General features: G+C 57.6%; 121 protein-coding genes, 2 tRNA genes, 1 pseudogene and 2 riboswitches (2 of these 126 running past the window's edge). Of the genes and pseudogenes, 69 read left to right on the forward strand and 55 right to left on the reverse strand.

What is annotated here, in order from left to right:
• Both NCN06_RS00665 and NCN06_RS00670 read left to right on the forward strand, forming a co-directional pair.
• Nucleotides 1-92 carry the 3' portion of a DUF1651 domain-containing protein gene (locus tag NCN06_RS00665; protein ID WP_370629811.1) on the forward strand. 10 nt of this gene lie to the left of the window's left edge, so only the last 92 of its 102 coding nucleotides appear in the window; its start codon lies off the left edge, out of view; the stop codon is at nt 90-92.
• Nucleotides 93-189: 97 nt separating this feature from the next.
• Complete coding sequence (locus tag NCN06_RS00670) at nt 190-561, forward strand: hypothetical protein (protein ID WP_226398111.1); 372 nt, start codon at nt 190-192, stop codon at nt 559-561.
• A 698-nt stretch (nt 562-1259) separates the two neighbouring features.
• Here the strand turns inward: NCN06_RS00670 and NCN06_RS00675 are convergent.
• Nucleotides 1260-1463: a DUF1651 domain-containing protein gene (locus NCN06_RS00675; RefSeq protein ID WP_350223172.1), complete on the reverse strand. Its 204-nt coding sequence runs from the start codon at nt 1461-1463 to the stop codon at nt 1260-1262.
• 598 nt (nt 1464-2061) lie between these two features.
• Between NCN06_RS00675 and NCN06_RS00680 the strand changes: the two genes are divergently transcribed.
• Nucleotides 2062-2793, forward strand: coding sequence for a GAF domain-containing protein (locus tag NCN06_RS00680; protein WP_226398110.1), 732 nt, complete (start codon nt 2062-2064; stop codon nt 2791-2793).
• Nucleotides 2794-3858: 1065 nt separating this feature from the next.
• Nucleotides 3859-5229 (forward strand): hypothetical protein, encoded by a 1371-nt coding sequence (locus NCN06_RS00685; RefSeq protein WP_250398530.1) that lies wholly within the window; start codon nt 3859-3861, stop codon nt 5227-5229.
• A gap of 292 nt (nt 5230-5521) precedes the next feature.
• Here the strand turns inward: NCN06_RS00685 and NCN06_RS00690 are convergent.
• The 4 genes from NCN06_RS00690 to NCN06_RS00705 form a co-directional block, all read right to left on the reverse strand.
• Nucleotides 5522-5595 (reverse strand) — tRNA-Pro (locus NCN06_RS00690).
• Nucleotides 5596-5608: 13 nt separating this feature from the next.
• Nucleotides 5609-6775, reverse strand: a complete 1167-nt coding sequence (locus NCN06_RS00695) for an NAD(P)-binding protein (RefSeq protein WP_226398109.1) — start codon at nt 6773-6775, stop codon at nt 5609-5611.
• A 9-nt stretch (nt 6776-6784) separates the two neighbouring features.
• The gene (locus NCN06_RS00700; protein WP_170951080.1) at nt 6785-6958 is read right to left on the reverse strand and encodes a hypothetical protein; all 174 of its coding nucleotides are present in this window, start codon (nt 6956-6958) and stop codon (nt 6785-6787) included.
• A gap of 13 nt (nt 6959-6971) precedes the next feature.
• Nucleotides 6972-7043: transfer RNA gene (locus NCN06_RS00705), tRNA-Lys, on the reverse strand.
• 86 nt (nt 7044-7129) lie between these two features.
• Between NCN06_RS00705 and NCN06_RS00710 the strand changes: the two genes are divergently transcribed.
• The 7 genes from NCN06_RS00710 to NCN06_RS00740 all read left to right on the forward strand — a co-directional run bounded on the left by NCN06_RS00710 (nt 7130) and on the right by NCN06_RS00740 (nt 12785).
• On the forward strand, nt 7130-7636 hold the full coding sequence (locus NCN06_RS00710; protein ID WP_370629809.1) for a gamma carbonic anhydrase family protein: 507 nt from the start codon (nt 7130-7132) through the stop codon (nt 7634-7636).
• A gap of 193 nt (nt 7637-7829) precedes the next feature.
• The gene (locus tag NCN06_RS00715; protein ID WP_025362202.1) at nt 7830-7952 is read left to right on the forward strand and encodes a photosystem II protein Y; all 123 of its coding nucleotides are present in this window, start codon (nt 7830-7832) and stop codon (nt 7950-7952) included.
• A gap of 49 nt (nt 7953-8001) precedes the next feature.
• Nucleotides 8002-9372 carry an FADH(2)-oxidizing methylenetetrahydrofolate--tRNA-(uracil(54)-C(5))-methyltransferase TrmFO gene (gene trmFO, locus NCN06_RS00720; RefSeq protein WP_250398531.1) on the forward strand — a complete coding sequence of 457 codons (1371 nt, stop codon included), beginning with the start codon at nt 8002-8004 and terminating at the stop codon, nt 9370-9372.
• Nucleotides 9369-10334, forward strand: a complete 966-nt coding sequence (locus NCN06_RS00725) for a cation transporter (protein ID WP_250398532.1) — start codon at nt 9369-9371, stop codon at nt 10332-10334. The genes trmFO and NCN06_RS00725 overlap by 4 nt, the downstream gene beginning before the upstream one ends.
• A gap of 23 nt (nt 10335-10357) precedes the next feature.
• Nucleotides 10358-11914 carry a carotenoid isomerase gene (crtH, locus tag NCN06_RS00730; protein ID WP_226398105.1) on the forward strand — a complete coding sequence of 519 codons (1557 nt, stop codon included), beginning with the start codon at nt 10358-10360 and terminating at the stop codon, nt 11912-11914.
• A 35-nt stretch (nt 11915-11949) separates the two neighbouring features.
• On the forward strand, nt 11950-12234 hold the full coding sequence (locus NCN06_RS00735) for a hypothetical protein (RefSeq protein WP_226398104.1): 285 nt from the start codon (nt 11950-11952) through the stop codon (nt 12232-12234).
• Nucleotides 12231-12785 carry a hypothetical protein gene (locus tag NCN06_RS00740; RefSeq protein ID WP_226398103.1) on the forward strand — a complete coding sequence of 185 codons (555 nt, stop codon included), beginning with the start codon at nt 12231-12233 and terminating at the stop codon, nt 12783-12785. Before NCN06_RS00735 ends, NCN06_RS00740 begins: the two co-directional genes overlap by 4 nt.
• A gap of 183 nt (nt 12786-12968) precedes the next feature.
• Here NCN06_RS00740 and NCN06_RS00745 read toward each other — a convergent pair whose 3' ends face one another.
• Nucleotides 12969-13355 (reverse strand): hypothetical protein, encoded by a 387-nt coding sequence (locus NCN06_RS00745; RefSeq protein ID WP_226398102.1) that lies wholly within the window; start codon nt 13353-13355, stop codon nt 12969-12971.
• Nucleotides 13356-13570: 215 nt separating this feature from the next.
• Here NCN06_RS00745 and NCN06_RS00750 point away from each other — a divergent pair, with 215 nt between their 5' ends.
• Nucleotides 13571-13750, forward strand: a complete 180-nt coding sequence (locus tag NCN06_RS00750) for a hypothetical protein (protein ID WP_250398533.1) — start codon at nt 13571-13573, stop codon at nt 13748-13750.
• A gap of 2 nt (nt 13751-13752) precedes the next feature.
• On the opposite strand, the gene NCN06_RS00755 is transcribed toward NCN06_RS00750, so the two are convergent.
• Nucleotides 13753-13890: a hypothetical protein gene (locus tag NCN06_RS00755; RefSeq protein ID WP_170952217.1), complete on the reverse strand. Its 138-nt coding sequence runs from the start codon at nt 13888-13890 to the stop codon at nt 13753-13755.
• A gap of 599 nt (nt 13891-14489) precedes the next feature.
• Nucleotides 14490-15257 carry a response regulator transcription factor gene (locus NCN06_RS00760; protein ID WP_226398101.1) on the reverse strand — a complete coding sequence of 256 codons (768 nt, stop codon included), beginning with the start codon at nt 15255-15257 and terminating at the stop codon, nt 14490-14492.
• 74 nt (nt 15258-15331) lie between these two features.
• Here NCN06_RS00760 and NCN06_RS00765 point away from each other — a divergent pair, with 74 nt between their 5' ends.
• Nucleotides 15332-15604, forward strand: a complete 273-nt coding sequence (locus tag NCN06_RS00765) for a DUF6761 family protein (protein ID WP_115025131.1) — start codon at nt 15332-15334, stop codon at nt 15602-15604.
• 1 nt (nt 15605) lies between these two features.
• Here the strand turns inward: NCN06_RS00765 and grxD are convergent, their stop codons facing one another.
• The 4 genes from grxD to NCN06_RS00785 are packed head-to-tail and all read right to left on the reverse strand — an operon-like array spanning nt 15606 to nt 17504.
• The gene (gene grxD / locus NCN06_RS00770) at nt 15606-15929 is read right to left on the reverse strand and encodes a Grx4 family monothiol glutaredoxin (RefSeq protein WP_115093059.1); all 324 of its coding nucleotides are present in this window, start codon (nt 15927-15929) and stop codon (nt 15606-15608) included.
• Between the two features lie 20 nt (nt 15930-15949).
• Complete coding sequence (locus NCN06_RS00775; RefSeq protein WP_114987834.1) at nt 15950-16198, reverse strand: BolA family protein; 249 nt, start codon at nt 16196-16198, stop codon at nt 15950-15952.
• Nucleotides 16199-16246: 48 nt separating this feature from the next.
• Nucleotides 16247-16774 (reverse strand): hypothetical protein, encoded by a 528-nt coding sequence (locus tag NCN06_RS00780; protein WP_115025128.1) that lies wholly within the window; start codon nt 16772-16774, stop codon nt 16247-16249.
• Between the two features lie 28 nt (nt 16775-16802).
• Nucleotides 16803-17504: a lysophospholipid acyltransferase family protein gene (locus tag NCN06_RS00785; RefSeq protein ID WP_226398100.1), complete on the reverse strand. Its 702-nt coding sequence runs from the start codon at nt 17502-17504 to the stop codon at nt 16803-16805.
• Nucleotides 17505-17584: 80 nt separating this feature from the next.
• Here NCN06_RS00785 and NCN06_RS00790 point away from each other — a divergent pair, with 80 nt between their 5' ends.
• The 5 genes from NCN06_RS00790 (at nt 17585) to NCN06_RS00810 (ending at nt 22967) form a co-directional block, all read left to right on the forward strand.
• A complete protein-coding gene (locus NCN06_RS00790) occupies nt 17585-18334 on the forward strand; it encodes a pyridoxine 5'-phosphate synthase (protein ID WP_226398099.1) in 750 nt (249 codons plus the stop codon).
• A complete protein-coding gene (locus NCN06_RS00795) occupies nt 18331-18651 on the forward strand; it encodes an MgPME-cyclase complex family protein (RefSeq protein ID WP_115025126.1) in 321 nt (106 codons plus the stop codon). Before NCN06_RS00790 ends, NCN06_RS00795 begins: the two co-directional genes overlap by 4 nt.
• Complete coding sequence (locus tag NCN06_RS00800; RefSeq protein ID WP_226398098.1) at nt 18651-18986, forward strand: hypothetical protein; 336 nt, start codon at nt 18651-18653, stop codon at nt 18984-18986. Before NCN06_RS00795 ends, NCN06_RS00800 begins: the two co-directional genes overlap by 1 nt.
• Before the next feature lie 67 nt (nt 18987-19053).
• Nucleotides 19054-19734 carry a metallophosphoesterase gene (locus NCN06_RS00805; RefSeq protein WP_226398097.1) on the forward strand — a complete coding sequence of 227 codons (681 nt, stop codon included), beginning with the start codon at nt 19054-19056 and terminating at the stop codon, nt 19732-19734.
• Nucleotides 19728-22967, forward strand: a complete 3240-nt coding sequence (locus tag NCN06_RS00810) for an exodeoxyribonuclease V subunit gamma (protein WP_226398096.1) — start codon at nt 19728-19730, stop codon at nt 22965-22967. Before NCN06_RS00805 ends, NCN06_RS00810 begins: the two co-directional genes overlap by 7 nt.
• Here NCN06_RS00810 and NCN06_RS00815 read toward each other — a convergent pair.
• Nucleotides 22964-23134, reverse strand: a complete 171-nt coding sequence (locus tag NCN06_RS00815; protein ID WP_250398534.1) for a hypothetical protein — start codon at nt 23132-23134, stop codon at nt 22964-22966. The two genes, NCN06_RS00810 and NCN06_RS00815, sit on opposite strands and share 4 nt — an antisense overlap.
• Nucleotides 23135-23379: 245 nt before the next feature.
• On the opposite strand from NCN06_RS00815, the gene NCN06_RS00820 reads away from it, so the two are divergent.
• The 5 genes from NCN06_RS00820 to NCN06_RS00840 all read left to right on the forward strand — a co-directional run bounded on the left by NCN06_RS00820 (nt 23380) and on the right by NCN06_RS00840 (nt 31055).
• Entirely contained in the window at nt 23380-26988 is a 3609-nt protein-coding gene (locus NCN06_RS00820; protein ID WP_226398094.1) for a UvrD-helicase domain-containing protein, read from the forward strand.
• A complete protein-coding gene (locus NCN06_RS00825) occupies nt 26985-28565 on the forward strand; it encodes an ATP-dependent DNA helicase (RefSeq protein WP_226398093.1) in 1581 nt (526 codons plus the stop codon). Before NCN06_RS00820 ends, NCN06_RS00825 begins: the two co-directional genes overlap by 4 nt.
• A gap of 13 nt (nt 28566-28578) precedes the next feature.
• The gene (locus NCN06_RS00830) at nt 28579-28920 is read left to right on the forward strand and encodes a phosphomannose isomerase type II C-terminal cupin domain (RefSeq protein WP_226398092.1); all 342 of its coding nucleotides are present in this window, start codon (nt 28579-28581) and stop codon (nt 28918-28920) included.
• Nucleotides 28921-29025: 105 nt separating this feature from the next.
• Entirely contained in the window at nt 29026-30807 is a 1782-nt protein-coding gene (locus NCN06_RS00835) for a DEAD/DEAH box helicase (protein WP_115093025.1), read from the forward strand.
• Nucleotides 30807-31055, forward strand: a complete 249-nt coding sequence (locus NCN06_RS00840) for a hypothetical protein (RefSeq protein ID WP_226398090.1) — start codon at nt 30807-30809, stop codon at nt 31053-31055. The genes NCN06_RS00835 and NCN06_RS00840 overlap by 1 nt, the downstream gene beginning before the upstream one ends.
• A 20-nt stretch (nt 31056-31075) precedes the next feature.
• Here the strand turns inward: NCN06_RS00840 and NCN06_RS00845 are convergent, their stop codons facing one another.
• A complete protein-coding gene (locus tag NCN06_RS00845; RefSeq protein WP_226398089.1) occupies nt 31076-31270 on the reverse strand; it encodes a DUF8633 family putative protein in 195 nt (64 codons plus the stop codon).
• 197 nt (nt 31271-31467) lie between these two features.
• Between NCN06_RS00845 and rbp the strand changes: the two genes are divergently transcribed.
• The 5 genes from rbp to NCN06_RS00865 all read left to right on the forward strand — a co-directional run bounded on the left by rbp (nt 31468) and on the right by NCN06_RS00865 (nt 37003).
• Nucleotides 31468-31767, forward strand: coding sequence for an RNA-binding regulator (gene rbp / locus NCN06_RS00850; protein WP_226398088.1), 300 nt, complete (start codon nt 31468-31470; stop codon nt 31765-31767).
• 54 nt (nt 31768-31821) lie between these two features.
• Entirely contained in the window at nt 31822-31956 is a 135-nt protein-coding gene (locus NCN06_RS12750; protein WP_284499918.1) for a hypothetical protein, read from the forward strand.
• 111 nt (nt 31957-32067) lie between these two features.
• Nucleotides 32068-33825 carry an ABC transporter ATP-binding protein gene (locus NCN06_RS00855; protein ID WP_250398535.1) on the forward strand — a complete coding sequence of 586 codons (1758 nt, stop codon included), beginning with the start codon at nt 32068-32070 and terminating at the stop codon, nt 33823-33825.
• A gap of 62 nt (nt 33826-33887) precedes the next feature.
• Nucleotides 33888-35987: a cation:proton antiporter domain-containing protein gene (locus NCN06_RS00860; RefSeq protein WP_226398155.1), complete on the forward strand. Its 2100-nt coding sequence runs from the start codon at nt 33888-33890 to the stop codon at nt 35985-35987.
• Nucleotides 35988-36055: 68 nt separating this feature from the next.
• On the forward strand, nt 36056-37003 hold the full coding sequence (locus tag NCN06_RS00865) for an LCP family protein (RefSeq protein WP_226398086.1): 948 nt from the start codon (nt 36056-36058) through the stop codon (nt 37001-37003).
• 98 nt (nt 37004-37101) lie between these two features.
• Here the strand turns inward: NCN06_RS00865 and NCN06_RS00870 are convergent, their stop codons facing one another.
• From NCN06_RS00870 to psbP, 3 genes and pseudogenes are all read right to left on the reverse strand, one after another.
• The gene (locus NCN06_RS00870) at nt 37102-41034 is read right to left on the reverse strand and encodes a calcium-binding protein (protein ID WP_250398536.1); all 3933 of its coding nucleotides are present in this window, start codon (nt 41032-41034) and stop codon (nt 37102-37104) included.
• 78 nt (nt 41035-41112) lie between these two features.
• Nucleotides 41113-41469, reverse strand: a pseudogene (locus tag NCN06_RS00875) (calcium-binding protein); the annotation flags it as partial.
• A gap of 193 nt (nt 41470-41662) precedes the next feature.
• Nucleotides 41663-42217 (reverse strand): photosystem II reaction center PsbP, encoded by a 555-nt coding sequence (gene psbP / locus NCN06_RS00880; protein WP_250398538.1) that lies wholly within the window; start codon nt 42215-42217, stop codon nt 41663-41665.
• A gap of 134 nt (nt 42218-42351) precedes the next feature.
• Here psbP and recR point away from each other — a divergent pair, with 134 nt between their 5' ends.
• On the forward strand, nt 42352-42930 hold the full coding sequence (gene recR, locus NCN06_RS00885; protein ID WP_226398153.1) for a recombination mediator RecR: 579 nt from the start codon (nt 42352-42354) through the stop codon (nt 42928-42930).
• A gap of 61 nt (nt 42931-42991) precedes the next feature.
• On the forward strand, nt 42992-43891 hold the full coding sequence (gene lipA / locus NCN06_RS00890) for a lipoyl synthase (protein ID WP_226398083.1): 900 nt from the start codon (nt 42992-42994) through the stop codon (nt 43889-43891).
• Here lipA and NCN06_RS00895 read toward each other — a convergent pair.
• Genes NCN06_RS00895 through trhO form a run of 3 tightly spaced genes read right to left on the reverse strand, consistent with a single transcriptional unit; the run spans nt 43876 to nt 46381 of the window.
• Nucleotides 43876-44373, reverse strand: coding sequence for a hypothetical protein (locus tag NCN06_RS00895; protein WP_226398152.1), 498 nt, complete (start codon nt 44371-44373; stop codon nt 43876-43878). The two genes, lipA and NCN06_RS00895, sit on opposite strands and share 16 nt — an antisense overlap.
• Before the next feature lie 34 nt (nt 44374-44407).
• Complete coding sequence (locus NCN06_RS00900; protein WP_226398082.1) at nt 44408-45379, reverse strand: DUF952 domain-containing protein; 972 nt, start codon at nt 45377-45379, stop codon at nt 44408-44410.
• 48 nt (nt 45380-45427) lie between these two features.
• Nucleotides 45428-46381, reverse strand: coding sequence for an oxygen-dependent tRNA uridine(34) hydroxylase TrhO (gene trhO, locus NCN06_RS00905; protein ID WP_226398081.1), 954 nt, complete (start codon nt 46379-46381; stop codon nt 45428-45430).
• A gap of 1111 nt (nt 46382-47492) precedes the next feature.
• Here trhO and NCN06_RS00910 point away from each other — a divergent pair.
• On the forward strand, nt 47493-47645 hold the full coding sequence (locus tag NCN06_RS00910; protein WP_250398539.1) for a hypothetical protein: 153 nt from the start codon (nt 47493-47495) through the stop codon (nt 47643-47645).
• A 14-nt stretch (nt 47646-47659) separates the two neighbouring features.
• On the opposite strand, the gene NCN06_RS00915 is transcribed toward NCN06_RS00910, so the two are convergent.
• From NCN06_RS00915 to lysA, 5 genes are all read right to left on the reverse strand, one after another.
• Nucleotides 47660-48085: a cupin domain-containing protein gene (locus NCN06_RS00915; RefSeq protein WP_226422452.1), complete on the reverse strand. Its 426-nt coding sequence runs from the start codon at nt 48083-48085 to the stop codon at nt 47660-47662.
• Nucleotides 48086-48993: 908 nt separating this feature from the next.
• Nucleotides 48994-49989 (reverse strand): biotin synthase BioB, encoded by a 996-nt coding sequence (gene bioB, locus NCN06_RS00920; RefSeq protein ID WP_226398079.1) that lies wholly within the window; start codon nt 49987-49989, stop codon nt 48994-48996.
• Nucleotides 49986-50768, reverse strand: coding sequence for an undecaprenyl pyrophosphate synthase (uppS, locus tag NCN06_RS00925; protein WP_226398078.1), 783 nt, complete (start codon nt 50766-50768; stop codon nt 49986-49988). The genes bioB and uppS overlap by 4 nt, the downstream gene beginning before the upstream one ends.
• The gene (cdaA, locus tag NCN06_RS00930) at nt 50765-51595 is read right to left on the reverse strand and encodes a diadenylate cyclase CdaA (RefSeq protein WP_226398077.1); all 831 of its coding nucleotides are present in this window, start codon (nt 51593-51595) and stop codon (nt 50765-50767) included. The genes uppS and cdaA overlap by 4 nt, the downstream gene beginning before the upstream one ends.
• 22 nt (nt 51596-51617) lie before the next feature.
• Nucleotides 51618-52997 (reverse strand): diaminopimelate decarboxylase, encoded by a 1380-nt coding sequence (gene lysA, locus NCN06_RS00935; protein WP_226398076.1) that lies wholly within the window; start codon nt 52995-52997, stop codon nt 51618-51620.
• 3 nt (nt 52998-53000) lie between these two features.
• Between lysA and NCN06_RS00940 the strand changes: the two genes are divergently transcribed.
• The 5 genes from NCN06_RS00940 (at nt 53001) to NCN06_RS00960 (ending at nt 58816) form a co-directional block, all read left to right on the forward strand.
• On the forward strand, nt 53001-53525 hold the full coding sequence (locus tag NCN06_RS00940; RefSeq protein WP_226398075.1) for a GNAT family N-acetyltransferase: 525 nt from the start codon (nt 53001-53003) through the stop codon (nt 53523-53525).
• 177 nt (nt 53526-53702) lie between these two features.
• On the forward strand, nt 53703-56240 hold the full coding sequence (locus NCN06_RS00945; RefSeq protein ID WP_226398074.1) for an ATP-dependent Clp protease ATP-binding subunit: 2538 nt from the start codon (nt 53703-53705) through the stop codon (nt 56238-56240).
• Nucleotides 56240-57340, forward strand: a complete 1101-nt coding sequence (locus tag NCN06_RS00950; RefSeq protein ID WP_226398073.1) for an iron-containing alcohol dehydrogenase family protein — start codon at nt 56240-56242, stop codon at nt 57338-57340. The genes NCN06_RS00945 and NCN06_RS00950 overlap by 1 nt, the downstream gene beginning before the upstream one ends.
• Nucleotides 57337-58203: an alpha/beta fold hydrolase gene (locus tag NCN06_RS00955; protein ID WP_115025100.1), complete on the forward strand. Its 867-nt coding sequence runs from the start codon at nt 57337-57339 to the stop codon at nt 58201-58203. The genes NCN06_RS00950 and NCN06_RS00955 overlap by 4 nt, the downstream gene beginning before the upstream one ends.
• Complete coding sequence (locus NCN06_RS00960; RefSeq protein ID WP_226398071.1) at nt 58196-58816, forward strand: LmeA family phospholipid-binding protein; 621 nt, start codon at nt 58196-58198, stop codon at nt 58814-58816. The genes NCN06_RS00955 and NCN06_RS00960 overlap by 8 nt, the downstream gene beginning before the upstream one ends.
• 24 nt (nt 58817-58840) lie before the next feature.
• Here the strand turns inward: NCN06_RS00960 and NCN06_RS00965 are convergent, their stop codons facing one another.
• From NCN06_RS00965 to NCN06_RS00975, 3 genes are all read right to left on the reverse strand, one after another.
• Nucleotides 58841-59707 carry a phosphatidate cytidylyltransferase gene (locus NCN06_RS00965; RefSeq protein ID WP_226398070.1) on the reverse strand — a complete coding sequence of 289 codons (867 nt, stop codon included), beginning with the start codon at nt 59705-59707 and terminating at the stop codon, nt 58841-58843.
• Nucleotides 59708-59781: 74 nt separating this feature from the next.
• Nucleotides 59782-60294, reverse strand: coding sequence for a septal ring lytic transglycosylase RlpA family protein (locus tag NCN06_RS00970; protein ID WP_226398069.1), 513 nt, complete (start codon nt 60292-60294; stop codon nt 59782-59784).
• A gap of 46 nt (nt 60295-60340) precedes the next feature.
• Nucleotides 60341-61744: an aminotransferase class I/II-fold pyridoxal phosphate-dependent enzyme gene (locus tag NCN06_RS00975; RefSeq protein ID WP_226398068.1), complete on the reverse strand. Its 1404-nt coding sequence runs from the start codon at nt 61742-61744 to the stop codon at nt 60341-60343.
• A 50-nt stretch (nt 61745-61794) separates the two neighbouring features.
• On the opposite strand from NCN06_RS00975, the gene NCN06_RS00980 reads away from it, so the two are divergent.
• A complete protein-coding gene (locus tag NCN06_RS00980) occupies nt 61795-63444 on the forward strand; it encodes an ABC1 kinase family protein (protein WP_226398067.1) in 1650 nt (549 codons plus the stop codon).
• Here NCN06_RS00980 and NCN06_RS00985 read toward each other — a convergent pair.
• On the reverse strand, nt 63422-64651 hold the full coding sequence (locus NCN06_RS00985) for a ligand-gated ion channel (RefSeq protein WP_226398066.1): 1230 nt from the start codon (nt 64649-64651) through the stop codon (nt 63422-63424). The genes NCN06_RS00980 and NCN06_RS00985 overlap by 23 nt on opposite strands.
• On the opposite strand from NCN06_RS00985, the gene NCN06_RS00990 reads away from it, so the two are divergent.
• The 6 genes from NCN06_RS00990 (at nt 64628) to NCN06_RS01015 (ending at nt 69885) form a co-directional block, all read left to right on the forward strand.
• Nucleotides 64628-65821: an ABC transporter substrate-binding protein gene (locus NCN06_RS00990; protein ID WP_226398065.1), complete on the forward strand. Its 1194-nt coding sequence runs from the start codon at nt 64628-64630 to the stop codon at nt 65819-65821. The genes NCN06_RS00985 and NCN06_RS00990 overlap by 24 nt on opposite strands.
• Before the next feature lie 41 nt (nt 65822-65862).
• Nucleotides 65863-66282: a hypothetical protein gene (locus NCN06_RS00995; RefSeq protein WP_115025092.1), complete on the forward strand. Its 420-nt coding sequence runs from the start codon at nt 65863-65865 to the stop codon at nt 66280-66282.
• An 85-nt stretch (nt 66283-66367) separates the two neighbouring features.
• Nucleotides 66368-67090: a response regulator transcription factor gene (locus NCN06_RS01000; RefSeq protein WP_226398064.1), complete on the forward strand. Its 723-nt coding sequence runs from the start codon at nt 66368-66370 to the stop codon at nt 67088-67090.
• A 7-nt stretch (nt 67091-67097) separates the two neighbouring features.
• Nucleotides 67098-68228: a sensor histidine kinase gene (locus NCN06_RS01005; protein ID WP_226398063.1), complete on the forward strand. Its 1131-nt coding sequence runs from the start codon at nt 67098-67100 to the stop codon at nt 68226-68228.
• Entirely contained in the window at nt 68225-68974 is a 750-nt protein-coding gene (locus NCN06_RS01010) for a pseudouridine synthase (RefSeq protein ID WP_226398062.1), read from the forward strand. The genes NCN06_RS01005 and NCN06_RS01010 overlap by 4 nt, the downstream gene beginning before the upstream one ends.
• Nucleotides 68965-69885, forward strand: a complete 921-nt coding sequence (locus tag NCN06_RS01015) for a helix-turn-helix domain-containing protein (RefSeq protein WP_226398061.1) — start codon at nt 68965-68967, stop codon at nt 69883-69885. Before NCN06_RS01010 ends, NCN06_RS01015 begins: the two co-directional genes overlap by 10 nt.
• Here NCN06_RS01015 and malQ read toward each other — a convergent pair.
• Nucleotides 69819-71387 (reverse strand): 4-alpha-glucanotransferase, encoded by a 1569-nt coding sequence (malQ, locus tag NCN06_RS01020; RefSeq protein WP_250398540.1) that lies wholly within the window; start codon nt 71385-71387, stop codon nt 69819-69821. The two genes, NCN06_RS01015 and malQ, sit on opposite strands and share 67 nt — an antisense overlap.
• A 32-nt stretch (nt 71388-71419) precedes the next feature.
• The gene (locus NCN06_RS01025; RefSeq protein WP_226422459.1) at nt 71420-72448 is read right to left on the reverse strand and encodes an NAD(P)-dependent oxidoreductase; all 1029 of its coding nucleotides are present in this window, start codon (nt 72446-72448) and stop codon (nt 71420-71422) included.
• Between the two features lie 79 nt (nt 72449-72527).
• Here NCN06_RS01025 and NCN06_RS01030 point away from each other — a divergent pair, with 79 nt between their 5' ends.
• Nucleotides 72528-73460, forward strand: a complete 933-nt coding sequence (locus NCN06_RS01030) for an LCP family protein (protein WP_250398541.1) — start codon at nt 72528-72530, stop codon at nt 73458-73460.
• On the opposite strand, the gene NCN06_RS01035 is transcribed toward NCN06_RS01030, so the two are convergent.
• Nucleotides 73457-73972 (reverse strand): hypothetical protein, encoded by a 516-nt coding sequence (locus NCN06_RS01035; RefSeq protein WP_370631226.1) that lies wholly within the window; start codon nt 73970-73972, stop codon nt 73457-73459. The two genes, NCN06_RS01030 and NCN06_RS01035, sit on opposite strands and share 4 nt — an antisense overlap.
• Before the next feature lie 41 nt (nt 73973-74013).
• Between NCN06_RS01035 and NCN06_RS01040 the strand changes: the two genes are divergently transcribed.
• From NCN06_RS01040 to NCN06_RS01060, 5 genes are all read left to right on the forward strand, one after another.
• Nucleotides 74014-75009 carry a ribose-phosphate pyrophosphokinase gene (locus NCN06_RS01040; RefSeq protein WP_115092993.1) on the forward strand — a complete coding sequence of 332 codons (996 nt, stop codon included), beginning with the start codon at nt 74014-74016 and terminating at the stop codon, nt 75007-75009.
• A 152-nt stretch (nt 75010-75161) separates the two neighbouring features.
• The gene (locus NCN06_RS01045) at nt 75162-76265 is read left to right on the forward strand and encodes a glycoside hydrolase family 10-like protein (RefSeq protein ID WP_502988822.1); all 1104 of its coding nucleotides are present in this window, start codon (nt 75162-75164) and stop codon (nt 76263-76265) included.
• A gap of 117 nt (nt 76266-76382) precedes the next feature.
• Complete coding sequence (locus NCN06_RS01050; RefSeq protein WP_250398542.1) at nt 76383-76571, forward strand: DUF7441 family protein; 189 nt, start codon at nt 76383-76385, stop codon at nt 76569-76571.
• A gap of 225 nt (nt 76572-76796) precedes the next feature.
• The gene (locus tag NCN06_RS01055; protein WP_250398543.1) at nt 76797-77030 is read left to right on the forward strand and encodes a hypothetical protein; all 234 of its coding nucleotides are present in this window, start codon (nt 76797-76799) and stop codon (nt 77028-77030) included.
• A gap of 16 nt (nt 77031-77046) precedes the next feature.
• Complete coding sequence (locus NCN06_RS01060) at nt 77047-77211, forward strand: hypothetical protein (protein WP_226398053.1); 165 nt, start codon at nt 77047-77049, stop codon at nt 77209-77211.
• Here NCN06_RS01060 and NCN06_RS01065 read toward each other — a convergent pair whose 3' ends face one another.
• Together NCN06_RS01065 and NCN06_RS01070 are read right to left on the reverse strand one after the other, a co-directional pair.
• Nucleotides 77212-77988, reverse strand: a complete 777-nt coding sequence (locus NCN06_RS01065) for a metal ABC transporter permease (RefSeq protein ID WP_226398052.1) — start codon at nt 77986-77988, stop codon at nt 77212-77214.
• Nucleotides 77981-78679 (reverse strand): metal ABC transporter ATP-binding protein, encoded by a 699-nt coding sequence (locus NCN06_RS01070; protein ID WP_250398544.1) that lies wholly within the window; start codon nt 78677-78679, stop codon nt 77981-77983. The genes NCN06_RS01065 and NCN06_RS01070 overlap by 8 nt, the downstream gene beginning before the upstream one ends.
• Nucleotides 78680-78770: 91 nt before the next feature.
• Here NCN06_RS01070 and NCN06_RS01075 point away from each other — a divergent pair, with 91 nt between their 5' ends.
• Both NCN06_RS01075 and NCN06_RS01080 read left to right on the forward strand, forming a co-directional pair.
• Nucleotides 78771-79691, forward strand: a complete 921-nt coding sequence (locus tag NCN06_RS01075) for a metal ABC transporter substrate-binding protein (protein WP_226398050.1) — start codon at nt 78771-78773, stop codon at nt 79689-79691.
• 48 nt (nt 79692-79739) lie between these two features.
• A riboswitch (cobalamin riboswitch) is annotated at nt 79740-79882 on the forward strand.
• 18 nt (nt 79883-79900) lie between these two features.
• Nucleotides 79901-80998, forward strand: coding sequence for a hypothetical protein (locus NCN06_RS01080; protein WP_250398545.1), 1098 nt, complete (start codon nt 79901-79903; stop codon nt 80996-80998).
• A 76-nt stretch (nt 80999-81074) separates the two neighbouring features.
• On the opposite strand, the gene NCN06_RS01085 is transcribed toward NCN06_RS01080, so the two are convergent.
• The 3 genes from NCN06_RS01085 to NCN06_RS01095 are packed head-to-tail and all read right to left on the reverse strand — an operon-like array spanning nt 81075 to nt 84032.
• The gene (locus tag NCN06_RS01085) at nt 81075-82397 is read right to left on the reverse strand and encodes a hypothetical protein (RefSeq protein ID WP_250398546.1); all 1323 of its coding nucleotides are present in this window, start codon (nt 82395-82397) and stop codon (nt 81075-81077) included.
• Nucleotides 82394-83029, reverse strand: a complete 636-nt coding sequence (locus tag NCN06_RS01090) for a TIGR03943 family putative permease subunit (RefSeq protein WP_502988823.1) — start codon at nt 83027-83029, stop codon at nt 82394-82396. Before NCN06_RS01090 ends, NCN06_RS01085 begins: the two co-directional genes overlap by 4 nt.
• A 31-nt stretch (nt 83030-83060) precedes the next feature.
• On the reverse strand, nt 83061-84032 hold the full coding sequence (locus tag NCN06_RS01095; RefSeq protein ID WP_502988818.1) for a permease: 972 nt from the start codon (nt 84030-84032) through the stop codon (nt 83061-83063).
• 105 nt (nt 84033-84137) lie between these two features.
• On the opposite strand from NCN06_RS01095, the gene NCN06_RS01100 reads away from it, so the two are divergent.
• Together NCN06_RS01100 and NCN06_RS01105 are read left to right on the forward strand one after the other, a co-directional pair.
• Nucleotides 84138-87782 carry a hydantoinase B/oxoprolinase family protein gene (locus NCN06_RS01100; RefSeq protein ID WP_250398547.1) on the forward strand — a complete coding sequence of 1215 codons (3645 nt, stop codon included), beginning with the start codon at nt 84138-84140 and terminating at the stop codon, nt 87780-87782.
• 30 nt (nt 87783-87812) lie between these two features.
• Entirely contained in the window at nt 87813-88097 is a 285-nt protein-coding gene (locus NCN06_RS01105; RefSeq protein ID WP_250398668.1) for a hypothetical protein, read from the forward strand.
• 219 nt (nt 88098-88316) lie between these two features.
• Here the strand turns inward: NCN06_RS01105 and NCN06_RS01110 are convergent, their stop codons facing one another.
• Nucleotides 88317-88820, reverse strand: coding sequence for an HdeD family acid-resistance protein (locus tag NCN06_RS01110; protein ID WP_250398548.1), 504 nt, complete (start codon nt 88818-88820; stop codon nt 88317-88319).
• Between the two features lie 109 nt (nt 88821-88929).
• Between NCN06_RS01110 and NCN06_RS01115 the strand changes: the two genes are divergently transcribed.
• From NCN06_RS01115 to NCN06_RS01130, 4 genes are all read left to right on the forward strand, one after another.
• Nucleotides 88930-89235, forward strand: coding sequence for a hypothetical protein (locus NCN06_RS01115; protein WP_250398549.1), 306 nt, complete (start codon nt 88930-88932; stop codon nt 89233-89235).
• A 316-nt stretch (nt 89236-89551) separates the two neighbouring features.
• Complete coding sequence (locus tag NCN06_RS01120; protein ID WP_250398550.1) at nt 89552-90256, forward strand: 16S rRNA (uracil(1498)-N(3))-methyltransferase; 705 nt, start codon at nt 89552-89554, stop codon at nt 90254-90256.
• Between the two features lie 34 nt (nt 90257-90290).
• Nucleotides 90291-90599, forward strand: coding sequence for a hypothetical protein (locus tag NCN06_RS01125; RefSeq protein WP_250398551.1), 309 nt, complete (start codon nt 90291-90293; stop codon nt 90597-90599).
• The gene (locus NCN06_RS01130) at nt 90596-90826 is read left to right on the forward strand and encodes a hypothetical protein (RefSeq protein WP_226407564.1); all 231 of its coding nucleotides are present in this window, start codon (nt 90596-90598) and stop codon (nt 90824-90826) included. The genes NCN06_RS01125 and NCN06_RS01130 overlap by 4 nt, the downstream gene beginning before the upstream one ends.
• A gap of 8 nt (nt 90827-90834) precedes the next feature.
• Here NCN06_RS01130 and NCN06_RS01135 read toward each other — a convergent pair whose 3' ends face one another.
• Nucleotides 90835-91308: a hypothetical protein gene (locus NCN06_RS01135; RefSeq protein WP_250398552.1), complete on the reverse strand. Its 474-nt coding sequence runs from the start codon at nt 91306-91308 to the stop codon at nt 90835-90837.
• Nucleotides 91309-91448: 140 nt separating this feature from the next.
• On the opposite strand from NCN06_RS01135, the gene NCN06_RS01140 reads away from it, so the two are divergent.
• The 6 genes from NCN06_RS01140 (at nt 91449) to fldA (ending at nt 96720) form a co-directional block, all read left to right on the forward strand.
• Nucleotides 91449-91790 carry a c-type cytochrome gene (locus NCN06_RS01140; protein ID WP_250398553.1) on the forward strand — a complete coding sequence of 114 codons (342 nt, stop codon included), beginning with the start codon at nt 91449-91451 and terminating at the stop codon, nt 91788-91790.
• A 104-nt stretch (nt 91791-91894) separates the two neighbouring features.
• Nucleotides 91895-92041, forward strand: a riboswitch (cobalamin riboswitch).
• 116 nt (nt 92042-92157) lie between these two features.
• On the forward strand, nt 92158-92682 hold the full coding sequence (locus tag NCN06_RS01145; protein ID WP_255613910.1) for a HupE/UreJ family protein: 525 nt from the start codon (nt 92158-92160) through the stop codon (nt 92680-92682).
• A 70-nt stretch (nt 92683-92752) separates the two neighbouring features.
• Entirely contained in the window at nt 92753-94339 is a 1587-nt protein-coding gene (locus NCN06_RS01150; protein ID WP_250398555.1) for an iron uptake porin, read from the forward strand.
• 346 nt (nt 94340-94685) lie between these two features.
• The gene (locus tag NCN06_RS01155) at nt 94686-95234 is read left to right on the forward strand and encodes a Crp/Fnr family transcriptional regulator (protein ID WP_166017346.1); all 549 of its coding nucleotides are present in this window, start codon (nt 94686-94688) and stop codon (nt 95232-95234) included.
• A gap of 693 nt (nt 95235-95927) precedes the next feature.
• Nucleotides 95928-96116, forward strand: a complete 189-nt coding sequence (locus tag NCN06_RS01160) for a hypothetical protein (RefSeq protein ID WP_226426148.1) — start codon at nt 95928-95930, stop codon at nt 96114-96116.
• Between the two features lie 94 nt (nt 96117-96210).
• Entirely contained in the window at nt 96211-96720 is a 510-nt protein-coding gene (gene fldA / locus NCN06_RS01165; protein ID WP_115025444.1) for a flavodoxin FldA, read from the forward strand.
• 48 nt (nt 96721-96768) lie between these two features.
• Here the strand turns inward: fldA and NCN06_RS01170 are convergent, their stop codons facing one another.
• The 6 genes from NCN06_RS01170 to NCN06_RS01195 form a co-directional block, all read right to left on the reverse strand.
• Complete coding sequence (locus tag NCN06_RS01170) at nt 96769-97728, reverse strand: NAD(P)/FAD-dependent oxidoreductase (protein ID WP_250398556.1); 960 nt, start codon at nt 97726-97728, stop codon at nt 96769-96771.
• Nucleotides 97725-98492, reverse strand: coding sequence for an alpha/beta fold hydrolase (locus NCN06_RS01175; protein ID WP_250398557.1), 768 nt, complete (start codon nt 98490-98492; stop codon nt 97725-97727). Before NCN06_RS01175 ends, NCN06_RS01170 begins: the two co-directional genes overlap by 4 nt.
• A 104-nt stretch (nt 98493-98596) precedes the next feature.
• Nucleotides 98597-98794, reverse strand: a complete 198-nt coding sequence (locus NCN06_RS01180) for a hypothetical protein (protein WP_250398558.1) — start codon at nt 98792-98794, stop codon at nt 98597-98599.
• A gap of 32 nt (nt 98795-98826) precedes the next feature.
• The gene (locus NCN06_RS01185; RefSeq protein WP_115092970.1) at nt 98827-99120 is read right to left on the reverse strand and encodes a 2Fe-2S iron-sulfur cluster-binding protein; all 294 of its coding nucleotides are present in this window, start codon (nt 99118-99120) and stop codon (nt 98827-98829) included.
• A gap of 465 nt (nt 99121-99585) precedes the next feature.
• Complete coding sequence (locus NCN06_RS01190; RefSeq protein ID WP_166017068.1) at nt 99586-100170, reverse strand: ferritin; 585 nt, start codon at nt 100168-100170, stop codon at nt 99586-99588.
• Between the two features lie 141 nt (nt 100171-100311).
• Entirely contained in the window at nt 100312-101316 is a 1005-nt protein-coding gene (locus tag NCN06_RS01195; protein ID WP_226398592.1) for an extracellular solute-binding protein, read from the reverse strand.
• 115 nt (nt 101317-101431) lie between these two features.
• Between NCN06_RS01195 and NCN06_RS01200 the strand changes: the two genes are divergently transcribed.
• On the forward strand, nt 101432-102100 hold the full coding sequence (locus tag NCN06_RS01200; RefSeq protein WP_115025450.1) for a Fe2+-dependent dioxygenase: 669 nt from the start codon (nt 101432-101434) through the stop codon (nt 102098-102100).
• 83 nt (nt 102101-102183) lie between these two features.
• Entirely contained in the window at nt 102184-102414 is a 231-nt protein-coding gene (locus NCN06_RS01205) for a hypothetical protein (protein ID WP_115092966.1), read from the forward strand.
• Nucleotides 102415-102511: 97 nt separating this feature from the next.
• Here NCN06_RS01205 and NCN06_RS01210 read toward each other — a convergent pair whose 3' ends face one another.
• Entirely contained in the window at nt 102512-104092 is a 1581-nt protein-coding gene (locus NCN06_RS01210) for an iron uptake porin (protein ID WP_226398591.1), read from the reverse strand.
• A 360-nt stretch (nt 104093-104452) separates the two neighbouring features.
• Complete coding sequence (locus NCN06_RS01215; protein ID WP_226398590.1) at nt 104453-105067, reverse strand: helix-turn-helix domain-containing protein; 615 nt, start codon at nt 105065-105067, stop codon at nt 104453-104455.
• A gap of 735 nt (nt 105068-105802) precedes the next feature.
• Here NCN06_RS01215 and NCN06_RS01220 point away from each other — a divergent pair.
• Nucleotides 105803-105976, forward strand: coding sequence for a metallothionein (locus tag NCN06_RS01220; protein WP_226398589.1), 174 nt, complete (start codon nt 105803-105805; stop codon nt 105974-105976).
• Nucleotides 105977-105992: 16 nt separating this feature from the next.
• On the opposite strand, the gene NCN06_RS01225 is transcribed toward NCN06_RS01220, so the two are convergent.
• The 6 genes from NCN06_RS01225 to NCN06_RS01250 all read right to left on the reverse strand — a co-directional run bounded on the left by NCN06_RS01225 (nt 105993) and on the right by NCN06_RS01250 (nt 109139).
• Nucleotides 105993-106277 carry a hypothetical protein gene (locus NCN06_RS01225; protein ID WP_226398588.1) on the reverse strand — a complete coding sequence of 95 codons (285 nt, stop codon included), beginning with the start codon at nt 106275-106277 and terminating at the stop codon, nt 105993-105995.
• Nucleotides 106274-106495: a DUF3721 domain-containing protein gene (locus NCN06_RS01230; protein WP_226398587.1), complete on the reverse strand. Its 222-nt coding sequence runs from the start codon at nt 106493-106495 to the stop codon at nt 106274-106276. Before NCN06_RS01230 ends, NCN06_RS01225 begins: the two co-directional genes overlap by 4 nt.
• 4 nt (nt 106496-106499) lie before the next feature.
• Entirely contained in the window at nt 106500-106757 is a 258-nt protein-coding gene (locus tag NCN06_RS01235; RefSeq protein ID WP_226398586.1) for a hypothetical protein, read from the reverse strand.
• Between the two features lie 68 nt (nt 106758-106825).
• Nucleotides 106826-107536 carry a phosphoesterase gene (locus tag NCN06_RS01240; protein WP_226398585.1) on the reverse strand — a complete coding sequence of 237 codons (711 nt, stop codon included), beginning with the start codon at nt 107534-107536 and terminating at the stop codon, nt 106826-106828.
• Entirely contained in the window at nt 107536-108351 is an 816-nt protein-coding gene (locus NCN06_RS01245; protein ID WP_226422482.1) for a metallophosphoesterase family protein, read from the reverse strand. Before NCN06_RS01245 ends, NCN06_RS01240 begins: the two co-directional genes overlap by 1 nt.
• A 5-nt stretch (nt 108352-108356) precedes the next feature.
• Nucleotides 108357-109139 carry a GTP-binding protein gene (locus tag NCN06_RS01250; RefSeq protein WP_226407521.1) on the reverse strand — a complete coding sequence of 261 codons (783 nt, stop codon included), beginning with the start codon at nt 109137-109139 and terminating at the stop codon, nt 108357-108359.
• A gap of 151 nt (nt 109140-109290) precedes the next feature.
• Between NCN06_RS01250 and NCN06_RS01255 the strand changes: the two genes are divergently transcribed.
• Both NCN06_RS01255 and NCN06_RS12755 read left to right on the forward strand, forming a co-directional pair.
• A complete protein-coding gene (locus tag NCN06_RS01255) occupies nt 109291-109560 on the forward strand; it encodes a hypothetical protein (RefSeq protein ID WP_115021808.1) in 270 nt (89 codons plus the stop codon).
• Between the two features lie 89 nt (nt 109561-109649).
• Nucleotides 109650-109772 carry a hypothetical protein gene (locus tag NCN06_RS12755; protein ID WP_255617429.1) on the forward strand — a complete coding sequence of 41 codons (123 nt, stop codon included), beginning with the start codon at nt 109650-109652 and terminating at the stop codon, nt 109770-109772.
• Between the two features lie 386 nt (nt 109773-110158).
• Here the strand turns inward: NCN06_RS12755 and NCN06_RS01260 are convergent, their stop codons facing one another.
• On the reverse strand, nt 110159-110350 hold the full coding sequence (locus NCN06_RS01260; RefSeq protein WP_250398559.1) for a hypothetical protein: 192 nt from the start codon (nt 110348-110350) through the stop codon (nt 110159-110161).
• 130 nt (nt 110351-110480) lie between these two features.
• Nucleotides 110481-110657 (reverse strand): hypothetical protein, encoded by a 177-nt coding sequence (locus NCN06_RS01265; protein WP_226398582.1) that lies wholly within the window; start codon nt 110655-110657, stop codon nt 110481-110483.
• A 173-nt stretch (nt 110658-110830) separates the two neighbouring features.
• On the opposite strand from NCN06_RS01265, the gene NCN06_RS01270 reads away from it, so the two are divergent.
• Nucleotides 110831-111220, forward strand: partial view of a hypothetical protein gene (locus NCN06_RS01270; RefSeq protein ID WP_115094143.1) — the 5' portion only. It continues 30 nt past the right edge of the window; only the first 390 of its 420 coding nucleotides appear in the window; it begins with the start codon at nt 110831-110833; its stop codon lies off the right edge, out of view.

Genomic DNA, 111220 nt, shown 5'->3' on the forward strand with positions numbered 1-111220 from the left:
TCCGCAGAAGAATGCTTCGGCACAACGCCATCGAGGTGTGGAAATCGATGCTGAAGACCGGTTGGGTGCGGTGCCGTCCGCCAGTGCGCTGAACAGAGCGGGGAACACTCAAGACAGTCACATCTGACCCATGACCAGCCGCTTGCATCGTGGCTACTACTTCAGAAGTTCAGCTGCTCAATGGCCCTAATGAAGCCAACCACCCTTCTTGGAACACTGATCCTGCTCAGCACCTGGAGCAGTGTTGGCGCCACTGAGGCTGGAACATATTCCATTCAAAAAGCTGACAACAGCATTGAGCAACGCATTGCAGCTGCACAAGGTGACGACAGCTGGTCGCACATGTTGAAGGCAAGGCTGCACCAACCGCTGGAGATCGCTGGGTGGGCTAACGGTGGCTATCGACGTGGCTGGGTTAACGGCGGTGGCGGTGGCTGGCGCAATGGTGGCGGTTTCGCTAATGCCGGGCGCGGTTTCGCTAATGCCGGTGGTGGTGGCTGGCGCAATGGTTCAGGTGCCTGGGGCAACGGTGGCGGGCGACGTGGCTTTGCGAATTGGTAGAACTGCGAGCTGACTTCACTCCGTCAGCAATGGCGGGGTTTATTTATGCCGGGGAGTCAGGGCTCCACCTCAGCACCCCAATCCGGGGCAGTGGCAGACCAGCCCAACCGCAGAAGCTCTTTCTAGCGGTGAGATCAAGTTCAAGTGGTGATGCCACTTAAGTAGCAGGTGATGCGTAAAGCTGTCGGAGGCCAGAGTTACGACATAGGTGCTCTGTTTGATTTGCACTTCACGGAGCGGCGAGGTCACCCTGTTCGAGGAGGTGTGGCTTCGCTTGGCACAAGAAGAAGGCCCCTGCAGCTCTATAGAGGGGCCGACCCTCACGAGCAAAACGCTCGCATCGCAAAGGTAATGATTCTCGCTTTTCCTTTCGGTGCGGAGGGTGACAGCGAAAAGAGCAATCCGTTCACAATTACTTAAGGATGAGAGTGCCTACTTGAGCTAGACGATATAGAGGATGAAGGCAGTGTCCCCCGGGGCTGCAGAGCTGCACCCAAAGGGTTGGCACTGGGCTTCACGAGTGCCCGGCGCTTTCCCAATCAAAAGCCCCCGCTTTTGGGCGAAGGCTCAGGCTGAAGTGAACTATCAAAGCGACAAAAATCGGAGAGCTGCTTGCTCTTGGGTTGCGTGATCGATCACGGCTCAACCTCAGCACCCCACGCAGGGTCAGTGGTTGACCAGCCCAACCGCAGAAGCTCTTACCAGCGTTGCCCTGAAGCATCCCGGCGCAGGTATTCCCGCCGCTTAAGAAGGGCGGGATGGCCGCTGGGCATCTCCCGCCCGTGATCGACGAACACCCGTGGATCACGGATCCAAGCCTTCTCATCACGATGAAATCGGCAGATCCAGAACCCCTCCCGGTCGATGAGCCAGCCATCCCGCATGGCAACCCATGTAAGCACCCATGTACTAGCTGGGCATCACTATGAACAGTCAAGCAATGCCCTCAACTGCGTGAGGGCAGCCAGGCACGCCACCCCAAAAATCGGTCGCTCAGACCATGAAGGCAATGCGCCTTAATGCCGATGACTTTGTGCCTTCAAGGCACAAAACTGAGTGCATCGAGATCGGAGGCGTTCATGAGAGACGACGGTCCAACCGAGCAGATCCAAAAAGCAGACTGACTTTCTGGCCCCTGCTCCAACAGTCTCAAAAATGACCTGGGTTGGTCCTTTGGTAGGCACGCACTTTGTACGCCACGCCATTCGACGCTCCACTTGCACCGTCTCAGGTGCCCTCGGAGAAAACGACCCAACACCTAGAGCAAATGGCCCCAGGGCGCCTCGAGCCAGAAGCTTCGACCCTTTCTCTCTTAAGCAGTGATGGGTTGAACCATGCACAAACGAGCGAGCTAGGCCGTCTCTCCACCGGGAGGGGCGGCCTTCCTTTTGTGAACCGTGAATCATTCAACATCATTCCTAAAGTGAATAATTTTTATATTGATAATTTGATTAAATAGCCTAGAGCATTAATCTTCAACCCTATTAGCACATCCTACTCGTGCCTTCCTCTCTGCTGCCTGAAAATGAAGCGGAAAGGATTAATGCGCTCAATGAATACAGGATTTTAGGTACAAGCCCTGAGCAGTCATATGACGATATAACGAAAATAGCTGCAACTGTATGCTCTGCACCCATTGCTCTTATGAGCCTTGTTGATGTAGATAGGCAGTGGTTCAAGTCAAAAGTAGGCGTTGATATTCAGGAGACACCAAGGGATTGGTCTTTTTGCGCTCACGCAATTCATTCCTCCGATCCTCTTATCGTTCCCGATGCAACGATGGACTCACGCTTTACTGACAATCCTCTTGTTTGCGGCGACCCTCAGATAAGACTTTATGCAGGTTTTCCGCTGGAAAACAGTGCTTCATTAAGAGTAGGAACTTTATGCGTGATAGATCGAAGACCTCGTTATTTGACCGATAGAGAATGCGATGTCATGAAAGCTCTTGCAAGGCAAGTCGTTGCTTTTCTCGAGTTGCGAAAAAAATCTATCAACCTAATTGAATCCTTTTGTACGCATAGCGGTGGAAATAGAATGATTTCTACGTGCTCTTATTGCAGGAAGGCTCAAGACCAGAATGGAGAATGGATGCATCTTGATAAATATCTTTCACAAAGATCAAGCCTGAAATTCACACATGGCATCTGCGATTCCTGTATTGAGAAGCATTTCCCAGAGGTCTTGGACGTTTGGCGATCAGAGGACGAGTTAAAAGCCTCCGAACCTTAGCGCTGCCTCAAGTGCCCCTAGGCCGAGAAGGAAGGTGCCACCCAGCAAAATCAACTCCTTGGGATTTTGAGCCATTGACATAAGGGCAGAGCCCACGAGTAGCGCTCCAAAAAACCTAAAGGGAATCTGCAGATCCAACATTTAGATGAATTACATCTTTTGATTGTCGCACTCCGTATTTACACAAATTCATGAAATAGGCTTAATAACTCAGCACCTTGGCCATTCTCTTTACAAAAGTCAATGCTTTGAGGCTGCAGGAGACCCTGATGGACTCGATCCAAACGGCGTGAAGATTGCTCTTGACGGAGGCTGGGGAGATACAGGCCAAGCTCGTTATGGCGATTGGGTTGATCTCTTCTCCACTGACTCCACAGTTTTGGCTTACACAATCATCAATTCGAAGAGCAATTCTCACCCCATCAGCAAGGGCGGGGATTTTTATTGGCACCTAACTGCCTTTCAGCAGTCTTGTTAATTGCGCCTGAAGCTTCAAAGCCCCAACAGCATTGCTGTGTTGCTTGCAGCGAATACTGGCTTCGATTATTTCATCCACTAGGGCTAGACGTGTTCCGACAAGTCGTGCGCAAAAGCCTTCCTGTTCGCTGGTTTTACGCACGTTTTGCGCACGCTTGCTTGAAAGCAATAAAAAACCGCCCCTTGCGGAGCGGTGGAGATGTCAGCTGGGGACTGACTTTGATGGGCATCGGGGAGACAGGATTCGAACCTGCGGCATCTTGCTCCCAAAGCCGTGACACTTCCCAGTCAGGCGCAGGGTTCTGGAGTGTCCCAGGGCCATTGGCTCGCCCTGTGGCTCGCAGCTCGCACCCGACAAGCATCTTCAGGTACTCTCGCTCGCGGGGATGTTGGGTGTAAAGGGAGTATTTAAGTTGAAGACGATTAGCTTTGGTTTCCAGAACTTCTTGTTTATTATTAATTACATGCAATTGTTTTGATATGTACTTTGATTCTGTTGGGCAATATCAATGCAAAATAGATGGTGTTATTAAAGGTGGTAGCAGTGACTACCTGGCTGACTATTATTCAATTCTGTCTGTCAGATCGGTGTCCAAAGCCTTGATTCCGTTTCATCTGTCTCTTAGGGCATTGCTGGCTATCCGGGCTAATGAACTTGATGATGCCGAGAAATGTATTAATTCTGTTCAAGGTTATAATTCGTCTCTGCACCAATTTACTATCTTCCTGCTAGGCCTCATTAAGCATGGTCAAGGTAATGATGCTGAAGCTGTAGGGCTTTTAGGTTCTTTATGTTATGGCGATAGGCTCAATAAGCAAGCTCTTTACTTTTTATCATCTATGTCGACTTTGGATGAGCATACAGCCATTTTTTTTAGGACAGTAAATGTTCCTCTCGCGTCTCTCCATCCTTCAAATTCTAGGATTTCCCTTGATTTGTTTACGGCCAGTTGTTTGGCTGAGGTTTCTTTTTCTGACGCTTTGATGGCGTTTTGTTCCAGTGAATTTCTTCGTGATATGGAGTATTCCGTAATCCATAGCTATGATCTACAAGTAAATCAATCTTTATCTAAACTCAAAGAGACTTTTAGGGTCGCTTGTGCCTCAGCGCTTTCTCGATTCTGTAATTTATTTGATGTTAGTGTTGATAAAGTTCCTCATGATGATCGAGCGGCTAATATTGTTAATTGCTCCTCAATACAGAACCCCAGGCGAAGAAGAGTTTCGGTAAGAATTAAAGGAAAGTCTGCAAATAGTTTGCCTCAGAAAGCGCTTCAAATGCTTTCAAAGCCTGATTGTTGGATGCTCAGTCAAGACCACATGGTTCCTCTTCTAAGTGCTGAAATTGCCAGAATAAGATCACTAAAAAGGCGGAATCTTGTAAATCTCCACGAGATTGGTCCTGGTTGCGGTTACCTTTTGCACATTATTTCAAGTGTTAACTTTGTTTCCTGTACGGCATCGGATTGTTATGATTCTGATTCATTTTCTTCGATCTTGCGGGTCGGCGAAAATCCCGGCTTGATTGATTTTGCATCCGGAAGTCATTCAAAGCTGTTGAGTTATGAAAAATTAGATTTATTATGTTATTGGCTTGCGAACACAGAGTGTTGTCAGGATCGCGTTGTTTCAAACTTTCCTGTTTCATCTAGTAGTTTTCCTGAGAGTTTATTGTCTTCGGAAATCGTATATTCTCATCTGCCTGCTCTTGATCTGTACGACGCCAATGGTCTTCGTTCTGAGGCCTGGGATGAGTATAAATGGTACGATTTTTTTGAAAATATTTTTACTCATCCAGATAGCAGGGTGCAAACTGTTTTGATGGCTAGAAATTGGCACTCTGTTGGCTTGGAGCGTATGGAGAATATGTTGTCTTTTAGGCCTCCTAAATGTTGGCGTGCTTCTTTTCTGAGGGGAAATTTTTGTGCTGGCTTGGTGGTTGTCGCAAGAAGATTGTAAGCCTATCTCTTTGTCTTCCCTTTTAGAGTTTGTCTTTTTCTTGGAGCCCATCAGCTGACAATTATTTCTTCGTGTTAATAATAAAATTACTTAAGCAGCTTTATGGACACTTTCTATATCGATTGTCTTTTGCTTTCCTCGTTTCAGCCAGGAAGCAAGCTATCGGTAACTGCCTGGCTCGCAAAGTGGCTCGCAAAATGGGCCCGATAAGTACCAAAAAACCCCGAAATGACCAATGGCCAGATCGGGGTTTAGAGGGTTAAAAGCCAGTTGGGGGCTGGCTGGTTGGGCATCGGGGAGACAGGATTCGAACCTGCGGCATCTTGCTCCCAAAGCAAGCGCGCTACCAAACTGCGCCACTCCCCGACGCCTTAAGAGGTTAGCGGTCAGCGTGCAGTTGTTCAGCGAGGTCGACGCCGCTGCGAATCGCTCCTTCCGCTGTTCCAAAGCCAGGGCCCTCGATCCAATCCCCGCAAAATCCCACTCTGCTTTTGGGGCACCACTGAAGCTCTGGGTGAAGAGGGTGGTTGAGGGGACGTGATGCTCCCCAGCGCATCACGCCGAGGGGTTTTGCCTGGTTCACCGCAGCTGATAGACCCGATGAAGACTTGAGCAGTTCGGGCAACAGGTTCACAAGACGATGTTGCTCTTGGGCGAGCAGGCGAGCCTGGCTTTGGGGCGTGATCGCTTCTCCCGAATCCAAACCATGCACCACCAGCCCCCAGCGTCCATCGCTTTGAGGCTGAAAAACGAGTCTTTCCACCTGCCAGCGCGCCTTCGCAGCTTCGTTCAACCAGATTTGAGCAGGGATGACGTCACCCTTGAGGTCGGGCACACCGAGGTCCACCATTAAGTTCCAGCGCACCTCGGCGCGCATGCGTTGGAGCTGACTCAGCACGGCATCGAGGTCGACGTCCACGCCCTTTGCAACGGCTGATCTCAAGGGGACGTCGTCCCACGCCAGCATCTTCAGGGAGCGGGGATGGGCCAGCAGGGTTCCACTAAGCACCAGTTTCTGGGCCTTAAGGCTCCAGCTCCGATCTTCGTTTTCGAGAATCCAATGATCGCTGCGTCGTTCCAGCCAGCGCACGCGGGTTTCGAAATGACGGCTCACTTGCGCTGAGCCAACACCATCAAGCAGCTCTTCGCAGATGCGGGCCATGCAGGGAACGCCATGCCACCACCCGCCCTCCGGGCAGGCCTCAGGGCTTGTGGCGGCAGACAAGGCTGCGTCTGCGTCCAGCGAAAGCACAGGACGCTTGTTGCGCTCCAGGACTCCTGCCGACTGCAACGGTGACAACAGTTCCTTCATCCCAAGGGATGGAGGGTTTTTGAGAGCAAAACCAGGGGCTCCATGGTCGAGCAACCAGCCGCTTTGGTCTCTCCTGCGACGGCTGGCAGCCCTGCCCCCCGGCCCCCGGCCGGCTTCAATCAGCGCAATGTTCAGATTGGATTGCAACTGGTGGAATCGACCGATCAGGCTGCATCCGGACAGCCCAGCTCCGATGACGGCGAGATCAACCTCAGCCACGTTCGCTGCAGCCACCGCTCTTGATCACATCCAATAACGTTCTGCAGCGACCCTGGAAAACAGTCCGCCCAGCAGAGCCAGAAGAATCGTGACGCCAAAGAACGCGAAATACGCCATCTGAACCGTAGGCCTGATCAAGGATTCACGGCTTTCTAACAGCCGCCGCAGTGATGGCCAGCCTGAGTCACGAGACGACATCAAAGCGTTGATATGGGTCGCCTGAGATTCGAACTCAGGACCAGCCGGTTAAAAGCCGGATGCTCTACCGCTGAGCTAGCGACCCGTGCCCGCTTGGGCATGCCGTTTTTGGCACCAGCTGAGGTTATCACTCAGGTCGCCGGAGAGACTGGTGGCTGCCGAACCATGGTCATGACTGGATCGAAGCCGTGGCCCGCTCCTCAGATCGACGCTGATGCTTGGGTCGCCGATTCCGCCGTCGTCATTGGCAATGTCCGGATGGCAGAGGGCAGCAGCCTCTGGCCTACGGCAGTGGCTCGCGGTGATTTGGAACAGATCAGCATCGGAGCGGGGAGCAATGTTCAGGATGGCGCCGTGCTCCATGGCGATCCGGGGCAGCCGGTACGTATCGGTATCAACGTCACCATTGGTCACCGGGCCGTGATCCATGGCGCCACCCTGGAGGATGGGTGCCTGGTGGGGATTGGGGCCATCGTTCTGAATGGCGTCACCATTGGTGCAGGTGCTCTGGTCGCCGCCGGATCAGTCGTCACCAGGGATGTGCCCCCTGGGACTCTGGTGATGGGCGCCCCGGCCGTCGTGAAGCGGGATCTTCCTCCGGAAGCGATCGAAGAGCAGCGCCGCCATGCCCAGCGCTATGCGCGACTGGCGGCATCCCACGCTCGAATCACTCCTTGAACTCAACCCCTTGATTGCTGCGAATTTGATCAGCTTTCAAGGAAGGTCGTGGGATCCACGTAGAAGTCCGTAAGATCGGCGACACTGATTTCCGTTTTCAAGAATGGTCCGAGTTGCCATCGGTCTGGTCCTCATCCTGGTGATCGTCGGTTACTCGGCCTTCAGCGTGATCACCACGGGCCAAGTACTGGGTATTGATGCCCGTCTGTTCCTTGTGGTCGCTCCGATCCTCGCCGCCGTCAGCTGGGCTGCCTTCAACATCGGCCGTGCTGCGGTGGGTCAGTTGCAGCTGATGCTCAAGCGCAGCCGCGCTTGATTCACAGGCGAGCAAGCTTCGTAGGCTGAAGGCTGCTTGATGCAGCTGGTTGTCTCAATCTCCCCATGTCACTGTGCTCGGTGCCGGTCTTGCCGGTACCGAAGCGGCTTGGCAGATCGCCCGTGCTGGGGTTGCAGTCACCCTGGTGGAGATGCGTCCGATTCGACGATCTCCCGCCCACCACAGCAGCGACTTCGCTGAGTTGGTCTGCAGCAACAGTTTCGGCGCCCTGAGCAGCGACCGTGCAGCGGGTTTGCTGCAGGAGGAGCTGCGTCGGCTGGGATCCCTCGTGATCGGCACGGCCGACACCCACGCTGTCCCGGCGGGTGGGGCGTTGGCCGTCGATCGCGGTCGCTACAGCGCTGCGCTGACTGAAATTCTGGATCAACACCCTCTGGTCACGATTGAACGCCGCGAGCAGCACACCCTGCCGCCCGCTGATGCGATCACGGTGCTGGCGACGGGGCCGCTAACCAGTGAACCCCTCGCGGAGGATCTGCGCTGTTTCACCGGCCGAGCTGATTGCCACTTCTTTGATGCGGCGAGTCCAATCGTCCATGGCGACAGCATTGATCTGTCGGTGGCTTTTCGCGCCAGCCGCTACGACAAGGGTGATGCGGACTACATCAACTGCCCCATGGACAAGGAGCAATACCTGGCCTTCCGCCAGGCCTTGCTCGACGCCGAACAGGCCGAACTCAAGGACTTTGATCAGAACGACGCCACCTTCTTTGAGGGCTGTTTGCCGATTGAGGAGCTGGCCCGTCGGGGTGAAGACACCATGCGCTATGGCCCGTTGAAGCCGATCGGGCTCTGGGACCCTCGTTGGGGTGATGTGAATGATCGCGACGTGCGCCGGGCCAAGCGCGCCTACGCCGTGGTTCAGCTGCGGCAGGAAGACAAGGATGGTCGTCTGTGGAATCTGGTGGGCTTCCAGACGAATCTCAAATGGGGAGAGCAGAAGCGTGTTCTTCAGATGATTCCTGGGTTGGGCCAGGCGGAATTCGTGCGCTTCGGTGTGATGCACCGCAACACCTTTCTTGAATCGCCGCAGCTGCTGCAGCCCACGCTGCAATTCCGCCAGCGTCCTACCCTCTTGGCTGCTGGTCAGATCACGGGCACCGAGGGCTATGCCGCCGCCGTTGCCGGTGGCTGGTTGGCCGGCACCAATGCGGCTCGGTTGGCCCGGGGGCTTGAGCCCATTGATCTGCCGTCGACCTGCATGAGTGGAGCCCTCACCCATTTCGTTAGCGAGGCGCCTACCGCGAAATTTCAGCCGATGCCCCCCAATTTTGGACTTTTGCCCGATCTACCGGAGCGGATCCGCGACAAGCGAGCCCGCTATGGCGCTTACCGCGATCGCGCCTTGCATGACCTGGAGCCGGTGCAGGCCCTTCAACCCGACACTCTGACGGTATGAACACCCCTGCTGAGGCTCGCCGGATCGAACAGCGCTCGCTGCGCTTTGGGGTCAGAGCCAATGCAGTGATGGCACTCGCCGGGTTTTCCGCCCATGTGCTGACCGGTTCGTCGGCCCTGCTGTTGGACGGCCTCTATTCCGGTGTGCTGGTGGGTTCATCGTTGATTGCCAGCCGCATCAGCATGAATGTTGTGCGTCCCCCGGATCGAGCCTGGCCCTATGGCTATGAGGGGCAGGAGGCCCTGTATGTGTTGTTCCGCTCCCTGGTGCTGCTGGGGGTGATCGGCTTTGGCGTCGGCAGCGCCTGCTCCACCCTGATCGACTGGTGGCGGGGCTCCAGCATTGCTCCGCTGCATCTGGAACCGGTGGCGCTCTACACCGTTCTGATGACAGCGCTTTGCGGGCTGCTGGCCTGGCGGCATCGGCGGGATTGGCGTCGTACCGGGGGGGTATCCCTACTGCTGTTGACGGAGGCCCGCAATGCTCGGATCGATGCGGTGATCACCCTGGCCACAGGCCTGGCCCTGCTGGCCTCTCCGTTGTTGCTGGCAACGCCGCTTTCCGCTCTGGCGCCGATTACCGATGCGCTGCTGGTGCTTGCGGTCAGCCTGGCCTTGTTGCGCGAACCCTTGGCGGCGCTGCGTGATGCCATGGCCCAGGCCGCCGGCTGCGCCGCCGACCCCGATGTGCTGCAGCGCACGCGGGTTGTGTTGATGCAGGAACTGGTGGGGCTTCAGTTGCAAATGATGGACTTCACCGTCCAGCAGCTGGGCCGTACAGCCTTTGTCGTGGTCTACATCAATCCGCTGCAGCCCCAGGAAAGTCGTGTGATTGATGCGCTTCGCCATCACATTGATGCCCGTTGCAGTGCCGAACTCGGCCGGCCGGTGCGGTCTGAAGTGATCCTGACGGTGATGCCACCGATTCATCGCCCGGATCCAAGGCCGCAGACGGCCCCTTAGCGTCACTTCAAAGAAGCGATGCCATGAGCGAGAAGCAGCAGTGGGATGCCGTTGTGATCGGTTCCGGCATCGGTGGCTTGGTCACCGCCAGCCAGTTGGCGGCGAAAGGAGCCAAGACCCTCGTTTTGGAGCGGTATCTGATCCCCGGAGGCAGTGGGGGAGCCTTCAAGCGAGAGGGCTACACCTTCGACGTCGGAGCTTCGATGATCTTTGGCTTCGGGACGAAGGGATACACCAACCTGCTCACTCGGGCCTTGGCGGACGTGGGCGAGCACTGCGACACCATTCCCGACTCCGCCCAGCTGGAATACCACATGCCCGGTGGCCTGCGCATCGCGGTGGATCGCGACTACGAGCAGTTCATCGCTGACCTCACGGCACGGTTTCCCCACGAGGCCGAGGGAATCCGCCGCTTTTACGACACCTGTTGGCAGGTGTTCAACTGCTTGGACGCCATGCCGCTGCTGTCCCTGGAGGATCCGGCCTATCTCACCAAGGTGTTCTTCAAAGCGCCACTGGCCTGCTTAGGCCTAGCTCGCTGGCTGCCGTTCAATGTCGGAGCGGTGGCTCGACAGCACATCAAGGACGAGCAGCTGTTGAAGTTCATCGATATCGAGTGCTTCTGCTGGTCGGTGATGCCGGCGGATCGCACGCCGATGATCAACGCAGGCATGGTGTTTTCCGATCGCCATGCAGGGGGGATCAACTACCCCAAGGGAGGGGTTGGCGTGATTGCCGAAAAGCTGGTGCAGGGATTGGAACGCCACGGTGGCGCCATTCGCTATCGGGCACGGGTCACGGAGGTATTGATCGAGAACGATCAGGCGGTGGGCGTGAAACTGGCCGATGGCGAGATCATCCATGCCAAGCGGGTGATCTCCAATGCCACCCGATGGGACACCTTCTCGGGTGAAGGTGATGAAAAGCGCCGCTCTGGCCAGGCCCTGGTGGATGCTGCCCACACGCCTGACAAGGAGCAGTTCTGGCGCAAGCGCTATGTGCCTTCGCCGTCCTTCCTCTCACTGCATCTGGGCGTTCGGTCCGATCTGATTCCGGCCGGCACTCATTGCCACCACCTGCTTCTCGAAGAATGGAGCCGGATGGAAGACGAGCAGGGGGTCATCTTTGTGTCGATGCCTTCGCTTTTGGATCCGGATCTGGCCCCGGCTGGCCATCACATCGTCCACACCTTCACGCCGTCATCGATGGAGGCCTGGCAAGGGCTATCGCCCAGTCAGTACCGGGAGAAAAAGGAAGCCGATGCCGCGCGATTGATCCAGCGACTCGAGGCGGTCCTGCCCGGCCTTGCGGAGGCCATCACCCACAAGGAGATCGGCACGCCCCGCAGCCACCGGCGTTTTCTCGGGCGCTTTCAGGGCAGCTACGGCCCGATCCCGGCGATGCAGCTCCCGGGTCTTCTACCGATGCCGTTCAACCGCACCGGACTGAAGAACCTCTATTGCGTGGGCGATTCCTGTTTCCCCGGCCAGGGTCTGAATGCTGTGGCCTTCAGTGGGTTTGCCTGTGCCCATCGGGTTGGGGCCGACCTGGGCCTGAACCCCTGGGCGCTGCCGGCCTGATCTTTTGCTTAGCGTAATTTCATCTAGGAGTTGGGATGCCGCCTGAGTTTCAGCCGTCGTCGGAAGATCTGGCCCGCTACCTCGAGCAGAGGGGTGAGCTCAGCAAGCCCTGGAATCTGCAGATGCTGCGGCTCAAAAAGCTCAAGGAAGCCAAGGCGTCGATGGACCCTCAGCTGTATCTCGAGAAGGTGCAGGAGGCCCACGCCGATCTGATGCGTCTGGGCCAGTTTTGGAAAGGCCGTGAACAGGAGGTGTTTGGTGGCACCTACCAACCCTCCGAACTGATCGAACCGCTGCCGGGGTCCCCGGACGACCGATGACCGGCATCGAACGCTTCGGCCTATCACCCCTGATCCGCTTCACCCTGCTCAGCCTCTATGGGGCTTTGGTGTTGCCCTTGCCCTTGCTCGCTCCTGCTGAGGTTCGATGGCTTGTGGTGGCAGGGCTGCTGCTGGGCTTGGTGTTGGTGATCGGTTTGTTGAGTGAACGGGTGGAGACTGATGCTGAGGGAATCCAGGTGCGTTACCCCACCTGGATTCGCTGGTTGCTGCGCCGCGGCTGGACCATGCGTTGGCAGGACATCCGTGGCCTGGTCCCTGTCGGTACCAGTCAGGGCGGAACGGTGTATTACGTGAAGGCAGCCGATCTTCGCCACCAGCTGTTGCCGCAACGCATCGAGCGCTTTGATCGATTCCTGGCTCTGCTGGCGGCCAACACCAATGTGTCGACGAAGGGCATCGGGCGTTTGACCCCACCCTGGACCTATCAGCTCTTGGCGGGCTTAGCCGTGATGATGATTGCCGGCGAACTGCTTGCTTCCCTGGCCCTGGCTCAAGGCTGGATCGGCTTGCCTGCAGGTTATCCAGGCTGACGAAAGAAAGCCCCGGATCGTGCTTCTCGGTGGCTTTGTGATTGATACAGGCTTCAACACCACGGAACCCAAGGACTATTCCTACCCATCCTCCGGTGCAGAAATCCGGCGAAGACGTCTGGTTCGTCAACGCCGAACTGCAACTGGTCTGTCAGCTCATGCAGATGCAGCGGCAGTTGATTCTCAGAGCGTGCCTTGGTGCAGGGGGCCAGCACATTTTTTCCAGCCCATCGACTTGAGCGTGTTCCATTTCTCCAAAGCCTCTTGGCGCGTCATCAGCTGACTGCCTTGGGGGATTGGGTCATCAGGTGGTCGCCAATGAAAATTGCGCAGGCAAATTAATTCATTTCGAGAGCCATCCCGATGGCTTGTGAACTGGCAGAACATCTGCTGTGGCTCATTGCTTAGCCAAGCGCCTTCAGTTTTGTAGGAAAGATCTTCAGTAATGGTTTCGCTCCATATGAGCTTGCCTTGATTCGGAAGCCAGCTGCTGCTTTTGGTTTTGGAGCTGGCGGAGTTTCTCAATGTGCTGCGCGTGTTCTCCGCTGCTCCAGTGTTGAGGGAATGCAACTCGGGCCTGAAGCTCTGAGATTTCGTTATTGAGTGTTCGCGCTGGGTCCTCGGACCGAAGTACCCCTTCACTGTGAACCATTACAGCCATCTATGCCGTAGAACCGCTTGGGGATACCCAGGCATAAGTCCGTCCATCGAGGATGTGGAGACAATGCTGAATCCAGCCAGGCCAGGCCAATGAGCAAAGTCAAAGGCCTCATCAATGCTCACCTTTGTCCTGTACTGATCAGCTTTGTGGTGATCGATGGAGCCATCCAGATCCCACCGATCGCCGGCACTTCAACCAGTGCGTTGAAACCATTGAGACAGTGACCGGGAAGCCTCTGAACGGCATTGGTGCTGTAGCCGTCTGTAACGGTCGCCCCGGGGCTGACGTTGTGATCGTCGACTGATTTCAGACAGGTATTTCTGCTTCAATCTCCCAGCCTTCATTGGCAAGCTCTTCCGAAGTCTTGGGGGCGTCTTCAGAAACGACATCGATGAGGAGAAACTTCTCTCCTTGGTTGCAATAAATTCTGGTTAATCCGATCACGGCGGGGGCTCCCGGGTGTCGACCCCGCCATGGTTACCCGTGTGAACGGATAAATCAACTGCGCCTGGGCTGGAAACAACTCTTGATTTCGTTCAGATGTTTGCGGTTGCCAAGTCGCTTCAAGACGCTCAAATCGAACCAGTTGGTCTTACGGGATGACAACCGAACTAACAAATCTCCCCTGTGGAACGGTTCAGGTGAAAGTCTGTTTGAACCACGTCTGTGAATTGGGTTGGGTGACCTCACACCATTTGGTCCCGCCTAAAGAGGCTCAACTGAAGCAATCAATTCGCATCCATTCAAAAGGCACTAGCGAATCTCTCTGAATGCTGCACTGGCGGTGATTCGTGATGGAGCAGTGGGATTTTGTTGTCTCCTCATGGCTGGTTTTGCGCGATGCCTTGCGCTGACCTTTGGCGTCTGGAAGCCAGAGCGAGCCAAGAAAGCTGCATGAATCATTGGACCCGTACATCAACGCCAGAGCCCTTAGACGGTCTCCAAGGGGTGTGAGCAAACATCTCAGGTTTGCGAGGACGTCGATTTCAACTCATCCCGCGACAGTAAGACTCCAGTCTCTGACTGGAATGACGACACCTGATCTAGCTCGCCGGCAGGTTGTCCAGGCTGAAGCGATAGCCCCGCTGGCGAACGGTGGTGATTCCACCGCCCTCGCCTAGACCTGCCTGCTCCAACTTGCGGCGCAGGGTCAGCACCTGGGTGTCCACGGAGCGGGGGCCGCCACTGAAGGGTGGCCAGGCCATCCGCAGCAGTTCCTGTCGGCTACGCACCAGCCCAGGGGGCATCAAAAGGGCACAAAGCAGGGCGAATTCGCGAGGGCTGAGCTCCACCGGCTGCTCCCTCAGCGTCACTTGGCGCAGCAGCAGATGCACTTCGAGCGGTCCGACAGTGACCCGTTCCTGCAGACCGCTGTGCCCCCGCTTGAGCAGGGTGCGACAACGGGCAGCCAATTCTTCAAGACCGAAAGGCTTGCGCAACACATCATCGGCGCCGTCATCCAGCAATCCCACCACCGGTTCTGCACCGGTGCGTGCCGTCAGCACAATCACAGGGCAACGCAGCTGTTCTGCCAGACGGAGTGCAGAGCTGCGCTCCAGCAGTTCCGCGCTGACCAACAGATCGGGAGACTGTTCCTGACAAACCTCCAAAGCTTCAACGGCATTGGCAACAGCTGCCGTGAGATGTCCGTCATGACGGAGCCGCTGGACCAGCACCGTGCGCAGGGTTGGATGCGGCTCGACAACCAAGACCCGAGAAGGCTCCTGACCGGTGTTTGAGGTTGGCATCACAACCGAATCGGAGCTGGCTGCAGACGTTTCAGCCGAAAGGTCGTGGGGAGTGGAGGTCACTGGATCGGCCCGGGCGCGCCTACGCTAAGCCGAATTTCCTGGCAGGCTGGTAACAGGGGCTGCTGTTGCATCTCATGACATCACTCGACGACCCTGAAGCTATCCGTCATTTCCAGTCGCTGTGCGATGCCTGCCAGGAGCTGACCACGCGCTATCACACCCCATCGGAGCTGCGGCTGTACTCCGATGGCTATCTGCATGCCTTGAGGAAATCAGGTTCTCTTGACCCTCGTTCTCAGCATCGCCTTGAGCAATTAATCGATCGCTGGATCATGGATCCCTCCAGCTTCATTGGCCCTGACGGGGATGTCAGCACTTTGTATATGCAGCATCCCCGGGGCTATTGAGTTAGCTCGCCAGAGCAATTTCCAATTTTTCCCTGAGTTCGCCGGAGTTGTACATCTCGATCAGGATGTCAGAGCCGCCCATGAATTCCCCTTTCACGTAAACCTGGGGAATGGTGGGCCAGCTGGAAAAGTCCTTGATTCCCTGGCGAATTTCCATATCGGAAAGAACATCGAATGTCTCGAATGCCACACCGAGGGAGTGCAGGATTTGGACCACGTTGTTTGAAAAACCGCACTGGGGCATCAACTTGGAGCCCTTCATGAACACGAAGATCGGGCTGGAGGCGACCAGAGTTTCGATTCGAGCTTTGGTGGAAGGGTCCATCGTTGATCGTGTGTTGAGCGTTAAGCGGACGCAGCGTCCGAAGGAGTTGAGGTGTTGAGCGCGAGGGCATGAATCGCCTCGCTTGCCAATTCTTGCTGCAGAGCGCCGTAGACCATCTGATGCTGACGGATGCGTGAGAGGCCCGCAAAAGCGGACGACACAACCGTCACTTGGAGGTGGTCACCGCCGCCGGTCAGATCCTCAACGGTGACGTTGGCGTCTGGAATGACCTGTTGGATCGCGGCTTCAACGGCATCCGGCTGCACCATGGCGGTGGTTGCACAAGTGGGAACTGGCTCAGATGCTGACAGACCGGCTCATTGGCCGGCTGCAGATGCACCTCGGAATTCCGTTTCGACAAAGCCCAGTTCCAGAAGGCTTTGGTAGGCCTGCTGACCCTGGGGCTTGGCGGGTGTCATCAGCTTGACCACCTCGACCAGTACTGGAACAGCCACTTCCGGCTGGTTCTGGCGACGGAACAGGGCTGCAAGCCTCAGGTTGGTTTCGGCAAGCAGCTCCAGGGCTTCACGGCCCTTGTTGTCCATCTCACGGGGAATGCGCGCGTCCAGCCCGCGGAAGGCACCACTTAGATCGCGGTAGAAGGCCAGCAGTTGCTTGGACGCTTGACGGGCCTTGTCGTAATCGGCCCGTGCCGCTGCAAGGTCTCCCCGGCTGGCGGCAGCGTCGCCGCTGGCGAGCATGGATCGAACAGCTGCAGGGTTGAATCCACCCTGGGTTTGAGCAAGAACGCGGTTTCCTGCTGACGTTTGTGCGATGCCAGGAGCCGCAGTGACACCCAGGGTCGCCACCAGTGCAGCAGCTGTCAGCAATGCGCGACAACCCATGAGAACAGCAAGAAAAGTTTGGCGGACTTTAGAAGCCTTTTAGTGGTCGGCCAACGGCAGTACGGGCCGCTTGTTCAGCCGTATGCATCGCATCAGCCAATTGGATGTTGAACTGGCGTGTTGCCTCACGCTCGCCTTTTGGTGGCACCGTCAGGGCGGAACCGAAACAAATGGCAGCCCGGCTGAAGGGCCGTGGTGGGGCCTGGCTGTACCCGAGCCCGACGGGAACGACAGGAACGGAAACGCCTCGGCTCTGGGCGAGCTGAGCCAGACGCACCAGACCCGGCCACAGCTGAATGGCCTGGTCGGTTCGATGGATCCTGCCTTCGGGGAACATCACCAGCTGCTGTCCGGCGGCCAAAAGATCGATGGCGAGGCGCAAGGTGGTCATCGAGGGTCGTCCCTGGTCCACCGGAAAGCAGCCCAGCCGTTGGAGAAACCATCCCTGCAGCCCACGCATTTCAGTGGTTGTCACCATGAAGCGACAGTCGCGGCCACTGACCCGTCGGCCTGCGGCCATCGGCAGCATGAGTGCATCCCAGCGGGCGCGGTGCGTTGGCGCCAAGATCACCGGTCCTTGATGGGGCAGATGCTCCGGATGCAGCACCAGCCGCTCACGAAACTGAAGACGCAGAGCGAGGTCCTGGGTGGTGAACATCGCCAGGGGGGCCCAGAAACGGTCGATTTCGACACTTAGGGCGCTTTCTCGGGTCGCCAGGGCCGCTTGCAACGGGCTCTACAAATTCGACGTTTGAGAACTTAAGGCCCCCAGGCAAAGCTGCATAGGATCCGGCCAACGACTGCCTCGTCATGGCCAGCCTCGGCGTCAATATCGACCACATCGCCAACATTCGAGAAGCGAGGCGAACCGTGGAGCCAGACCCAGTGTCGATGGCTCTTCTCGCCGAACTCGGCGGTGCTGATGGGATCACCGTGCACTTGAGGGAAGATCGCCGCCATATCCAGGATCGGGATGTGGAGTTGCTTAGACAAACCGTGCGCTCCAGGCTCAACCTGGAAATGGCAGCCACCGAGGAGATGGTGGCCATTGCGCTGAGGATCAAGCCCGACATGGTCACGCTGGTGCCGGAACGGCGTGAGGAGGTCACGACCGAGGGAGGCCTGGATGTGGCAGGACAAAAAGACACCCTGCGTGGTTTTGTGCAAACCCTTCAGGCCGCCAACATTCCGGTCAGCCTGTTTGTGGATCCGGAGTCCAACCAGCTTGATGCCTGCAAAAGCACGGGTGCTTGCTGGGTGGAATTGCACACGGGACGGTATGCCGATGCCGACTGGACCACCCAGCCGCAGGAGTTGGCGCGGTTGCAGGAAGGCACAGCCATCGCTCGGCAGTTCGGTCTACGGGTCAACGCCGGCCATGGCCTGACTTATCAGAACGTTGAGCCAATTGCAGCCATTCCCGGCATGGAGGAACTCAACATCGGTCACACCATCGTGGCGCGGTCAGTGGCCGTCGGACTGCAACAGGCTGTGCGGGATATGAAGGTTTTGGTTCAGAATCCCCGCCTTGATCCCCTTTTCGGACAGGCGCCCGGATGACCACCTATCACTTCATTGCAGCCAGCGAGCGCTTCCTCACGGTGGAGGAGCCGCTGGAGGAAGTGCTTCGGGAGCGTCAGCGCAACTACGCCGAGACGGGAAAGGAGATCGATTTCTGGTTGGTGAAGCAACCGGTGTTTCTTGAGGCGCCAGAGATGGCTGACGTCAAGGCGAAGGTCCCTCAACCAGCTGCTGCAGTGGTGTCCACCGACCCCACCTTCATCACCTTCCTCAAACTGCGTCTCGAATACGTCGTGGTGGGCTCCTTCGAGGCACCGTCCGAGGTGATTCCCGATGCTCTTGCCAATGCCGTCTGATGAATCCCAGTTCCCTTCCTGTTCAGCAGCGCATCGCACTTCTGGTCAAAGCCCTCGATGGTGCTGAGAAAACCAATAAGGCGTTGGCCACCTGTGCCGATGGAGACGCAATGGTGGACATCCTTTTGGGTGCTTCGGCCAAGCTGGGGTTAAGGCTGACCCGTCGCGATCTCACCGAGACGCCCCCGATTCGTGACTGGATTTGGTTCAAAAACAATGACCCTCTGGTCACCGTCGGTGATACCAAGCCCCGTTATCGACGAGCAACCCCAGAAAAAGCCAAGCCAGACTCGGCAGAACAGCCGGAACGCAAGCGTTTTCTCGGTTTGTTCTGATCTGCTTTTTGGTTGATTGCTGGGGTCAGTGGGGTAGACAGAATTGGGAGATCTCCATGACCTTGTCTTGAACCAGAGCAGACGCAAGCACTGGGTGATTGGAGATGTGCACGGCTGCTACCAGCCTTTGCTCAATCTGCTTGCGATTCTGCCGCCGAACGACCATCTGGTGTTCTGCGGGGATGTGATCAACCGTGGTGCGGCCATCCCTGCAACGATGGATCTGGTTTGGGATCTGATCCAGACGGGCCGTGCAACGTGGTTGCGCGGTAACCACGAGCAAGATCTCATCCATGCTTTGGAGAACCACGTTGTTGCTTCATCGCAGGAAGGCTTGAGCCAACACGCCACCGTCGGCCAGTTGGGCGAGAGCAGCGCGAGACAGTGGCTCCCGCGACTGCAACAGCTCCCCCTCGTGTATCGAGGTGACGGCTGGTGCGCCACCCACGCCGGATTCAATGCTGATGGCCAGCCGGATCTCTCCATTCGCGACCCGTTCTGGGAGACCTATGACGGTCGTTTTGGCCTCGTTGTTGTGGGACACACGCCCCGTCCCCAGGTGGAGCGCCTGGAGCGCATCGTGCTGATCGATACAGGGGCGGTCTACGGCGGTTGTCTGTCGGCGTTCTGCCCGGAAACGGATGCTGTTGTGCAGGTTCAGGGGGCTGCAACGGACACATCCTTTCCCAGGCCTTCGGATCTCCAGCAAAGACCGTCTGTGCTGTCTGCAAATACAGGCTCTTGCTGACGGTTTACCGAAGCAACAGGGCTGAATTTTTGGCTCGCTTGCTGTCTCGGCAGTTGATTGAGCAGCAGCTTGGGCCTTTGGAGACGGTTGAGGTGATGGTCAACACCTGGCCCACCAGCCGATGGCTGGGGGAGCAGCTGGCCATGGCCAATGGCATCAGCTCTCTGGTGCGTTTCCCGTTTCCGGGCAGTCGCTTGCGGCAGCTGGTGCGCCAGGTGCTTCATCTCCCGGCTCAGGAAGATGATCCTTGGCGGGCGGGCCAGCTGGTCTGGGCTGTACTTGAGCTGCTTCCCGAACTGTTGGAGCAACCGGTCGCCCAGCCTCTTCAGGTGTGGTTAGCCCAGCGAGAGGGAACCACCTCGGGGTTAACGCGGGATCGCTGGCAGCTGGCACGATCAATCGCCGATGCCATGGACGATTACGCCCTCTATCGCCCAGATCAACTGGAGCGATGGAAACGGCCGCGGCCAGAAGATGACTGGCAAGCCGTTCTCTGGAGACTGCTGGCCCAACGGCTGCCCCGCGCCCCCTTTGGCCTGCAGGTGCGTGAGGCTGTTGATTCGCTGCGGCGAGGAGACGTCGACCCTGCCGTGCTGCCGGAGCGGTTGAGGCTGTTCGGCATCAGCGCTCTGGCGCCCGTGCAGGTTGACCTCATTCAGGCCTTGTCTGGGCTTCTGGAGGTGGAGATCTACCTGCTGACGCCTTGCCCGGACCTCTGGCAGCGTTGCGGCAGTCGGCGGGCCTCACTTGGGGAGGACTGGCTTTCCCCTCCCGATGGTGGCTGGTTGGCTGAAGCGCCTCGTTTGGAGGCTGTTCTCGGGCGGATGGGTGCTGAATTTCAGCAGTTGTTGGAAGGCTCCGGTGAAGCGCAGCTGGGGGAGCGACGCGAGGGTGACCTGTTTGCGGGGTCCCTGCAGATCGCCGCTGCTGAAGAGCGTCAGCCCACCCTGCTCGATCAGCTTCAGCAGCAGCTGGTGGATGCCGAAAGCATCTCCGAGTTGACCCGTTCCACCGACGACCAGTCGCTGCTGTTTCAGGCAGCGCCGGGTCCTTGGCGGGAGGTGCAATTGGTGCGTGATCGCATTCTTCAGTGGCTGGCTGCCGATCCCGATCTTGCGCCGCGGGACGTGCTGGTGATGACGCCGCAGATTGAGCGCTATGCACCGCTGCTTAGCTCTGTGTTCAACGACTCGGCTGCCATCGGTATCGATTTGCCCTGGCGCCTCACCGACCGCAGTCAGCAGAGCAGTCCTGGGTTGTCGATGGCGATGTTCACGCTGTTGGAGCTGGCGGCCACGCGCCTCACCGCCACGGGTCTGGAGCGTCTCCTGGCCAACCCGGCCCTTCAGGGCCAGCAGGGACTCACGGCGGAGGACGCGGTGCTGATGACCCAAACGCTTCAACGCAGCGGTTTTCGCTGGGGGCTCGATTCCCGTGAGCGGGGGAGTGATGAGGTGCACAGCCTGCGCTGGTGTCTGGACCGCTGGCTGCTCGGGCTGGTGCTGCCGGTCGAGCCGGGCCTGGCGCCGGCGGGGGCGGCACCGTTTCAGCAGGGGCTTGACCCCGACCGCCTGGTGCGTTGGTGGAGTCTTCTGGATCGTCTGGCGCGCATGCTGGATCGCTTGCGCCAGCCCCGGCCATGTCATGGCTGGGTGCAGATGCTGCAGTCCCTGCTGGAGGAGTTGTTCGCTGATGGTGGAGCCTGGGCCGACGAGTTACAGAGCTGGGCTGCGGCGCTGGAGGAGTGGCGGCTGCGGGCGGAAGACTGCCCCTTGGACCTCGACGCTGCCGTGGCGCTGGAGGTGCTGCAGGAGGCGTTGTCGGTGGACAGCGGCCGCTTCGGTCACCGCAGTGGTGCTCTCACCATCAGCGCCCTGGAGCCGATGCGAGCGATTCCCCACAAGGTGATTGTGTTGATGGGGCTAGACAGCGCTGACTTCCCTCGCCCGAGCCGGCGTCCTGGCTTCCATCTGCTGGAGCAGCAACGGAGTCTGGGGGACCCCCGTAGCAGCGACCAGGACCGCTACGTGCTGCTGGAGGCCTTGATGTCCGCTCGGCGTCATCTTTTGATCAGCTGGTGCGGTCGGCTGGAGCGCACGGGTGAGCCCCAGCCGCCAGCGGCGCCCGTGGAACAGTGGCTTGCCGTCCTGCAAGAGCAGTTGCGTCGGGCCAGTGCCTCCACGGAGGGGTTGGTGATCACTCCGGCGGCCAACCCCCTTTCCCCTGAAAACTTCAGACCCGAGGCGCCGCTTAGTTGTGATCGACGCCAGCTGGAGGCAAGGCGCTGCCTCGATCGCGCCTCAGCATCGGCCCAGGACTCCCTGGGGCTGGCCTGGTCATCGCTTTGGCGGGAACCGCTGGCTCGAGACGGTGACGTTCCGACCTCGGTCTCGGCTTTGGACCCTGAAGCGTTGCTGACCTGGATGCAGCAGCCCCAGAAGGCCTGGTTGCAAGCGCGGGGGTTGCGTCCAGGTGAAGGCATTGAGGCTGTGGAGGACCTCGAAGCCCTCGAGCTGGACGGTTTGCAGCGCTATCTGCTGCTCAACCATGAGCTTGAGGAGCAATTCATTCTTGGGTCGGCTCCAGATTGGACGGCGTTGCTGGCGGGCCAGGGCGTGCTTCCTGCGGGTGCTGGCGCTGCTCTGGAGCAGGAGGATCTGCAGCAGCGTTGGCAGGCCCTGCAGCGTCAGTTGGCATCGCTCGGCCCCTGCCGGCGGGAGGTCCATGTCCTCGCGGGCTTGCCAACGCCCCTGCTTTTTGCCGGGGACACCCAGGTGGTGGTGCAGCCCGGCATGCTTACGGCCGCGGCCGTGATGCGCGGTTGGTTGCAGCATCTGCTGCTTTGTGCTGAGGGTCTGGCTCCTGCTGGTGGTTCAGCGGTGGTTGCCCGCAGCACACGGGTTGTCGGAGCTGAGGTGCATCTGCGTTGGGCTGCGTTACCGGAGGCTGAAGCCATGGATCGGCTGCACCAGCTTCAGGATTTGGCGCAACAGGGCCTGGTGCAGTGCTGGCCGGTTCCCCCGAAGAGTGGCTGGCAGATGGTGGCCAAAGAGCAGCGCAAACCGGGTTCCGGGGAACTGGGATTTCGAGCGACCTGGCAGGAGGAAGGAACCACCCCGGTGATGCAGCTCTGCTTTGGTACGGAGATCTCCGCGGAGCAGCTGATGGATCAGGACGGATTCCAAGAGGCTTGCCAGCTGCTTTACGGCCCTCTCCTGGCGCAACTTCGCTAAGTGAAAAGCTCGTCCAACATCTCGCCCATGCGTTCATTCGATATCACCACGGGAACTCCTGCCTGACGTCGGAAGAAGTAAGCCCGATGTTCCTGGCCGATGCTTTCGACAGCGGCGGCCTTGCTCACGAGCAGCTGAGCCAATTTCTGACGACGTTCAGGAGACACAACAACGCAGGTGCTTTTCACCAACCTGTTCGCTGCTGGCACCGCATCGACACAAGCCCTTGTTCTCTCAAGGGTTGAGTCGTATCGCTTCATAAGCCCACAAAAAAGCGAGGGTTCTTCAGGCCCTCGCTCAGGTCGTCTTCTGTTCTGGGACGTGACAGCACCCAGTCCAGTTCGCAGCTTTCGCCGACTGCTTCATAGAAGTTAACACTGCTCTTGAGGTCTGCGCCGATCAGACTTCATCCATGGCTCAGCGCTTCGATGCCAACTCTTACCCCCTCAGTCCCGGGGTCCGCTTGCTCGAGGCAAGTGCTGGCACAGGCAAAACCTTTGCCCTGGCTCATCTCTGTCTCCGTCTGATCACGGAGGCCGATCACGCTCTCGACAGTCTGTTGGTGGTGACGTTCACCGATGCGGCGGCTGAAGAGCTGCGTTCCCGCATCGGCCAGCGCCTGCAGCAGGCGTTGCAGGGTCTGGAACAACTTGAGCAGGGTCGAGATGCTTCCGCCCCAGATCCTGTTCTTGAGGATTGGCTGGCGGGAACGGACCCAGGGGATGCGCGTCAGCTTTGGATTCGCCGCTTGCTGGTGGCTCTGGAGCAGCTGGACCGGGCTGATATCACCACCATTCATGGCTTTTGCCGACGCAGTCTTCGCCGTTTAGCCCTCAGCAACGGTGCTGCGATGGAGCCCCAGCTCGACACCGATGCCACCGCGCTTCAGGCCGAAGTGGTGCAGGACCTCTGGCAACAGGAGCTGTTGAGCCTGCCGCCGGACCAGCTCAAGGGTTTACGTCAGCGTGGACTCTCCCCGCAGGCTCTCCGCAGGGGGTTAGCGCAACTCGATGGCGAACAGCAGCCGCGCTTCAGAGCCAGCGAAACGGCAATCGATCTGGACGGCTCTCTCGCACCGCAGCTGGAACGCTGGGTGGCGCAACTCTGGGAGGACTTTCTCCCGCTCTGGCACCGGGACCATGCCGCCCTTGATGCAGGGTTCCGCCAGGCCGCTGAACAATGGAAAGCCCAGGGATGTGGTTCCACCACCCCCTACTCCGCCAAGCCGAAGAGCGATCGCTGTGCGCAGATCAATCAGTGGCTCAGTGTCCAGACGGCTGTTCCCTCGCTGCTGGAGATTGCGTCCCATGAGAAGCCACTGAAGGATTACTTCCACCCCTCCAGTTGGTGCCGTATCGCGCGGAAGTGCGGTGAAACCGACCCCAGCCTTGTGATGCCGGGATTGCAGGCCGCCGTCGCAGCGCTCTGGGATGCACCGTTGGAGCGCACCTGGCAGTACTTGCTGGAGCGAGGCTTGCAGGAGCTCGACCGCCGCCGCCGCCGTCGCGGTGTGATCACCTTTGCCGGATTGTTGGCGGCGATGGATCCCGGTGATGGCGACGTCGCTTGGCTTGCGTCGCTGCAACAGCGCTACCGGGCCGTGATGGTGGATGAGTTCCAGGACACCGACCCTGTGCAGTGGCGCCTTTTGCAGCGGGCTTTCGGCGATGGTGAACGCCATCTGCTGCTGATGGTCGGGGATCCCAAGCAGGCGATCTACCGCTTTCGCGGCGGTGATCTAGCGACTTACATGGCGGCCCGGCAGCAGGTGGAGCGGATCGATCACCTGCTCGACAACTTCCGTACGACGGCACCCTTGATGGAGGGGTTGAACCGGTTAATGGCTCCTGGTCTCCCCCGCTCTGCGCTTCCAGTGCCCGCGGTGCAGCCCTGCAGCTCTGCAACGCCACCGCAGAACGCCGCGGCGTTGCAACTGCAGTTGATCTCCACCGAGTCGCCATCCACCCGCAGTGCCTTGGAGGAGGAGATGCCCCAGCGCCTCGCTGCAATGGTGCTGGAGCAACTGCAGCAACAGGACACCCTCAACCCCGCCGACCTGTGTGTGTTGGTGAGCCGCCATCAGCAGGCTGAAGCGCTGCGGCGCGCCCTGGGTGCCTGTGGTCTCCCTACGCGCCTGGTGACGCAGGGGGATGTGCTCGACAGTGAAGCCGCCCTGCTCTTGCAGTGGTTCCTCGATGCGCTGGCAGAACCGGGCGATGACGTTCGCCTGCGCTTGCTGGCCTGCTCGGGATTGATGGGCATACCGCCAGATGGCTTGGACCAGGACCGGTTGGATCAGCTGGCCCTGCAATTGCGTGGACTGGCCGAGTTGATGCCCCGGCTGGGCCTGCTCGGAGCGCTGGCCGACCTGCTGAAGGGGGAACAGTTGGCGGGTCTGTCGGAACGGGGGCGGATGTTGGGGGATCTTCAGCAGGCAGCTCGGCTGGTGCAGGAAGCGATGCACCGCCAGGGGCTGGACGTGGCCACTGCTGCGGATTGGTTGCGGCGGGAGCGGTTACATCCCAGTCGGCCCGTGCCGGAAGCGCGCCAGCCCCACAGCGATCAGGCCGACAGCGCCATCGCCGTGGTCACTGTTCACCGCAGCAAGGGTCTCGAATATCCGGTGGTGATTTGCCCGTATCTCTGGGAGTCACCCCCAGCTGTTGCTGGCCCGCTCTGGCGTGATCCCCGTTCTGGTGAGTGCCTGGTTCGGGTGGATGCCCACTGGGGTGAGGGCTGGCAAGCGGCGCAACAGGCGCAGCAGGAGGCCATGGCCGAGGCCGAACGGCTGGCCTATGTCGCGGTGACCCGAGCCAAATCCCAGCTCATCCTGATCTGGGCTCGAGCCTTTGGCCAGGAGGGCTCGCCCATGCCTGCCTGGCTGTTTGGTGCTGAGGCGGCTGGAGACGCGATCGAAAGCCTGACCGATCAACGGCTGAGTGATGCCCTGGTCGAGCGAGAGGTTTCTATCCGCGTCTCCCCCCTGGCGGAGAGCCTGCCCAGCGGGGCGCGTTGGCGGCCTCCGCTGCGGGCGGAGACGTTGGCCTTGGGTCCGATTCCCAAGCGCATTGATCGGAGTTGGGGACGTGCCAGTTACTCAGCCTGGATTGCCTCATCCGACGAGATTCGGCTCCATGAGCATGGCCGCGATCGTGACCCAGGGGCCGAGGACGTTGTCTCGGCAGTTGCTGAACCAGAGTGGTCTGAGACGGGGCCTTTGGCGGCCTTCCCCCGTGGAGCCGCGGCGGGGGATTGCCTGCATCGGATTCTCGAACAGTTCCCCTTCACCGCAGCAGAGTCGCCGGAGCCAAGCGAACGACTGGAGCTGATCGCCGCCGAGTTACGGCGGGCTGGCCTCGATCCAGGCCTGCAGAACGATGTGTTGACGGGCTTGGATCAGGTGCTTCAGACGCCCCTGGGTGGACCGTTGGGGTCGTTGTCGCTGGATCAGCTGGGCCCGGACCAGCGCCTGCCCGAACTCAGCTTTGATCTGCCGGTTCAGCACGTGCGTACAGCCGATCTGGTCGCTGCCTTTGCCTTCGATGCCAAAGCCCGTTTTGGTGCGTCCTACAGCCCTGCTTTGGCGTCGTTGTCGATCAACAGTCGTGGCTTTCTCACCGGTTCGATCGATCTGGTGTTCCAGGACCCCCAGCACAAGCGCTGGTGGGTCCTCGACTGGAAGAGCAACTGGATCGGTGAGCGGCGCACCGGTGTTGAACCCGGGCTGTGCGGTCCGCATCACTACTCCCAGGACGCGATGGAGGATCAGATGCTGCATCACCATTACCCCCTTCAGGCGCACCTCTACCTGGTGGCCCTGCATCGACATCTGCGTTGGCGGCTGCCGGATTACGCCCCCGAGCGGCATCTGGGGGGCTATGTCTACTGCTTCTTGCGGGGGATGCCCGGATCGATGAGTGCCTCTCCAGAGGGTCCTGTCGGCCCTGGCCGCATCGTCGAATCCGTGCCGCTTGATCGCATCGCAGCTCTTGACCGTGCCCTGTCTGAGGTGACGTCGTGACGGAGCTCCTGCCCCTGGGAAACAGTGGTTGGCCTTCCGGCTTTACGGCCGGTCTGCATGCCGCTTTGCGGCGTCGGATTCCGCCCCAAGTGGATGGTCCGGAGTTGGAGGAGCTCAGTCGCGACCTTGTCTTGGCGTTGGAGCAGGGGGAGTTGACGGTGCCTCTCACGCCGGAACGTTTGGCCGTTGCTGAAGCCAGTGGATGGCTGCAGGGGGAGACCTCCCCCCTGCTTCGTCAGGGCGACCGGCTGGGCTGGCGCCGCTGGTTGCAGGCCATGGAGCAGGTGGTGGACGAGCTGGTGGAGCGGGCCCATGCTTCCTTCCCGGAGCCCGTCAACGATGCCGACCCAGGGCTGTCGGCTCGTCTCAATCCTGAGCAGTGCGCCGCCGTGCGCGCCCTGGATCAGGCGTCGGTCGTGCTGCTCAGCGGTGGCCCCGGCACGGGCAAAACCAGCACTGTGGTTGAGATTTTGGCCCGGGCGGAAGCACGCCATCCCGGCTTACGCATCGGATTGGCGGCACCTACCGGTAAGGCAGCCCGTCGCCTGGGGGATGCGGTGCTGTCCGAGCGGGCTCCGTTGCCCTGCAGCACCCTCCACCGCTGGCTCGAGGCTGGCAGCCGTGGATTCGGCAGACACCGTCATCGCCCCTTGGAGTTGGACCTCCTGGTGATCGATGAAATGTCGATGTTGGATCTGGCCCTGACTCAGGCCTTGTTGGAGGCGTTGCCCAGCGCTTGTCGGCTGCTGTTGGTGGGGGATCCAGCCCAGTTGCCGCCGGTGGGAAGTGGAGCGGTTTGGCATCGGCTTCAGCAGCCCGAGGTGCGCGACCGTTTCGGCGCCGGTGCGGTGCGTTTGGAACGCACCTATCGCAACCGAGGTGCCCTGGCCGAGATGGCGCAGCATCTGCGTCAGGGGGATCTGACGGCATTTGCAGCGGATCTAACTGCTTTGCCCGAACAGGCCAATCTTCAGGTGCATCCCAGCCCCTTGCGTCGTTTTCCGGCGTTAGTGCGTGAGCGCTGCATCCAGCGCCTCAAACAATTGGAGGTGCTGGCGCGTGACCTTGACCGCTGCAGCGACCAGGAGCTGATGGCAGCTTCCCGGTCGTTGTTCGAGTCCCTGGAGCATGACCTGCTGCTGTGTCCACGCCGTCGGGGGCCCTGGAGCCTCGAGGATGTTCACCGCACGCTGCTGGGGGCCAGTGCCCTGCTCAAGGTCGAGCGATGGCCGGTCGGGTTGCCGGTGATCTGCGGCAGCAATCAACCGGAACTCGGTTTGGCCAATGGCGACCTCGGTGTTGCCATCGGGGCCGGTTCCGAACGACGTTTGCTGTTTCAGGTGGTGGACCCTGATGGCCAACTGGAGGTGCGCCGCTTCCATCCAGCCCGTTTGCGTCGCTTGGAGCCTGCTGTCGCCCTCACCATCCATCGGGCCCAGGGCAGTGAGGCGGATCGGGTGATCGTGCTTTGGCCTGATCCCCTAGAGGATGGACCGGCTGCTGATCATCAACGCCGATTGCTATACACAGCCATTACCCGTGCCCGTGTCAGCCTTGACCTGGTGACAGTGATCTGACTCGGGTGTACTGATGCGTGTTGAGCGTCCCTGGGGCTGGTACGAAACGTTGGTCCAGGGGGAGAATTATTTGGTTAAACGCTTGCTTGTACGTGCCGGGCAGCAGTTGTCTCTGCAGCGGCATCATCACCGCAGCGAAAGTTGGACCGTGGTGTCTGGTTCAGGTGCGCTGCTCTGCGGTGATCACTCGCAACCGGCCAGCACTGGCGTCATGCTCTCCATCCCCTGCGGCGCCGTGCATCGCGCCCGTGCAGACGACACTGATTTGCTGATTCTCGAGGTTCAGCATGGTGAGGATCTGCGGGAAGACGACATCGAACGCATGCAGGATGATTACGGCCGGGTGATAAATTGAACTTCAACCTTTGAAGCGTAGGCAACACAACCAGAGCGCAACTGTTTCGGTTGCAGGGAGGTTGTGAGCCTGATTTCAGAGATCAATCAGGCGAAGCCACCTTCTATGACTGAACAGCAGCAGCAGCGCGACGATTCCGCCTGCGCAGTCGATCTTTCTGCATCGGCTCTTCCGGAATCTGAACCGAATGCTGAGGTGTTCACCACCACCATCACGCCGTCTGAACCGGAGTCCGGTTTTGCTGGTTTTGGCTTTAGCGAAGCCATGATGCGCACCTTGGCTGATAAGGGATACAGCGAACCGTCCCCAATTCAGAAGGCGGCATTCCCCGAGCTGATGCTTGGCCGTGATCTGGTGGGTCAGGCCCAGACCGGCACCGGCAAAACAGCAGCCTTTGCGTTGCCGTTGCTTGAGCGTCTGGAGAGCGGCCAGAAAACCCCCCAGGCCCTGGTGCTCGCCCCCACCCGGGAGCTGGCGATGCAGGTGGCCGATTCCTTTAAGGCCTATTCCGCCGGCCATCCCCACCTGAAGGTGCTTGCGGTCTACGGCGGCACGGATTTCCGCTCTCAGATCAGTGCCCTCAGGCGCGGGGTTGATGTGGTGGTGGGCACCCCTGGACGGGTGATGGATCACATGCGGCAGGGCACGCTCGATACCAGTGGGCTGCGAAGCCTTGTGCTTGATGAAGCGGACGAAATGCTCCGCATGGGCTTCATCGACGATGTGGAGTGGATCCTTGGCCAGTTGCCTGAGCAGCGGCAGGTGGTGCTGTTCTCGGCGACGATGCCGCCGGAGATCCGTCGACTGTCCAAGCGTTATCTCAAGGACCCTGCTGAGGTCACGATCCGCACCAAGGATCAGGAAGGCAAGCGAATCCGCCAGCGTTCGATCACGGTGCCGATGCCGCACAAGCTCGAGGCCCTTCAACGGGTTCTGGATGCTTGTGGTGGTGAGGGTGTAATCATCTTCGCCAGAACCAAAGCGATCACCCTGACGGTGGCCGAAACCCTCGAAGCAGGCGGCCATCAGGTGGCGGTTCTCAACGGCGACGTTCCGCAGAACCAGCGGGAACGCACGGTGGAGCGGCTTCGCAGTGGATCTGTCGACATCCTTGTGGCCACCGACGTTGCGGCCCGCGGTCTCGATGTTGAGCGCATCGGTTTGGTGATCAACTACGACATGCCGTTCGATAGCGAGGCCTATGTGCACCGCATCGGCCGGACGGGCCGGGCCGGTCGGACCGGTGAAGCCGTTCTGTTTGTGACCCCACGGGAACGACGCTTCATTCGCAACCTCGAGCGGGCTACCGGTCAGCCGATCGAAGCGATCGAAGTACCTGGCAACACGGCGATCAATCAGGGACGTCTTGACCGTCTGCGCAAGCGCTTGAGTGATGCGGCTCAGTCGGAACGATCCGATGCCGACGAAGCGGCCCTGCTTCAGGAGTTGATGCAGCGGGTGGCAACCGAGCTGGAATTGAGCCCTGAGCAACTGGCCATGGCGGCTCTCAATTTGGCGATCGGTCCTGATCCGCTTCTGCGTAAAGGGGACGATGACTGGATTCAGAACACCCGTCGCAACGACCGTGACCGCGATCGGAATGGGGGAGAACGCCGAGAGCGGCGCGACCGACCGGCGCGGGCTCCCGAGGAGAACATGCAGCGTTACCGGGTTGAGGTGGGCCACCGCGATCGGGTGAAGCCGGGCAACTTGGTAGGGGCTATTGCTGGCGAGACCGGTCTGCAGGGACGGATGATCGGTCGCATTCAGATCTTTGATAACCACAGCCTGGTGGACCTGCCCAAGGGCATGCCCGAGGATGTGTTCAACAATCTGCGTCGCTTGCGGGTGATGAACCGCGAACTGCAGATCACTCAGGCCTCCTGATGCGCAAGCTTCTGGCTGTTGCCCTGGTCTTGGCCCCTGTTTCGGTAGTGGCTTCGGACAACAGCCTGATCACCCAGTTCTGCAGAACGGCCGTCAAGGCCGAGCTGCAGAGCGCTGGGAAGGTTCCTCCTGAAGGCATGGTGGAAGACACCTGCCGCTGTTTCCTGGCGGAGGTGCAGAACGGGGCTGGAATCACGGGGGCCCAGGCCTCCTGCAAGGCCAAGGCGGCTGAGGCCTACGCCTTCTGATCCCAGGGGCTCGATTTGGGTTAGAGATTGCACACCTGAACGGTGACTTCAGGCTGAAGCAGGGCCAGCTTCTCCACGACCTGAATCAGCTCGATTTGCTCAGTTGGTGTGGACTGAGGAATCAGGCTGTTGAGCAGCACAAGCTTGTCACCAGGATCCAGTTCCCCGTCAGTGGTCCAGCACAGGGCTTGGCAGTAAAGGCTGTCGAATGTCATCTCACTTCTCTGTCAGGGTCTTCTGACAATGGTGTGGAACGGCGAATCACGGGCAGCTCTTCGGAATTGCTTCTTTTTTTTGTGTTGTTTCATACGACTGCCCTGTAACGTCATCGGGTTCACGTTTGAGCACTGGCACTTTCCGAGCTTTCGGAACCGGCTCAAGCGATCGATCAAGTCCAACGGTTCCACGGTCCATGACCATCTACATCGGCAATCTTTCGTTCCAGGCGGAGCAAGAGCACCTCGTTGATCTCTTCACTGAGTACGGCGAGGTCAAAAACTGCAGCCTTCCCTTGGATCGGGAGACAGGTCGCAAACGCGGTTTCGCCTTCGTCGAGATGGCCAACGATGCCGATGAACAGAAAGCCATCGACGACCTCCAGGACGTCGAGTGGATGGGCCGCATGATTCGCGTGAGTAAAGCCACCCCCCGGGAGCGTTCCGGCGCCCCCCGTGGCGGTGGCGGCGGTGGCGGCGGCGGTTACCGCGGCTGAGGCTTAAGCCTCGGCGTCCAACAGGTCCAACTCCATTTCACGTTGGCTCAGTTGATGCAGACGATCCGCGCTGCCGTCGACTGGGCCTGGTTGGTTGTCTTGGTGATTCTGGAGCTGCGGCAACACAGCCCGCAGTCCACGGCGTTTTTGCCGTGCCAAGTAACGGTGAAAGCGGTTGAACGACCTTGATCGGCTCATGGCACCTCCTTCGGTTGTTCTTCCGTTGTAGTGCGTCTTCAGAGGGAGAAAACCCTGTTGGAACCAACCCTCAGCAAAGCTTCAGCAAGCCGCTCACCGTTGATGCGGTTGCTGCGTCACCTCGCCCCGCAGCGTCGTTTGGTGCTCGCTGCAGTCAGCTGCTCTCTGCTCAACAAGCTGTTCGATCTGGCGCCACCAGCCTTGATCGGTCTTGCCCTGGATGTGGTGTTGCGTGGTGAGCAATCTGTGTTGGCGGGCTTTGGTCTGAAGACGGCGGGACAGCAACTGTGGATGCTGGCCCTGCTCACCTTTGTGATTTGGGCGGCGGAGTCGCTGTTCGAGTACCTCTACGACGTGCTCTGGCGCAACCTGGCGCAGACCACACAACACAGCCTGCGGCTCGAGGCCTACGACCATCTACAGAAGCTGGAGCTGGCCTTTTTCGAGCAGGACAGCACCGGTCGTCTGATGTCTGTGCTCAATGACGACATCAATCAGCTCGAACGCTTTCTGGATCGAGGTGCCAATCAGATCCTGCAGTTGATCACCACCGTTCTGGTGGTAGGCATTGGCATGGCGATGGTGGCGCCGGAGGTGGCCCTGTTCGCCTATTTGCCGATCCCGGTGATTCTCTGGGGATCACTTCATTTTCAGCGCCAGCTGGCGCCGCGTTATCGGGAAGTGCGGGCAAGGGCTGGTGATCTCGCCTCCCGGCTCGCCAACAACTTGGGGGGGATGCTCACGATCAAGAGCTTCACTGCAGAGACTCTCGAACTGGAGCGCCTGCGCGCTGAAAGCCTGGCCTACCGCCAGAGCAACGCCCGTGCGATCCGACTCTCGGCAGCCTTCATTCCCTTGATCCGCTTCGCGATCCTGTTCGCCTTCTTGGCGATTCTGTTGATCGGTGGCTTCAAGGCCTTGGCCGGTGAACTGCCGGTCGCCACCTACAGCGTTCTGGTGTTCATTACCCAGAGGCTTTTGTGGCCGTTGACCGCCATTGGCCGAACCCTGGATGAATACCAGCGCTCGATGGCATCCACGCAGCGGGTGCTTGATCTGATCGATACGCCGGTGATGATTCAGGGAGGGATGGTCCCTGTGGATCCGCAGCGGCTGCGGGGTGAGATTCGCTTTGAAGCGGTTGATTTCGCCTATTCAGGGCGTTCAGCGCTGTTGCAGGGCTTTGATCTAACAGTTCCAGCAGGCTCGACCCTGGGCATCGTCGGGGCCACAGGTTCCGGCAAGAGCACGGTGGTGAAACTCTTGTTGCGTCTGTATGAGCGCGATGGCGGACGCATCTGCCTGGATGGTGTCCCCATCGACACCCTGCAGCTTCAGGACCTGCGCCGTTGCATCGCCCTGGTTAGTCAAGACGTCTACCTCTTCCATGGCACCGTTGCCGAGAACATCGCCTATGGGGTGGCGGATCCCGACCCGGTGGCGATTGAGCAGGCCGCTCGCTTAGCGGAAGCCTCCGGATTCATCGATGCCTTGCCCCAGGGGTATGACACCTTGGTTGGCGAACGGGGCCAGCGTCTATCCGGCGGGCAGCGCCAGCGCATTGCTCTGGCCCGCGCCATTCTCAAGGACGCTCCAGTGCTGGTGCTCGACGAAGCCACCGCAGCGGTGGACAACGACACCGAAGCTGCCATCCAGCGATCGTTGGCTCAGATCACTCAGCACCGCACAACCCTTGTGATTGCCCATCGGTTGAGCACAGTCCGCCATGCCGACTGGATTGTGGTGATGGATCAAGGCCGGATTGTGGAACAGGGCTGCCACGACAATCTGGTGGCCGAAGGCGGGATCTACACCAATCTCTGGCAGGTGCAGGCCGGAGAAGGGGTTATTTCTTCCTGAAGCAAGCGTTGTTGGCGGCCGGCGCGGTGACCATGCTGGGTCCGCAAGCCGGCGGTGCAGCCATGGCCATGCAGGCCTCGATCAGCCATGTCATGCATCACCCCCTCGGGGTGTTTTCGCTGTTGGTGGCCATCAGTGCGGCGGTGCCGCCGTTGATCCGGCGGCTCGGTCTGCCTGATCTGGTGGGATTGCTGGCGGCCGGCGTGGTCGTGGGGCCCCACGCTTTGAACTGGGTCGACAGCACCAGCGAAACGGTTCGGCTGCTTTCAGATCTCGGGGCGGTGTATTTGCTGTTCACGATGGGTCTGGAAATTGACCTGGAGGAGTTCAACCGGGTCAAACGCCGATCTTTCATTTATGGCCTGCTGATCCTGTTGATCGGTGTGGGAACGGGCGTGTCGATCGGTCTCTTGGCTGGTTTTGCTTCGGTGTCGTGCCTGTTGCTCGGTGCCTTGATGGCCACCCACACCCCGCTTGGCTATCCGATCGTGCGCAGCTACGGCGCCCAGAAGGATGAGTCGGTGGTGGTGAGTGTGGGCAGCACAATCTTCACCGACATCGTGGCCCTGCTGCTGTTGGCGGTGGGTCTTGGTCTGGGTCAGGGAAGCCTCAGCGGCATGGGCCTCAGCCTGTTGCTGCTCAAAATCGGCATCTTTGCCTTGGTTGTGGTGCTGGGCATCCGCTGGCTGGGCCGCCGCCTGGTGCTGCGCGGCATCAGCGATGAAAACAGGATGGTGCTCGCCGTTTTAGTGGCCTTGTTCCTGGCTTCACTGGGGGCCGAGCTGGCTGGCGTTGAGAAGATTGTCGGCGCCTTCTTGGCCGGCCTGGCGGTGAATTCCGTTTTGCCCGAAGGCCGGGTGAAGGAACAGGTGATCTTCGTGGGTGGGGTGCTGTTCATCCCGATCTTCTTCATTGATCTGGGATTGCTGTTGGATCTGGGCAGCCTGGGGCAGAGCCTGAGCAATTTTCAGTTCACCGCACTGATGCTGGTGGGCGCGATTGGCGGCAAGGGGCTGGCGTCGTGGCTCAGCGGACGGCTGTTTGGCTACCGCCGAGCCCAGATTTTGATGATGTGGTCGCTCACGATGCCCAAGGTGGCGGCGACGCTGGCCACCGCCTTCATCGGCTATCAGGCGGGTCTGCTCAATCAGACCGTGCTGAACAGCGTGCTGGCGGTAATGGTCGTAACGGCCACCCTGGGGCCGATCCTGACCGAGCAGTCGGTGACCCGGCTCAAGGATCCCAGTCCCGATGTGGTGCCGGTCAGCTTCGGTGAGGAGGCTGCGGTTCTCGATGGCGTCAACGAGGTTGTCCAGCGCCCCCTGCGAATTGTTGTGCCCGTGGCCAATCCCAGCACCGAGAAGGGGCTGTTGAGCATGGCGGCTCGCCTGGTGCAGGGGTCGTCTGGGGCTGAAGGTCTGCTGCTTCCCCTGGCGATGGTGAATCCCAGCCTTGAGGAGATGCGCGGCGGCTTGAACCGGGCGGTTGCAGCGGCGCGCGGGCGGCTCAGCACGGCTGAGACCATCGGCGCTCAGTTGGCCGTTCCCACCCGCAGTCTGCTGCGGCTGGATGAGGATATCGCTGGTGGCATGAGCCGCACGGCGCTTGAACAGGCCGCTGACTTGTTGTTGATCGGTGCTGCTCGTACGGATCAGCTCCGGGCCTGGCTGATGGGCGACATTGTTGATGGGGTCTGCCGCACAGCGCACTGTCCGGTGGTGGTGGTGAACTTTGGCCGCGAGACCGACAGCGCCCTGGGCCGGATCCTTGTCCCGATCAAAGACCTTTCCGCTAGCGCTCGCGAGCAATTTGAACTGGCGCTGCGGGTGATCAATTCAGCCCCGGAGGAACAGCGCATCCGGATCACCCTGCTGCATGTGCACGACCCACGCTTCAGCGGGCAGGACCGTCAGTGGATGGAGCAGCAGCTGATCCGCTGGCGACCGCTGGGGATTCCGGCGGAGCGGTTCCACATCGTGATTGTGCGGGGACCCGGAATCGATGGGGCCATTCATCGCCTCAGCCGCGAACACGACCTGGTGATCCTGCGCACCCAGCGCAGGCGGGTGGCCGGTCTGCCGATTCCCGGCAGTGATCGCACCAGCAAATTGATCCGCCAGCTTCCCTGCGCCTCGATGGTGATCAGTGATCCCCTGGTTTAAGGGCGAGGCCTTCGCCCCTCTACCGGAGAAGGGATGAGCACGCCAAGATGCGGAATAGCGTGTATTCCATGCCACAAGATCCCTCTGCTAAGCCGTCTTCTGAGGCCACCAGGTGGCCGGTTGTTTGTGCTGTGGTGGTGGGTCTCAGCGGTGGCTTGATGCTGTCGGTGCCGCTGAGCCGATTGATCAATACAGAACCATCCAGCACGGCAGACCAACCCTTGGCGGCAGCTCAGCCCGCGCCGCTGGCCAACCCATTCGCCGGCTGGACTGGCTTCGGGGCCAGGGAGGTGGTGGTGCTGGGCCGTGATCGCACCGGTAGCAACACCGATGTGATCTTCACGGTGCGGGTGAATGGCACCACCACAACGATCACCCAAATTCCTCGCGACAGCTACATCGATGCCGAGGGCTTCGGGGGCATGAAGCTCAATGCCCTCATGGCCTACGGCGGTGTGGAGGCGGTGGAGCGGGAGTTGTCTCGACTGATGAATCGACCGATCCGTCATCACATCGTGGTGCGCCTGGATGCGATCGAAACCCTGGCCAATCTGGTGGGTGGGATCGAGGTTGATGTGCCCAAACGGCTGTATTACGTCGACCGCAGTCAGAACCTGGTGATCGACCTGCAGCCGGGGCCTCAGCTGTTGAAGGGGAAGGATCTTGAGGGTTTTCTGCGCTGGCGTAACGACGGCCGTGGCGATTTCGGCCGGCTGGAACGGCAGCAGTTGGCCCTCAAAGGCCTATTCGAGCAGATGAAACAACCGCAGAATTTGATTCGCCTGCCGGCCTTGATTACCGCTGCAGGTCAGGCCTTGGAGACGGACCTCGGGCCGATGGAATTGGGTGGCTTAATCACCGCGATGGGCACCACTGATCTCAATGCCTCCAGATTGAATGCAGTGCCTTTTAATGCCGATGGCATCAGCTACCTGGATACGGAGTGGCCGGCCAAGGCGAGCAGTGGTGCGGATGCGAGTGAGGCCAGCAGCCAGCGCTTCCGCTTCTTGTTCTGACGGCTGCTTTGTTCATTGCAACTTAAAAAAAAGCCTCCTGCAGAAGCAGGAGGCTTTTGGTGGCGTCACCCCCAGTCAGTTGAGAGGGATGCTGTGAGTCAGATCAATGAGACTTCGACTGCAGCTGCGTCAAAGAGGTTGTCTGGGAAATTGGCGAGGAAGTCATCCTTGTCCACATTGCGCAGCAAGGTGTTGACACCATCATTTCCACTGATCTGAAGGTCATCGCCATTTTGTGTGAAGGTTAAATCCAGTGCATAAACAAGACCTATCGCGTCTTTTTGGATGTTGAAATCGGTGATGATGTCACGTCCAGCGGAGAGAACAAAGATGTCTTTGCCTCCATTGCCGGTGAGCTTGTCATTGCCCTCGCCGCCGTAAAGCACGTCATCTCCAAGTCCTCCCTTGAGAGAGTCGTTTCCGAATCCACCTTGTAAAAGGTCATCACCTTTTTCTCCTATGATTGTGTCATTGCCTTTTTGGCCATATAAATAATCATTCCCGCTTCTTCCATTTAGGAAATCGTTCTTATCTTTTCCATGAAGTTTATCGTTTTTGTCTGCTCCAAATATGCGTTTTGAGTGATGTTTGATTTTATCGAATGACGATTTGCTTGGTGATAAATCAACGAAAACTTCCCGAAGTTGGTTGGTTGGATCTTCTGAATTGTTGGGTGGATTAATCGGCTGGCCTTCAATGGTCCCATCCTCTGCATCGTTGTCTTCAATTGCGGAATTGTCATCGCCGTTCCCATTATTGTTAGACCCTGGAGCATCGATCAGGTCACCATCTGAATCGTCTTTACTGGAGCCATTGTCACCGCTAGAGCTGTTGTTGCCGCCATCGATCGGGAGGCCAGGGAGAGCATTTTCTTCTTCTTTGGCTGCTATTAATTCCGCGTAATTTGCAACCTTGATTGTTGTTGTTCCTGTATCTTCATCTGGACTCCCTATGGTTTTAATGATGACTGATTCATTCTCATCATCATAGGTGGCATTTTCTACGTCCCATGTGATGCCAACTGAGTTCTTAAGCTTATCGATTGTGAATGTAAAATCCTCGATTAAATCGATGCCTTGGCTGGCATAGAAGATATCTCCACCAGTTCCACCTTTCATTGTGTCGTCTCCATATCCGCCGTCAATTCTGTCTTTGCCTTCACCCCCTTTCAGGGAATCATTCCCGTCGCCACCAATCAGAATGTCGTCATCATCTCCGCCTTCGATGGTGTCATTTCCGTTGTCGCCGGTAAGGCTGTCGTTGCCCCTGCCTCCATCCATGATCAGGTGATCATCATCATTGATTGTTGTGGGCTTTCCATTCCTAAGTGATGACTGATCTTCGTATCGAGCATCATCAAGGATGTAATATTCTGCAAATTCGTTGATGCTTTCAAGATTGATTGTGTTGTCTTCGCTTCCTCCAAGTGCTTCGAATTGGTCGACGCCGTCATCGCTACCTTTGTAGATTACCTTTGTATTTTCATCGTTGGCACCAAGTGGTGGAAATCCTGCATTTTTGCTGTCTTCTTCTTTGGCTTTGATTAATTCTTCGTAATTCTCCACGAGAATGATTGTTTGACCAACTTCATATCCGCTTTCATCTAAAACGGGAATGGTTGCGGTTTTCTCGTCGTCGTTGAATATCGTATTTTTAAGCTCCCAGAAGTAAGAATCACTATCTCTCAATTCATGTACTCCGAAGACAAAATCCTTGATCTCGTCATTGCCAGGGCTTGCTATGAAAACATCAGCCCATTTGTTGTTATCTCCTGATTTATTGTTTCCTGCTCCATACAAAATATCATCGCCAAGTCCGCCATCAAGCGTGTCTGCCGCATTTTCTCCCCTTAACAAGTCGTCTCCCTCTCCACCAATCAGAGAGTCGTTATGGTTTCCGCCTCTCAATGTGTCATTTCCTTCGCCCCCTTCAATCGTGTCATTCTGTTGCCCGCCATGAATGTCATCGTTTGCATCTCCGCCTTGGATGCTGTCTCTCCCGCCTCCTCCTTTGATCGTCAAAACATCGGTTTGATTGATCAAGAACGGTTTATCAATGCTTGATTCATTGATGTACTTTTCGTCGTCATCGAGATAATACTCTGTAAAATCATTGATGCTGTCGAGATCAATTGAATTACCTAGGTCTCCTCCAGTAATTTCAAATTTATTTGAATCATTTATTTTCCCCTTGAAGGTTAGTTTGGTATCGGGATCACTTGCTCCGCTGGGGGGGAAGACGATTTGGTTTCTTTCTTCGATGTATGCGATCAGTTCGTCGTAGTTTTCGACTTTAATGATCGTTGTACCAGCCTTTACGTTTTCATCCTTTTTACGCACGTCAATGGAGACTTGCTTTTCTTCATCATCAAATCTGGCGTTGTCTCGATCCCAGATGAAATATGTAGAGTCCTTCAGGCTATCTTCGCCAAATTTAAAGTCCTCGATTAAATCCTCGTCTGTGCTTGCAAAAAAAGCATCTTTTCCAGCTCCTCCTTTGAGAGTATCGTCCCCTCCAAGTCCCCTTAGTCGATCTGATCCATCGCCACCAATGAGTGAGTCGTTGCCCACGCCACCATTGAGGGTGTCGTTGCCCTCGCCACCATCGAGGGTGTCATTTCCCTCGCCACCATCAAGGGTGTCAGCTCCATCTTCAGCCTTCAGATAATCGTTTCCATTTCCGCCTTCAAGGCTGTCTTTCCCGCTCCACCCAAAAAGACTGTCGTTCCCCTTTCCTCCTTCAATTGTGTCATTGTCAGAACCGCCAAGGAGCCTGTCATTGCCAAGACCGCCATCGAGTTTGTCATCTCCAACATTTCCATGTAAATAGTCATTTTTGTCGCCGCCTGTAATAGTGTCATTCCCCTGTTTGCCATCAATCGAATATGAATCTTCTGTGGTTGCTGTTTCTGGTTTTGATTTGACTTTTGTGGTATATCGTTCCGAGTCGTCGTAATAATAATTGGCAAATTCGTTTATCTCTTCAACGGTAATGATATTATCTTCCTTCCCTCCTATCGCTTCAAAGTCTTTGCCATCGCTTTGATGGATTAACTTGGTGTCTGGATCGCTGGCACCGATTGGTGGGAATCTGCTATTGTTTAGTATCTCTAGAAAAGTATTATAATTATCTTCATCTTTGAAGATTACTGTTGTTGTTCCTTCGACTTCTCCGGATGTCTTGCTTAAGACATTGATGATTGCTGAATTGGTCGCACTGTTCGTTGTAATGCTCCCTGTATCCCACGCGTAATCAGTGCTTTCTTTGAGGCTATCTTTGCCATAGTAAAAGTCTTTAATTGTGTCATTTCCTGGGCTGGCTTTAAATATGTCGTTGCCTTCTTCGCCAGACGTGTTGTCTCCGAACATTTCGTCATCGCCATCTCCGCCATTCAGGATGTCATTGCCGTCGCCACCCAAGAGAGTATCGTCGCCATCATTCCCATAAAGTTGATCGTTGTCTTGATCAGAAACAAGTCTGTCATTGCCATCGCCGCCGTTCAATGTGTCGTCACCTAGTCCTCCTCTGATGGTGTCGTCGTCATTGTTTCCGTTAACTTTGTCATTGCCTGGGCCGCCTAGAACTTCATCACTTCCGCTGTTCCCATAGAGGGTGTCATTGCCGGCACCGCCCTCGATGTAGTCGTTGCCTTTGTTGGCGAAAATATAGTCATTTCCACCTTTTCCATCAATTTTTTCTGCCTGATCTTTGTTTTCGGGCTCGAATTTTTCTGGATCGCTTGTATCGCCTGTGGTCCAGGTCTCTGTCCCCTCAGAAAATTTATCTTCGTGACCTGATGGATATGCATAGTTGTTGCCATGTGAGACGTCATCGCTATCACTTCCGTTCACTACGAGGTCATAATCAGATTCTTCCTCGACTTCTAGATCTGATTGTTCACTGATACCGATGACAGTTGTTGTGTATTTTTGGCCATCGATGCTGAAGCTTAAATAACCGATCCCATTCCCATCTGTTGTGATGGTGATGTCCTGTTCGGTTAGGCCCGCGTTCTTGAGATCATCAGACAAGACAATTTTGTCGTCTGGTCTGAATCCGCGGATCGTGTCATCACCGCGCGACAACTCATAGATGTCGCTTCCAACGCCACCAATCAGCAGGTCATCACCGCTGCCCCCATCCAGGGTGTCGTCCCCGTCACCTCCCTCCAGGCTGTCTGAGCCAGCACCAGCCTCGATGCTGTCGTCCCCGTTGCCGCCTTCAACGTCGTCGTTGCCTTCACCTGCATCAATGACGTCGTCCCCCTCACCACCGTCGAGGGTGTCGTTCCCGGCTCCTGCGTCAACCGTGTCGTCGCCTTGGCCAGCATCGATCGAGTCGTTGTCGTCGTCACCCGAGATGTTGTTGTCGACATCCAGGTCTTCACTGAAGCGTGCCCCAACCTGGTGGGTTCCCCCCCCAAAGCATGGGGTTTGCTTCTGCCAACTTGGATTGTTGTCCCACAGGGGCTAACGCCTAAGTGCTCTTTCATCCTGTGTCGAAATAATCTGTTTGACATCACTCATCCGAGGGGTGACCAAAATCCCGTCCGATCTGTACCAATACTGGCGTTCTTTTCTATTTGGTCTAATTGTTCTGTTTGAGCCAGATAAATTTCTCTCCCTGCGTGACTCCTGGTCCCAAATTGTTTGACACCACTCAGATCAGCAGAGTTAGTGAGTGCACCACCCGGCCGCAGAGGTCACCAACTTTGCTCCAGCGGTCTTCGTTGACGCTGGTAGCCAGGGTGTAAAGGCGGCCGCGGTCTACTACCACAGTCGCCAGCTCGTGCCGGTCGCGATCTTCTAGGTGCACGGCATATTCCAGGTCGTAGAAGGTGTGGCCATTCACCTCGCGCTCCTGCGCTTCCACCAGCTCAGCGGTGCGGCCGCTGCCGGCGGTGGCGATCACCTCACGGCGCAGCCGCTCTCCCACTGCAACGGCGCTGCCAAGTTCACTCAGCTCGTTGTTTTCGCTCACCTTGTTGATCATCAGGCTCACGGTTTCATCGCTGTGGATCAAGTCGTGAAACACCACCCGCGGTCCGTTGCTCACCTGAACCTCGGTCCAACCGGTGGGATAGAGGAAGGCGAAACGGCCATCCGGGCTCTGGTACGACTGCAGCCCGGCTGTTGGTCCCGCGGCGCAAGCCCCCAGCACCAGTGCCAGGACGCTGCAAACGATCACGCGACTCAGAGACTGAAGGAGCTGCATCAACGGGGCAATTAATCCACGCTCCATTCTGCCGCTGCGGCTTGAGGGCCGTGACAGTTGTTCCGGCAGATGATCTCCGCAACTCCTACATTCCTCGCATTGGCGGCAGACCACTGAGCGGCTTCACCAAACCGTTGGCCCGACTGATTGATCAGTTCGAGCGTCTGCCCGGCATCGGCCCGCGCACGGCTCAGCGGCTTGCGTTGCATCTTCTGAATCAGCCCGAGGAGCAGATCCACCAGTTCGCGGATGCCCTCTTAGCGGCCCGCACCCAGGTGGGCCAGTGCCAGACCTGCTTTCACCTCTCCGCGGAGCCGGAGTGTGAGATCTGCCGTAACCCGGAGCGCCGCAATGGGGTGATCTGCGTGGTGGCCGATTCCCGGGATCTTCTGGCGTTGGAGCGCACCCGCGAATTTCAAGGGCGCTATCACGTGCTCGGTGGATTGATCTCGCCGATGGATGGCATTGGTCCGGAGCTTCTCCATGTGACTTCATTGGTGCAGCGGATCAGCAAGGAGGAGATCACCGAGGTGATCCTGGCCCTTACCCCAAGTGTTGAGGGGGATACCACCAGCTTGTATCTGGCACGGTTGTTGAAGCCTTTCTGTCCGGTGAGCCGGATCGCCTACGGCCTGCCGATGGGGAGTGAACTCGAATACGCCGATGAGGTCACCCTCAGCCGAGCCTTGGAGGGGCGCCGGCCGGTTGATTGATTGATGTCAGTGCCCTGATTCGTTGTTTCTTGAGCAGAATCAACACAGGCCGTCCGCCGGTATGAGCAAGTTCAGCGCCATTCCCCCTGCGGAGCGATTGCCCGAATGGCTGCGTCGGCCGATTGGTAACGCCTCGGAATTGGAGCGGGTGCAGGGGCTGGTGAAGCAAAACCGCCTGCACACCATCTGTGAGGAAGGGCGCTGCCCCAACCGTGGTGAGTGCTACGCCGCAGGGACGGCAACCTTTTTGCTGGGCGGTTCGATCTGTACGCGCAGCTGTGCTTTCTGCCAGGTGGACAAGGGGCAGGCACCGATGCCGGTGGATGTTGCAGAAGCCGAACGGGTGGCTGATGCGGTGGAAGCGATGCAGCTCCGCTATGTGGTGCTCACGGCCGTGGCTCGCGACGATCTCATCGATCACGGCGCCAGCCTGTTCACCAACACCATGGCGGCGATCCGGGCCCGAAATCCGCTCATCGCTCTTGAAGTGCTCACCCCCGATTTCTGGGGGGGCGTAGCTGATCAGGCACTGGCGGTGACGGCCCAGCGTGATCGGCTGGCCACGGTGTTATCAGCCCAACCGGTGTGCTTCAACCACAACCTGGAGACGGTGCAGCGTCTCCAGGGCGAGGTGCGCCGGGGGGCTACCTACATGCGGTCGCTCGGGCTCTTGGCGTCCGCCCGTGAACTGGCGCCTGAGATCCCCACCAAGAGCGGCCTGATGCTCGGCTTGGGAGAGACCCGTGATGAGGTGATTGCCACCCTCAACGATCTCCGCGCTGTGGATTGCCAGCGGCTCACCCTGGGGCAGTATCTGCGTCCTTCGCTGCAGCACATTCCGGTGGCCCGCTACTGGACGCCAGAGGAGTTTGATGAGCTTGCGGCGGTGGCCCGTGAACTGGGCTTTGCCCAGGTGCGCAGCGGCCCCCTAGTGCGCAGCAGCTATCACGCTGCTGACTGACGCCATCCCCGCAGACTGCGTGCCAGAACGGTGGAGATCTCTCCGCTCATCAGGGCCCCGGCTCCGCCCCAGACCAGCCGGAGGGGAAGATCCCAAAGCGCCGCTTCCACCTCGCGCATCGTGGCAAAACCGCGTTGGTTGAAGTAGCGGACCAGCCGTCGGTGCTGACGCTCGTCGTCACGGATGGCCAGCAACCGGGCTTTTGCACAAGGCGTGGCCTCCTGGGCCCAAGCCATGGTGGCGGCCCAGATCAGATCACCAACCCCTGGAGGCGCCGTTGGCATCACCCGCATCGTGTCGAGTTGAAGGCCCGTGGCGGCGGGGTAAGCCCACCCCTTCATTTCCCCCAGCAGCAGCAGGCTGCCGCTGGGGGCTTGCTGGGCCACCACCAGCCGCAGGCTCCACAGTCCCAGGGGACGGCCCACCTGCAATCGCAGCAGCAGGCCCCGTTCGCGGGCCTCGGCTTCCAGTTGTTCAAGCATCGACAGTGGGATGGCCGTGGTCATGGTCCTGAGGTCATGCTGATGCGGGCATGGTGACGACCGAGCGCACCGCCTCCAGTCGCAACGGACCGTAGAGGTGGGGGAACAGTTCGCCGCTGGGAATCGCATCGGCGCGCAGGGGAGCATCGACGGCAGCGGCATCAATCTCCAGCAGCAGCACGTCGCCGGCATCGGCATAAAAACGTTCAAATGTGGCGTTCACCTGCTCCTGCCAGGAGCAGTGGATGAAGCCCACTTGATCGAGTCCCATACTTCGCGTGGAGATGCGATAGCTGCCGTTGGTTTGCGCGGCTTGCCAGTCGTCCTTGAGGGCCAGATGAAACAGGGGTTGATCCAGGGGCACCGCCACGGCATCGGCGGGAAAGTGGTGCTGCTGCCCACCGGCAGTCCAGGGATCGGCCCGCTGCATCAGCCGCTCGAAGCGGGGATCCTCCAGGAAACGCTGGAGCCAGTGGCGTAACGCCTCCAGGGCGTTGTTGTTGTCGAAACCCTCAGGATCGGCGATGCGCCACTGCCGCACGAACGGCCAGATGGCTGCATCCGCCAGTGAGATGCGCTCGCCAAGCAGCCAGCCCTGCTCGGCAATCCTCTGGTTCCAGCTTTTCAGAATCTTGAGGCCGGCGTTCCGCTGCTCTTCCTTGTTGGTGCCGGGATAGCGATCGGTGTATTTGAACCGGTCCAGGTGGTGCTTGAACGGTCCGTCGTTCTGCTCGATCAGCGCTGACGTGTCGCTGGACCACAGCAGCTCCCGTGGGTCCGCCTGATTCAGGGCCCAGTCCATCACCGCACGGCTTTCTTCGATGACCTCACCGTTTGGCAACACCAGCACCGGAACGGTGCCCTTGGGAGAAGCCGCCAACATCTCAGCCGGTTTGGCCTTCAGCGCGATTTCGCGCCACTGCACCAGAAGACCGGCCTCCAGCAGGGCCCAGCGGGCGCGCATGGCGTAGGGGCAGCGGCGGAAGCTGTAGAGGATCGGCAGCACGGCATCGGAGTCGTCCTTGCAAGGATTGTCCGATGCGGTCTGAATCCCTCAAGCCTGCATCTGATCAATTTGCCGTTGCCGCATCGCAAACCGTTCCCGGTCGGCGTCGGTGTAGCGATCCACGCAATGCACACATTGCACGCCTTTGATGTAGCTCGGCAGTGCGCGTTGTTCGGCTGAAACCGGCAGGCCGCAGGCATGGCAGAGGCTGTATTCACCGGGCTCAAGGCGGTGGTTCAGGGCCACCCGCTGATCGAACACGAAGCACTCCCCCTGCCAGCGGCTCTTGGCTTCCGGCACTTGCTCCAGGTATTTGAGGATGCCGCCGCGCAGGTGGTGCACCTCCCCGAAGCCCTGTTGCTGCAGGTAGCTGCTGGCCTTTTCGCAGCGGATGCCTCCGGTGCAGAACATGGCGATGCGCTTGTTGCCGTTGTCCTCCATCAGCGGCCTCAGTGTTGTCTCCGCCCATTGCGGGAAATCGCGAAAGCTTTCGGTGCCGGGTTCGATGGCGCCGTCAAACGTGCCGATGGCTGTTTCGTAGCTGTTGCGGGTGTCGATCACCAGCGTGTCGGGATCATCCACCAGCGCATTCCAGTGTTCAGGTTCCACGTAGGTGCCGACGCTGGCGTGGGGGTCCACGCTGCTCACGCCGATGGTCACGATCTCTTTTTTGCGCCGGGCCTTGAAGCGGCGGAACACCGGCTTGTCGGCCCAGCTGCGTTTCACTTCGAGCCGCGCGTAGTGGTCGTTGCCGAGATCTAGAGACGCGCGCAAGTGGTCCAGCACGGCATTCACGCCAGGTTCTGGCCCGCTGATCGTGCCGTTCACCCCTTCCAGGGCCACCAGCACCGAGCCGAGCACATCGCCTTCGCGAGCCAGGCTTGGCAAGCTGGTCAGCAACGTCTCGCGACGCTTGTCATTCAGGGGTGTGAACGCATAAAAAGCAGCCACCAGGAGTCGGCTGTCTTTCCCCAGCACAGGCTCTTGGCGGATCGGGTCCACGGTGCTCCAGGTTCAACGTCCCTCCAGCCTGCATCAGGACGCTGGGTCCCCTTCAGGCTTTCCTGCTGATGCGCACAGAGGCAGGCCGCAGTGGACAGGCCAGGGCATGAAAGGGCTTGTGCCCCTTTTCAAAAATGAGGCTTCCCATGGGTTGAGCGTTTGCGCTGTCGATCTTCATGGCTGAGCCTCTGACCTATCCGGTGTAGCTCAACATGGATGCCACCAACAATGAGTCTTTCTTGCAGTGTTTAGGTCAGGCTTGGTAGCAAGAGGCTCAACCGGTCTGCTTCACCCGGACGATCCTTTGGTTTGAACGGTGTTCTGGGTCAGAGACGAATCGTGGTTGCACTCCTGGCTTTGGTGACGGCGTATTTGATTTTGACCCTGGCGAGTCAGGTTCGTTCCTAGTTACTTCTGCCGATTCCACTGTGATGGTGCTTTTCGATACGGCCGCTTGAGTGACTTCAATGCCATCACGGAAAGGTGCTCCGCTTCCGTCTATGGCACTCGCTTTAATCGCTGTTGTCTTCACAGCCACAGCCATCGGAACTGTGTTTCACAACAGGTACTGATTGGCTTTGGCGATGGAACTTGTCTTTGTAGCGCTCATCATCACAGCAACCCTGATCAAGGAGCTGTCGTCCAGATCAAATGCCCCTGGCTTCGTGAAGGGGAAGCAGCGTTAGCCCAGCACTCAATAACGGCGATGGTGGTGACGCTCGCGGTCGTCTTTTACGGCATCAAGAATGACGGACAGAACAAAGAGGCCAAATAGTGATGGAAGGACGATGGGGTCAATCATGGCTCCTCGTTGAAGGGCTACCTCTGGTTTAACCCTGCTCCAGCCCAGGCTGTGTGCCAGTAGAGAGATTGTTACACGACTTCCTGGGGGATGCGCTCTATCCCCCAGTCGGTGGAGCCAAGTGGACCCGGTAATCGCTCAGTTGAGGGAGGTGGTTTTACCTCTCTCCCCTTAGAACACCTCTAGACGAAATCGATGAATGGTTTTTGTATTGGTAGCAATCTGCATTGGCATCTATATCAATGCGCTTCGGATCATTCATACAGACGACGCATGAATTTTCATCCTTCAATGCAACATAAAAATCAATTGGCTGAACTCTGGGAAAGGTCTTGGGGATCGATGCAGGGCCATGTCACCGCACCCCAGGAGATCCATCGCAAGGTGCTGCGGATGGTGTCACCGCTGACGGAGCAGGATGCCAAATTAATGCTGAAGCAGATGGGTCAAGGCTCGTTGTGAATTGGGTTGATGGCTCACTTCATGGGGATCATGTTGGGGAGGCCTTCAACGCTGGCAAAGGTCACCATCGCTTCTGCTGGTTCTGGCCCCTTGTTGGTCACGTAGTGAGGTTCATCCGGGTGGCCCTCCAGGAAGCCATTGCCAGGCCGGACCACGCTTACAACTTTTTTGCCGTCGACAAGGCGCACGTTGGTCATCGCGCCCTTCGTCACCACAACGACCACTGGTGAGGGATGGGTGTGGAGTGGAATCGTTGCTCCAACGGGGAGCCTGACCCGTACCACCCTCAGCTCCGGCCTGCCCTGCGGATAGGCCACGATCCGTTCGCCTGGTGTTCGACTCGCCCTGAACAACTCCTGAATCTTTGGCTGAGGTGCAGCTTGCACGCTGCTGGCCAGAAGCAAGATGCCGGCGGTCAAGCCAAAACGTTTGAACTGCATTGTCTTTTGATGATGCACCTTCTTACCCGATTTGGCGGCTGGTGGCTGTCGGGTCAGATTTTTGTTGTTTGAAGTTGGTGAATTATTAGTGCCTATGGTCAACCATCAGACATCTGTTTTACAGATTTCTCGTCTTCAACGGAGGTGACTTTGAAAGATTTCCCTTTTTGGTTTGGTGATGCGTTTGCCCATGCAATGGGTGCTTGGGACTGGGAGGAGAAGAAAGCGATTCCTCCTTCAATCGGATGACAACCTTATACAGGTTTTCGCGACAAGCGAGGGCATGGTTGTTGAGCCGTGTGGCTCGTGTATCTCTGGTCTTGATCATCCTGGATTGATGTAACCGTGGCCAAAAGGGTCGCCTCATGTTTGTGAGGTGATCCTTTCGCTTCCTCTTCTCGGGTTAAGTACCTATTGTTTTTATCGCCTAGAGGAGTAGACAGAAATTAGTAGCAAGGATAGCGATGATCACGATCTGCTCCGGTTTCTTCGATATCTGCATCCCCCTCGGTTTGGTCGATAAATCGCAATCCAAACAGGATTCAGAGCCTCGACAAGCAATCCAGTCGCAACACGACCTGTACTGGGAAGAGCGTTGCGATGCATCACCAACTGCACCCGGGTGCAAAATTTATGATGCCTAAACAAAAGGCGCACTCCGTGGAGCATGCAACGCTCCTTTAGAAAACGTTTTTGTGGAAGATTGATCTCGATCAATTGATGACATCGTCCGTCCTTTCCATTGAAAGGACGGACGATTCCATTGGTATGGCTTTTCATCCACAAGGTTTTCAAAAATCTGTCTGGCTAACGAACACTTACTGGAGTTTGACCTGACGATTGCGGAGGTTTGTTCTGCAAGCGTCCCGCAGATGTTGTCGGGGGGTTCGGAGTGGGGGGCGTGCTGTTTAGCGCGGAGCACAATTGGCAGGAGCAGCCGCTTCCTCCTGCCAATTGGCGGTTACTCCGGCATCGGCGAGCAGCTGGCGATCGGCCTCCACATCCGGGTTTCCAGTGGTGAGCAGAACATCGCCGTAGAAGATTGAGTCGGCACCTGCCTGGAGGCAGAGAATCTGGGCTTCCCGGCTCATCGATTCACGGCCGGCACTCAACCGCACCCGGGCGTGGGGCATCAGGATCCTGGCGGTCGCCACCATCCGCACCAGCTCTAAGGGTTCAAAGGGGGCTTGCTCTTCCAAAGGGGTGCCTTCAACGGCCACCAATCCGTTCACCGGCACGCTTTCGGGATGAGGGTTCATGCTGGCGAGCACCTGCAGCATCGAGGCTCGGTCCCGCAGGGTTTCTCCCATGCCGATGATGCCGCCACAGCAGAGGGTTACACCGGCGTTGCGGACGCGTTGGAGTGTTTCCAGCCGCTCTTGATACGTGCGTGTGGAGATGATTTGGTCGTAGTGCTCGGGGCTGGTGTCGAGGTTGTGGTTGTAGGCCGTGAGCCCGGCTGCGGCTAATCGTTCCGCCTGTTGATCGGTAAGCATCCCCGCGGTCACGCAGGCCTCCATCCCCATGCCGCGCACTCCGCGCACCATCTCAAGCATGGCTTCGAAGGGTGCACCGTCGCGGATTTCCCGCCAGGCCCAGCCCATGCAGAAGCGATCGGCACCGGCCTCCTTGGCAGCTCGGGCGCGCTGCAGCACCGGTTCCACCTGCATTTGGGCCTCAAAGGCCGCCACATCACTGCTGTTATGGATCGACTGAGAGCAGTAAGCGCAATCCTCTTCGCAGCCCCCTGTTTTCACACTCAGCAGCGAGGCCAGCTGCACCCGATAGCCAGGATTGGCCTCACGATGAATGGTTTGCGCCTGCCAAAGCAGCTCCATCAAGGGGAGTTCCAGCAGGGTCTGGATCTCCGCGGTGGTCCAGTTGTGGCGGATGCTGAGCGTCATGGGCTGATCGGATCGAGTCCGCCGAAGCGGCGGTTGCGGCGTTGGAAATCGAGTAGGGCCTCTTTCAACGCATCGGCATTGAAGTCGGGCCAGAGCACGTCGGTGACGTGGATTTCGGCGTAGGCCAGCTGCCAGAGCAGAAAATTGCTGATGCGGTGTTCCCCGCTGGTGCGGATCAACAGATCGGGATCCTGCTCGCCAGCGGTGAACAATTCAGCGGCGATGCTGTTCTCATCGATGCTGTCCGGATCGAGCTCCCCCGCTGCAGCGCGTCGGGCGAGGCGCTGGGCTGCCAGCACCAGTTCCCGTCGCCCGCCGTAATTCGTGCACACGTTGAAATGAATGCCGTTGTTGGAGGCTGTACGGGTCGTGGCGTCAGCGATCAACTGCTGCAGTTTCTGGGGCAAGGCTTCCAGATCTCCGAGAAAGCGAATCCGCACCTGTTCGGATTCCAGTGCCTGGAGTTCGGCCTGCAACACCCGTTCGAACAGGGTCATCAGGAAATTCACTTCCTCCCCCGGACGCGACCAGTTCTCCGTGGAGAAGGCGTAGGCGGTCAAGGCTGGGATGCCCCAGTCGCTGCAGAGCCGCAGGCTGGTTTTCAGTGCCTCCACGCCGGCACGGTGCCCCATCACCCGGGGTAACCCGCGCGATTTCGCCCAACGTCCGTTGCCATCCATGATCAAGGCCACGTGCTGCGGGAGCCGGCCTGGGTCGAGGTCCGCAGGGAGAAGCGAACGATCGGCCGTGTCAGTGCTGGTGGCCGGAGGGCGGCTCAAGACAGCGATTCGGACTGAGAGCTTCCCACCGTACGTCGTGCCGGCGGCATCGATTCGGCGGTGCTGAACAGCTCCTGCAGCAGTTCCTTAAGGCGAGAGCTCGTGATTGGGCGTTCCAGCTTGCCCTGGTTGGCCAAGGACAGCGTTCCTGTTTCCTCAGACACCACGATGCAGATGCAGCGATCAAAGCGTTCGGTAATGCCAAGCGCCGCCAGATGCCGAGTGCCGAAACGACTCACGCTGTGCCGCGAGAGCGGAAGAATGACCCCGGCCGATTCGATCCGATTACCACGCACCAGAACGGCACCATCGTGGAGTGGTGTGTCGGCAGCAAACAGATTCAGCATCAACTCGCGACTCAGCACTGCGCCGATAGCAACACCGGGATTGAGAAAATCCTCGGGCCTGAGGTCGCTCCCTAGGTCAACAACGATCAAGGCCCCACGACGCAGCTGAGACAGCCGGCCAGCGGCATCGGTGATCTGGGTCACGGTGCCGGCGGATGCCCGGAACTCCTTCTGGGGATTCCCCAGCAACACCGCCAGTCGACCAGTTCCCAGCAGCTCCATCAAGCGCCGCAGCTCCCCTTGCCAAAGAATGGCCAGCGATAGCGAGCAGGCCATCACCAACCCGTCCACCAGTTTTGTGGTGAGAGGCAGGTTGGCGAAGCGCTGGACAAACCACGCCATGGCCACCAGGAACAACCAGCCCCGCAGCAACCAGAGGGTGCGCTGCTCGTTGACGCGCGAGAACAGAAGAAAGCCGATGGAAGATGCAAAGAGAACGTCGAGCACCAGGCGCGGATCCACCACCGCCAACACGTTCACTCCGATCTACGAACCGCTGACGTCAACGTAACGCGTTGAATCGTTCTGGCAAAACGTCGTAGCGCAGCAGGTCATCCGGCTGCTCTCGCTTTTGCACCAGCTCCGCGGATCCGTCGTGCACCAAGACGGCTGCTGGCCTCGGGATCCGGTTGTAGTTCGAGCTCATCGAGGCGTTGTAGGCACCGGTCGCGAACACGGCGACGATGTCTCCGCTCTCGGTGCTGGGCAGGGGAAGGTCCTTCAGCAGCACATCGCCGGATTCACAGTGCTTGCCCACCAGATTCACGCTTTCGTCAGCCTGGGCCAGAGGGCGGTCAGCCAGGTAACAGGTGTAAAGCGATTGGTAGGTGATCGGGCGGGGGTTGTCGCTCATTCCACCGTCGATGGCCACGTAGGTGCGGACATTGGGGATCGTTTTGCGGGAGCCCACGGTGTACAAGGTCACACCGGCGGTCGCCACCAGCGAACGGCCCGGCTCGCATATCAACCGTGGCAGCTCGAGGCCACGCTCACGGCATGCCGCTGTGACGGCTTCGGCCACCACCTGGATCCATTGCTCAATGCTCGGCGGATCATCGGATTCCACATAGCGGATCCCAAGTCCGCCACCAACGTTGAGGTCGTTAACGGGATGGCCCAGGTCGCGGGCGAGCTTCAGTTTGTCGGCCATCACCGCGGCTAGATCACGGTGGGGTTCGAGTTCAAAGATCTGAGATCCGATGTGGGCGTGCAGGCCGGTGAGTTGGGCCCAGGGTTGTCCCACAAGTTTGCGCAGCACGGGCTCCACCTGATCGGGATCGAAGCCGAACTTGCTGTCTAGGTGACCTGTGCGGATGTATTCGTGCGTATGGCACTCAATGCCGGGGGTGAAGCGCAGCATCAGGCGCGCTGGTTCTGATCCAGCGGGCACCAGTTCGGCCAGGCGGTCCAGATCGTGTTGGTTGTCCACAACGATCGTGACCTTGTTGGCGTAGGCGAGCAGCAGCTCCTCGTCGGATTTGTTGTTGCCGTGGAGCACCATGCGCTCCCCTGGCATCCCTCCCCGCAGCGCCGTCAGCAGTTCCCCGGCGGAAACGGCATCCAGGCCCAAGCCCTCAGAGGCCGCAAGGCTGCTCATCACCAGGGAGCTATTGGCTTTTGAGGCGTAGATCGGAAGAGATGAACCTGCGTAGTGCTTGGCCAGAGCCTCGCGGTAGGCCCGGCAGGTGGCGCGAACGGTCGCCTCATCCAGCACATATAAAGGTGTGCCGTAGCGCGCTGCCAGATCACTGAGACGACAACCTCCGACCACCAGTCGGTCTGTGGCGTCGAGTTCGGTGGTGAGCGGTGCCAGGTTGCGATTGGGGCTCTCCGCATCCCGGTTCGCCTCGAAGGGCCGTTGACTAGTGATGGTTTGGGTCACGGAGTGTCGGCGTCGAAGGGCAATCTAGGAATCGACCCTGCGGTGGGTGGATCGACCCCGCAGATCCTGCGTCTTGATCCCTCATGGCAGCACGCCTGTCTGGTTCTGGATCAGACTGCTCTCGACGGTCTGTGGACGGCTGACCAATGGCGGCGTGAGCTGGACGACCCCAGGCGCCTCTGCATCGGTCTTGTTGACTCCCTTGTTGGCTCCAAAACATTGTTAGGAGTTGCCTGCGGCTGGTTGGTGGCCGATGAACTCCACATCACGGCAGTGGCTGTGGATCCGGCCAGTCGCCGCAGCGGCTATGGAGGTCTCCTTTTACAAGCACTGTTGCAACGGGCACGTCGGGTTGGTGCGGTGCACGCCACGCTCGAGGTGGCCAGCGACAACGTTGCCGCTCTGGCGCTTTACGCCCGGAACGGTTTCCGCACCGCAGGCACCCGTTCCGGGTACTACTCCGATGGTCGCGATGCCCTCATTCAGTGGTGTCGCATCCCACCACCGACATCTCCAACGTCGGATTGATGTTGTTCGGTTTCCCGTCCCTGGGAAACAAAAATAAGCAGTGAATCTTGTGGGATTCATTGTTATTTTTTGTGCGCTCAAGGCCAGTCTCAGACTGGAAAGTGACCGTACAAACCGAACACTCGCGGCGGTCCCTCAACCCTGATAGCTTGGTGACATCACTGCATTGGCCCAGCGATGTTCGAACGTTTCACCGAGAAGGCCATCAAAGTGATCATGCTGGCCCAAGAAGAGGCTCGCAGGCTTGGTCACAACTTTGTTGGAACCGAACAGATACTCCTCGGTCTCATTGGCGAAGGAACGGGTGTAGCTGCCAAGGTCCTCAAGTCCATGGGCGTCAACCTCAAGGATGCCCGGGTGGAAGTGGAGAAAATCATCGGGCGTGGGTCCGGTTTCGTTGCCGTTGAGATTCCATTCACTCCCCGCGCCAAGCGTGTTCTGGAGCTCTCTCTTGAAGAGGCTCGTCAGCTTGGACACAACTACATCGGTACTGAGCACTTGTTGCTCGGTCTCATACGAGAGGGCGAAGGTGTAGCGGCCCGGGTTCTGGAAAACCTCGGTGTCGACCTGGCCAAGGTGCGAACCCAAGTGATTCGCATGCTGGGTGAAACGGCCGAAGTGTCTGCCGGTGGCGGCGGTGGTGGAAAGGGCTCCACCAAGACTCCCACCCTCGATGAGTTCGGTAACAACCTCACGCAGCTCGCGACAGAGGCGAAACTTGATCCAGTTGTGGGCCGTCACAACGAAATCGATCGCGTCATCCAAATCCTTGGGCGTCGCACCAAGAACAATCCAGTTCTGATCGGTGAGCCCGGCGTCGGTAAGACGGCCATCGCTGAAGGTCTGGCCCAGCGCATTCAGCAGGGAGATATTCCCGACATCCTCGAAGACAAGCGCGTCCTGACCCTTGATATCGGCTTGCTGGTTGCTGGTACCAAGTACCGGGGTGAGTTTGAGGAGCGTCTCAAAAAGATCATGGAGGAGATCAAGTCGGCCGGAAACGTCATCCTCGTGATCGACGAAGTTCACACCTTGATCGGTGCCGGTGCTGCTGAAGGTGCCATCGACGCTGCAAACATTCTCAAGCCAGCACTTGCTCGTGGTGAGTTGCAGTGCATTGGCGCCACCACCCTCGACGAGTACCGCAAGCACATCGAACGGGATGCTGCGTTGGAACGGCGTTTTCAGCCGGTCAATGTCGGCGAGCCGTCCATCGATGACACCATCGAAATCCTTCGCGGTCTTCGAGAGCGTTACGAGCAGCATCACCGCCTCAAAATCACCGATGAAGCGCTTGTCGCGGCGGCAACCCTTGGCGATCGCTACATCTCTGATCGGTTCCTGCCCGACAAGGCCATCGACCTGATCGATGAAGCTGGCTCCAGGGTCCGCCTGCTCAATTCGAAGTTGCCTCCTGCTGCAAAGGAGGTTGATAAGGAACTGCGTTCCGTCCAGAAGGACAAAGAGGATGCTGTCCGCGATCAGGACTTCACCAAAGCGGGTGAGTTGCGTGAGAAGGAAGTGGAGCTGCGCGAGCAGATTCGTTCCCTGCTGCAAGCCAACAAGGACGAGGTCAAGGCCGACACTTCTTCAGAGGCCGGTGAAACCAAGGCTGTCGAGTCGGTTGCTCCAGACAGTTCCCCCATGGTGAATGAGGAGGACATCGCTCAGATCGTTGCCTCCTGGACCGGTGTCCCGGTGCAGAAGCTCACTGAGAGCGAGTCGGTCAAGCTGCTCAACATGGAGGAAACCCTCCACAAACGCCTAATCGGTCAGGACGAAGCGGTGAAAGCGGTGTCCAAGGCCATCCGCCGGGCCCGGGTTGGTTTGAAGAACCCCAACCGACCGATTGCAAGTTTCATCTTCTCTGGCCCCACAGGTGTCGGTAAAACCGAGCTCACCAAAGCTCTGGCTACCTATTTCTTCGGCAGCGAAGAGGCCATGATCCGCCTCGACATGTCGGAATTCATGGAGCGCCACACGGTCAGCAAACTGATCGGCTCGCCTCCTGGCTACGTGGGCTTCAACGAAGGCGGACAGCTCACTGAGGCGGTGCGTCGCCGCCCTTACACCGTGGTGCTCTTCGATGAAATCGAAAAAGCGCACCCCGATGTGTTCAACCTGCTGCTGCAACTCCTGGAAGATGGTCGTCTCACCGACTCCAAGGGCCGCACAGTTGACTTCAAGAACACCCTGATCATCATGACGTCGAACATCGGTTCGAAGGTCATCGAGAAGGGGGGTGGCGGCCTTGGCTTCGAGTTCTCCGGTGAAAGCGCTGAAGATTCTCAGTACACCCGGATTCGCTCCTTGGTGAATGAGGAGCTCAAGCAGTACTTCCGTCCTGAATTCCTCAACCGTCTCGACGAGATCATCGTCTTCCGTCAGCTCAACCGCGAGGAGGTCAAGCAGATCGCCGAGATCATGCTTAAGGAAGTCTTTGGTCGCATGGGCGAGAAGGGCATCACCCTCACCGTGTCCGACGCGTTCAAGGAACGCCTTGTAGAGGAGGGATACAACCCTGCCTATGGCGCACGTCCCCTGCGTCGTGCCGTCATGCGTCTTCTCGAAGACTCCCTCGCAGAAGAGGTGCTGTCCGGTCGGATCAAGGACGGCGACCATGCCGAGGTTGATGTCGACGAGAACAAGAAGGTGGTTGTGCGTCACAAAGGTCAGGTGGAAGCGGCACCGCAACTGGCAGGTGCAAGCCTCTGATGGTTCGATCCATCTCGTCCCACTCCATTGCCCCCGCAAGCGTGTTGCGGGGGGATGGAGCATGGGATGAGGCCCTGCCTCAGATCAAAACGCTGTGTTCGCGTCCGCTGGTGCTCGGACGCAGTGTCTCAACCGCGAGGCAGCGTCAGCGCTTCGTCTCCGATTTGCAGGCCCAGGGACTCAAGCCTCTTCAAGCTCAGCTTCAGTTCGACTGCTGTGAGCAGGACCTCCAGAGAGTGTCTTCTGAAGCCGACGGCTGTGATGCCGTTCTGGCAGCCGGGGGCGGAAAGGTTCTGGATGCCGGCAAGCTGCTGGCCCATCGTCTTTCTCTTCCATGCATCACCGTTCCGCTGAGCGCCTCTACTTGCGCGGGTTGGACGGCTCTGGCCAACATCTATTCCCCTCAAGGTGTCTTCGAAGGGGATGTGGCGCTGGATCGCTGCCCTGACCTTCTCGTCTTTGATCACGGCTTGGTGCGCCAAGCTCCGCCTCGCACTCTGGCCAGTGGTGTCGCTGATGCCCTGGCCAAGTGGTACGAAGCCTCCGTGAGCAGTGGCGACAGCAGCGATGGTCTGGTGCAGCAGGCCGTGCAGATGGCACGGGTTCTCCGCGATCAACTGCTGATCGACAGCCTCACGGCGCTGGAGGATCCAGACAGCGCGGCGTGGGTGCGCACCGCCGAAGCCTGCGCGCTGACTGCCGGAGTGATGGGAGGACTTGGTGGTGCCCGTTGCCGTACCGTCGCGGCCCATGCTGTTCACAACGGCCTCACCCAGCTGGAGGCCTGTCACCACGTTCTCCATGGCGAGAAGGTGGGTTTCGGAATCCTTGTGCAGCTTCGATTGGAGGAACGTCTGGGCGGCAACCGGCTCGCCGGGCAGGCGCACCGCCAATTGCTGCCGCTGCTGCGGCAGCTCGCTCTGCCTGTCAGCCTTGATGATCTGGGTCTGGCGCAGGCCAGCCTCAGTGAATTGCAGGAGGTGTGTCGCTTCGCCTGTCGCGAGGGTTCCGATCTGCATCATTTGCCCTTCGCCGTGACGCCCGGTGCTTTGCTGGAGGCCCTTGTGGGTGCCGCTGAACTCAGCCCCATCAGCCTTTGAAGACGCTTCTGGATCAATTGCGGCCGGCTCTGCTTGACCCGCAGGCCGAGACCCTGGCCGCTGATGTGCAGTGGTGGAATTTGCCTGGCCTGGGTCTGGATGATCCCTTCCCGGTGGCGGTGCTCGGCCAAGGCTCTCCTTTGCTACTGCTGCATGGTTTCGACAGCAGTTTTCTGGAATACCGGCGCCTGGCTCCCCTCCTGGCCGATCGCTTTCAGCTGTTCATCCCCGACCTGTTCGGTTTTGGCTTTTCACCTCGTCCCTTGGGCCTGACCTACGGGCCGGACGCTGTTTTGCGTCATCTCGATGCCCTGCTTGAGCGGCTTCCCGCTGAGGCTCCTGTTGGGGTGATCGGTGCCTCGATGGGTGGCTCCGTGGCCGTGGAGTTGGCCCGGCGTCACCCCGAGCGGGTGGGTCCTCTTGTGCTGCTCGCTCCAGCAGGTTTGACGGGGCGTCCCATGCCTGTGCCGCCCCTGCTGGATCGTTTTGGTGCCTGGTTTCTGGGTCGCCCCGGCGTGCGGCGGGGGCTGTGTCGCCAGGCCTTCGCCGATCCCGATGCTGATGTGGGAGCTCCGGAAGAACAAATTGCCTCTTTGCACCTGCAATGCCCCGGCTGGGCTGAAGCCTTGGCGGCATTTGCCCGCAGTGGTGGTTTCGCAGGATGTGGAGAACCCCTGCCATCCCAGTCACTGCATGTGATCTGGGGTGCGGATGATCGCATTCTGCGCGCCCCGCAAAAACAGGCGCTTCAGGCGTTGCTGGATCGGCCTGTAGAAACGTTCCCCTGTTGCGGGCACCTCCCGCACATCGATCAGCCCCACAGGGTGGCTGAGCGTTGTTATTCGCTTTTGGCCTGTGGCTGATCCCCTTCTCACTGTGCTCGCCGGGGCTCTGCGTCTTTGGATTCGCAGCCGCTGCGACCGCCTCGGAAGCCTCGAACTGCATCTGAACGGTTCCAGTTGGTCTCTGCTGCGGGGACGTCTGGACGGCGTGTCGCTTAATGCGCGGGACGTTTGTTTTCAGGGGCTGCCTCTGCAGAGCGTGGCGTTGTGCAGCGGTCCGATTGCGGTGGACATGAAGCTGCTGACTCCAGGCCAGATGCTGGCGTTGCAGCAGCCATTTCAGGTGGAGGGTGAAGTCAGCTTCAACGGCCGTCAGCTCAATAGCGCTTTGCTTGCCGAGCCCTGGCGCTGGCTCGGTGACTGGATGGCTGAGCAGCTGATGGGTCTAAGCCCCTTGGGCGCCTTAAGCATTGAAGAGAATCTGATCGAGTTGCATGCAGTTGTCGCTGCACATCAAGACCCGGCTCGCCGTCGCTTCCGCCTTAACGCTGAGCAAGGCACCTTGTGCTTCCGGCCTGAGACAGACGATGAACCCTTCATCCTGCTTCCAATGGATCCGGCCATCCGGATCGAGCATGCCCAGCTGTTTGCTGGCCAGTTGGTTCTGAAAGGCCATTCCATCGTCACCCCTTAGTGCCGGTCTGTTGTTGAACCGGCGCTACTTCGAAAGCAGCGGTTGGCACAGGGCGATCGCGTAGTACACCACCGCTGGGGTGAATAGATAGCTGTCGATGCGGTCCAGGATCCCGCCATGGCCCGGTAGGACATCACCTGAATCCTTGACGCCCGCATCTCGTTTCATCATCGATTCCGTTAGGTCTCCCACCAACGCGAACAGAGCGATCAGCGCTCCCAGCAGCAGGCCTGGCAGACCATGCAGGACCCACCCCATCAGCTGACCGCAGATCAGGCCCATCAACATCGCCGAGAGGAAGCCGCCAATGGCGCCTTCGATGGTTTTCCCAGGAGAGATCGGCGAGAGGGAGCGCTTGCCGTAACGCCGGCCTACGGCCCAGGAGCCGATGTCGGTGGCCACGATCATGAGACAGGCGGAAAGGGTGATCGCCAGCCCGTCTTCAAGACCACGCAGACTCAACCAGTGGCTGGGTAGAAACCCGAGGTAGAACAAGCCGAAAATCGATGCTGCGATATCGGCGATGGAGCCCGTCACCGGTTGTAGGAGCAGCCAGCCGCAGATAGCAGCTCCAGATAGGGGCAACACCGCGGAGGCCACCGCTTCCGGCAGCCCTCCCTGCATCGACCATTGGGTGGTGAATAACAGCAGTTGACAGGCCACCAGGGTTGTTTTGGTGGCTGGGCGGATCCCCTTGAACTGGGCCATTCGGAAGAACTCCAGAAGGCCGAGGTGCACCATTCCCCCCAGCGCAGCGGTGAACCACCAGCCCCCGAGTCCAACCACCAGTAGGCCAAATCCGCCGACAGCGAGGCCACTGATCAGCCGCTTGCGCAGCACCGCACGCGCGGCTGGCGCTTGGCTTTGATCGAAGACAACCTCACGGATCACGCTGATTGGAGGCTTCGTTGGTTCAGGCTATCAATCGCTCATGGTTGGCTTCGTCTGGCGAGCCTGAAGCTGCTTTATGGCGACGACTTGAGGATCTCGAGTTTCACTGGTACTTGACCCGCCTGCATCATCTTGAGTTGTGATGCGGCGCCATGGGCGAGATCAATCACCCGGTGGTCCTTGAAAGGCCCACGGTCATTGATTCGCACCACAACGCTGCGTCCATTGCTCAGATTGGTGACGCGCACCTGGGTTCCAAAGGGCAATGTCCGATGGGCTGCCGACAGCGTGCCCTTGCGGAAGCGCTCACCATTTGCGGTTGTTCGGCCGTAGAACCCTGGCCCGTACCAGCTTGCTGCTCCTTGAACCACCTGGATGAGCTTGCTTGGTACCGGAGTCTTGTCGGCCAGGGGGCTCGGGGGAGGGAGTGGCAAAGCGTTGATCGTGTCGACATCCTTGATCCCCTTGATTTCTGTGATCTCCTTGCTCTTCTGGATGTCTTCCAAAAGGAATTCCTCGCCATTGGGGCTGGCCCCAACGGAGGGGCAGATCAGCAGTGCCAGCACCAGCCAGGTCAGAGGTTGCATCCACCACTGTCGAATGCATGGATTGAAGCGGCTGTGGGGCTGGATTTCACCCCCTGCTGACGACGAACAGACCGTCGGGAATCTGTTCACCCCAGAACAGCTGCTGGCGTTTCAGCCAGGCTTGCCGGTTGCGATCCAATCGCTCACCGGGAATCAGCAGTGGGATGCCAGGGGGGTACGGACACAGCAATTCAGCCGCCAAGCATCCGCCCGCTTCGTCTAACGACACGCGGAGACGTTCTGCGTGCCAGGCCTGCGACGGTGAATGGTCTGTGGTGGTGACTAGTGGCAGAGGCGGAGCTTCGAACGGCGGCAGTGGATCGCGATCGGGATAGGTCCGCCGGAGGTCCTGCCAGTGGTGCCTGATCCGGCGCCCGAGCCCACGGTGTCGGGCTAGGCCTAGGCAAAAGGTCAGCGTTGCCGGTTCCGGCAGTTCGCCCACGAGGCCTTTGGGCAGGAACCAGGCGTCGGCCTCTAGGCCGGTGATCCCCGCCTGGCCCGTGTGCAGGATCAGGCGCAGCGGGTCCTGGTTGTTGAGCAGAGGGACTCCGCTACGGCGCAAGACATCGGCGAGCTCTTCAGCCTCCTGCAGACGCTGAAGCAGTTGTCGGCGTCCCCTGCGGCGCTGCCAGTGTTGAAGGGCTTCTTCGCAGGAGGCCAGCAGCAGCGCACTGGGGCTTGTGGTTTGCAGCAATCCCAGACTTCGTTCGACACGCACTGGATCCAGACGCTCCCCCTGCATCCAGAGCACTGCCGTTTGCGCGAGGGCTGCAGCTGATTTCTGCAGGGAATGCACCACGAGATCGGCGCCGCAGTGCACGGCACTGGGAGGCAGAGGATGATTCACGCCTGCGGCGAAATGACAGCCGTGGGCTTCATCCACCAGCACGCAACAGCCTCGCTCCTGTAATCGTTTGATCACCTCCGTGGGGTCGTTGGCATAGCCCTGGTAAGTGGGATGCACCAGAACCGCGGCGCGGATGGGTGCCCCATCGGACGGCAAAGCCGCCAGCACCCGTTCGATCCAGGCGGAATCCACCGGCGCAGGCTGGCCCCGGTCGCTTTGAAACGGAAGATCGAACAGCACCGGCTGCAGATCCCCGAGAATGCAGGCCTGAATCAGGCTGCGATGGACATTGCGAGGGAGAAGCACCCGCTCCCCAGGCCTGACCATCGCCAGTAGAGCGGCCTGAAGCAATCCTGTGGCCCCGTTCACCCCGTACCAGCACCGCGCCACACCCATCTGAGCTGCGGCGCAGCGTTGGCTTTCGGCGATGGCGCCGTCCGGTTCCAGTGGACCGCCGAGTTCAGGGAGTTCCGGTAGGTCCCAGATGCCAGCGCGTTGTCGCAGCAATTGACGCAGTCCATCCGGAAGCGCGGCCCCCCGGCCATGGGCCGGCAGAAACAGAGGCTCACCGAGCCGACGGGTGAGCTGGGGCAGAAGCGCCATCGAATCCGCCTGATCTCCTTAAAGTCTCCCTCTGTACTCAGCTCGATGCGATGCGTTACGACCCCCGGCGGGATCTGGGCTGGTTGCTGCTGCGTCCCTGGGTCGCTATCCCGCGGCTGGTGCAGGTGCTCTGGTCCCTGGCTGGCCTGGTCTTGGTGTTGCTGCTGCGTGGAGGCAGTAGTAACGCCGCTGTGCAGCAGGGCTTGGCGCGTCGCATCCTCAACACCCTCACCGGTCTGGGTCCCTGTTTCATCAAATTGGGTCAGGCCCTGTCAACACGTCCCGATCTCGTGCGTCGGGATTGGCTCGAGGAATTGACGCGCCTGCAGGACGACCTGCCGGCGTTTTCCCATGCTGTCGCCCTGGCGTGCATCCGCGAAGAGCTGGGTGCACCAGCTGAAGAGTTGTTTGAGGAGTTCCCCGACACTCCAATCGCCGCCGCCAGCCTCGGGCAGGTCTACAAAGCTCGTTTACAGGGCCAGCACTGGGTTGCGGTGAAGGTTCAGCGACCCAATCTCACCTTCATCCTGCGGCGGGATCTGGTTCTGATCCGGGCGCTCGGTGTGATGACGGCTCCTCTCCTGCCCCTCAATCTTGGCTTCGGTCTGGGCGGAATCATCGATGAGTTTGGCCGCAGCCTTTTCGAGGAGATCGACTACGGCCTTGAAGCGGCCAATGCTGAGAGGTTCTCGGCTCTCTTTGCTCAAAACGATGCCGTCTATGTCCCGAAGGTGGAGCGGATGCTCAGCTCCACCCGTGTGCTCACCACCACCTGGATTGATGGAGCCAAGATGCGCGACAGCGAAGAGCTGCGCTCACAGCAACTCGATCCAACGGCATTGATCCGCACGGGTGTGATCTGCGGTCTTCAGCAACTGCTGGAGTTCGGCTACTTCCACGCCGATCCCCATCCCGGCAACCTGTTCGCCATGCGGGGGCGAACGGGGGACCTCGGCCATGTGGGCTATGTCGATTTCGGCATGATGGATTCCATCAGCGACAGCGACCGTCTCACCCTGACGGGTGCAGTGGTGCATCTGATCAACCGTGATTTCCCCGGTTTGGCCAAGGATTTCCAATCCCTTGGTTTTCTCAGCCCCACCGCTGATCTCACCCCGATCATTCCTGCTCTTGAGGAGGTGCTCGGCGGCAGCCTTGGTGACTCGGTCGGTTCGTTCAACTTCAAGGCGATCACCGACCGTTTCTCGGAGCTGATGTTTGATTACCCCTTCCGGGTGCCGGCTCGCTTCGCGCTGATTATCCGTGCGGTCGTCAGCCAGGAGGGTCTGGCCCTGCGTCTCGATCCCGACTTCAAGATCATCGCCATCGCTTATCCCTACGTGGCCCGTCGACTGCTCGCGGGAGACACGAGCGAGATGCGCGAGAAGTTGCTTGAGGTGATTTTTGATGAGTCAGGCCGCTTGCGCCTGGATCGGCTGGAAAGCCTTCTGGCGGTGGTCGGCCAGGACGCACCCGCGCCTGGTAAGGAACTGATTCCTGTCGCCGGTGCCGGCTTGCGGTTGCTGTTCAGCCGCGATGGTGCCGACCTTCGCCGGCGTCTGCTGATGACGCTGATCCGTGACGATCGCCTGCACACCGACGACGTGCGTGCCCTGGTTGGCCTGCTTGGACGAACTTTCGGCCCCGGGCGGCTGGCCGGTGGGCTGCTGCAACGTCTCAACCCCCTGGCGGCAGCGTGATCCAGCAGCCGAAGATGCTGATCGAACTGAAGACCACAACGGTGAGCGGCCAGATTTCGTCCAGTTGCTCCAGCCGATGCTCTTTGCGAGTTTTGGCGTCGCCTTCCGGCATTGCCTCCAGCTCCCCGTAACGCCGTCCGATGAAGATCACCAGGATGAAGGCCAGCAAGGTGACCACATAGGCAATTACATACACCTGATCCAGAAAGGTGAGATAGGGCAGGTCGGGCAGTTCCTCCCGGTAGGTCTGTTGAAGGAAGACCAGGGTCAACAGCACGGTGACAGGAATTCCTGCGCGCGCGTCCTGTTCATCGGCTCGGACTTTGAAGACGAGCAGAACCATGGCCATCACCACCAGCAGCGGCAGCATCAACCGCCAGAACGCAGACCAGGATGAGGTGCCGAACGTGATATCGAAGATGACCAGGCTGTAGTCATCCGCGCTGCCCCCCAGCCCGAAATTTGTGGCGTAGTTGTGCCGGTATTCGGCAATGGACCAGCCTCGGTTCAGCCAGCCGATGATTCCTGCGAACAAGCCCATCCCACTGTTTTGGATGTCGGGCTCGAAGCGGAAATGGGGATAGTCGAGAGAACCATTCACATCCTCCATTTCAAGGACAAGGGGCAGGCTCACGGTCACAAAGGGAAAGTGCCTGAAGCTGGCTTTGTCGATGTAGAAGCGGCCGATATAGCTGAACAGTTGGTAGTACGTTCCGTCGTCGTTGTGCACTGGGGCTGAGGACATCGGCGTCAGCACTGGATCGGCATCGGATAGCAATCCGTTCACCAGGGTGATTCCCTGTTCAATGGTTTGGTCCCGTTCACTCAGATAGCGCTGCAGCTCATCTCCCCAGCGCATCCAGACGTAACCGTTGGATGAGTAACTGGGGATGCTCAGATCCAGGTCGTAGGTGCTGGTGGCGTAGATCCCTACCTGAACCTGGTAGGAGGCGTCCTCCAGCCCCTGTTGATCAAGGACCATCTCCTGGCCCGACAGCTTTTCGCCCCGCAGGGAGGTCCAGCCGTCCCCGGGTATCCGTTGACTGTCTGTTGTCAGGGCTCGTGATGCCGATGACAAGCGCAGCGCATCACGGCTAGGGACACGACCGACATCAAGCCTGTTGATGCCGGTGAACGCCAGAAGACCGGCAAGCAGAATTGAAACAACGGCAAGTAAGTTCCAGTGCTTCTGTTTCTTGGAGGCCATTTGCGGCGCAGCTCTGGAGTCACTCTGACTTGCTGGGCCTTACTGAGCAGTGGACTGCTCACGCTGCTTCAACCTCGCCCTGTTGCTTCTCAGCCCCCTGGCAGGGGGCAAGATCCCAACGCTCTGGTGCTTGGCCAGTCCCTACCGCTCTCGGGCCCTTCGGCACAACTCGGTCTGGATTATCGACGCGGGGCCTTGGCCTGGTTTAAGTCTGTGAACCGTGAGGGCGGGATTCACGGGCGCAGAATCGAGTTGGTCAGTCTTGATGACAAATACGAGCCGTCGCAGACGCTGATCAACACGCGCCAATTGCTGAAACGCAATGATCTTCTGGCGTTGTTCGGTTATGTGGGCACGCCCACCACAAAAGTGGCGTTGCCGTTAATCGAGGCTGCGGAGGTGCCGCTGGTGGCGCCGATGACGGGGGCAAGTCTGCTTCGACGGCCGGAGCTGCGCATGGTGTTCAACATGCGAACCAGCTATCGCCGGGAGATTGCGGCGATGGTCGACGAGCTGGTGCGTGATGCGCACCATCGCATTGCGATCGTTTATCAAGACGACGCCTTTGGTCAGGATGGCCTTGACGGCGCCATGGCTGCCCTCACCAGCCATGGGCTCAAACCGGTGGCGGTCACGACGGTGCAACGCAATTCAGCTCAGGTGGGGGATGCATTGGACGACCTTATGGCGGTCAATCCCAACGGAGTCGTGCTCGTTTCTGCCTATGTGAGTTCGGCTGCCCTGGCCACCGCGCTGCGCGAACGAGGCAGCAGCGCTCAGATCATGAATGTGTCGTTTGTGGGCACCCAAGCTCTGCAGAGGGCGATGCCGGTGGGCAAAGCCAATGGCATCGGCGTGGCCCAGGTGGTGCCGTTCCCGTGGAATCGTTGGATCCCCGTTGTCGCTGACTATCAGCGCTGCCTGCGGCTGAGTGATGAGGCATCGGGTTTTGGCTTCACCAGTTTTGAGGGGTATCTCGCGGCGCGGATGATCACCGAGGCGCTGGCACGGGCTGGAAAGAACCCAACGCGTCAATCCCTTGTCCAGGCTCTTGAGTCAATCAATGATCTTGATCTGGGGGGCTTCCGAATTCAGATGGGGAGGGACGATCACAACGCCAGCGACTTTGTCGAACTCACCTTTCTCGGCTCCCAAAGCTGGGAACCTTGAGCTGAGATCGCTAAGGTCGCAGCTCTTTGAGATCGGCGTCGATGCCTGAGGAGATCAGCGCCCAGGAGCTTGAGCAGCTGCTTCGGATGATGACCCTGCCCCAGCCGCCTTACCTGCTGGCAGGTATCGGCCTGTTGATGGCAGTGCTCTGCGGCTTGACTTTCGGTCGTCAGGTCCAGAACAAATTGGATGGCTGGAAGCAGGACCGGCTCCCCCTGTTGCCTCTGGGAACAGTTGAGATCAACCTCAGTTACGGCGGCACCCTGATCGGTGTGACCTTGTTTATTGGCTGCTGCCTTCAGATCTTCGGTTTTGCGGCAGGTGCTGCCCTTCTGGTGGCTCTCTTGCTGTCTCTGCTGACGGGTGGAGCCTTGTTCGCTCAGCTCGAGCGCCTGATGGTGCAGGTGGAAGAGGGCAATTTCAAAGCGGTTGATTTCGACAATTTCGATGAATTTTTCTGATCTCGTCTTCTGACCTCTTAAGCGAAGCCGCTGATCTCATCCTTCTGGCTGAGGCCACCGTCAGAATTAAATCGTTTCCAGCCTGTTGGATGTGACGACCTTGTCTGCGGCGGTTTCCACATGCCGTTTGCTCGTTGTGGAAGACGACGACAGCATCCGGGAGACAGTTGGTGAGGCCTTGAGGTTGGAGGGCTATGAAGTGCTCACCAGCTCAAATGGCTCAGAGGCTCTCGAACTGGTCGTGGACAGATCCTCTGATCCGGTTGATTTGATTGTTCTTGATCTGATGCTTCCGGGGCTGGGGGGGCTTGATTTCTGTCGCGAGCTTCGTCGCTTCAAGAACACCACACCGATTCTTGTAATCAGTGCCCGCGACAGTGAAACCGATCGGGTGCTTGGGCTGGAGGTTGGCGCTGATGATTATCTGGTCAAACCCTTTGGGCTGCGTGAGTTGGTGGCCCGCTGCAGGGCGTTGCTGCGGCGATCCCGTCAAACCGAGTCGTCGCCCTCTGAATCACACAGTTACGCCAATCTTTGCCTCTTCTCCAATGAGTGCCGGGTCACCCGGGATGGCACGGATCTGACCCTCTCCCCGAAGGAATACAAAATCCTGGAGTTGTTCATTCAGAACCCCAAGCGCGTCTGGAGTCGCGATCAGTTGCTGGAGAAAATCTGGGGTGTGGATTTCGTCGGCGACACCAAAACAGTGGATGTTCACATCCGTTGGTTACGGGAAAAGGTTGAAGATGAGCCCTCATCTCCCCAGTTGATCCGCACGGTCCGCGGCTTCGGTTACCGCTTCGGCTGATCTTGTTGTGTTGATCTCTGGAGTACTTGGCTTTGCGGCCGGCATCTGGATCACGCTTCTCTTGCAGCGACGATGGCGCTTCCTGAAGTCGTTGCGAGAGGAGGAGGAGCGGCCTGTTGTCTTGAACGCACCTCAGCTTCTGGCCTGGATTGATGCGGCCACCCAGGGCTGGATGATCCTGGCTCCGGATCACTCCATCGCCTACCTCAACGGTCGGGCCGAACGTTTGCTGCACATTTCCCGCAATCGTCTTGTTCGTGGCATGAACCTCAGGGATGCCCTGGACATTCCCGCACTTGAGGAGGTGATCTTCAGCAGCCGCTATCAGCAGCGCCCCCAGCGATGTGAATGGGAGCAACAGGGGGATCCGCTGGAGGCCATCGTTCTGCCGGGTAGCGATGAATGCTTGTTGGTGTTGATCCAGAGCCGCCAGTCCCTCGAAGCCCAGCAACAGCAGCAGGAGCGCTGGGTCAGTGATGTGGCCCATGAGCTCAAGACCCCTTTGACCGCCCTGATGCTGGTGAGCGATCGGCTGGAGCTGGCCGTGAGTTCAGAGGACACGGCTCTGGTGCAACGGCTGCAGAAGGAACTCCGGCGTCTTCAGCTGCTTGTGGAGGATCTGCTGGAGCTCTCACGCCTGGAGAACAGCCTGCCCCAGGAATACAGCGATTACGTCCCCCTCACCCTGGAGGATCTGGTCGACAGCGCTTGGGGAACCATTCGCCCGATCGCGGAGGGACGGCGGGTCACTCTGCAGTTGGATCGCTCTGAATCCGGGCCCTTGCTTGGGGATCAACGCCGTCTGCACCGCGCGGTGCTGAATCTTCTCGATAATGCTCTGCGTTACTCCCCAGAGGACAGCAGCGTCGATGTGACCGTGCGCCAGAGCGGCGGCTGGTGGCTGCTCAGCATCCGTGATCACGGCCCTGGGTTGAGTGAGACCGATCTCAGTCGCATGTTTCAACGCTTCTACCGGGGGGATCCCTCGCGGGCACGCTCCAGCCGTAGTGGCAGTGGCCTTGGGCTGGCCATCGTGCAGCAGATCTCCGTGAATCATGGTGGTCGCATCGAAGCGCGCAACCACCCTGCTGGGGGCGCCTGCATGGACCTCCTTCTCCCCCGGGAGCCGGTTGGATGACGCGTCAGCGTCTCCAGAAACTGATTGCTGCTGCTGGTCTCTGTTCCAGGCGCCGGGCTGAGGAATGGATTCAGGCGGGCCGTATCACGGTGGATGGCCAGGTCGCCCGCGTTGGGGACCAGGCTGATCCGCACCAGCAGACGATTTGCGTGGATGGCAGGGCCTTGCCCAGCCGTGGCGCGGCGCGGGTGCTGTTGCTGAACAAGCCCGTGGGGGTGATCTGCAGCTGCGATGACCCTCAGGGCCGCCGAACGGTGCTCGACCTGCTGCCACCGGAGCATCGGGCAGGACTGCATCCTGTTGGCCGTCTGGATGCCGACAGTCGTGGGGCTCTGCTGCTTACCGATCTGGGTGAGCTCACGTTGAAACTCACCCACCCGCGCTACAGCCATGCCAAGACCTACAGGGTTTGGGTGGAGGGTGTGCCGTCCGAAGCGGTTCTCGACCGCTGGTGTCGGGGTTTTCCATTGGATGGACGACCGACCCGCCCCGCACAGGTGCGCCGACTGCAGACCAGGGGCGCGCGCTCGTTATTGGAGATCGAGTTGCGGGAAGGTCGCAACCGACAGATTCGCCGGATGGCGGAGGCCCTTGGCCATCCGGTGCTCGACCTCCAGCGCACAGCGATTGCGGGGTTGCCGCTTGGTGATCTGGCTGAGGGGTGCTGGATGTGGTTGAGCGAGGGAGAATGGAAGCCAATGCTCGACCAGGCTGTCCCCTTGGATTTGCATCGCCCATGCGACTGAAGCGTCCAGGATTCTGGTGGCGCCGTCCCCGCAATGGGTCCAGCGCTGATGCTGGTTCTGTTGAGACCCAGGATCAGCAAAGTCAGGATCTGGGACTGATGCTGCGGCGGAGGAGGGAAGAACTTGGGCTTTCGCTACGGGACCTGGCCAATGAAACCCGGATCACAACACCCGTCATCGAAGCGCTGGAGCGTGGCTGGCGTGATCGATTGCCCGAGCGGGCTTATCTCGCCTCGATGCTGCCTCAGATCGAGATCCGCTTAGCTCTTCCCAGTGGATGTCTCGACCCCTTGCTTCCCCAACCGGTGTTGCTCCGCCGCGGATCTGCCAAGGCGGGTCTGCGGCGCTTCACCCTCGGCAATATCGATGTGTTCACCACCTGGCAGGGCACGGTGGTCTACACCGTCGTGATTGCGCTCAGCCTGCTTGCTATCAACCGACAACAGCAGGATTTGGCCCTGCGCAACAGCCTGACCCTCGAGCCCGTGCGTGCTGATGTGGAGGCGATCAACCGTCGCCCGAACCTGGCCGGCGCAGATCATCGCATCGCCGCCTTGCGGCCCCTGGAACAGGTTCAGCAACGCACACCTCAGGAGTGGCTTGAGCTGGTGGGTGGTGCTCTGACGCAGTCTCAGGGGGTTCTCGAGGTTGTTGTTGCTGAGCCCAGAGCGCTGCAGCTCTCGAGCGGTGGTGGAGACCGGTTTGAATTCACGGCCAGTGCCGGCACGTTGATGCTCCAGTTGCAGGCCCCGATTGAGGTCCGCCTGGATCCCCCCGCTGGTGCTGGCGATCAGGTGCTCTGGAACGGAGAACCCCTGGCTGTGGATCAAGCTCGGCCGGGGATCTACCGGGTCAACAAGCCGCCTGCTCCCGACAGCGACCGTCCCCAGACCGCTCCCCTCGTGCCGTAGCCGCCAAGGGCATTCTCCAGATCAGCATCAAAGCTGCGAAGCCTCCAGCTCCAGTTGCCTTCACTGGTGCCGGGTGTGTTGAATCTGGCCCGGTCATCCAGATGCATGAGGTCCTGTAGTGGGGCGACGACCAGTCCTGCGGTCGTGGCAAAGGCCATGTCAAGCAGATGCCAGGCCGGGGCCGAGATCTCACCATTCACCCGTGTGGCAATGCGGGTCCTGCTGTCGGCATCCAAATTGTTCCACCAGCCCAAGGTTGTGGGGTTGTCGTGGGTGCCGGTGTAGACGACCCAGCGATGCCCCTCGGTGTTTTCAGGCAAATAGGGGTTGTCGCGTTGACCATCGAAAGCGAATTGCAGCACCTTCATGCCCGGCAGCTGGAATGCATCACGGAGTGCCTCCACATCCGGTGTGATCACGCCAAGATCCTCGGCAATCAAGGGGAGTGCGCCACCAGCGTCCTTGCGGAGGTAGCGCAGTAGGGCGTGGCCTGGAGAGGTCTGCCACTGCCCGTTTTCAGCGGTGCAGTCGGTACCGGGGACGGCCCAGAAGGCGGCAAGAGCTCGGAAGTGATCCAGGCGTAGGAGATCAACAAACTCCCGCTGGCGAGCAATTCTTTGCCGCCACCAGTGGAATCGCGTGATCCGATGTTGTCCCCAGCGGTAAACCGGTGAGCCCCACAGTTGCCCTGTTTCCGAGAAGTAATCGGGTGGCACACCGCTCTGGGTGGTGAGTTGGCCGTTCTCTTTGACTGTGAACAGCGAACGGTTGCTCCAGACATCAGCGCTGTCACTGCTGACGTAGAAGGGCAGATCTCCAAACAGCTGGATGCCTAGGTCTGCTGCTTGTCGACGAATCGCCTGCCATTGCCGGTCGAGATGCCACTGGATCAGCCGTTCCCGTAGCAGGGCATCTTGGTGTTGTTCCGCCCAGGCCCGCAGCGCTTTTTTGTCATGACGGGCGAGGGGGAGGGGCCAGTCCCACCAAGCTGTGCCGTGCTGATCATGCAGAACCTGGAAACGGGCATGGTCCTCTAACCAAGCGCGCTGCTGCTGCGCCCAGGTGCCGAAGTCGGCGTGTCGCTTTGGATCCTGGTCACTCCAGGCCTCGAGCAGTGCATCCCCCAGGGCATCGGCCCGTTGCTGGGCCAGGCTGAAATCAACATGTTCCCCTCCCTCCATCGGCGCATCAGCGCCCGGAGTTGCCCTGAGGGCGGCCTCATGGATCAACCCCTCGTTGGCCAGGTCCTGGCCATCCAGGAACCAGGGGTTCAAGGCATTGCACGAGGGGGAGCTGTAGGGCGAGCCCGTTGGATCTGGCGGGGCCAGGGGCAACATCTGCCAGACCCCGATGTCATGTTTAGCCAGCAGTTGGAGCCACCGGCGGCATGGCTCACCGAAGCTGCCGCAGACGGGGCTGCCAGGCAACGCTGTCGGGTGCAGCAGCACCCCGGTGCTGCGCCCCCGTCCAGCCTTCGCTGGTTCAACAGTGGATTGATCCATGGGAGCCCCTTGGTCTCCCAAGGATGGCGATTTCAGAACAGTGCGGCATCCCCGAGGTCCTGCCCGGCCATGCCGTCACGTGCCACGCGCTCGAAAAACTGTTCCAGGGTGTCGGTTCCGTAGGAGGGCGTGGCGTCGGCGTCGTAGCGCTGATTTTGCTCGTCCCAGACGAGCATCGATTCGCTGGCGTAATAGCGACCGATGCGCCCGAATTCCGCCGTATCTTTAATGCCCGGGAACAGCCGAGCCAAACCGTCCAGAAGGGCAATCGGACCATCCATCAGAGCAATGGGGACGGAGAGCATCCGCTGGGGGCGGTTCAGGGCGCGGAAGAGCATTTCTCCCTGCTCCCGAGCGCTCAGCGCCGGACCGGGACCGCCGATGGGAAGCACCTGGTTGCATTTGGCATCGTCCTGGATGCAGTCCGCCATGAACCGGGCCAGGTCTGCTTCGCTGATCGGCTTGCAGCTGGCCAGGGTGCCGCCGCCGAACATCACATAGGGGCCACCTTTGCGGCAGCTTTCCACCTGTCCGCCCAGGCTCTTGAAGAAGGCGGTGGGGCGAACGATGGAATGGGTCATCTCTTCATCCGCCTGCAGCACGGCCTCAAAGGCCAGCTTGGCTTTCTGAAACTCCAGCAGTGGCTTCTGCACGCAGATGGCCGAGAGGAGCACGTAATGGGCCACCCCGGCAGCCCGTCCCTGTTCGTAGGTGTTGAGGGTCGCTGCGTGGTCGATGGCCCAGGAATCCTTGCGGCCGCCGGTGCGAGAAGCCAGGCAGCTCACCACCACATCCGTCGGTTGATCGAAGGCCTCGGCCGTGATGGAGGCTGGATCGCTGACATCCCCAAAGCGCACTTCTGCCCCAGGGAAATCGGCGATGACCTCGTCTCTCCTCTGGCGGCCGCCCACACCACTGCGCTCTCGGGCAAAGGCAATCACCTGGTAGCCCCGCTCCACCAGCTCCTTCACCACAAAACGGCCGATGTACCCCGTGGCTCCGAACACGACCACGCGCACCTGTTCGGGAGGTCGGTTGCGGTAGTCGTGGCGGAGGGACATCGAGGACGGCTTCACGGGGCCCAGGCTAAGAACTGGAGATCTGGGCGAAACTAAGCGCCATTGCGCTTGCTCCAGCGAAATGAACTGGTTGTCGCCACCCCGAGTTCGCGGCGTGCTGCGTGTCGGTTCAGCGTTGCTGGGTCTCGGTGTCACCGGGTGGTTGCTGGCGACGCTGTGGCCTGAACCCGATCGTGTTGCCCAGGGAGCTCCTCTCAGCGCAGATCAACCTGAAACCTTGGCTCCTCTCCCCGAGAGCCCTGTCATGGTGGTTGTGATTGGTCTGGATGCGAATCGTCTGGGTGCGCCCACCAATCAGGCCGCGCCCAAGGGGCCTGCCAATGCCGATGCCCTTTTGATGCTTCGCATTGCATCGAGGGAGCCGCTTCAGGTGCTCCAGATCCCTACCGAGCTTGGCGTTCAGCTTCCCGGCGAGAAGGATCCCGGCAGCCTGGCCCAGCTGTGGCAACGGGGTGGCGTCGGTCTTGTCAGCGATGCCATCCACGACATTGTTGGCCTTGAAGATGGCGATCCCAAGCGCTATGTGGTGATGCCCCGTGCGGCTTTACGCCGTCTTGTGGATGGCCTGGGTGAAGTGGAAGTGGTGCTCGGGCAGTCCTATCAACGCCAAGACAAGGCGCAGGGCTACAGCGTCAATCTCCAGGCTGGGCGCCAAAGCCTGAACGGAGTCCAGGCGGAACAGCTGGTGCGCCACCTGCCAGACCCCAAAGATGTCTCCCAGCGTCGCCAGCGCCAGGACATTCTTGTTGAGGCCTTAATCGAACAGGTCAAGGCTCCCAGTGGCATTGCGTTGATCCCTGCTTTGGTGGACCAACTGGATGCTGACGTGGAGACCAACCTGAGTCGTTCGGAACAACTGAGCTTGGCCGCGGCAATCATTGCCAGCCCTGAACCTGCCGCAATCACCCGCCTGCCATTGGCCAACCGAGCCGGTGAGCAGACCCTCCGCCAAATCAAGCCCGAGGCGAGCCGTCCTCTCTGGCCCCAGCCTTAACCCGGACTGCGGAGCTGCAGTCTCCGGGCGAGAGCCACGATGCATTCGGCCTGATCTGGATGGTTCTCATCGGGAATCCACCCCAGCCAGCTGAGGCCGTCTCTGCGTCGTGCTGGGCCGTTCCAGGGGCCCTGGAGCTGAACCAGGCCGAGAAGGGGGACATGCAGTTCTCGGCAGAGGGCGGTGTAGGCCGGGGCCGTGCCAGGGATCGTTCCATCACTGTCGGCTGTCGTCAGCAGCAGCACCGTCTGACGCCAGTCAGCCAGGGCATGCAACCAGCTGAGATCACCCTCCGGCGTTGGCTGTGCTGCGTCACCGCTTAGCCGCACAAGCCCTTTTGCAGCTGGATTGTTCTTCAGGACTGCTGCGGGTGTTGCACCGCTGGGCACGGTGGTCAACGGGCATTGGCAGGCCTTGGCAAGGGCCTCGCAGGCCTGGCGCATTTTGAGCTCTGGAAGTGGGCCCGCACCCACGAGCAGTGGGAAACCTTTGGACATGGGGGTGCTGCTCACCTCTACCATCGGATTACAGCAGAATTCGTTACGCGGGCGCCGTGACCAGTTTCCTGACAGCAGCCCGTGCCGAACAGGAGCAGATGGCTCCAGATAGCCGACGTCTGCGTCTGTTCAGCGGCACCTCGAATCCCGCTCTGGCGCGGGAGATCTCTGCATATCTGGGTGTGCCAGATGGCCCCCGCGTCTGCAAGCGGTTTGCGGACGGTGAGCTGTATGTGCAGATCCAGGAGTCGATTCGGGGCTGCGATGTGTTCCTGATCCAGCCCACCTGCGCGCCGGTGAACGACCACCTGATGGAACTGCTGATCATGGTGGACGCCTGTCGACGGGCATCAGCGCGGCAGATCACTGCTGTGGTCCCTTATTACGGCTACGCCCGGGCGGACCGTAAAACCGCCGGTCGTGAATCGATCACGGCCAAGCTCACGGCCAACCTTCTGGTGCAGTCCGGCGTTGATCGTGTGCTGGCCATGGATCTGCACTCCGCCCAGATTCAGGGGTATTTCGATATTCCCTGCGATCACATCTACGGATCACCCGTGCTGGTGGACTATCTCTCCACTCAGGATCTGGGAGATGTCGTCGTGGTGTCTCCGGATGTGGGGGGTGTGGCGCGTGCCCGGGCGTTCGCCAAGCAGATGAACGATGCCCCGCTGGCCATCATCGACAAGCGCCGCACCGGTCACAACATGGCTGAGAGCCTCACGGTGATCGGTGATGTGGCCGGCCGAACGGCGATCTTGATTGACGACATGATCGACACCGGCGGCACGATCTGTGCAGGTGCACGGTTGTTGCGGGAGCAAGGAGCCGAACGGGTGCTGGCCTGCGCCACCCACGCTGTGTTCTCACCTCCTGCCAGTGAACGCCTTTCCGTCGAGGGCCTGTTTGAACAGGTGGTGGTCACCAACAGCATTCCGATCCCTCAAGACCGGGTCTTCCCCCAGCTGAAGGTGCTCTCTGTGGCCAACATGCTGGGGGAAGCCATCTGGCGCATCCACGAAGAGAGCTCCGTGAGCTCGATGTTCCGCTGAATGTTGGGTTCGGTGGAATGGACTGTTCAACGAGCGGGCTTGCTGCGGCTGCATCGCGATTGATTCGAGCGACTCTTGCGGTGCGGTGCGGTGCTTCAACAGCAGTGGATCAGAGCTGGAGGCCACTGGCTTGCGTTGCCCTGGCCAGCCTGATGGCAGCGCTTCCGGCTCCCTTGATGGCGGAGTCCCGATTGGACCGGCTTCTGCGGAACCGGAGCACCATGGGGGTGTGGCTGACCAACAGCCCCAGCAAGCTCTATTACGACAGGAAGCTCATCAGCGCAGCGATGCAGCAGCTCCAGGAGGCTGGATTCAATCGTGTGGTGCCCAATGTCTGGAGCCGAGGAACCACCTTTCACCGCAGCCGTTTCGCTCCAGTAGAGCCACCGCTTCAGAAGGCGGGGCTCGGTCTTGATCCCATCTGCACCTTGGCCGCTGAAGGTCGGCGCCGCGGCATCAAGGTGATGCCCTGGTTTGAGTACGGCTTGATGGAGCCGGCGAATTCAGCTGTTATCCGCAAGAACCCCAGCTGGGTGTTGGCCAAAGCGAATGGCCAACGCTGGATGACCATGCACGGGAACCATCGGATGGCTTGGCTCAACCCTGCCCATCCGGAGGTTCGTGCCCGTTTCATTGGTTTGGTGGTGGAGACCTTAAAGCGCTGTCCGTTGGATGGCCTGCAACTGGACGACCACTTCGCCTGGCCGGTTCAATTCGGCTACGACCCCACCACCGTGGCGCTCTACAAACAAGAGACGGGAATGGCACCACCGCGGGATCACAGCAATCGACAGTGGATGAAATGGCGTCGGAACCAACTCACGTCTCTTCTGCGTGAGTTACGGCAGCGTCTCAAGAAGGAGCAACTCTCCACACGGATCAGCCTGTCTCCCGGCCCCTTTCGTCAGGCATACAACCTCTGGCTTCAGGATTGGGAGCTCTGGGCTTTGGGGGGGCTGATTGAAGAGTTGGTGGTGCAGAACTACTCCTACTCCGTCCAAGGCTTTGCGAAGGACCTGGATCAACCCGCCCTACGCAAAGCCCGCAGCTGGGGTATTCCTTCTCAGATCGGCGTGTTGGCGGGATTCGGCAAACGCACCACATCCATGGCCGTTTTGGAGCAAAAAGTACGCCTGGCCCGCAATCGTGGTCACGGCGTGATTTTCTTCTATTGGGAAGGGTTATGGGGAAAGCATGTTCCTGAGCATTATCGAGATCGTCGTCGAGCAGCATTCACAAGACTCGGATCTGAATAAGGTGCAGATTCTGTTCACCATCCATCGCTTCAATGGAGCTTGAATGCGACCAACAATTGCTTTCGATAAAATTTCGCGCATTGACAACAGCGTTGCTCTGAAGCTTGATCTGGCGGCATGAAACAGTTCACCGAAACCAGTTCCGACCCCTACGACCGCCATCACTACCGTGTGTGGATGCGAGACGGTTCGTTCAAGGATGTCGAGAGCTACGACGAAGCGCAACGCGTTTGGTATTCAACTAAAAGGCCAAAGACCATTGAGGTGATGCAACCGAAGCGAAGAAGGAGTTCCAAAGGCTTTTAAGGATTTTGGTGAACTTGCTGTTAATCAGTCAAGTTTCGTTCGATTCACCTGGCTGCAGCAAGCGTCTTCCCTGGTGAACCGCATTAAAAACGCAATCTCGCTAGGATTGATGTTGGGCAATTATTTGCTTGACTCTTTTGGCTCATGATTGATGTATTCAACATCAATTTGTTCGGAACAGCTATTCAGCATTCGACAATCGTGGAACTGTGGGATTTTTGAATGATGAATCAGTTTGAGCTCAATCAGATTCGCTCCAAGCTTCGTCGGCTCGATCTCGATGATCAGTTTATCGAGCGGTACATCGATAAGCTAATCAGGAACAAAGAACCGTTCTGTACGGCATCGAAGGCCATTGATCGTTGGGAAAAGAAAGATTCAGGCCAATTTGTTCTTCAAGCACTCGCCTGTGGCTTGATTGCAGCCCTGGCTGGTGGTTGGTTGGCCGTTGTTCAGTAGCGGGGTGGATGGAGTAATGAGCGATGCAAGCTTGATCGCCCTGTTCAGCGTGGGGATGGCGTCAACGTCGACGGTCTTGTTCCTGGCCTTTCGGCGCACTTACCGCCTGGAGCAAGAACGCATATTGATGCGGAGAATGAAGCGCCGCCTTGATCGGATGTTGCGTCTGTCGCAGCAGTGATTACGGCCTTCTCAGGATGATTAGCGCCATGCAAAGAACCCCGATCAGCGGTCCAGGGGGTAAATCCCAGAGAACCGCCAGCATCATCCCTCCCCCGCAGAGCAGCAATCCTGTGCCAGCCGATTTCAGCATCAGACTTTTCAGGCTGGTGCTGCGTTCCACATGAATGAGCACAGGAGCGCACAACAGACCAATCACCAGCACAATCCCCACAGCGGTGATGGCGCTGATCACCACCAGCGCGGTTACCACGATGGTGATGAAGCGGATTTGTCGCACGGGGCGCTTTGCAGCGAGAGCCCCTTCCGGATCAACACCGATGAAGACCAGATCCTGGTATTGACCGATCAGCAGCAGGACCAAAGCGATGGCCGAGATGGTAGTGCGGATCAGGTCAGGGGCTCCGGAGGCAAGGATGTCACCAAACAGAATTGATTCCAGGTCGACACGGGCTTGCAATAGCGGCACAAGCAGAACACCGAGGGCCGTAAAGCCCGCCAGCACCGTGTTCATGGCGCCTTCTTCCCTTCCACGGAACCGTTGGGTCAGTTGTTCAGCGACCAACGCACCGATCAGACCACTGATCAGGCCGCCGAGGCTCGGGTCCAGTTCGAAGGCGAGGGCCAGCACGAGTCCCGGCAGAACCGAGTGCGCCATCAAGTTCGCCAGGAGGATCCGCCGCTGCGTGATCAACAGCGATCCGGCTGCTGGGCAGAGGCTTCCGACCAACAACGAAATCAGCAGGGGCAATCCCCACCAGAGATCAAGATCAGGCACAGCAATCCCCCATCATTCCGTCCATATCCGTGATCGTGCTTCGCACTTCTGAGGGAGTGCCGTTGGCCACCAGTTGTTTGTTGATCACCAGAACTCGGTCGTAGCTGTCGAGGGCTTTGCCCCAGTCATGGCTGCTGACCAGAAGGGTCTGACCTCTATCGGCCTGTTGGCGCATGACCTTCAGGAGGTGGGCCCGTGTTGGTGGATCGATCGCGCTGCAGGGCTCATCCAGCAACAGAACACTGGCGTTCTGCATCAAAGCGCGGGCCAGCAACACCCTCTGTTGTTGCCCTCCTGAGAGTTGGTTCAGGCGTCTTGATCCCATCCCATTCATGCCCACCTGCTCCAGGAGGGAGTCCACCGATTGGCTGGATGCTGATGGATGGCGCGAAGGCTGCCCCAGTTTCACCATTTGCTCAACAGTGATTGGAAAACTCCAGTCGATGACTGCTTTCTGAGGCATGAGCGCGATTGAGCCGTTGCATTGCACAGCACCACTGGACTGGCGCAATCGACCCTGCAGGAGATGGAGGAGTGTGGACTTTCCTGCGCCATTGGGCCCCACCAAGGCCGTCAATGTTCCATTGCCTAATGCAAACGAAACCCCATCAATGGCGTTTTGCTCGCCATATCCATAGCGGAGTTGTTCGGCACGCAGGGCCGGGGATTGGTCAGGCAAGGAGGAAGTCACCAGGCTGAGGTGGTCGGTTCAAGGACTGGGTTTTCAAGGGGAGACAGGTGCCCTGGCCTCATCAATATGAGAACCATTCTCACTGATGATGATGCGAGTTTCAGCATGGTGCACAAAAAGCGCACTGTCTGCTCTTTTCATCCTGGGGCTGACCCAAGGTTCTGCCAACGCTTCCCAGGTCAACATCGTCGCCGTTGACGGAACGCTGTGTGATCTCACAACGACTCTCGTCGGTGACGCGGCGCGGGTGACTTGTCTGATTCCACCTGGTGGCAACCCGCACGCCTATCAGATGAAGCCGAGTGATCGTCAGACGCTGGCTGGAGCCGCTCTGGTTGTTCACAACGGGTTCAACCTCACTCCATCCGTTCGAAAGATTTCTTCTTCGGGGCCGGTTGTTGCTGTGGGGGAGGTCGCTTTGCCTGGATACAGCGGCTCTGACCCTCATGTGTGGCACGACCCCCAAGCTTCAGCCGGCATGATCCGTGCGATCTCCAGCGAATTGAAGAAGGCCCTGCCGGCTGAAACCCATGACGGTGTGTCACGCCGAACCAGCCAAGCGGTGGTTGTATTTGATGGCCTCAATTCATGGGGGGCCGCTCAGTTCGCCGATCTTCCCGAAAGCCGTCGCGTCATCGTCACCGATCACAGAACGTATTCCCACATGGCGGATCGTTTTGGCTTCCGTGAGATTGCAATGTTGGATAGTCACACCACCGGAGGTGTGCTGAGGCCGTCGAGTCTTAATGCAATCACCAAAGAGATCAAAGCCTCCGATGTACTGGTGATTTTCAAGCCATCGTGGGATGCAACAAAAACCCTCAAGCGCATCAGCAAGCGCAGTGGTGTTCCAATCAGTTCAACACTTTTGAATGGAGAAGGTGTTGCTTCAGGTGAGACTGCTGTTTCCACCGCGGTGAACAACATCTGCACGATGGTGAATGGCCAGGGTGGTCAGTGTGATCAGGTTGAGGCTGCGCGTTTGGTCAAAAGCTGGTCTGCGATCCGTTGACCGGCTATCGAAATCGATGGACATCCATCGATTTCCAGTGATGTAACTTGACCAACCTTCAATCTTGGTTTCAGTGGGGAACAGCCGCTGAAGGAAACGGGGAAAGAGCGGCGAAAATCCGTCACTGTCCCGCAGCTGTAAAGCTCACCCAAAGAGCAAGTCAGAACGCCCGCCAAGTTTTCAACCCTTCCGACGAGGATCGTCTCCCAATGTCATCTCATTTCCGTTCAAAGCTTCTGCTTCTCGGCTTGCTAGCCCTTCCGTTTACGGCGGGTTCTGCGGCTTTCGCCCACGGCTCCCATGGTGGTGGCGGAGAGGCTCTTGAAGCTGGTGAGTTTGACTTCACGCCCATCATCACCATCGAGGGTCATGGTGGTTTTGATATCAACCTTGATGGTGAACCCAAGCATTACGCCATTGATGGCATGTTTGGTGGAGTTTTTGAGTGGGGCCTCGGTAATGGCGGCTCTTTCGCGATCGAAGCTGCCGTTGGCCCTGCTCTAGTTTGGGGAGAGGCTGAACACTTTTACGGAAAAGTGCATGTCCATGATCACGATGATGATCATGATGACCACGACGATCATGATGACCACGAAGACCATGATCATGACGACCACGATGATCATGATGATCACGAAGGCCATGATCATGACGACCATGACGACCATGACGACCATGACGATCATGACGATCATGATGACCACGACGATCATGATGATCATGACCATGATGATCACGGTCATGAGCACGATACCGACTTCAAGCGAACCGATATCAGAGGCTTTCTGCAGGCCCGTTATGCACCCAATGACCGCTTAAGTTTTGAGCTCTCCTGGAACCCCTATTACGTCACCAAAGACCAGGGTGAGGACATTCAGGGCTTGAAAAATGAGCTCGGAGCCAAGGCGATCTGGGCTCTGGGTGATGGAGATGTGAACTTTGCCCTTGGCGATGGCATCGAAGATCTGGTGAATGGTGTTTACCTGTCAGTCGATCACCGTCAGGGTTGGGAATCCGATGGCATGTATGTGGGCAACTACACCGATCCTCGTGTGGGCCTGGGCTTCACATTCGGTGGTGATGAAATCTCATTGATGATTGAAGCTGGTCCACGTTTCTATGTACCTGGCAGCTACGCAGGATTGGATCCACGTACAGATTTGGCTGGTGAAATCGAACTTTCGGTTCCCATTGGTGATGCCACGCTGTTCCTGCACTGGCAGCAGACCTACAGCTGGGAAGATGCACCGGGCTGGGGTGAAGGTTGGCAGCACCATGTCGGTACTGGCGTGACGTTCGCCTTCTAAGTCTCAACAATCGGTTGAACTTTGTTTGATCAGGAGGGCCGCTTTGCCCTCCTTTTTTTTGCACAGTTTTCGTCGCTCAGCCCGCATGCAGCCACTGGGCTTCAACGATGGGTATGTTTATCACCTTGATGAACTTCAAGCTATCGCCATCGATCAGGCCAGCACGGGCATGGGTTTGGTTCGCTTGCGTCAACGTCATCAATAGCTGGTTCGTCACTGGATTCCATTGGATGGGGCTGCCCGCCTTGAGCGTCCATGGCTCCAGGGCTCTGCGTTGTGTCACCTCCCCCTCCTCACTGATCAGCACCAGTTCGTGATTCCCACGTTGCTGTTCCCAGCGACCAAGAACCGCCCAGACCCTTTCGCCGCGGTTGTCACAGGCCACCCCAAGTACGGCCTGATCGCCAAGGTGAAGCTGTTTCGGTGCTGTTCCAGGAATCACCAGCTCGATCGAGCGTCTGTAATCCGGCCAATGTCGGATCAGCACAGCCCGTCCGGATGCGCCGCAGAAGGCACCCAGTTCCCTGCTTCCAGGCAGGATCTGAGGCTTTTGCTTCGTTGTTTCCAGTGCTCGAAGCGTCAGGCCGTCATAGGTGGGCATCACGACGCCCCCCCCGGCGGGAAGCAACTGCATTGGCCCAGATGGTTTCAAGGCCAAATGCTTCCGTTTGCCATTGGCCTGCACCAGCAGGGCTTGATCGCTCCCAGGACGGAATCCTCCGCTTTGCACCAGAAGATCGCCGTTGAGGTTGCTGCTGAGATGAGCGAAGAGCACTTCCCCCTTTAAGAGTGGCTGCGTGCTGCTCACAGTCGGTGGCCCTAAGGCCGCCAGGCTGATGGCGGTACTGCGGGGAGTCAGTTGGTCCCACCACACCTGTTCGGTGCCGTTCTGATCACGCCCCACCAGTGCGATGCCTCGGCCGTTGCCTAAGGGCACGACGCTTGGGATGGCAGGCCAGACCCGACTGATGGGAATCCAGCCTCCTGATCGCGTCTGCAGTTGAACCTGCTCGCCGCCTGGCACCGGCCGCGTCGCGATCAGCCAGGGTCTCGGATCCCACCACCATTGCTGCCGGTCGAGCAGCAGCTCGCGTTGGTCTTGGCCGGAGAGGGACAGTTCGATCGGGGCCTTGAGCACGACATCTGCATCGATCACCATCCGCAGGGGTGTTGTCTCCCCCAGCCACTGATGGGCCACGTTCGGTTCCAGTCGGGTGGCGTCGCTGACGCTGGTCCGATTCATCGGTCGACTGAACTGCAAATCCAGTGCCGCGGTGCCGCTCTGCACCTGCTGGGGCTTGAGGTGCAGCAGTCGCGGAGTTCGGCGCAGCAGCAATTGTTGCTGCGCTACGACCGCAGCGCAGGCCATCAGCATGAGCATCAACAACCGCTGCTTCATGGCTCCAGGGGCCGCTCGGGCCTCTCAATCGGTGTGATGCTTGATGGAACGACGACAGCGATGCGCCGATCCTTCCGGCTTTGCACTGTCATCGTCCCGCTTATGGCTAACCACTGGTTGGTTTTTGGTGTGAACCACTCAGGCCACTCCACTGCCAGGCCAGCGGGTGTGGCGTCGGCAAGGCAACAGCGAACGGTGAGCCTCGCGATCAGCGGTGGACCCTCCGGCTGCCTCCAGACAAATCCGCTGATTCGCACAGGGTTGTCAGCGACAAGATCGGGGTCTGGCTGGCTGCGCAGGTAACGCACCCATTCCGTGAGGTTGCGTTGTTCCGGCGGCAGCACAAACGCCAATTCCGGTGGATCTGGAAGGCCCTGGGGGCGGTTGCTGGCCAGGTCACTGAAGGAGGGCGTCGGCGGCACAATCAAAACCAGCACGCCCATTAAGCCGCTGAGCAGCCAGGGCCATCGCCACCGTTCCCGGCGGCCACCCTTTTGCAGCAAAAGGGCCACGCCCACCATCAGTAACAACAGGCCGGTGACCGCCACCAGGCTGTGAAAGACCCCCCGCAGCAGCAGGTCGAGGCGGCCACTGTGGAAACTCCACAGAAGTGTGAGGCCCCAGAGCACCATCAGGGATCCGCTCTTCAGCACGACCAGCCCCTCACAGCTGCCACAGGTTGATCCACTGACCGATCAGCAGCACCCCAAGACTCGCACTGATCGCAGTGATCACGATGGCCCGTGGGCGCATCAGCACCGTGAACAGTCCCGCCAGTTTGAGATCAACGACGGGGCCCAGCAACAGAAACGCCAGAAGGGCTCCTGGCGTGATCTGAGCTGCAAATCCGAGGGCGAGAAAGGCATCCACGCTGGAGCAGACCGACACCACGACGGCCAGCAGCATCAAGGCCAGGATCGACGCCGTCGGTGCGCCCCCAACGGCCAAGAGCCAACTGCGCGGCAGCCAGGTCTGCACCAAAGCTGCGATCACACACCCCAGCACCAGCAGAGCCAGGAGATCGAGAAACTCGCGGCAGCTTTGATCCAACACCTGCCAGCCCTTGATCCGTTGGTTGGTGGCTGGACGTGTTGTGGTGGGTGAAGCTCCAATCAGGCCACTGCTGCGCTGCAGCAGCCCCACGTTGCTCAGGGGCTGGCTCATGCGGCGTTCCTCCAGAAGCGCTGTTGCCAGCAGCTGTGTCTCGGGCAATTGCACCAGCAAGAGACTCAGCAGGATCGCCAGCAGAAAAGCCCCCAATGGTCGGGCCACCAGAAGCCAGGGCTGATCGGGAAAGGCCGCCCAGGTGCTGGCCAGGACGATGGGATTGAGTACCGGCGCAGCAAACAGAAAGCCAAACGCGGTGCCCATCGGTGCGCCGCTGGCCAGTAGACGTCGTGCGACCGGGACATTGCCGCATTCGCAGGCCGGCAGTGCAAATCCCATCAAGGCGCCGATGATCGGTGCCAGCACTGGGTTCTTCGGGAGCCTGTCGATCCATGCGCCCGGCGGCACAGCCCATCTGGCCAGCCCCGCGATGGCGACGCCGAGCAGCAGGAACGGAATGGCTTCCAACAGCAACCCCTGAAAGATCGCCCAGGCGGTGGCGAGCTTGTCCAAGCGTTCGAGCGGCATGTGCCTTTCAACGTTCCCAGCTCAGGCCACCAATCGGGTGCTGCCGATACGGTTTGTTGATCGGCCTGCCCTGCAGGCTGGAACGATGTTGGCCAGGGCCTTGCGATGGGTTGGTGCTTCTGGATTGATCGTGGCGGCACCTTCACCGATCTGATTGGTCGCGATCCAGAGGGGAGGCTGCATGTGCGCAAGGTGCTGTCTGAGCAGGCGGGTTCTGGTGACCCTGCGGTGTCAGCCATGGTCGCGATGCTGGATTCGGCCTCGTCTGGTGTGGATCTAGGTGACGTCGATGAAGTGCGCCTCGGCACCACTGTCGCCACTAATGCGCTGCTGGAGGGCTGTGGTGCGCCATTGCTTTTGCTCACAAATGCAGGCCTGAGGGATCAGCTGTGGATTGGCGATCAACATCGCGACGACCTGTTCGCTCTTGAGCAGCCAAAGCGTCCCTTTTTGGCGGAGACGGTGCTGGAGGTGGCCGGTCGACTCGATGCATGGGGTGATGAGGTGGAGCCCTTGGTGCTGGATCAGCCGCTGCTGCGGCGCCTGGAGGAGCAGCGCCGGTCCGGTCTTGACGTCGCCGTGGTGGCGTTGCTGCATTCCCAGCGCAATCCAGCCCATGAGCAGCGTTGTGCGGCAATGCTGCGGGAGGTTGGCTTTCGCACCGTGGTCTGCTCCCATCAGGTGAGCGTGATGCCCCGCCTGGTGCCGCGGGGGCAGACGGCGTTGGTGGAGGGGGCCGTGCATCCGGTGCTGGATGGCTACCTGCAGCAAGTGCGAGGGGCGCTGGGATCTGCCACGCCACTGCGGGTGATGACCTCCAGCGGAGCGTTGCAGACTCCGGTCACCTTGCAGGCCAAAGACACCATCCTTTCGGGGCCGGCGGCCGGGATGGTGGGCGCGATCGCGGCGGCGCGGCTGGCTGGTTTTGAAGGGGTGCCGGTGCTGGGCTTCGACATGGGGGGGACGTCGACGGATGTGTTCTGCGTGGCCTCCGCTGATGCGCAGGCGCTGCGGCAGGTCAAGGAGCAGACCGAGATCGCCGGCTTGCAGTTGCTGGCCCCCCGCTTGCCGATTGAAACGGTGGCTGCCGGAGGCGGATCGGTGCTGGAGCTGCAGGGGGAGCGCCTGCGGGTGGGTCCCCGCTCCGCGGGGGCTCGACCGGGTCCCGCTTGCTACCGCGCTGGGGGACCGCTCACCATCACTGACGCCAACCTGCTGCTGGGGCGTCTGCAGGTGGCGTGCTTCCCGGCGGTGTTCGGCGCTTGCGCTGATTTGCCCCCGGATGTTGAGGTGGTGCGGCGTGCGTTCGCAGATCTTGCTGCAACGCTGGGGCAGACCTCGGAGCGGCTAGCGGCGGGCGCGTTGCAACTGGCGGTGGAAACCATGGCCGCAGCCATTCGCCGCGTTTCGCTGCATCGGGGTGAGGACATCCGTGGCGGGGTGTTGGTGGCCTACGGCGGTGCCGGTGGTCAGCATGCCTGTCGTCTGGCGGATGAACTCGGACTCAACACGGTGCTGTTGCACCCCATGGCCGGTGTTCTCTCCGCCTTTGGGATGGGGCAGGCCCGCCAGCGCTGCCGGCGACAAGTGCATCTCGGCGCTCCGCTGTCCTCCGCCCTGTTGGCTGAGATGCCTCATCAGGTCGAGATGCTGACCCATGAGGCGCAGGAGGTGCTGCGTCGTCAGGGTGATGGTGCAGAGCCCGACGCTGAGGCGCCGGAGGCCTGGGTCAACCTTGCCTTGCGTTATCCCACTGCAGAACAGACGTTGGTGCTCACCTGGTCTCCGGATCAAGTTGTTGACGACCTGGTCTCGGCCTTTCAGACGAGCCATCAATTGCGCTTCGGCTACTGCATCGATGCCGATCAGGCTCTGATCGTCGAACAGCTCAATGTTGAGGTCACAGCGCCGCAACAGTTCGATGCGACAGCACCGAATGGGCCGAATGGGATTGCCGAACGAACGTCAGAACTGGCGGGTTTCCAGCTGGTGCCGATGTACCTCGAGCAGAGCGGCTGGACCCAGGTTCCCCTGTACGAGCGCAGCGCCTTGGTGCTGGATCAAAGGATCTCAGGCCCAGCTCTGATCGCCGAATCCACCGGATGCACGGTTCTGGAGGAGGGCTGGCAGGCAAGGGTGGCGCTGGGGGACACATTGTTGTTGGAGCGCCGGCAGCCTCAGGCCGGTTCGCCATCGCTGGCGGAGGGTGATGCGGACGACCCGCTTCAGGCGGAACTGTTTCGCCACCGCTTCATGGCGATCGCCGAACAGATGGGGGAACAACTGCGGCAGAGCAGCCGATCGGTGAACATTCGCGAGCGCCTGGATTTCTCCTGTGCGTTGTTCGATGCCTCGGGTGCCCTGGTGGCCAATGCCCCCCACATCCCGGTGCATCTGGGATCGATGGGAGACAGCGTGCGTGACCTGCTGGCTCAGGTATCCGCTGGCGATGTTGCACCGCTGCAGCCGGGCGACACGCTGCTCAGCAACGACCCCTTCCACGGCGGCACCCACCTGCCCGATATCACCGCCATATCGCCGGTGTTCTGCAATGGGGATCAGCCCAGCTTCTTTGTGGCCAGTCGTGGCCATCACGCCGATGTGGGCGGAATTGCCCCCGGGTCGATGCCGTCCTTCAGCCGCACCATGGCTGATGAGGGCCTGCTGCTGCGCAACCTGCTGTTTGTTCGCGAGGGCCGGGTCCTCGACGCTGATTTGGAAACGGCGTGGAGCGGAATGGCAACGCCGCCACGCAACCCATCAGAACTGCTGGCCGACCTGCAGGCGCAGGTGGCGGCCAATCAGGCCGGAATTGCGGCGCTGCAACATCTCGTGGAGCGGGAGGGGGAGGTCGTGGTGCAACGGCAGATGACTCTTCTGCAGAGGGATGCAGCTAGCAGTGTTCAGTACCTGTTGTCGCGCCTGACGGGCGCCCGTCAACAGCTTGTGATGGATGACGGCTCATGCCTGGTGGTGGAGGTCAGCCTTGATCGGCAACGCCAACGGCTGCGGTTGGATTTCACCGGAACATCGCCCCAACGGCCGGGAAACTTCAATGCCCCCTTGGCGGTGACGCGCGCGGCCGTGCTGTACGTGATCCGTTGCCTCCTCGACAACGACATCCCCTTGAACGAGGGCTGTTTCGCTCCACTCGATCTGGTGGTGCCACCGGGCTGTCTGTTGAATCCGGGTTACCCAGCAGCTGTGGTGGCCGGCAATGTGGAGGTGTCTCAGGTCCTTTGCAATCTGTTGTTCGGTGCCTTTGGTGTCCAGGCGGCCGGCCAGGGAACGATGAACAATTTCAGCTTCGGCAATGGGCGCTGTCAGTACTACGAAACGGTGGCCGGTGGCGGTGGAGCTGGGGATGGCTTTGCCGGCTCCGTGGGCCTGCAATCGCACATGACCAACTCAAGGCTGACGGATCCCGAAGTGCTGGAAAGCCGTTATCCCGTGCGGCTGGAATCCTTCGCTGTGCGCTGCGGCAGTGGTGGGAACGGCCGTTGGCCTGGGGGCGACGGCCTGGAGCGCACGATCCGTTTCCTTGAACCGATGTGTGTGTCGTTGATCAGTGGATCCCGGCAGGTGCCTCCGTTCGGGCTCAACGGTGGGTCAAGCGGAGCTTGTGGTGTGAATCTGCGCCTGGACTGTGACGGGGCGGAGCATCCCCTACCCGGTTCTGTTCAGCTGGAGCTCGAGGCTGGCGAGGCCATTCGCATGCTCACTCCGGGGGGAGGCGGCATGGGAGGTTGAGGGGGGTGCCTGGCGTGGAGTTGTGTGCCGATGCGATCACAGGGCTGGTGGTTGGCAGTGCTGCTGGGCTGCAGCCTGATGGGGAGCGCCCAAGCCCAATCCAAGAGCCTGGATCAGCAGGTGTTCCAGCTGCAGCTGGTGATTGATCAGATCCGCCTCGCCCGTTCCGTGGGAGATCGCGTCGGCGTGTGCACTGAATCACGCCGCGCTAACAATCTGTTATTGGAGATTCTTCCCGCCCTGCAACTGCAGCGCCCGAGCCTCAATCACGCAGCCTTGCAAGACACGATTCTGTTGGGATTTGATGTCTGCTGATCACACGTTCTTGCGGTGTTTTTGTTTGCGATAATGGGAAAACTTCAGGCTTGATTTGTCATCAATAAGCGACGAGAAGCTTCTTTTTTGCTCACAAGTTATAGCTGTTTATCCCATTGAAAGAACTAGATCCACGGAGCAAGATCCATGGGTTGTGGTTTTTTCTGCTTTCTACAACGTTCCCTGATTGCCCCAGGGTCTGGTTGGGGATTTGCCTGGTTAAGCGACTTCCCCGCCAGGCTGTTGCAGAAGCTTGAATGCTGAGGACAGCAGGGTGATGCCGAACAGTGTTCCCAGGGCCCAGACACTGTCACTAGGCCACTCGAGCACTAACAACAGACCGATGCCTGCGGAGAGCAGACCATCGAGGAGCACCAGTCCAGCCATCGGGCCTTTCGACGTTGCGCCCGCAGCGAGCTCCATGATTCCCTCAAACAGCACAACCACGCCCGCGAACAGGGTCAGGCTGATCTCTCCTTCGATCGGGTCGATCAAGATGAAAATCGCCCCAAAGATATAGAGAAGAGCCGAGAACACGCGGAAGAGCTTCCCCGGAGCATTGCCTTGCCCCAGCCGCAGGAGCTGACTCACGCCTGCCGAAAAGGCGATGCCTCCTAAGGCCAGTGTCAGCAGCGTCGCTGAAATGAAGGGGAGAAGGATTGCCGCTACGGCTCCAAGAATCAGCAGGGCTGCTGCGAGTTGCCTCTGGCGGTTGGAGGTCATGGCAGCGAGGCGTCTGAATTGACCCTAGGTCTGTTAATGAAAATCAGCATGACAACCCATTGTCGAAGGGCAGCTGCGGATTCAAATTGAGTGCAGTCAGGTTTGTGGCATGGGTTTGCTTCAGACAATTCAGGGACGCCTGCTCCAGTACGACTCGCCGTCACGTCAGCTTCAGCAGGCTCATTTCGACGCAGCCCGACGTCTGGCTCAGGCCCAATTTCAGTTCGCTGATGTTGAGTTAAGCCAGCGCCTCTGGCAGGACGTGGCTGATCGAGATCTGGATGTCGATCGGATCCTGAACCTGCTTTATGGCTGTTGGTTCCAGGAGGATGCGGCAGAGTTGCGCGCTGCCGATGCCGACTATCAGGCGCGTCGCCAGCAGGAGTTGATCCCCGGGGTGTTTGAACACTGCTGAAGTGCTATTGCTTTGTGGATCTCATCGCTGATTTGCCGGATCTGTTGTTCCAGAGATAACGCCCGATGGAATGCTCCATCCCGTTGTGCGGCATCTTGTTGATCCCAAAGATCTAGTCTTTGGCTGAGAAGTTGTGTGAGATTGTTGTTGCTGAAGTTTGATGTTGGTTGTTGCATACCAGAATTGTTCTGCAGTTCCTGACTGATTCCAACTGTTGCCTTGGTGTAAACACCGTCAGCATCAGTTCGGTTGCCCCTCTGCTTGGCATGGCGTCCTAAACAGGAGCTGCCTGTGGCTCATATGAATTGCCTCAGATATGAACATCGTTGTCTTAGATCGTTCTGATTGGCGGGATGAACAGCATGTTCGTCTTGTTGATCGCCGGGCTGATCACATTCGTGCGGTGCTGCGGGCTGCGGTAGGCGACAGCGTTCGGGTTGGTGAGCTCAATGGCCATTTGGGTCACGGACGCATCTGCGCGATCGATGCGGATTCAGTGGTGTTACGCGTTGAATTGAGTCAGCCACCGCCGCCGCGACACCGGTTCGACGTTGTTCTGTCGTTGCCGAGGCCCAAGGTGCTGCGCCGTCTGTTCCGCACCGTGGCGGAGTACGGGGTGGCCAATCTTCATCTGATCCACAGCGCCCGTGTGGAAAAGAGCTATTGGCAGTCGCCTTTACTCGCACCGGACAAGGTTCATGACGCGTTGCTGGCCGGGATGGAACGCGCGAGCGACACCGTGGTTCCACAGGTGCATCAGCACAGGCGCTTTCGCCCTTTTGTGGAAGACCAGCTGAAGCACCTTTGTGCAGGGCGGCCTTGCTGGATCGCACAGATGGGGGCCTCCCTGGCTCTACGCGACACGCCTGCTGGGGATGCCGTTGTGATGGTGGGTCCCGAGGGTGGTTTTGTTCCCTTCGAATTGGAGTTGGCTCAAGCCGTGATTGCGCAGCCGGTGCATTTGGGATCGCGCACATTGAGTGTGGACACGGCCCTCACCACCGCTTTGGCCCAGGGATGATGGTGGGCGATGTGTTGGTTCAACGGCGGCTGCAATGAACGACCTGGCTGGATTGCGAGCTCTTGTTGAGGATGTCGGTTCCGGCAACGTGATCGATGCCGAACTGCTCGACGGGTGTCCGGTGGAGGCCCATGAACTCGATGAGATGGATGCGTCCCAGGCCGCCCAGGTCGCCGCCCATTGCTTCGGCCTCCTCTTCGATCACAAGGTGGAGCAGCTGCAGGGGCACGAGGCTGATCTCGATGCAGGCTTGTGGTCAGGAACTGTTGATGGGTTCGGGTTTCAGATCAGTCGCGATGACGTCGGCGATCTGGTGCTCGATTTTTCGAGCCAGCAATCGTGACGATTGATGAGCTGCGGTGCGACTTGACGGCCCGGCTTGGAGAGGCGGTGGAGGAGGTGTTCACTCGGGATGGTCATCCTGTCGATGACATCACCGAGTTGTATCAGCCCTCCCCGGCTGGCTTTGGTGGTCAGCTTCGCCTGAAACGTGGCCGACGATTGGCTTGGGAGTTATGGCTCGAGGACGGTGACTCCTGGAATTTTCATGCGGCAGAGGTGGTCCAGTAAGGAGTTCTTTAGAGCGTCTGCGGATGCAGGCGACTTGGGCGATAGGAGAGCAGGAATTTCTGCTCTTCATTGGCCTTCCGTTTGACAGCTGTGATCAGGTCTTCCCCTGTGTTCCAGACCCAAATCTGATCGTTGTGGTCCGCTTCTTCAACACTCGTGCTGAGCGGCGGACCATGGCGGGCCCGCAATCCGGCCAGCACTTCCGTCATGTCATCGATCGCGAATTCGTAGGCGAGCCATTGCAAGCCCTGGGACTGGCTCAACTCAAACGTGACGCGGGAGACAGGCAGCCGATCAAGCATCACATCTTGAACCTCAAATCTTTCCTGGGGACGATCTCCGATGGGTTTCGCCTGACCCAAATGAGCATCCACCTGCTCCAGAGGCATTCCCCAGGCCAAGCCCTCCACACAGGCTGAGGCCGGGTGCCCAGGAAGAATCACCACAAACACTGCCAATAGGCCAATCAGGAGTGCTCTCAATGGCTTAAGAGCCCCATGACACATTCGCCATTTTGCAGCGTCTACCTGTGTATCTCTACGAACAAAACATGAAGAACGGTGTTTTTCTTGGGCCCTGGTGAGGCCTCTGCATCAAGGTGCTTGAGTCAAAACACTCATCCATGCGTCACTTTCTTTCGTTGGCTTTGTCCGCTTTGATCGCATTGATTGCACCATCCGTGGTATTGGCTGCAGATGCTGCCCACGGTGAGCAAGTGTTCTCCGCAAATTGCGCGGCTTGCCATATCGGTGGCGGCAACGTCGTCAATGGTCAGCGCACCCTCCAACAGGATGACCTCAAGGCTTATCTCGCCAACTACAACGAGGGGCATGAAGAGGCCATCGCCTATCAGGTGACCAATGGCAAAAACGGTATGCCTGCTTTTGGCCCAAATCTGAGCGCAGCTGAGATTGCTGATGTTGCTGCTTATGTCGAATCCCAGTCGGTAAAAGGCTGGTCCTGAAGGTCTTGACGCTCAGCTCTTCGCAAAGCTGAGCACGATCATCTCCATTGCATCCCCTGGCTGGGTCACCGGTCAGGGGATTTTTGTATTAAGCATGAATCTCACTCCTATACTGAAATGCTGGTATCAGCGGGGATCAGCCGCTGATGGAAACGGGGAAAGAGCGGTGTAAATCCGTCGCTGTCCCGCAGCTGTGAAACGCCGGCTCTGCCGACGTCAGTCAGAACGCCCGCCAGGACAACACCGACGAGGATCGACTTTGAATTTTTTGCCCTTGGCCTTTCGTAGGCCATTTCAGATTGCTGCCACGTCACTTACAGCAGTTGTCTTGATCGCCAGTCCGGCGTTTGCACACCATCCTTTCGGCATGGGTGACAGCTCTGCACTGACTGCTTGGCAGGGCTTGATCAGTGGCATCGGGCACCCGCTGCTGGGTCCTGACCATCTGTTGTTCCTGTTGGCGATCGCCTTGATCGGGCTGAAACGCCCTCTGGCCTGGGTGGTACCGCTTCTGGCCCTTGGCCTCGGTGGCAGTGTGCTTTCGCAGTTCATTCCGCTGCCTGATGCGATTGCGCCTTGGGCAGAAGCTTTGGTGTCTCTCAGCCTTGTTGCGGAGGGATTGATTGCCCTCACCGTGCTGTCACCGTTCTGGTTGTGCCCGTTGATCGCCCTCCATGGCTTTCTACTGGGCAGCACGATCGTTGGGGCTGAAGCCACGCCTCTACTGACGTATTTCCTTGGCCTGCTGTTAGGGCAGGGAGCGTTGCTTCTGCTGGTGGCGGCATGGTCCAAAGGGTTGCTGGAACGTCTTGGCTCCCAAGGCCAGCGGCTGGGTGCCGGGATCTGGATGGGGATCGGCATGGCCTTTGCCTGGGTGGCCCTGATCGACTGATCGGAAGCACTCCTCTTCCAACGTTTGACCCCAGAGATCACATCTGGGGTTTTTTTGTCTCTTCCTATCCATGAAGCTTCTCCAGCAACTGCTGGTGGCTCCTGCCGCCCTTGGCCTTCTGGCCCCTTTGGCTGTTGTTAACAGCCCAGCAGCAAATGCCGCCGAGCTGAACATCAACGGTGTTTCTGATTACGCGGTTACTTCCGGTGGCGACAGCCTTGATCAGGTGACCAGCGTCACCCAATTCTCCGACGTCTACCCCACCGACTGGGCCTATCAGGCTCTGGCGAACCTGGTGGAGCAGGTCGGCTGCGTGGCCGGCTACCCCAACGGCACCTTCCGTGGCAACCGGGCGATGACCCGCTACGAAGCGGCTGCCCTTTTGAACGCTTGCCTCGACCGGATCACTGAAGTGACCGACGAGCTGCGTCGCCTGCTCAAGGAATTCGAAACCGAGCTGGCCATCCTCAAGGGTCGCGTTGACGGCCTCGAGGCCCGTGTTGGCGAACTGGAAGCAACTCAGTTCTCCACCACCACCAAGCTGAAAGGCCAAGCCACCTGGGTGTTTGGAGCCAACCGCTTCAAGGGATCCGCCTCACGGCTTCGTTCCGAGAGCACCAAGAAATTCGGCGGAACGACCTTCAATTACGACCTTCAGCTGGGGTTGGCGACCTCTTTCAGCGGAAAGGATTTGTTGACCACGGTTTTGCGTGGCGGCAATTTCGACGGCGACGACAACGTCTTCGGCAGTGGTGGGCCGTCGGGTCTGGCAACGCTGGAAACAGCATTTCAGGAGGGTGATCGCCCCCATCTGGTGGCGATTGACAAACTGTTTTATTCCTTCCCGTTGGGTGATGACATCACCATCACAACGGGCCCGATTGTTGGCCAGGAAGACATGCTTGCGGTCTGGCCGAGCGTCTATCCCAGTGATCCGATTCTCGATGTGCTCACGGTGAATGGAGCTCCGGGGGCCTACAACAAAAACAAAGGTGCGGGTGTGGGCATCAGTTGGGCCCCGGAAAGCGGAGCCCGTGCGTCGGCCAATTACGTGGCTGCTAATGGTGCATCGAGCAACACTCGAACTGGCGGTTTCGCCACCGACAAGGCAGGGGGCAGCGGCACGCTGCAGCTGGGTTGGGAGGGTGATAACTGGGGTGTGGCTGCGCTCTATTCCAAGGTTCAGAACGCTCAAGACCTGATCGTTTACGCCACACCCTTCGTCAAGGATCACGTCAGTGCCGGGGGTGTGACCCATGCCTATGCCCTTGGTGGTTTCTGGCAACCGCTGCAGAGCGGCTGGCTTCCTTCGCTGTCGCTGGGCTGGGGCATCAATCAATCCGAAACCCAGCGCAAAGGCCAGGTGAGTACGAGTCAGTCCTGGACGGTGGGGCTGGAGTGGAATGACGTCTTGATGGAGGGGAACAACGCCGGCATGGCTGTGGGCCAGCCTGTCTTCGCGACGGATCTTCGTGGAGGTGATGTCCCTGCCGATGGTCAGTTCATCTGGGAGTGGTGGTATGAGTTCCAGGTGACCGACAGCATCAGGGTCACCCCTGCGCTGTTCTATCTCTCACGACCCATGGGTGAGCTCACACCCAATGGCTCAACGTTTCAACAACTGGGCGGCTTGATTAAAACCACCTTTGTGTTCTGAGCGGTGATGACAAGGAAATACAGAGGAATCGCTCAATAACGACGTCCCACCGTTGAAACCGATTCACCTCCTGTCAAAGATCGCGTTGTAGTTGGTGCACAGACCAGACCTCACGCCAATGCTTCGGATTCAGGGGGATGCGCAGCTGCTCCGCTCATTGCTGCTCCATGCGGATCGGGTCCGCGAGGAGCGTATTGAGAAAAGATCTCAATCCGAGCCCCTTATTGAGAATGACTTGCAATATCGACAAGGTCTCTGTACTCTTGCGAGTAATTCTCATTCGCGTTAGTTCGTGACGACCTCCGCTTACCGCTTCCTTCCGGACGATCCGGCGGCACCCTTGTCAATGCCAAGGCTGCAGACGGTCTTGTTGGATCCTGCTGGCCGAGATCAGGCCACTGTTCTTGAAGTCTTGGAAGGCGTCTGTCGGGTGTATTGCCCTTGCGAAGAGACCGAGGGAATGACTTTGGCGTTTTTGCAGTCTGGCGACAGGCTCCGCACCGACCGCATGTGCAGCGAAGGTGCCTGCGTCGAAGCCTTAACGGCATTGAAGTTTCGTCGTGATTCAGTCTCCACGGACGAAATGGGTATCGATGCCGTGAATGAATGGACCTTGCAGCTCCTGCGTGTGCGTCATCTCGGTCAAGCAGAGCAGCGCCTTCATGCTCTTTTGGCGCTGTTGGTGAACCGACTTGGTCTCCGTTGCAGCGATACCTACCAGCTTCCCTTTCGTCTCACCCACGATCGCTTTGGTGAGCTGATTGGAGCAACACGCGTCACCACAACGCGCCTTCTTTCGAAGTGGCGCCAAGCTGATTTGGTTGCTATGGCACCTGGTGATGTCACGATGCGACTGTCTCCTGACCTCATCAACTCTTCACCCCTGCAATTTTGAACGCCGTGAATGTGAATACATTCGGAGTTCTAGGAGATCTCTGCAAAGAAGCTGAGTGGATATGGCAGCGCATGCAGTCAGCCAGTCGTTCCATTCAACGCTGTCAGCATCCGCGCCTCAAAGAGCGGCTTACGGCAGAGATATGTCTACATCGCAATCGATGTCTGGCAATACAGGATTCATTGGCAAAGATCAAACATTATCTTGATCCTCAATCAGCTCAAAAACATTTACTGGAGGAGTTGCTCTTTCGATGTTTATCCCATAGGCTCTCAGCGAACCAAATCTATTGAATACAAACTCTTGTCTTATTTGAGGTCTGCACAAAGTGTTGGCCTCGTTTTTGTGTTTGCATTTTTCAGTATTCCGATCATGGTAAATGGTGCGCCTCTTGAGCTACATTTGACACCACGACACGCATGCAATGTTCATAATTAGTTGTCGGGGATGGGCATAATAAAAGGGTCTTCCTTGGACGGGATCGACAGCCTCATTTAAATCCAATTTGTCGTTGGTGAATCGGCAACATTGGAGAGGTTTATTAGATATGCCTAGCCTTAAAGGCTGGGCTTTTCTTTGGATTTGGATCCGTTTGAGAGGATGTGTATCACATTTCGATCAACGATCAACGATCATTTGTTTGCTCACCATAAGAACGATTTTTTAAATTTGAACAACTAGGTTATTTCTATCATGCTTGTTGGATCTCAGATTTTAGAAGAATTCATTGATCACATGGAACGTGATGATTTCGTTCGTTTGCGTTGGCTCAAACGCATCCGAGAGTCAGGTTTTGATCAAGCACTTTCAGAGTATAGAGAAAGTTTGATTTGTTCAGAAACGCTTGAGACTAACATTTGCCAGATACATCAAGGTCAATGATTTGCTTGGTTGTATCTGATAGCACTTGGATCTGAAACAAGCTTCAAACTGGCTGGCAAAACTTCTGAGAAGATTGTGGGGTGATTCGAATTGCATGGCTTTCACAATCTTCTTTGCAACGTCAACTGGTAAAACTGAAGACGTCGCTGATCGACTGAAAGAGCTTCTCCCCGGAACGGAAGCGAAGGATGTCGACAACATTGACTCAATTGATGAGTTGGTCTCTGCTGAGTCGTTGATTTGCTGTGTTCCGACATGGAATACTGGTGCTGACGAGGCACGCTCTGGAACAGCTTGGGACGACTTGGTTCAAGAAATCCCAGACAAAGATTTTGCTGGGAAATCTGTAGCTATTGTCGGTTTGGGAGACTCTTCTGGCTATTCAGATTTCTTCTGTGATGCTATGGAAGAACTGTATACAGCATTCCTTCAATCTGGAGCTAAATTAATTGGTAAAGTACCTACAGAAGGCTATACCTATGATGATTCGAAAAGTGTGATTGATGGTAAGTTTTGCGGTCTCGCAATCGATGAAGACAATGAGTCTGAGTTAACAGACCAACGGCTTCAAGCATGGGTGCAGCAAATCAATGCAGAGTCGTAAGGTTCATATTTGAATTTAATCAAAAGCGCCTGTAAGGGCGCTTTTTTTTTAACGGTGTACCCAATCCACACGAACGTCCTTGCGCTGGTTGAGATACTTATCAATCGCCATCGCTGCAATGCAACCATCTGAACAAGCGACAACAGCCTGCTTGAAGGGAGTGTTGCGAATGTCACCGATTGCCCAAACACCTTCCACATCCGTCATCATGTCATTGTTGACACGAACTCCTCCATTGGCATTGATTGGTATTTGCTCTTGGAGGTAGTCGGTGATCGGTAATGAGCCAGTGGAGTAAACAAATGCACCTTGAACAAATATTTCTTGAGTATTGTCTTGTCCAAAGGATTGCACTTTGACGCTGGCTACTCCATTCTCGTCTCCTTCAATAGAGTTTAATCGTGTTCTTTTCCAATGCTTGACATTGCTGGAATCAAGTAATATCTGAACTTCAACTGAATTTAAGTTTGGCTTGTTGTTGGTTACCCAATGTACTGTTGATGCGAACTTTGTCAGAACAAGTGCTTCATCGATTGCTTCTTGGTTTGATCCATAGACCACAACTTCTTGATTTTTGTAGAATGCGCCATCACAAGTTGCGCAGTAACTTACACCTCTGCCAAGAAACTCATTTTCACCGGGTAGTGTCGATGCTCTACCCATCGCACCCGTCGCTAGCACTAAGGTCTTGCCGACGAATGTTCCCTCCGGTGTGTAAACGATCTTTTCAGTATCCGACATACTGATTCCATATACTTGGGCTTGTTTATATTCAGCCCCATAGCTGATTGCCTGATCTCTCATTGTTTTCAGGAGCTCTTCTCCTGATGCATCACCTGCCACGCCAGGGTAGTTGGCAATTTTGTGAGTGATCGCTAGTGCTCCAACAGCTGGATTCTTATCCAGGATGATTGTTGATAGATTCGATCTTGCTGTATACAAAGCACAGGAACACCCTGCAGGTCCTCCACCGATGATTACAACATCTGCATTATTGATATCTGTCATGAGAATCGTTTGATAATACTCAAGTCTTGAATATTTTCAGAAGCTAGCTCTGAACTTTTGTTGGGTATCATGTCGATAAAAGAATCAATCATTTTTGCGGTTTGATTCCATTCAGAGAATGGAAAAAAATGTCTACCACTACTGATTCTTTGATAACAGTCTCCTGGTTTTAAATGCCCCTGCCAACGTTTGTAGCTGCATTGATCAATGATAAAATCTTTGCCGCCATTAATCACAAGGATTGGAATATTGATTTGGTCCAGATTCTCTATCTGTGTATGTCCGACAATTGATCCATTAACGAAATCATTGTCTAGGCACTTTGCCAAGAGTCTTGCGATTATGATTTGCACATGATCGGCATGGGTGTCTATGAGGAGACGACTTAAGTGGTTTAATATATGAAATCGAGAGCATGGTAATTGACTTCTCATGGCTTGATAGTGGGATGTCCATTGATTGCTTGATTGGGAATCTACAGACAACAATGAAACTGAGGAAACATTCTGCGGATATTTTTTTGCGTATAGATAGGCTACTGAACCACTTATTCCATGTCCTACAAGGTGAACTGGTTCGGAAGAATCCTCTACCGTTTGCTTTAAAAGGGCATGAATGATATCAACATCACATGATTCATCAGGGTCATGTTCGAATGACCATCGCTTAACACCATACTGCTGGCTTAAAGCCTGAGCCGTACGTTTAAAAAGACAATACAACGATGGTTGAAGATCAACCCAAATTATTTTATTTTCTTTCATGCTTTTCTATTTTAGTTATCCTCTTACGCTTCGAGCCGCTTCTCTCCCCAGAATAAACAGATCAATGTATTCTTTATTACAAGTGGAGTTGTCACAGTGTTTTTCTAATCGGGACAAGAAAGCATAACTTTGCCCTGCTCTACTTGATCTCTTATCCTCTTAATCAATTTCTTTTCGATGGGATCGGCTTTAGCTTCGTAGTCAAGCATGTCTCTAAAGATACTATCGCTGATTTTGTTGAAGCATGCAATGTGCAGATATTGCTCCACAAGACTTGATTCGCTTTTGTGCGTTTCAGCCATTTGTCTACTCAATTAAATGAATATCTCTATCCTCACCAAAGCTCATCTTCGCAATCTGTCTTTACGACTAAATCTGATGTGGCATATGCTACGCAAAGCAGTGTATAACCATTTTCCATTTGGTCGTCGTCTAGAAAACTCTGATCTGATTGGTCAATTGTTCCTTGAATGATTTTTCCCACACAGGTGCTGCATGCTCCCGCTCTACAGGAATAACTCATGTCAATCCCAGCTTGCTCTGCTGCTTCAAGTACATATTCATCATCAGGGCATTCAAAATGTTTTGTTCCATCAGGGAGTCTCAATTCAATTTTGAACGACGCCATTTTTGAAAATAAAATCTACATTACCTTAAGCATGCAAATTACCTGATTAAATTTTACCATCTTAATGTTCCATTGGTTACATGTATAGCTTCTCTTGGGTGGTGTTGCTTTTGTTTGATTGAGTGATCCTTGCAATACTCTTATTGGTATGTTTATGGAATGATTCGGGAATGGGTATGGCGTATTTTTTATAGGAGTAAATTCTACAAATGGATACTCAATCTTCTCCCAAGGTCTCTCACTACTTAGGGCATGCAAGCGGTTGGCGTAAAAAACGCTTGAAGATTGCTATGGCCCTAAGGAATCAAGGGTGGACACATAAGCTAATTGCTGAGTATTTAGAGGTCTCACCTAAATCACTTATGCGCGACATAAAATGTTTTATTATTGATCCACAAGGATTACGGACATCCTCATGATAAAGATGTCCGTAATTGATCCTGTCTCAAGGAGTGATTTTCTCACTTATGCCTGAAGAGAGGCTGGTTTGTTATTCCCTTGATCCAGCTCGCTGTCGATGAGCAATAAGGCTGCCGCTTGATTATCGGCGAATTTGACGCGTCCCAGCATATGTCCGAATTCATATTCAGATTGTGTTTGCATCTCAACCATGGGGTCGAGGAATACTGTTGTTCGTGTATCACTCACTCTCTCTGCCATGGAGTAAAGCTGTTGCAATGAGGCCGTCACATCAACCTCCATTTGAAATGCAGATGCCATGACATCGGCTGGCGATTCCCAGTTCTGCAACGGAGCCTCAACGGTCTTCAGTTCAACGCTCTGACCGCGAGCGATGATGTATTCGGCGAATTGTGCAGCATGCTCATGCTCACTGCTTGATTCGTCTCGGAAGAATCGAGAAAACCCCTTCAGTGTTCGTTCAGCAAACCAGATTGCTGCGGCGAAATATGAGGCGTGTGCCTGCCTTTCCATGTTGAGGTGGTCTTGGATGGCATTCAAAAGTTCAGGACTTATTGCTTCCGCAACTGCCCGACCTGAAGGGCCAGTTTCAATAGAAGTCGCAGCATTCGAGCGGGATGTTGAAAGCATTCCTCTTGAGCAATTGATCAAATGATACGTGCTTGCGAATCGAATTGTAGAAAGCGTGTGTTATATGCACCAAGTTAAATGAGAGTCATTATCAAAAGATGATGACTGGATTGATGTTTTTGATATTTTTTGGTTTCCGAATCACCGCCAGCCAGCGTTGGCCATTACTTGTATTGCAGCTTTTTGTGTTGACCCAAGAGCGCTTATTGAGACATTGTCCGGAGTGAACCGACCAAACTTTTTCAATTCTTTTGACGTCCCAAACCCTTTTAGTGGGTACTCAAATGTTGGGCCTGCGATCGATCGAGTTCCTTGTGGAGATGAAAGGAACTCAATAAACTCGATCGCCTCTTTTTTGTTTTGAGCTGATTTTGCGACTCCAGCTGCACTGATATTCACATGGGCTGGATTTGGCATGATTAATTTTATTCCTGAGGTTAATTTCTGATCATTCTTTCCACTTGCTCCTGCTTGCATTCTCGCCAGGTAATAATGATTTACTAGCGCGACTCCACATTTTCCTTGCCCCACTGCGCGAATTAGTGAAACGTCACCGGAGAAGTATGGTTGGCTTACATTGCTGACCATTTGCTTGACCCATGAACTTGCTTTCGCTTGGCCCTTCAGAATAATTTGGTCTGCCACAAGCGACTGGTTATATACGTTCTTCCGTTTGCGTAGGCACAGTTTGCCTTTCAAGCTTGGATTTGATAAATCTGCATATGTTTCAATTGTATTTGGATTGACGATATTTGGATTAACAATAATTGCTCTTATGCGTCTTGTGAAACCAAACCATCGATTTGCAGGATCTCGATAACGTGCGGGGATGTTCGATAGCAGTTTATCCGTCTTTACGGGTTGCAGCAGCCCTGCCTCAGCAGCGTTGTTGATTCTCGCCGAGTCAACCAGAAGAATTACATCTGCTTTTGAATTGGCCCCTTCTCTCTTAAGCCTTTCAACAAGTGAAATCCCTGTTGCTTCGATCAGTCTTACTTTGATTCCAGTTTGCTGGCTAAATTGTTTGAATGCTTTTCTATCAGTATTGTAGTGACGGCCTGAGTAAACTCTTACTTCTTTCGACTCTGCTGAAGGTATGGCGGCGAACGGGGCCACTAGTAGCAGGGTGGCAAGGAATTTGAGCATGTCTAGAATCACATACACCTCTATATTAGTTCGGTCACGTGAATTGTCAGCTTATATGAACGCAGCTTATGTAGCAAATGCTCTGTGCAACTCAATGTCGTTTTCTCTTTGATCGATGGAATTTATTACCCATCCCCTGTTGCCTTTTGATGAAATACAAGATATTCAACAACGACTCCTGGCCCCTAACCTCCCTTGGCGCGATGGTCGTCTAACGGCGGGTGATCAGGCGTCGTTAGTCAAGAAGAATCATCAACTTGACCCAAATTCGGAGCTTACTCTTTCAATTACCAACCGAATATCAACAGCACTTACCAGCGATCCATTAATTAAGAGCTTTACGCTTGTTCGCAAGGTTCACAGCCTTCTGGTTTCTAGATCTGACTCTGGAGATGGTTATGGTTGGCATGTCGATAACCCTTTCTCTCGTTATGGTCGACGTGACCTGTCTTTTACAGTCTTTTTAAGTGATGAAGACTCCTACCAGGGAGGCTCCTTGTCAATTCAAAGTGGTGGAGATAAGACTACAGAATTTCGATTGTCTCCTGGCCAAGTTGTTGTCTATCCTTCCTCCCTTCTCCATTGTGTTCAACCTGTTATTGGTGGAACACGATTCGTTTGTGTTGGTTGGATTGAAAGCTATGTGAAGTCTGCGGAAGACCGTTCCTTACTTTTTAATCTCGATGCTGGTGCTCGCGGATTGCTTGCCCGTCATGGTCGGTCTGATGAACTTGATTTGATTTTTCAAAGTTATACAAATGCTATCCGGCGCCTATCTTCCTGATTTGTAGCTTTTGACCTTGCCAGCTGCGTCGTTAATGACTATTTCTGATTGAGATTTGGCATAATAGAATTTTAGGTCTGTTTATGGCCAAGCCATCCGCAATTTCTGTTTTTGCAGCAGCCACCTCGCTTCTCGTTGCCTCTGCAGCTGTTCCAGTTGTCCATGCTCAGAATGCTGGTGGACTTCAAGAATGGAACACCGACCAAGGTGTTGATGAAGAAAGCGTCATGGACTCCGATGCAGCAGCCTTAAAGAAAAAGGCAGAACAAGAGGATGTCTGTGTTCCCATCGGTGAGGGCGAGAACTGCTGGTGAATCTAATCTTGTGAGATTATTTGAGGGGCATTCGCCCCTCTTTTTTATGTAAAAAAAAAGCGCCCCGCGGGGCGCCAGTCTGTTGATCAAATGTGGATCAGAATTTGAAGGTCGTCTTGACGAGACCGCCAAACTTGTTGGCTCCATTCACTTGATGTTTGCCCTTTGCATCATCAACCCAGAACACAGCAGGTGTGATGGTGATGTTGTCGGTCACACGGAAGTCGTAATAACCTTCGATTGCAAAGTTCTGGTCGTCAGCCTTTTGCCCCTGAACTTCGGTGGCGTAGCTGGAGTAGGAACCAAAGCCAAGTCCCAGCTTGTTGCCTTCCATGAAGGCGTCATTCCAGTTCAGGCCAACCATCCAGCCCTTAACGGCTTCGGAGTTGCCGCGGTATTCACTATCAGCCCAACCGAAGTCAAGGCCCGCACTGATGGTGGGAATGAATCCGCTGTCTTCAGGTGACCAGTAGCCGCGAAGGCCAACGGCGTGGATGGGGTGAGCCAGATCCTTTGCCGTGGGTGTGGAGTAACCCATAGCCGCCTTGGCTTCTGTCTTGATCGTGCAGGTTTTCACACCCAGCTCGTCAGTGACACAAACCTTGTCCTGCTGAGCATTCTTCAGTGCGTAGAGCGCTGAAACATGCCACTTGCGGTTGCCGTAGCCAACTTGGCTGAGCAGGTAGGCATCGGTGTCTTCACCGAACATTTGCTTTTTAGAACCGCTCTTCGCACCGTCACCACCGTCGGCAACGTAGTTCACAGCAATGTTGAAGGCTGCGTCACCAGGATCGACATCCTGACGCCACTGCACACCAAAGCCTTGGCCTGTGCTGGCACCCAGAACAGCGCCGTAACCACCCAGTTTGAATGCCTTGAGGATCGGCTTGTAACGGGTTGGCGTTTCGATCATGTAGTAGTTCTCGATCAACGCACCAACGGTGACCTTGAACTCGTTGCCGATCGGGAAGCTGTACCAGAGCTTGTCAACCTTGATGGTGTTGTCACCGCTCTTGGCATCAGCCAGATAAGAGTCTGATTCGGTCCAGACGTTCTTCATGTTGCCCGTGCGAAGACGGGTGTACAAGCGATCCTTGCCGGTGAAGGAAGTGTCGAGGTTCAGCGTGTAGCGATAGGAGAAGCTGAATCCATCGCTTTCGCAGGAACCAGGCGATTTCTCGTTGCACTCGTCGCGATCGGCATACTTCACTGCGCCAGTGAAGAAGTCAGCCTGACCACGCAGTTTGGTGGTGGTGGAGAACTGGGTTGCTTCCAGTTCGCCAACACGAGCCTCGAGGCCGTCAACGCGACCCTTGAGGATGGCCAGCTCGGTTTCGAATTCCTTGAGCAGGCGACGCAGCTCGTCGGTCACTTCAGTGATCCGGTCGAGGCAAGCGTTCAGCAGGGCAGCCGCTTCGTAGCGGGTCATGGCCCGGTTGCCACGGAAGGTGCCGTTGGGGTAGCCGGCCACGCAGCCGTACTGCTCCACCAGGTTCGCCAGAGCCTGATAGGCCCAGTCGGTGGGGTAGACGTCAGAGAATTGGGTGACGCTGGTCACCTGATCAGCGGAAGCCGCGTAATCAGAAACGCCGTTGATGTTCAGCTCGGCGGCATTAGCGCCACTGGCCAGAAGGCCAAGGGCAGCAGGAGCCACCAGCAGTTGCTGGAAAAGCTTCATTGAATTCCTCACACAGGAAAGCCCAAATTGGGCACGCCCATACTGCCGTTGCGCTGTATTTGCTGCTACTCGTATAGAGCACTTCCAAGTAGCTTTTTATACGTCTGCCTGTTCTTTTCTGTTATCAGCCTCATCACAGCCCTTTTTGGAGATGTCTGTGCTCTGCTTGGGGCTTCGCTGTGTCTCTTCAGGCATCAATAAGAAGACTGACGGGCTTGTGTCATTTGTTACTCACTTCCATGTTTTGGGCCTGTTGGAGCGATTAGAGTTAAAAAGTTGATTCCCATCGGATCTTGGCCAATTCATCCGACGACAATTTACGGCAGAGCAAGAAAAAGGGCTGTAAAAAGTCAAAGTGTTCTAAATGGAAGGGTGGAACATGTCGGTGTGGCCATTGATTTGATTTGCCGGCAATATCAGTTGATTCTTTAGTTCGTCAATATAAATTTTATTAGATTTCCTGAGAGAGCTTATGCTTCTGGAAACAGTTGATCTTGTAGTTCCAATGATTTCAGCGATGCGCTCATGAGTGAGAGTGTGCTCGAGCAAATAGCCATCTGTTGTACGTATACCAAGTCTGGTCGTTAATAGTTGGAATAATTTCATGAGACGACTTTCTATGTTTGTTTCGAGTCTGACAATGTGTAGTTGTAACACCCATTCCAAGATGCTGTCATTGGATCTTTGTTCTGGATCATGGCCATAGCTTGCTTGGAATTTTGTTTCTGTTATCGCCTCTATCCTGATCCATAATTCTTCAGGGTAATTGAACCTGCATGGTTCAGATTTGCATGCAAAAGCTAAAGTCAAATCAATTGTCTTGCCTTCTTGGTAGGCGCCAATTCTTACGATTCCATCTTCTACTGTTATTTCTACGTCTTCTCTGCCTCTAGGCCTATCGAGAAGCACTGTTTCCGAGGCATTAAGGAATATTGGCCTGCTCTGCCTGGGGTTATGCCCGTCCCTCGTATTCATTGACGTGCTGACGTGTGCTTTTTGATACTTCCTGATGTAGTTGCGTTACCGCCTATCTATTTACTGTTCTGTATAAACAAGTCATCGTGGTTTTGTGTGGAATGGATTTTATAGCACGTTGTGGATTGTTGGCTTTGTTCGTTGTTGTGATATTTGCTCTTTTTGAGGTTCGATATGACACATTGCGGCGTCGTGATAACGGTTCTCTGCCTGTTAATGCTTCAACCACAGCATTTTTTCCGGCCTAATCGTCTCCAGGGCTTCCATGTGCTCGTTGGTTAGTGCCTGAGCGGCCTGATGTTGACCTGCAAGAGACAGGTGCGACGCTCGTCCGAAGCACCAGTCTTTGATGTCATTGAGTGTCTTGGCTCTATGGCGATTTTTGTTGATATTTTCTGATGGCATGTCTTCGCTTGATGGTCCTCTTATTTTCTCGCGTTGTATTTATAGCTTTCTTTTTTGTGTACGTTTGAACGTAGTCAATTGTTGCCTCCCCTGTAACCATTGGTTTTCTTCTCTTTTGGGCCTGCCATTTGAAGCTTTTTGACTTTAACCCCACTTTTGGCCTTCAACGTTTTTTGGCGGCGCTTATCTGCACGTGCTTAGTAGCCCTTGGTGGTGTTTTTTTGCTGATAATCATTCTCGCTATTTTCTTCACTCTTTGTGTTGGTTTGTTCTTTTATTTGCCTCTGATGTTTCAAGCCTCTATAGATATCCGCAGATCATCCGTCCGTTATGCCTTCAGCCCTACTTCGTTGTGCTTGTGAGCGTTGCACCTGCGAGGTTCAGGAGACTAAAGCTGTGATTCTGCATGGTCTGAACTTCTGTTCAGAGGCCTGTGCCAGCGGCCACCCCAACAACGAGCCATGCCATGGCAGCGGTTCCTGTGGATGCACCTGCGCGGAGTGAGCGAGTTGGGGTGAGCTCAACCCCCTTTCGATCGGGCCGGCCTCAGCAGCATCGTCAGCCCAGACACGGTGACAACAATGGTCAGCCCTCCCAGCAGGATTGGATAAATCGGTTGGAGGTTCAGCCAGCCGAATTGTCCCGTGTGCAGCTTGAGCAGCCAGAAGGCATCGATGTTCCGCTCAAGGAGCAAGCTGTAGAGGGAGCCAGTGCCTGCTGTAATCAGCAGTGGTGCTGCGGCGATTGGCACCAGCCAGCGGTGGATGCGTCGTGCCTGACGGCTCGTTGTTCTGGAGGTTTTCATTGCTTGCGCAGCTGTTGATGGAGTTTCCGTTCATCAGCGCAAGGCATCCAGCGTCCGTTGTTCTCGTGAACGCTGGTGCAACCGATTTCGGCAGCTCGCTGCTGAGCTTCCGCCTCGGTGGCGTAGAGCCCTTTGCCGTGGGCCAATCCTGGCGTTTGGTTTACCAAGAGGGTCACCACACCGACGGCAAGAGCCGTTAAAGGTTGGATGGCGGTCATTGGTTCAGAAGCCTTCGCAGTGTTCGATGGCTTTCAAGTAATTCATCTTGCCCGGGTGTGTGTTTCCGTCGGTGTTGATCGCGACCCGCATGGCGATCTGGGCATCGACGCAGCGGTTGTAGCGATCGGTTTTGACGGCTTGCGGAATCAACAGAACAGCAATGCTGAGCAGGCTGAGGCTGCTGACGGCAGCCAGCACCGGATAGGCGTGGGCTCTCACCATTTCACGCACTGTGAGCTGTTGTTGGGTGTGATCGTCCATTTACTGATGGCGATTGCCCCAGCGTATGAACGCCCTTTCCGTTTGTTTGGTCTGAATGAACGAGGCAGTCAGCCAAAGCCCCGCCCCGAGGCGTGGACGGGTTCTCCCGCAATCCGAAACTCGATGTGATCAGTTGCGGGGTCGTACAGGGTGTAGTTCCTCCCTCCGCCAATACCGATCACGCTGCGCTTGGGTACGGCCTGTTCGCTCTGCTCTTCTCCGGCATGGTCCTTCACATGCGATTGGATCGATCCACCGGAGAGTTCAAGCCGGAACTGACGCTGGCAGCGTGCTGTGAAGAGGCGATTGACATCCAGCCGCGTCAGGCGATCCAGTAACACCAGGGCAGAAGTGTCTTCTGTCAGCCGGTCACCAACATCAGCTGAACTGCCATGGATAAGGGCGCAGTCGAGTTCGATGAAACCGAACTGCAGCGATGCCAGCCAGTTGAGATGGTCTGCATCCACGGAAGCAAGAAGTGCGTTGACGCCAGCCTCGCCGTGCTCTTGTCTGAGACCTTCAGCCTTGCGCTCCCCGCGGTAGCCAGACTCAGCAAGCAGCTGCTCTTCCCACCAGCCATAGATGCATTCGGGCTGGAGATCAGCGCGATGCGGCTGTCTCAGACGCTCGAGCAGTGCATTGCACTCGCGTTGTGATCCGATCAAATCACCAAGAACAAAGAGATTGGCGACTCCTCGTTGTTGCATTAACTCCTTCTGGATCTGCTCGTACAGATCCAGGTCTCCTTGGAGACCACTCACCAGGGCCCAGCGTTCCATCAGCGCTCACACACGTGGCTGGCATCTTCAGCCCGCTCGGCGTATTCGAATCCGTGGCTGAGCCTCCAGGCAAACACTTCCGGTAAGCCCGCATCAACAATGGCCTGACAGGTTTTGGCGACGTCGTAGTCGACCTCTCGAATGGTGACGTCTCCTGTGTTGTCGTCATGGATCACATAGGTCGCCTTCGTGCTCCCATGACGTGGTTCCCCCACGGAACCAGCGTTGACGATCCGCCGCATTGGCAGTTCCAGCTCATGTTCTGTTGGTGTGCCTTGATCGCTTTGTTGCACCTTCACCCGAATGGACCCCTGCCGTAGTTCGCGCACATAGGGCTGGTGGGTGTGGCCGCAGAACAAGGTTTCCGCTCCCGCTGTTTCAACCCGCTCAAGGGCTGCAAATGCGTTCATGTCAGGCAACAGATACTCGTGCTGACTGTTGGGACTGCCATGCACAAACAGCAGCTTGTCTCTGCGCAATGTCATGGGCAGTTCGGCCAGAAATGCTTTGTTGGCCTCCGTCAGCGTTGCGGCTGTCCAATGGTGGGCACGATGGCCTCGCCGTTCCGCCAGCTGGGAGGGATAGCTGCATTCACAGGCATTCAATCCATCAATGATGTCCTCATCCCAGCACCCCTGGCACGTGTCAATTTGCCGCTGCCGCACCAACTCCACCACCTCATTGGGCTGTGGTCCGTAACCAACAAGGTCGCCCAGACAGGTGATGGTTTTGATCCCGTGGGAGTCAATGTCGTCGAGGACGGCCTCAGCGGCTGCCAGGTTGGCGTGCAAACAGGAGATGACGGCATGCTTCATGTCAGTCAGCTTTCCAATGTGGGTTGTTGTTGTTGCTGGAGCTGTTGTTGTTGCGCGGTGAGCACGTCATCTGCGAGCAGGCAATCGTTGATGGTTGCCTGCATCCCTTCAGGATTGAGTGCCTTGCCTTGAACGACCAGTTCTGAAGTTCGACTGGGGCGCCCCGTGGGGGGAGCCGTGGCGTCCAAGGGCAGAAACTGTGATCCCTGTTGGCTCACCATCCAATTGCAGAAAAATGCACGCCCGTCGGGGAGATTCATCAATCCTTTGGCGCGGTACACATCGCCGTAGGCACCATTGACGAGTTCAAACCAGAAGCTGCTGAGGCTGTCTGGGTCCCAAACACAACCTGAAAGGGATGTATGCCAAGCCTCAAGCTTGCTGAACTCCAAGGTGTCATTCGAAGGCAACTCTGGGTCTCGCCCAAAGTGCATGACTTGGTCAGGTTGCAGCTGCAATGCGTCCAGCTTTGAGCGGACGTTGATTCCGAAGCCATCGATGCCCTCCTGGGTGGGAGTACGAAACCTCTGAACTTCGATCAACGTGAGCGCATCGTCCTCCTCCTTCAGGTCTGCTGCATTGGATGGCGTCGCCTCCTCAAGCCTGGGGATCTGGTCCTTGAGCCAGCTCAGGTCGATACCGCTGTCGGCTCCCTGCTCAAGCCCCGCGTCTGGTTCTTCCTCCAGGCGCAGGTAAGCGCAGGGGCCGCCGTGATCTTGGAGCGTTTTGAGTGCCCAGGATGTTTTTCCGCACCCCGGAGGACCTGAAATCAGGCACACCTGACCCATCGCAGCCTCCACAAAGCTCGAGAATCATTCTCATTATGGTCGCTCGTGGCTGCCCTGTCGCGCTTCGGCTCCATTGCGTTGAGGTTGGTATCGCTTGTTATGGGCTCTGCTTGCATCTCTCGCTAGGGTCACCAGAACTCGGTTTTGACCTATGCAGGCCTTGGAGTTCCTCGCCCTCGCGCTGGTGAACTTGGCTCTGATGGTTTATCTGTTTGAAAAAGGCTTCAAATTCTGGAAGGAGAACCGTCGTCTCGATCGCCTGGTCAATCAGCATCCCGAAATGAAGGGGGTGCATCCCGACGAGGATGGCCTTTTTGTTTTTGAAAGTGATGACTCCTTAAAGGTTTTGGTTCTGGAGAACGATGAGCCTGGTGTGGATGAGCCCTTCTATGTGAGAGAAGAAGATCTTGAAGAGGAGTGAATGCAACGCCTGACCTGAAGTTTTGGGGGTAATTCGTGCAGGAATGGAATGATGAATTTGTTACCCAGGCTCAACATGAGCTCACCTCCATGGTGACTGACTGGAAATACGATTACGGCGTCAGTGATCGTGATTGTTCGGCCATGTTGCTCTGGATGCTGATCAAGCTCAATCCCGATTGCAATCTCGACGCCGGTGTTCTGGATCCCTGAGCAGGCGTTGTGTCTTGGGCAGCCAACTTGGCCCGCCAGTGGGGGTGATGCGTTTGTCTGTCCCTAGGTGAAAGCACCGATGTTTATTGGTTCTTGGCGATACACAATGAAAGGGTGACCCCCAGCTCAGAACAGGGGGAATCTGCGTCGAACAAGGGGAGGGACTAGGGAACCCTCCCTTTTTTGTGGCTGGACTGCAGTTCAGCTCACCTAGGCCTTTCTCTGGGGTCTAATCACAAAAAAACCCGCCAAAGCAGCGGGCCAGGTGATGGGGGATCCCAACATAACGACCACTGCCAATGGATGCAGTGTTTCTTTCTTATTCATGCTGCGGATCCGGTTGCAACTTATGGCCCTGCTGTGAGTGGTATCGCTTTGCGCAAGATCTAGTTCAGTCGCCTGCGTGAGCCGCTGTTGCGCCCGACTTCCTGAACGTTTCGACTCAGATACAGGGCATTGCTGAGTCCCATCACGACGGTGCATCCTGCCGGGCCGCACACCCGGTAGACGTGATGTCCAATGGATTCGACTGTTCCGTTGCCTTGAACGGAGTACGGCAGATGCAGGCGCTCGGCCATGGGACGACGCTTGAGGCAAAACCGTCCTACGGATTCCGAGTTGGACTTGACTGCGACATCTGATACAGGTTCGCTTTTCTTTGCTTCCCTCAGTGTTTGTTAAGGATCCAGGCCTGTGCCTTCGTGGGCCTCAGGCACCTGGGAAGTGACTGGCCTTGAGTCGAACAAGGTGATCCCGCACTTCCAGGTCTGGCATTCGCATCACGCGTTGCATTAGGTCTTGCCGATGGGCGTAAAGCCCCCTGCAACCCTTGATGGGTTCGGTGAGCAGCTCGAGCAGTTGTGCTTTGGCCGTTGTGCTTGTCATGGTCTTTTGCTGCGCCTGGTCTCGTCTTGTCCCCCAAAGCATCGCGAACATGTGATCGCAACACATCACCCATTCGAGTGGTTGTCTGCACTGATTCCAGGCGACGTCTCCCCCATTCGAGGGGTGGCTGCCAGGGTCAGCTTCTTTATCGTGACGTGTCTTTCGAGGTTCGGATGAGGGTTCTGCAATCCGTTCTGGCGTTGCTGTTGGTGTTGGTGCTGGGTTGCGCAACAGCTTCACCGGTGTTTGCTGCCATGAGCGAGGAGTCGGCGAGTAGTGATTTGATTGCGACGCTCGAACAAGCGCGGGATGTGCGGGAGCAGGCGGATCTAAAAATCCGGGAAAATCTCAAATTGATGGCGTCCAGTTGCCTCTATATGAGTGATTCGTTGAAGGAGTTGATGGCTTTGGAGAATCAGTTTGAAGACCGCCAGATCGCAGATTTCACCGTGGGTATGGCCGATGCGGTCGAGTTGGAATTGCTCGATGAGGAATCCCGGAAGATCAAGGCGCTGTACCGGCGATCCCACTGTGACGACCCGATCATCCTGCGGGAACAGTTG

The organism is Synechococcus sp. MU1648 (genome assembly GCF_023630615.1).
Classification (GTDB): domain Bacteria; phylum Cyanobacteriota; class Cyanobacteriia; order PCC-6307; family Cyanobiaceae; genus Parasynechococcus.

Coding starts and splice junctions, on each gene's coding strand:
- NCN06_RS00670 (WP_226398111.1), top strand. CDS start 190: ATGAAGCCAACCACCCTTCTTGGAACACTGATCCTGCTCAGCACCTGG.
- NCN06_RS00700 (WP_170951080.1), bottom strand. CDS start 6,958: ATGTCGTCTCGTGACTCAGGCTGGCCATCACTGCGGCGGCTGTTAGAA.
- NCN06_RS00710 (WP_370629809.1), top strand. CDS start 7,130: ATGACTGGATCGAAGCCGTGGCCCGCTCCTCAGATCGACGCTGATGCT.
- NCN06_RS00725 (WP_250398532.1), top strand. CDS start 9,369: ATGAACACCCCTGCTGAGGCTCGCCGGATCGAACAGCGCTCGCTGCGC.
- crtH (WP_226398105.1), top strand. CDS start 10,358: ATGAGCGAGAAGCAGCAGTGGGATGCCGTTGTGATCGGTTCCGGCATC.
- NCN06_RS00735 (WP_226398104.1), top strand. CDS start 11,950: ATGCCGCCTGAGTTTCAGCCGTCGTCGGAAGATCTGGCCCGCTACCTC.
- NCN06_RS00740 (WP_226398103.1), top strand. CDS start 12,231: ATGACCGGCATCGAACGCTTCGGCCTATCACCCCTGATCCGCTTCACC.
- NCN06_RS00765 (WP_115025131.1), top strand. CDS start 15,332: ATGACATCACTCGACGACCCTGAAGCTATCCGTCATTTCCAGTCGCTG.
- grxD (WP_115093059.1), bottom strand. CDS start 15,929: ATGGACCCTTCCACCAAAGCTCGAATCGAAACTCTGGTCGCCTCCAGC.
- NCN06_RS00775 (WP_114987834.1), bottom strand. CDS start 16,198: ATGGTGCAGCCGGATGCCGTTGAAGCCGCGATCCAACAGGTCATTCCA.
- NCN06_RS00780 (WP_115025128.1), bottom strand. CDS start 16,774: ATGGGTTGTCGCGCATTGCTGACAGCTGCTGCACTGGTGGCGACCCTG.
- NCN06_RS00790 (WP_226398099.1), top strand. CDS start 17,585: ATGGCCAGCCTCGGCGTCAATATCGACCACATCGCCAACATTCGAGAA.
- NCN06_RS00795 (WP_115025126.1), top strand. CDS start 18,331: ATGACCACCTATCACTTCATTGCAGCCAGCGAGCGCTTCCTCACGGTG.
- NCN06_RS00800 (WP_226398098.1), top strand. CDS start 18,651: ATGAATCCCAGTTCCCTTCCTGTTCAGCAGCGCATCGCACTTCTGGTC.
- NCN06_RS00820 (WP_226398094.1), top strand. CDS start 23,380: ATGGCTCAGCGCTTCGATGCCAACTCTTACCCCCTCAGTCCCGGGGTC.
- NCN06_RS00830 (WP_226398092.1), top strand. CDS start 28,579: ATGCGTGTTGAGCGTCCCTGGGGCTGGTACGAAACGTTGGTCCAGGGG.
- NCN06_RS00835 (WP_115093025.1), top strand. CDS start 29,026: ATGACTGAACAGCAGCAGCAGCGCGACGATTCCGCCTGCGCAGTCGAT.
- NCN06_RS00840 (WP_226398090.1), top strand. CDS start 30,807: ATGCGCAAGCTTCTGGCTGTTGCCCTGGTCTTGGCCCCTGTTTCGGTA.
- NCN06_RS00845 (WP_226398089.1), bottom strand. CDS start 31,270: ATGACATTCGACAGCCTTTACTGCCAAGCCCTGTGCTGGACCACTGAC.
- rbp (WP_226398088.1), top strand. CDS start 31,468: ATGACCATCTACATCGGCAATCTTTCGTTCCAGGCGGAGCAAGAGCAC.
- NCN06_RS12750 (WP_284499918.1), top strand. CDS start 31,822: ATGCAGACGATCCGCGCTGCCGTCGACTGGGCCTGGTTGGTTGTCTTG.
- NCN06_RS00855 (WP_250398535.1), top strand. CDS start 32,068: ATGCGGTTGCTGCGTCACCTCGCCCCGCAGCGTCGTTTGGTGCTCGCT.
- NCN06_RS00860 (WP_226398155.1), top strand. CDS start 33,888: ATGGCCATGCAGGCCTCGATCAGCCATGTCATGCATCACCCCCTCGGG.
- NCN06_RS00865 (WP_226398086.1), top strand. CDS start 36,056: ATGCCACAAGATCCCTCTGCTAAGCCGTCTTCTGAGGCCACCAGGTGG.
- psbP (WP_250398538.1), bottom strand. CDS start 42,217: ATGCAGCTCCTTCAGTCTCTGAGTCGCGTGATCGTTTGCAGCGTCCTG.
- lipA (WP_226398083.1), top strand. CDS start 42,992: ATGAGCAAGTTCAGCGCCATTCCCCCTGCGGAGCGATTGCCCGAATGG.
- NCN06_RS00895 (WP_226398152.1), bottom strand. CDS start 44,373: ATGCTTGAACAACTGGAAGCCGAGGCCCGCGAACGGGGCCTGCTGCTG.
- NCN06_RS00915 (WP_226422452.1), bottom strand. CDS start 48,085: ATGCAGTTCAAACGTTTTGGCTTGACCGCCGGCATCTTGCTTCTGGCC.
- bioB (WP_226398079.1), bottom strand. CDS start 49,989: ATGACGCTCAGCATCCGCCACAACTGGACCACCGCGGAGATCCAGACC.
- NCN06_RS00945 (WP_226398074.1), top strand. CDS start 53,703: ATGTTCGAACGTTTCACCGAGAAGGCCATCAAAGTGATCATGCTGGCC.
- NCN06_RS00950 (WP_226398073.1), top strand. CDS start 56,240: ATGGTTCGATCCATCTCGTCCCACTCCATTGCCCCCGCAAGCGTGTTG.
- NCN06_RS00970 (WP_226398069.1), bottom strand. CDS start 60,294: ATGCAACCTCTGACCTGGCTGGTGCTGGCACTGCTGATCTGCCCCTCC.
- NCN06_RS00975 (WP_226398068.1), bottom strand. CDS start 61,744: ATGGCGCTTCTGCCCCAGCTCACCCGTCGGCTCGGTGAGCCTCTGTTT.
- NCN06_RS00980 (WP_226398067.1), top strand. CDS start 61,795: ATGCGTTACGACCCCCGGCGGGATCTGGGCTGGTTGCTGCTGCGTCCC.
- NCN06_RS00985 (WP_226398066.1), bottom strand. CDS start 64,651: ATGGCCTCCAAGAAACAGAAGCACTGGAACTTACTTGCCGTTGTTTCA.
- NCN06_RS00995 (WP_115025092.1), top strand. CDS start 65,863: ATGCCTGAGGAGATCAGCGCCCAGGAGCTTGAGCAGCTGCTTCGGATG.
- NCN06_RS01010 (WP_226398062.1), top strand. CDS start 68,225: ATGACGCGTCAGCGTCTCCAGAAACTGATTGCTGCTGCTGGTCTCTGT.
- NCN06_RS01015 (WP_226398061.1), top strand. CDS start 68,965: ATGCGACTGAAGCGTCCAGGATTCTGGTGGCGCCGTCCCCGCAATGGG.
- malQ (WP_250398540.1), bottom strand. CDS start 71,387: ATGGATCAATCCACTGTTGAACCAGCGAAGGCTGGACGGGGGCGCAGC.
- NCN06_RS01025 (WP_226422459.1), bottom strand. CDS start 72,448: ATGTCCCTCCGCCACGACTACCGCAACCGACCTCCCGAACAGGTGCGC.
- NCN06_RS01030 (WP_250398541.1), top strand. CDS start 72,528: ATGAACTGGTTGTCGCCACCCCGAGTTCGCGGCGTGCTGCGTGTCGGT.
- NCN06_RS01045 (WP_502988822.1), top strand. CDS start 75,162: ATGGCAGCGCTTCCGGCTCCCTTGATGGCGGAGTCCCGATTGGACCGG.
- NCN06_RS01050 (WP_250398542.1), top strand. CDS start 76,383: ATGAAACAGTTCACCGAAACCAGTTCCGACCCCTACGACCGCCATCAC.
- NCN06_RS01055 (WP_250398543.1), top strand. CDS start 76,797: ATGAATCAGTTTGAGCTCAATCAGATTCGCTCCAAGCTTCGTCGGCTC.
- NCN06_RS01060 (WP_226398053.1), top strand. CDS start 77,047: ATGAGCGATGCAAGCTTGATCGCCCTGTTCAGCGTGGGGATGGCGTCA.
- NCN06_RS01075 (WP_226398050.1), top strand. CDS start 78,771: ATGCGAGTTTCAGCATGGTGCACAAAAAGCGCACTGTCTGCTCTTTTC.
- NCN06_RS01080 (WP_250398545.1), top strand. CDS start 79,901: ATGTCATCTCATTTCCGTTCAAAGCTTCTGCTTCTCGGCTTGCTAGCC.
- NCN06_RS01085 (WP_250398546.1), bottom strand. CDS start 82,397: ATGAAGCAGCGGTTGTTGATGCTCATGCTGATGGCCTGCGCTGCGGTC.
- NCN06_RS01090 (WP_502988823.1), bottom strand. CDS start 83,029: ATGGTGCTCTGGGGCCTCACACTTCTGTGGAGTTTCCACAGTGGCCGC.
- NCN06_RS01095 (WP_502988818.1), bottom strand. CDS start 84,032: ATGCCGCTCGAACGCTTGGACAAGCTCGCCACCGCCTGGGCGATCTTT.
- NCN06_RS01100 (WP_250398547.1), top strand. CDS start 84,138: ATGGGTTGGTGCTTCTGGATTGATCGTGGCGGCACCTTCACCGATCTG.
- NCN06_RS01105 (WP_250398668.1), top strand. CDS start 87,813: ATGCGATCACAGGGCTGGTGGTTGGCAGTGCTGCTGGGCTGCAGCCTG.
- NCN06_RS01110 (WP_250398548.1), bottom strand. CDS start 88,820: ATGACCTCCAACCGCCAGAGGCAACTCGCAGCAGCCCTGCTGATTCTT.
- NCN06_RS01115 (WP_250398549.1), top strand. CDS start 88,930: ATGGGTTTGCTTCAGACAATTCAGGGACGCCTGCTCCAGTACGACTCG.
- NCN06_RS01120 (WP_250398550.1), top strand. CDS start 89,552: ATGAACATCGTTGTCTTAGATCGTTCTGATTGGCGGGATGAACAGCAT.
- NCN06_RS01125 (WP_250398551.1), top strand. CDS start 90,291: ATGAACGACCTGGCTGGATTGCGAGCTCTTGTTGAGGATGTCGGTTCC.
- NCN06_RS01140 (WP_250398553.1), top strand. CDS start 91,449: ATGCGTCACTTTCTTTCGTTGGCTTTGTCCGCTTTGATCGCATTGATT.
- NCN06_RS01145 (WP_255613910.1), top strand. CDS start 92,158: ATGGGTGACAGCTCTGCACTGACTGCTTGGCAGGGCTTGATCAGTGGC.
- NCN06_RS01150 (WP_250398555.1), top strand. CDS start 92,753: ATGAAGCTTCTCCAGCAACTGCTGGTGGCTCCTGCCGCCCTTGGCCTT.
- NCN06_RS01155 (WP_166017346.1), top strand. CDS start 94,686: ATGCCAAGGCTGCAGACGGTCTTGTTGGATCCTGCTGGCCGAGATCAG.
- NCN06_RS01160 (WP_226426148.1), top strand. CDS start 95,928: ATGCTTGTTGGATCTCAGATTTTAGAAGAATTCATTGATCACATGGAA.
- fldA (WP_115025444.1), top strand. CDS start 96,211: ATGGCTTTCACAATCTTCTTTGCAACGTCAACTGGTAAAACTGAAGAC.
- NCN06_RS01170 (WP_250398556.1), bottom strand. CDS start 97,728: ATGACAGATATCAATAATGCAGATGTTGTAATCATCGGTGGAGGACCT.
- NCN06_RS01175 (WP_250398557.1), bottom strand. CDS start 98,492: ATGAAAGAAAATAAAATAATTTGGGTTGATCTTCAACCATCGTTGTAT.
- NCN06_RS01180 (WP_250398558.1), bottom strand. CDS start 98,794: ATGGCTGAAACGCACAAAAGCGAATCAAGTCTTGTGGAGCAATATCTG.
- NCN06_RS01185 (WP_115092970.1), bottom strand. CDS start 99,120: ATGGCGTCGTTCAAAATTGAATTGAGACTCCCTGATGGAACAAAACAT.
- NCN06_RS01190 (WP_166017068.1), bottom strand. CDS start 100,170: ATGCTTTCAACATCCCGCTCGAATGCTGCGACTTCTATTGAAACTGGC.
- NCN06_RS01195 (WP_226398592.1), bottom strand. CDS start 101,316: ATGCTCAAATTCCTTGCCACCCTGCTACTAGTGGCCCCGTTCGCCGCC.
- NCN06_RS01200 (WP_115025450.1), top strand. CDS start 101,432: ATGGAATTTATTACCCATCCCCTGTTGCCTTTTGATGAAATACAAGAT.
- NCN06_RS01205 (WP_115092966.1), top strand. CDS start 102,184: ATGGCCAAGCCATCCGCAATTTCTGTTTTTGCAGCAGCCACCTCGCTT.
- NCN06_RS01210 (WP_226398591.1), bottom strand. CDS start 104,092: ATGAAGCTTTTCCAGCAACTGCTGGTGGCTCCTGCTGCCCTTGGCCTT.
- NCN06_RS01215 (WP_226398590.1), bottom strand. CDS start 105,067: ATGAATACGAGGGACGGGCATAACCCCAGGCAGAGCAGGCCAATATTC.
- NCN06_RS01220 (WP_226398589.1), top strand. CDS start 105,803: ATGCCTTCAGCCCTACTTCGTTGTGCTTGTGAGCGTTGCACCTGCGAG.
- NCN06_RS01225 (WP_226398588.1), bottom strand. CDS start 106,277: ATGAAAACCTCCAGAACAACGAGCCGTCAGGCACGACGCATCCACCGC.
- NCN06_RS01230 (WP_226398587.1), bottom strand. CDS start 106,495: ATGACCGCCATCCAACCTTTAACGGCTCTTGCCGTCGGTGTGGTGACC.
- NCN06_RS01235 (WP_226398586.1), bottom strand. CDS start 106,757: ATGGACGATCACACCCAACAACAGCTCACAGTGCGTGAAATGGTGAGA.
- NCN06_RS01240 (WP_226398585.1), bottom strand. CDS start 107,536: ATGGAACGCTGGGCCCTGGTGAGTGGTCTCCAAGGAGACCTGGATCTG.
- NCN06_RS01245 (WP_226422482.1), bottom strand. CDS start 108,351: ATGAAGCATGCCGTCATCTCCTGTTTGCACGCCAACCTGGCAGCCGCT.
- NCN06_RS01250 (WP_226407521.1), bottom strand. CDS start 109,139: ATGGGTCAGGTGTGCCTGATTTCAGGTCCTCCGGGGTGCGGAAAAACA.
- NCN06_RS01255 (WP_115021808.1), top strand. CDS start 109,291: ATGCAGGCCTTGGAGTTCCTCGCCCTCGCGCTGGTGAACTTGGCTCTG.
- NCN06_RS12755 (WP_255617429.1), top strand. CDS start 109,650: ATGGTGACTGACTGGAAATACGATTACGGCGTCAGTGATCGTGATTGT.
- NCN06_RS01260 (WP_250398559.1), bottom strand. CDS start 110,350: ATGGCCGAGCGCCTGCATCTGCCGTACTCCGTTCAAGGCAACGGAACA.
- NCN06_RS01265 (WP_226398582.1), bottom strand. CDS start 110,657: ATGACAAGCACAACGGCCAAAGCACAACTGCTCGAGCTGCTCACCGAA.